Source organism: Synechococcus sp. CC9616 (assembly GCF_000515235.1).
Taxonomy (GTDB): Bacteria; Cyanobacteriota; Cyanobacteriia; order PCC-6307; family Cyanobiaceae; genus Parasynechococcus.
The window spans coordinates 138,588-251,306 of record NZ_KI911558.1; the positions used below are offsets into that span (position 1 = coordinate 138,588).

Here is a 112,719-nt window from a genome sequence, read left to right on the forward strand (position 1 = left end):
GTTGGGATATCAGGAGTGAGATCAATGGGTTTGCCATCGGGATCGATGACGGGAGGCTGAGGCTTAACGGAAATGAAGTCTTCTAGGGAGACACCAACAAGAAGGGTGGAATGATTTCCATGGGAGATTTTGAGACTGTTCTGCTGCTCAAAAGGAACTTCAACGAAGCCGAGTTGTTCAACATCTCCGTCATATTGGATGAAATCTTTGTTTGTGTTGAACTGTCGAACGATGTCGTGGCCATTGGAGAGGATGACGATGTCTGCGCCGTTTCCAGCGATGAGTTGATCGTCACCGTTACCGCCATCGAGGGTGTCATTGCCATCACCACCATCAAGAACATCTTTCCCGTCTTGTCCTGAAAGGAGGTCATCCCCATCAAGGGCGACCATGGTGTTGTTTTCATCGCTGCCAACAAAAGGAACACCGTCTGGAGAGCTGGCGTCGGTGTCAGGGCTGTCATCAGAGTTGGTGCCGATGATGACACCAGCCTCAAGTTCAACACCTGGAGTTGGGATATCAGGAGTGAGATCAATGGGTTTGCCATCGGGATCGATGACGGGAGGCTGAGGCTTAACGGAAATGAAGTCTTCTAGGGAGACACCAACAAGAAGGGTGGAATGATTTCCATGGGAGATTTTGAGACTGTTCTGCTGCTCAAAAGGAACTTCAACGAAGCCGAGTTGTTCAACATCTCCGTCATATTGGATGAAATCTTTGTTTGTGTTGAACTGTCGAACGATGTCGTGGCCATTGGAGAGGATGACGATGTCTGCGCCGTTTCCAGCGATGAGTTGATCGTCACCGTTACCGCCATCGAGGGTGTCATTGCCATCACCACCATCAAGAACATCTTTCCCGTCTTGTCCTGAAAGGAGATCATCCCCATCTTCTCCAAAAAGCTTGTCATCTCCTTTGTCGGATAGAATGCGATCATTTCCAGCTTTTCCATACATTTCATTGGAGTCTTCTGTCCCCAGGAAATTGATCTCTAATCCATTTTTGTCTGTCGCATTCGTTGAGTTTTCGGTATCACCTGAATTGGTCCCGTAAATAATTGTGTAATCTGGCTCGGGGATTTTGTTTGTTTCCCCTAGTTCAGTCCACTTACCTTTTTCAATGCTATAAGTGAAATTGCATGCTGCTAGATAGGGGTTGGAGCTGACATTATTTATATTAAACTGATTCGCATCAATTGTCCCTCCAGGCTGAACTGGGGAGGCGTCCCAGTTTGTGTTAAACCCCCCATATTTTCTTCCGCCATGGCCATTTTCTTTTATCCAAAGGCGTCCGCTTTCATGGCCTTGATAAATGTTCCACGACGCATCGAATGCAATCTCAATTAAATGCCCTTTTTTGTTTCCACCGTGCCAGGCTGAGGGGCTTTTGTTGGTTAAAATTAAGTTTGCATTGTAGCTTTGTTCGTTTCCGATATTCACGTCTCCACCTTTCATCTCAATTTTTATGTTTTCGTCTTCTCCGAGTGTGATCGTTTGGTTGCTTTGGATGAATTTGCTGCACTCAGATTTCGCGGGATTGCTAAAAACAGATGGGGGTTCGTGAATAATATTTTCGATATTTTCATTGAATTCTTCGAGGCCTACTCCAACAAGAAGCTGCCGGCTGTTATCGCTCAGAATCAGCTCCAGTCCATCTTCAGCCTGATTGGTTTCCGAGATTTTCTTCTCGCCAAGGTAGAGCTGGTCGCCTGCTTTGATGTCAAAATCTTCTATTACGTTATCGCCTTCTGAAATATCAAAAAGATCGGCTCCTCTACCGCCTGTCAGGGTGTCATTCCCTGTTCCTGCGATAAGGGTGTCGTCTCCTGTGCCGCCACTGAGGCTGTCGTTGCCTTCCTCTCCATCCAAGACATCGTTTCCCTTTCCACCTTCGACTGAGTCGCTGTCTCTACCTGCTAAAACAACATCATCCCCGTTGCCTCCATCAATCACATCGTTGCCTTCTCCTCCGTCAATAAAATCTCTACCTTGATTGCCATTTAGCCTGTCATCCCCCTGCTCACCATGCAAATTGTCGGCACCGTTTCCGCCTGAAACGTTGTCTTCATTTTTTCCGCCATTGAGATAATCTCCGCCACTCCCGCCATTCAAGGTGTCTCGACCAGTTCCCCCTTCAAGGACGTCATCCCCTTGATCGCCGGACAGTTGATCAGCCCCGTCTCCTCCTTCGAGACGGTCTGCTCCTGTTCCTCCATCCACCACGTCATCTCCAGCTCCGGCTTCGAGTTGGTCAGGACCAAATGTTCCTTCTAATGCCTCGTCCCGAAGCAGGGGGCCTCTGTTCCTGGTTCTGACCTGTGATTTACCAACATGCTTATGGCTTTCAGTCTTGGACGGCGACATTGGCATCCTGCAGTTCGGACGATATTCTCTATTCTCGCTATCGCTGGGGCGCTTGACATCCCTCAACTGGGTGAGGCTGAAAAGAATGCTTTTTTCGGACCAACGCCTCGCTGCTGTTGTCTCGAATGCAGGCTGCTTAATGCCTACAAGCTGATTTGGCGCCTCATAAAAATTCACTCCTTTGATCATTAATTGATCAAAGGAGTGCAGCAGCAATTGCTTTAGTGACCAGTAATTCTGGTTTTTACTTGATGTATTCCTTCAGCACGCCGTTGCGGTTGGGGTGGCGAAGCTTGCGCAGTGCTTTGGCTTCGATCTGACGAATGCGCTCACGGGTGACATCGAAAATCTGGCCGATTTCCTCGAGCGTTTTCATGCGGCCGTCATCCAGGCCGTAGCGCAGACGCAGCACGTCCCTCTCGCGAGGACTCAATGTGGCGAGCACACCTTCGAGGTCTTCTCGAAGCAGATTCTTGGCGACATCCTGTTCAGGATTTTCGATGTCGGCCTCGATGAAGTCGCCCAGCCGTGAATCCTCTTCCTTGCCGATCGGCGTTTCAAGAGAAATCGGCAGCTGGGCACTCTTGGCGATGAAGCGCAGTTTTTCGATGGTCATCTCCATCGATTCGGCGATTTCCTCTTCTGTGGGCTTGCGGCCGAATTCCTGGCTGAGAACCTTGGTTGTTTTCTTGATCCTGGAGATCGTCTCGTAGAGGTGAACTGGAAGCCGGATCGTCCGGCTCTGGTCGGCAATCGCACGGGTGATGGCCTGACGAATCCACCAGGTGGCGTAGGTGGAGAACTTGTATCCCTTTTCGTGGTCGAATTTCTCCGCAGCGCGGATCAGTCCAAGGCTGCCTTCCTGAATCAGATCCTGGAAGCTGAGCCCCCGGTTCATGTACTTCTTGGCAATCGACACCACCAGCCGAAGGTTGGACTGCACCATCTTTTCCTTGGCCCGGCGGCCGAGCATCAGCCGACGTCTGAAGCGGATCAGAGGCATTTCCACCAAGGCTGCCCATTCCTTGGTGTCGGGATACTTGCCGTTATCGCTTTCGAACTGGGCGGCCAGTTCTTCCAGGTGAAGCAGGTCCGCGATTTTGCGGGCCAGTTCAATTTCTTCGTCTGGTCGCAGCAGTCGGATGCGGCCGATTTCCTGCAGATAAACCCGAATCGAATCTTCTGTGTAGACCCCCTTCGGTCCGATCTTGATGCTGGCCAGTGCTTTGGCCTTCGCCTCTTTCTCGGCGATCGCGGCCTTGGCCTTCTCTTCAGCACTCAAGGCTGGCGTGGCCACTTTCACCGCAGCTGCCTTGCTCTTCGCGGCTGGCTTGGCTTTTGGTGATGATTTCGCCTTGGCCGTTTTGGCGCCCTTCGTGGCAGCGACCTTCGCTGTGCTTTTGGTCGCTGTGCTCTTGGTCGCAGTGGTCTTGGTTGCAGTGGTCTTGCGACGGGCCGGAGTCTTCTTGGTCTCCGCCTCGATCTCTTTGGTGGTGTTGGAGCCTGCGCTGGAGAGCAGGAGGATGTCTGGCTGGGCTGCTTTCGTGGCGGCTGGGCTCATGATTCAACGCGAGGCAACTGGACAGAGACGGGGCGACAACCCACGAGGAGGCAGATATGGGTCACAGAAAATGCCGGAAACGGCATCAAGGAACCATTTGTCCCTTCCAACTATGAAGCTGGAGGGGTAAAGCTGCTAATCCTGATGAATTGGGGTCGCCGAGACGGACTTGAATCTGGTGATGGTTGTCCCGAAGGACTGGACTCTGTGCTGTCCGGGGTGGTCTCAGACCGGTCGAAGGACTCAGGAGAACCTGGCTTCGAGCTGCGTGTCTTCCGCTGGAACGGGCTCAGAAGTTGGCATTTCTTTGCCAACCACTACATTTTAATGATCTTTTTTGATCACTGCAAGTCCTGATTGAAGACTGCTGTGCGGGTAGAAGTTTGGCTGGAAGCTGGCCGTGAGGGCCAAACGTTCACCTACGTGGCTGACGAGGATCTTGCGCCCGTGCCTGGGGATCTCGTGCGCGTCCGTCTGCGAGGCAGGCCGATGCATGGCCTGGTGGTCGAGCAGCGTTCTGAGCCTGAGCAGCCCTCAGCTCCGAGTGCATCTCTGCAGCCGATCGAGGCCGTTGTTCAGCGTGCCACCGTCGATCCCGACTGGCATGCCTGGATCGAAGCGGCAGCGCAGCGCTGTTATCTCAGTTCCTTCCGGATGCTGAAAGCAGCCCTGCCAGCCGGTTGGCTGGGCCAGGCGAAGACAGCATCCATCTCCTCCGGGCGACTCCAGTGCTGGGTTCAGCTCCGCTCCCAGGATGGCGAAACCACCTCGCTCACATCAAAGCAACAGGAGCTGATCAAGCTGCTCAAAACCCATCAAGGTGGCCTCTGGCAGGGAGATCTGGCGGCCTCTGGCTTCAGTGGGGACACGATTCGACGGCTGGAGGTGAATGGCTGGCTGAGTCGCGAGAAACGCCGTCGGCAGGTGGTTGACAACACCCTGGCCATGGAAAGAGAAGGCCCCCAACAGCTCACCGATGAACAACGGCAGGCCGTTGAGGCCTATGGCAGCCTCAAACCCGGTGAAGGTCTCCTGCTCTGGGGCATCACCGGCTCCGGCAAAACGGAGGTGTATTTGCAGCTGGCTGCGGCTGAATTGCAGGCCGGCCGGCATGTGCTGCTGCTCACGCCGGAAATTGGTCTGATTCCCCAGCTGGTGGATCGTTGCCGGCGTCGCTTCGGCCAGCAGGTGCTCGAGTACCACAGCGGTTGTCGAGATCGGGAACGTCTGCAGGTTTGGCGCCGATGTCTCGCAGCAGATCAGCCCTTGCTGGTGGTGGGCACCCGCTCGGCGGTGTTCGCCCCTTTGAAGTCGATCGGATTGATCGTCCTCGATGAGGAGCACGACAGGTCGTACAAGCAGGAGTCTCCAATGCCCTGCTATCACGCCCGAGATCTTGCCATTGATCGCGTTCGCCGCTGCGGAGGCCGGTTGCTGCTTGGCAGTGCCACTCCCTCTCTGGAGACCTGGAGTCAGCTCAACCCTGATGGACCGATCCGGCTGGCCCGGCTGCGACGACGCATCTCCGAGCAGTTGCTCCCTCCAGTGCACGTGGTGGATATGCGTCAGGAACTGTCAGACGGCCATCGCCGTGTGATCAGCCGACCGCTGATGGATCGGCTGGCCGCTTTGCCCGAGCAGGGTGAACAGGCTGTGATCCTGGTGCCCAGACGGGGATACAGCCCTTTTCTGGGCTGCCGAAGCTGCGGCGAGGTCGTTCAGTGCCCGCACTGTGACGTGGCCTTGACCGTGCACCGTGGAACAGCTGGACGACAGTGGCTGCGCTGCCATTGGTGTGACCATCGCGCCGAGGTCGGGACGCGGTGCAGCCACTGCGGATCCACCGCCTTCAAGCCATTCGGGGCTGGAACGCAGCGGGTGTTGGAGCTCCTGGCCGAGGAGCTTGCTGATCTGCGCCTGCTGAGATTCGACCGTGATTCCACAGGGGGGCGTGACGGGCACAGGCGCCTGCTGGAGCGTTTTGCGGCTGGAGAGGCCGACGTTTTGATCGGTACGCAGATGCTGGCCAAGGGCATGGATTTGCCAAGGGTCACCCTGGCGGCGGTGCTGGCGGCTGACGGCCTGCTGCATCGACCGGATCTCCGCGCTGAAGAGCAAGCTCTCCAGTTGCTGATGCAGCTGGCTGGTCGTGCCGGGCGAGGCGAGCGGCCTGGCCAGGTGTTGGTGCAGACCTATTCGCCGGATCATCCGGTGATCCGTCATCTGGTTGATGGCCGCTACGAGGATTTTCTGGCTGCGGAGACTCAGGTGCGCCGCCAAGCCGGCTTGGTGCCATTCAGCAGGGCCTGCCTGTTGCGACTTTCCGGTGAATCCGCCACGGCCACGGCCACGGCGGCTTCGGTTCTGGCGGAAAGGATCCGCCCCCTCTGTCAGCAGCAAAAGTGGTGGCTGGTTGGCCCGGCACCAGCACCGGTGGCTCGGGTGGCTGGCCGAAGCCGTTGGCAGCTTCTGCTGCATGGCCCCGCCGAATCGGCTCTGCCGTTGCCCGCTGGCCAGCAGCTTTGGGACTCCCTGCCGCGGGGCGTGGCACTGTCCGTGGATCCGGATCCTCTGGAGCTCTGATCAGGAGGGGAGTTCAGGAAAACCGAAGCCCAACTGTCGGCGTTTGATCTGCAGAGCAGCACTCAAAAGCAAAAGGGCGAGCACAGCAAGGCTTCCGAGCCCCAGCCGACTCCAGCGCCAGTGCCGCAGCTCGAGCCTGGTGCCCTCGCTGCCCTCGTTCAGGGCTCTGGATTCACCATGGTCAAGGGAGAGGCTGAGGCTCAGCCCTGGAATCTTGAGGGCGGAGTCGGGCTCGAGGCTCACGCTCAGGTTCTGACGGATGCCGATCAGAAAGTTCTGTTCTTTCAGATCAATCCCTGGGACGGGAAGGGGCAGTCCGGTTGTTTCCGACACGATCCTCACAAGATCATCCATGGCGTGCTGCAACTCCTCTGCGGAGAGAATCTCGCTGCTGATCAGCTCGCTTCCGGGACGGGGATGCCGGATGCTCCAAGCCGGCAGATCCCGTTTCAACCGCGACTCGAAGCGTTGCTGCCACGGCAGCAGTTGCCCTGAGTCGTTCTGAATCTGCCAGGTGAGTTGCAGGCGATCGGCCCCATGGGTGCTCAGATCCGCCTCAACCCTCATGCAGCCACTGAGAAGAAGCGTCAGTCCCAGCAGCACCGCGGCCACCAGTGCTGCGAAACCAATGGTTGGTGATTTGGTCGGACCCGTCGGCGGTGGTGGTGGTGGCTTGGGCCGCCGCGATCGCCGGCGCGAAGCGACGACTGGAGACGCGCTGCCTGTTGCGCTCATCTCCAGATCGGGGAGGCGCATCGACCAACGCTCCGGTCTGGCGAGGCTTGGTGATTCGAGGATGGTCAACAGCTGCTTGGCTTGCTGACGCAGGTCTGGATCCTGGCTGCGACTCAACACGCGGCAGGTGTTGATGGCTTTCTCGTCATCGCCGCGCCCCATCCAGGCTGTGATCATCAGAAAACGCACGCGCGCTCCCTCCGGATCCGGCAGGGGACGGCTTTCAGCGAGGGGCGTCAGGAACGCCAGACACTGGCCGTAGTCACCCCGTTCCAGGGCCGCTTCAGCGGTACGCAGATCCAGCGGCGCCGCTTGTTCATCCACGGCTCAGCTGTGTCCCACCACCATCGTGCCAATGCCGGCATCGGTGAACACCTCCAGCAGCAGAGCGTGGGGAACGCGGCCATCAATGATGTGAGCGGCCGCCACTCCCTGGGCCAGAGCGCGGATGCAGCATTCCGTTTTGGGGGTCATGCCGCCGGCAACGATGCCGTCGTGAATCAGTTGGCGTGCCTCCGGCAGCTTGAGCTTGCGGATCAGCGAGGCGGGGTCGTCCTTGTCCTCAAGGATCCCTGGGGTATCGGTGAGCAGGATGAGTTTTTCCGCCTCCATCGCCGCCGCCAGTTCGCCGGCCACCGTGTCGGCATTGATGTTGTGGGATTGCCCGTCAGGGGTTGCGGCAACGCTCGAGATCACCGGCAGATAACCCTTTTCCAGCAAAGGTTCGAGCAGGTCGGGGTTGACACGCGCCACATCACCAACAAAGCCGTGGCTGCCTTCTCCCCAAGGACGTGCCTCCACGAGGCGTCCGTCGCTGCCACTCAGTCCGACAGCGCGGGCTCCGAGTTGATTCAGACCATTCACGATCTGCTTGTTGACGCGCCCCACCAGCACCATTTCCACCACATCCATGGTGTCGGCGTCGGTGACGCGGAGGCCGTCGCGAAACTCCGCAGGAATTTCAAGCCGTTTCAGCCATGAGTTGATTTCAGGCCCCCCGCCATGCACCACGACTGGCTGCACTCCCACGCATGCCAGCAGCGCAAGGTCGCGGAAGACCGCCTCCCGTAGCTCGGCATGGGCCATCGCGGCTCCGCCGTATTTGATCACGATGCGCCGGCCGGCGAAGCGCTGGATGTAAGGCAACGCCTCACTCAGGACGGACACCCTCAGGGCATCGTCACCGGACTGGCTCGGATCAGCCATTGACAGCTGGAATCAGGAGCAGGTCGAGGTGCTCCTCGTCCAGGGGCACCAGTTTTGCTTGCAAACCTTTCGCGAAGAAACGCCCCAGTCGATCCTGTTTGTCGTGCCAGCGTTCGTGGGCTACCGCATTCAGTTCGAAGCGGAGCCTTAGTCCATAGCCACCGGTTTCAGTCAGTTCCTCGACCTCAAGCAGTTGGGGAGGATTGTCCTCATCCCAGAGCTTGAGGGCCTCCAGCGAGGATTCCAGATGGGCTTTCTGGCCGTAACGCCAACGGGTGACATCACTGAGCAGCTTGCCCAGCTCGGGGGGAGCCTGTTCGCGTTCTTGCTTGAGGGCCTCCTTCGGGGTGATCCGTCGAGCAGGGGGCAACTCGGATGATTTCAGGGCCAACCCTCCCAGAAGGATCGGGATGCCATAAAAAATCGTTGGAAGGCTCAGATTGGCACTGCCTGTGGTGTAGGCAACGGCACCAACCACGGTGAGCGCACCTCCAGCGACCGTTACCAGGCTGCCTGGAGAAAAGAGGTCGTTCATGAACGCCTTGGATTGGACGTCATTGTGACCCGCCAGCCATCAGGATGTGGTGGTGATCACTCTCCCCAGCCTTGCCCGAGTCGTCATCGGATGAATTGCAGCCTCTGCTCCAACAGCTGGATGAGGACCGTGCCTGGCTGCTGGAACAGATCGATCGTGGTCGCTGGCCTGACCTGCGGCTTGATTTGGCGGCTCTGGAGAGAGAACTCGGCCAGATGCTGAGTCGCGCCTCGGAACTGCAGGACGAGTCCGGCCAGGGGTGAGGTCAGAACGGGATCTCATCTGTGTCCGGCACAAGCGGTGCCGCATTCCAGCTGGCTGCTTCAGGCGCAGCCTGAGCTGCCGGAGGCGTTTTGGCTGGACGTTGCTCGGTTGCGGGCGTGCCCGTCGCTGCTCCGCTGCTGCCAGCACCGATGGGATGCAGCCTGGAGAGGGTGAATTCAGCCCTCTTCTCCTTCGTGCCGTCCTGACGGGGAACGGTGTTCATGCGCAGGCGTCCCTCGAGCATCAGTTTCTGCCCGACCTGAACCCGGTTCTGAAGATCCTGGGCGAGATTCCCCCAGCCAACGACCTTCAGTTCACCGGGCGCGTCGTCCTGTCGAAGACCGTCGAATTTCACGGTCATCTCGGCGATCGGCGTCTGATTGTCCTGGGTGTAGCGAATGGTGGGGGCCTCGCTGACCTCCACTTCCAACACGCAGTGATTCATGTCCCGTCGCATCAGGTGCGGCCATCCTGATGCAAGCAGGCGGTGATGACCAGCATCGGATCTGGATCCTCAGTGGCACCGGGGAAGGCCCTCCCCTCTCCCGCTGCCTTGCGGCCAGTGGGTGGCGGGTCCAGGTCAGCGTTGTCACCGAAGCTGCGGCCCTTGCTTACCAAGGGATTCCACTGGATCAGATCCGGGTCGGAGCCCTTGATGGTCAGGCGGCGATGGCGTCGCTGCTTCAAGAGCAGGGACCGTTCCGCTGGGTTGTGGATGCGACCCACCCATTTGCAACCAGGGTCACCCAGGATCTGCTGGAAGTCTGTGATCGCCTCGGTCAACCCCTGCTGCGGCTGGAGCGGCCGCAGCCAAGCATCGGTCATGCCGAGTTTCTCAACCATCCCGATGATCTGAGAGATCGTCCTTTGTTCGGTCGCCGACTCCTGATTGCTCTTGGTGCCCGCCATCTCGCCTCGGCAGTGGCCGCAGGACAGGCCGCCGGGGCCGATGTCTTCGCTCGGGTGCTGCCATCTGCCGACAGTCTTCGGCGGGCTCTTGCGGTTGGTCTCCCCCCGAATCGTCTGGCTGTCGTCAGACCACGTCAGGGGCACCCCCCCGGCGGGCTGGAACAGGCGCTCTGTCGCCGCTGGTCCATCAGCGATGTTCTCTGCCGGCAGTCAGGTGGCGACACCGAATCGCTCTGGAGAGTGATCACCAGCGAGCAAGACCTAAGGCTTTGGTTGCTGCGTCGACCGCAGGAGCCACCCCGCATTGAGACTGTGGTGGGTGTACAAGCGCTGTTGCGACGCCTGCAACATGACCACGACTGACACGGTGATCCTGGCGCTGACCACAGAAGCGGATGAGGACAAGGCACGCTCACTTGCTGATCTGCTGCTGGAGCGAGGGGTTGCAGCCTGTGTGAGCCTCACACCCGTCCGGTCTTGCTACCGCTGGCAGGGCGAACTGCATCAGGCCAGCGAGGTGCAGCTCCTGATCAAATCCACCGCTGCGCAACGCGATGTGTTGCATCAGCTCGTGATGGATCGTCACAGCTACGACACCCCGGAGTGGCTGTCCTGGCCGGCCCAGTCCTCGGTCGCTTATGGCAGCTGGGTTGCCGCCAGTTGCATTAACGACACCTGAGGTCGTGCACCGAGCTGGGTGACGACCTGTCCGGCGCAGAGAGCGCCGAGTTGTCCGCAACGTTCCAGGGAATCGCCCTGGGTGTAGCCATGCAGAAAACCTCCCGCATACAGATCTCCAGCCCCTGTGGTGTCCAGTAGATCTCCCAGTGACACGATTCCGATGTCGAAGCGTTGCTCACCGCTGAGCACAACGGATCCCTCGGCTCCTCGGGTCAGCGCTGCCACCTTGCAGCAACCGCTCACCTGCTTCAAGGCCGTCTCGAAATCGTCTGTTTCATAGAGGGACATGATTTCGACCTCGTTGGCGAACAGCACGTCCACGTGGCCGTTCACCAGGTTGAGAAAGCTTTCGCGGTGCCGCTCCACGCAGAATCCATCGGAGAGAGAGAGCGCTACCTGGCCGCCTGATTCGCGGCATACCTCTGCAGCGGCGATGAAGGCACGTTTGGCGGGGGGACTGTCCCAGAGATAGCCCTCGAGATAGAGAACCTTCGCCTGACGCACCATCGAGAGATCGAGATCCTCAGGCTCGAGTTGCGTGGATGCACCAAGAAACGTGCACATGGTGCGTTCCGCATCCGGTGTGACGTAAATCAGACAGCGGGCCGTGGTGGCTCCACTGGTGGCTGCCGGTGTGTCGAAACGGGCTCCGACGGCACGGATGTCGTGGCTGAAGATCTCCCCAAGCTGGTCATTGCGAACGCGTCCGATGAAACCGGCGCGTCCCCCGAGCTGGGCAATCCCCACCATCGTGTTGGCAACGGATCCTCCAGAGGTTTCCAGACCCGGCCCGCTTGCCTTGTAAAGGCTCTCAGCCTGTTGTTCATTGATGAGAGCCATTCCACCCTTCTGCAGTTCGTGCGTCTGCAAAAACGCGTCGTCTGTCTGCACCAGAACGTCAACGATGGCGTTGCCGATCCCCACCACATCGAGGCTGGTTGAGCTCGGGAAACGCGACTCGATGATCATCGGCTCTGAATGATGATCCCGCAGTATCGCTTCCGGTCTGAATCAGGCGCTCAGCAAAGCCCTTTTCGGTCCGTGGATGGGATCCTCCACAACAATCGTCTGGTCGCGGCTGGCTCCCAGAGACACGATTGCGATCGGAACTTCCATGAGATCCGCCAGGAAGCGCAGGTAAGCCATGGCGGCCTCGGGAAGATCCTCGAGCTGACGGCACTCCTCGGTGGAGCACTGCCAACCTGGAAGAACTTCAAAGATGGGCTTGCAGCGGGCGAAATCATCGGAACTGCATGGGAAGTGATCGATGCGTTCTCCGTCGAGTTCATAGGCGACGCACACATGGATCTCCTCCATTTCGTCGAGCACATCCAGCTTGGTGACGGCCAGGCAGTCGAGGCCATTCACCTGGACGGAATAACGTCCGATGACGCTGTCGAACCAGCCACACCGCCGGCGCCGACCGGTGGTGGTCCCGAACTCTCCTCCCCGCTCCGTGAGCTGATCATTGAGTTGGCCACTGAGCTCGGTTGGGAAAGGCCCCTCGCCGACCCGTGTGGTGTAAGCCTTGGCGACCCCGATCACCCGATCGATCAGGGTTGGACCCACCCCGGCACCGATACAAGCTCCTCCGGAGACCGGATTGGACGATGTGACGTAGGGATAGGTGCCATGGTCGAGATCCAGCAAGGTTCCCTGCGCCCCTTCAAAGAGGATGTTCTTGCGCGCCCTGGCTGCTTCATGAATGGCCCTGGTGCAGTCGACCACGTGGGGAGCGAGACGTTGGCCATAGTCGAGGTACTCGCTGATCACGGCATCGGGATCCAGCGGTTCGACGTTGTAAATGGTCTGCAGCAGCTGGTTCTTCTCAGCCAGCGGGCCCTCCAGTCGATCTCGCAGCCGCTGTTCATCCAGAAGGTCGATGACGCGGATGCCACTGCGCTGGGACTTGTCCGCATAGGTGGGACCGATGCCCCGACCGGTGGTGCCGATGCGTCGTGAACCGCGCTGCTTCTCCATCGCCTGATCCAGCAGGCGGTGGTAAGGCATGGTCACGTGGGCTGTGGATGCCAGCTGCAGTCCGGCGATGTCGATGTCGTTCTCGATCAGCATGTCGAGCTCACCGAGCATCACCTTCGGATCCACCACGGTTCCTGATCCGATCAGACAGATGGTGTCCGGATAAAGGATGCCGGAGGGGATCAAGTGCAGCTTGAGCACTCGCTGATCCACCACGATCGTGTGGCCGGCGTTCACACCGCCCTGGTAGCGGACGACGACATCTGCAGAGCGACTCAGCAGATCGGTGATTTTGCCTTTCCCTTCGTCACCCCACTGAGCTCCGATGACGACAACATTGGCCAAGGACACTGCGGCCCGAAGCCGCGAATCTGCACAATCCGGGAGTCTCTCAGACCTTGTGTCTCTTCGTCAAAAAATCAGTGGGGGCTTGATCAACTGCCCCGCACAGCCGTGCGCTCAGCCTTGATCAGCTCCTTTTCAATCCGATCGTGGAGGGATTCCGGAATGGGGCGGTTGGCGTAACCGGCGTAGTGACCGGCCAGTGAATTCAACGCCGTCTGCATGGTGGTGAAGGACGTCAACCCATTGACGCGGGGCTGCGGCCGATACCGGGACATGTAGTCGTTAATCAGGGCACGGGCTTCCTCTTCCGCCTGGGCGTGGCCTTCAGCATCCTGCGGTTGGTCAATAACCTCCCGCAGGCTCTGGGCAACTGCAACGGTGTCTTCGACGTAATCACCACTGAGCCGGGCCTCAGCATCTCCGCTGCAGGACGTGAGCAACAAGCAAAGTCCAAGCCCGCAAGCGATGGCCGCCCTGGACAGTGATTTGAGCAGTTGGGCCAGGGCAGTGAACATGGATGCCTCGGATTTGGGCTGGACTTTAGGGGCGCAGCTCCCTCAGCAGAGTTTTCATCGCGTCTGAATGAGGGATCTTGCGAACGTCTCGGTCGGCTCGACGCACGAGTTCCACCAGGCCCTCAGAGGCATCACGGCCAACCACAATCCGCCAGGGAATCCCGATCAGATCAGCGTCCTTGAATTTCACGCCGGCCCTTTCGCTGCGGTCATCCAACAGGGCATCGACGCCCTGGTCGATCAAGCCCTGGTACAGGGATTCAGCAAGAGATGCCTGGGTTTGATCCTGGATATTTGCCACCACCACCACGGCCTCAAACGGGGCAATGCTGGCTGGCCAGCAGATTCCGGCGTCATCGTGGTGCTGTTCCACAGCCGCCTGCGCAAGGCGAGAGATACCGATGCCGTAGCAGCCCATCCAGAAGGCTTCGCTCTTTCCGGCTTCGTTGGTGAACTGGCAGGAGAGAGCCTCGGAGTATTTGCGGCCGAGTTGGAAAATGTGGCCAACCTCAATGCCGCGTTTCTCCGTCAGTCGGACGTCCGGGTTGTGCACACAGCGGTCGCCGGCGGTGGCATTGCGCAGATCGATACCGTCCTGAACACCAGAAAGGACGTCCCAGCTTTCATTTACCCGATGCTGATCGGGATGGTTGGCTCCACAGACGAAACGGGACAGCTCCCTGGCGGTGCAGTCGGTCAGGCGCAGGAAGCGGGGAATCCAGCTTCGGGCACCCTCGAGACAAGCATCGTCGAGGTCAGGACCGATAAAGCCGAATGGCAGGCCCGCTAACCCCTGACGGCTGAGGTCGTCAGCGCTCAGAGGGGAGCATTCGAGAACGGGTTGACGGCATCGCTCAGTCAGAGCATTCACGAGTTTCACCTCATTGAGTTCCTGATCGCCTCTCAGGCTCACCAACACCGGCTGCTCGCCGCCATCCTCGAGGCGGGCCAGGAGCAAAAGAACCTTGACGATCTGGCTGGGGTCCCAGTGATGGGCCTCACACAGCTCCTTGATGCTCGATAACCCAGGGGTTTCGATCAGTCCGCTGACTCCCTTGTCAAGAACAACCGCCTCGGAGGGCTTCGAAATGGCTTTTTCCTGATTGGCCGCATAGAGGCCGTCTTCGCTGATCAGGATCAGATCCTCACCGGCCTCAGCGGTGACCATGAATTCCTGGGACGCGGCACCGCCGATGGCGCCGCTGTCGGCATCAACAGGAACAGCCTCAAGACCGCAACGTTCGAAAATCGTTCGATAGGCCTGATCCATCACCGCGTAGGTGGAGCGCAGGTCCTCATCGTTCGCATGGAAGGAGTACGCGTCCTTCATGATGAATTCCCGCCCCCGCATCAGTCCGAAGCGAGGCCTGATCTCGTCCCGGAATTTGGTTTGGATCTGGTAGAGGTTCACCGGCAATTGGCGGTATGAGCGCAGCAACTCCCCGGCCAGGCTGGTGACCACCTCCTCATGGGTTGGACCGAGGCCGAGTTCACGCCCCTGGCGGTCTTCGAGGTGAAACATGATCCCTTCACCGGCGGTGTAGCCCTGCCACCGGCCACTGCGTTGCCACAGTTCCGATGGATGAAGTTGGGGCAACAGTGTTTCCAGAGCGCCGACTCTGTTCATTTCCTCGCGAACGATGGCCGTGATTCGTTGAAGCACTCTCCACATCAGCGGCAGATAGGCGTAGATGCCCGCGCCGACACGACGGATGTATCCACCTCTGAGAAGAAGTTGATGCGAAGGGATTTCCGCATCAGCAGGAACATCCCGAAGCGTCACCAGCATCAGGCGGGAGACGCGCATGGTGCTCAAAAGAGAAGAGTCGGAAAGTTATCACCGACAAAATGCGGTGCCGATCATTGAAGTGTCTGATCAGCCAGGAAACCTCTGTGCGCCCTGAGTCTCACCTGCTAGCGTCCGATGAGTCCAGGTAGTCCTAAGCAAGTCTCATGTTCCCTCGGTCGATAGAATCTGGTGTTGGTCAAGTTCACCAATCGGCCGATATTTCAGTTGACCCGGCTGTGACATCGTCACAGTCCGAGGCTCTTGTGGGTATCGACGATGTTCAGAAATCACTGAACCGCTCAAGAGCATCTGTGTATCGCTACACAAACACAGATCCTCGCAATCTCAATCCTCCTTTCAATCCTCGCAAGCTCAATCCTGAATATCGGAGTGACCAAAAGGACGCTCTTCTGTTCCATCCCAACGAAGTTGCCCGCTTCGCCAAGGATGTTCTGAGAATCAAGGAAGTCACCGTTGAAGTGCTCAATTCTCCATCCACCGCGACTCAGCAGATGTTGGGCGCGATCCTTGAGGAACTGAAGCAGATCCGTTCTCATATGGAAGCCACGGACGTCGCTCCTTCAGACCTCGGTGCCGCGCGTCGGGATCGTCAGGAGCGCCCTGCCGCCTGACCTTGATGCAGGCTGAACAGGAAGGTGTCAGAATCAAGAGGTCATCTTTTTAGAGACGCGGGACTGAATCGATCAGTCTCCACTTCATGCCAACAGATCCGGCTCCCTTCTCTTCAGGCGACGATTCACAGAGTCCCTCGGACGCTGATGAACCCTTCAGTTTGAGCGCTCCCTCTACGGCACTGTCAGGGCTGGCCATCGCGCTACTCAGTTTTTCAGTGCCTGTTATTGCCGTGGTTGCTGAGCGTGCATTACCTACAGCAGGCCTGACACCGACGGCATTGGATAGCAATGGATCTACGCCCTCTGCCGCCGTCACCCTCACCAGGGCTGGTCAATCTGCTGGTCGAGATTCCAGCTGGAAGTCGAAATAAATACGAGTTTTCTCCTGAAGCTGGGTTGATGGTCCTCGACCGCGTTTTCCACGCGGCCATCCGCTATCCATTCGACTATGGGTTTGTGCCCAATACCAAAGCCGAGGATGGCTCGCCTTTGGACGCCATGGCGATCATGTCCGAGCCAACGTTTGCCGGTTGCCTGATCAGAGCCCGGCCAATCGGGTTGCTTGAGCTTGAGGAGGATGGCTGCCCCGATCCCAAGCTTCTCTGCGTTCCCGACGCTGACCCGCGTCAGTCGGCCATCAGAAGCATTCGTCAGATCGCGTCCAGCCAGCTTGAGGAAGTTTCCGAGTTCTTCCGGACTTATCGAAGTTTTGAGGGCCGCGTCATCTCCATTGGTGGCTGGAGGGACGTTGATGCCGTTCCTTCACTGCTCAATGCATGCATCCGTGCAGGACGGTGATCGTTCGCGGAGCCGCGATGAACCGGCCAGATGCTTGTAGGTTGGTGCGCACTTGAAAGAATTACCCTCCCGTGCCCACCATTCGATACGAACATGAAGATCAACAGGTGGGTTGCATTGAAGGTGCCAACCTTCGCCGCGCCACGCTCGATTCCGGGCTGAATCCTTATAAGGGACTCAATAACCTCAACAACTGTGGTGGTGTAGGTCAGTGCGGCACCTGCGTTGTCGAGGTCATCGAAGGTCTGAACAACCTTTCACCGCGCAGCGATGTGGAAGAGGTTTACCTGGCTGATCGTCCTGCCAACTACCGCCTGAGCTGCAGAACCACGGTGAACGGTGATGTAACCGTTCGGACCCGTCCCGATGAAGGAGCCGGCAAGGGATCCAACAGCCTCGTTGGAGCTGTTAAATCCTTGTTCGGACGCTAGATCTTGCCTGAGCCCACTCAGGTTTTCAGCTACAGCCGTTGCAGCACCTGCCGCAAGGCAATTCAGTGGTTGAACGACCATGACATCGATCATGATCTGATCGATATCACTGAGACTCCACCAACCCGAGAGCAGCTCGCTGCAGCCCTTCACCAGTTCGGTGATCGCAAGCCGCTCTTCAACACCAGTGGGCTCAGTTACCGATCCCTGGGTTCAAGCGTCTTTAAAGCGATGACGGATGTCCAGGCACTGGATGCTCTGGCGGCTGACGGAAAACTGATCAAGCGCCCGTTTGTGATCCTTCCCGGCGGTGAGGTGCTGGTGGGCTTCAAGCCTGACGTCTGGGTTGCCCAGTGGGGGGGCTGAAACTCAGGCCATCGAGTTCCCTGATCAGATCATCCACGCCGCCCTGGTCTTTCAGTTGCTGGAAACTGGAACGCTTGAGATCTTCCAGAAGTGAGGCGAGCAGCTCCTGGCTTCTCTCCAGCACCGGACCCTGTTCCAGCGACCGGGCCAGCTCTTCCCAGAATCGATTGAACGTCTCATTACTCAGGTTTTCAAGGGCTGGATCACGGCGTTCCAGCTGATTACCGGCTCCTTTTGAGAGACCTAGAAGAGAATCCACCAGATTTTCAGCCAACTGACGACTCAGTGCGGATTCAGCCTTCTGAAGACCGGCAACCCCCCGCAGTGGCTCTGGGATCACTGTTTGATTCAGGCTCTGATGCAACAGGTGTTCGCCAAGAGCCGTGAGTTGTGGACGCATGTTGGGCCCCACCTGGCTGAGCAGCAGGGGGATCCAAAGCCGCAGTAGCTCAACGAGTTCACGTTCTTCGTTCTGCTCCGTTCCCTGATAACTGCAGAAACCGCGGATTTGTTGCGGCAACCGAGGTGAGCGGATCACTTGCTGGAGAGCATCCATAACGCGAACTGTGATCACTTCAAAGAGTTCCATCGCCAGCAGGGCGACCACGCCGCGACTGATCACAGCCCTCAAGGGCTCCAGTTGAATCAGCCCTGCCCGCGACAGCCTTTCTGTTACTGGAATAACCCGCAGCCATCGGGCCAGGGGCAGCAGCAAGGGGAGATCGATCCAACGTCTGAGCAGGGCGTCCCGCCAGCGAATTGCTGGATAGCGTCGTTTGAGGCGCCAGGCGCGTAGGCCGATGTCCATCAGAAACAACAGCTGGAACGGCGTGTCGATCCGCCAGCTGAGATCTGTGGGTTGTCCGCTCTCGTCGATCCCTCTCCAGTAGTTGATCTCCACAAGGGGGATGATCTGCTTCAACCAGAACTGCCGTTCGCTGTCCCAGCCGTTCGCCTGCAGATGGGGCTTGCTCAACAGCTGGGCCGCTGCCTCCTGAGCAGAGTCGGTTTGGGCCCTGGAGCGAAGTCTGTTTTTCAGTTTCTCCAGGGCTCCCGCATTGCCGGAACTGAGAAATGGATTGGTTTCGATCAGCTGGACGGTCAGTCTCTGCTGGTTGTTCAGCATCTCCAACCCTTCCTCTGCGGAGATGCCGTTTTGGGCGATCACCTGGTCCATGGCATGGAAGTGATCGAGATACGTCTCCGTATCACGATGGGGAAGGATGCCTTTGACCGGGTCGTAAACAGGTGTGATGTCCGGAAGCCAAGGAAGCGGAACAACCAGGGAGAAGGAAGGAATCGGATAAAGATTGCGCTGCAGCCAGAAATTCCTCAGTGGGACGTAGCTGATGTCAAAAATCACCCAGCCGAAATTGGCAGCTGCGATCACGGCGATCAGCTGATCCCAACGTCTCCAGCCACGAGCACCGACGGAGTGATTCAGGCCTTGCCAGCGTGGACGGATCATGGGTCTGCTGGTCAGAGACTGACGTCAGCCTGCCTCTATGGTGAGGCATCTTTGCCATCTCGGGCCCGTTGGCAGTCGAGCAACAGAATCGCTCAAGACTTCACCCGTTCTGGGATTTCTGGGGTCCGGTTCTTTTCACGTTCGCGCTCTATTTCGGAATACGGCAGTTCGTCGTCGAAGCGCGATACATCCCATCAGGCTCGATGCTTCCTGGCTTGCAGATCCAGGATCGGCTGCTTGTTGAAAAAATCACTTACATACCGCGTTCTCCTCGCCGTGGCGAAATCGTGGTGTTCAACTCGCCGTATGCCTTCGATCCTGCCCTGAGTGCTTCCGAGCGGCCCTCACCCCTGCGCTGCATGCTCGTCAATCTGCCGTTGATCGGCCTGATTCCAGGGCTTGGCAATCCTGCCTGTGATGCCTACATCAAACGGGTGATCGCGATCTCAGGCGACAGGGTTGTGGTGAATCCCCGCGGCGAGGTCACGCTTAATGGAAAGAAGCTCAATGAGCCCTATGTTCGTCAGTACTGCTCGGTTGATCAGCAGGGCATGAGCCCCTGTCGCACCCTCAGTGGAACGGTGCCGGAAGGGTCTGTGCTGGTCCTGGGGGACAACCGTAAAAACAGCTGGGACGGACGCTTCTGGCCCAGCAGTCCTTACCTTCCGGAGAAGGAGATCCTCGGCCGGGCATTTGTGCGGTTCTGGCCCCTTAATCGAATTGGAACGCTGAGCGACTGAGACCGCTGGCCAGCACCCGTCCTCTGATGTCCCTGCCTTGGCAGGGAATGTTCGTTGCCAAGGGTGCAGCGGGATCCTGTCGATCCACCCTCCATTGATGATCTGGATCGAAGATCAGCCAACGATCGCTGCCGGCTGAAAGCCGTTCGGCCGGTTTGTTCAACAGCAAGGACGGACCGAAACTGAGTGCCTGCCAGAGCTGGGGAACCGACCAACCTGACTGCCGAATCAGCGCTTCCCAAAGAAGCGGTAACACCAGGTGATGGCCACTCAGGCCAGGTGGCCGCTGATCTGCAGGCAAAAGCATGTCCTCCTCATCGAGGGGCACAGCGTGGACCGCGACGGCTGTAATCAGGCCTTCCTGCAGAGCTTGCTGAAGAGCCAGCCGATCGGCCGGTGAGCCGATCGATGGCCGGACGCACCAGCCGGGATCGTCGTTTTGCATGCAGCCGCTGTCGGCGATGAGATGCCACCAGCTGACACTGGCCATCGGCGGACTGAGTTCGCTGCGCAGCTGCAACACCGCTTCGGCGGTGGAGAGATTCATGCACCGCAGGTTGCGTTGAGGGTGTTGTCTCTGCAGTGCCAGCAGCTGGGTTAAGGGGAGAAGTTCACTGCTTGTTGGGTCCGGTGCCCAGCCAGCACGCAGCGTTTCCACGCCTTCGCGTGCCAGTCCATCCGCCTGCAGATCTGGATCCCGCGGAGCCAGCAGAACAGGCGCTGATTGCATTTCAGCCAGAAGCAGGCCGCGTTCAAGCAGTGCCAAGGGAACGATGGCATCGTCATCGGCAAGACCGATGGCCCCATGCTCAAGCAGGTCCCCATGGCAGGAGAGATGCTCCCCTTTGCCCTCTGCACTGAAGCTGCCCCAGAGATGGAGCGTCAGCCGTGATGGGTCGTGCGATTCCAGCAAGGCCAAGCGTTCTGGCCGGTCACGCCAGGTACCGCTGCGGGGTAGCAGGGCGACGGTTCCATAGCCACCGGCGGTGGCGCAACGCGTCAGGCTCAGCAGTGTTTCGGCGCGTCCGTTAACCGGGTCCTCCAGGACGGAATGGGGATCCACCAGACAGGGGGCGATCAGCTTGTCCCCTGCCCTGGTTGGAGCTACGCCCCGTTCTGCTGCAAGGGATCTCGCATTCTCATCGAATCCGCAGAGCACACCGTTCTCGATGAAGACCGCACCGTGCTGCTCGTCCACTCCGGGACCATGCAGGATCCGGACAGGGTCCAGCAGCAGGGTGTTTTGCATGGTCTTTAAAGGGCGCCTGCCGCGGTCCGATCGATCACGCTGCCGAAGTGCGAGGTGAGATTCAGGCAGGTCACCACTGCAGGCTGGCCTGAATCTGTTGGGATGTCGACCACGGTGACGCCTCCGTTGCCCTGTTTCACCATCCAGATGTCAGCCGGTGTGAGGCCGAGCAGATCGCAAAGAATGGTTTTGTTGACCGCGTCATGGGCAACCACCAGGGCGGTTTCCTCATCCTTCAGCTGGGTAGCAATCTCCCCCCAGCTGCGAACAGATCGTGCCCAGACATCCTGGATCGTCTCACCATCAGGCATCTGCACGGTTTCCGGCGCTCGTTTCCAGGTGTCCAGCAGCTCAGACCAATCATCGCGGATCTCGGATTCGAGCTTGCCTTCCCAGGCACCGTGCCCGATCTCAACCAGTCCGTCGGTCTGGCGGAGACTGACGGATGGATGGCTCTTCAGGATGATCTCAGCGGTTTCCGTTGGCCGTGATAGGCAGCTGCTCCAGGCTCCGTCGATGCGGATGTCCTTGAGAAACTCCTGAGCCGCTGCGGCCTGTTGTCGTCCGTGATCGTTCAGAGGGATGTCGATCTGACCTTGAAAGCGTCCTGCCCTGTTCCAGTCGGTTTCCCCATGCCGAACCAAAATCAGGCGAGCTCCCGCTGTTTTCGGTGGCAGTGGCGAGAGGTGGGTTGTGCTGTTGAGGCATTCGATCTGAACCAGGGGCTTCTCCTCTCCCGGCTGAAGGTTGACGATCGACAGGGAGGTGTTGTCAACGCGGAGGCGTCTGAAGCCATGGTCTGGTTCCCCCAGCATTACGAGCATCAGGCAACGAAGGATGGCGTTGTGTGCCACCACGAGCACGGTGTCGTTTCCGGTTAACGCATGCCGTTGAAACAAAGCGTCCAGGAAGCCACGTGCCTGCTGCATTAGCTCCACTAGGGGCCGGTAAGTTCTGCCATCGCTGTGCGTCAGCTCGAGCTCCATCGGCCGACGTTTCCAGGTGTCGTAAAGCTCGGGGAAGCGTTGCGTCAGCTCGTCGATCAGCAACCCGCTCCAGGGATTGAGGTCGACCTCCAGCAGCCCGTCATCAAACTCGGGTTGTGGTGCAGCGGCGTCGCGGCCCTCAAGCAGGCTGGTGGTGGTCGACGCCGCTCGTCTCAACGGTGAGCTGTAGATCGCATCAATTGGGACATCAGCCAGTGACCGACCGAGCCGGCGAGCTTGTTCATGCCCTTCTTCGCTCAGATTGGACAGGTCGTCGCGCCCTTGAATGCGACGTTCCTTGTTGAAACTGCTTAGGCCGTGTCGGACCAGAAGAAGACGAAGAGGCACCGTTCGGCAACGTGGCGCGGCCATCGTATGGGGCGATGTCCGCAGGGGGACAATCGAATGACATTGCGTTGACGTGGTGCCGCCCAGCGCTTCAAGACCAACCAATCCGGCATGGAAGACGGCTCTGGCCGTCCTGTCGTTGATGCTGGCCGCGGCCATCTGGCTGGTCGGATTGGTCGACAGCCTCACGCGCCCGTCGGTGGCGCCTTCGCTGCAAGTTCAGCAACAGGAACTGAGTCTCCTTGCGCAGCCCTCTGTTCCGGAAAAACTGCAAGCACTTCTCGTGGGACGCGATCCCCGTGAGGTCCTGCTGCAGGCTCTGCAGGAGAGCCCTCCGGATCGGCTCGATCAGCGTCAGCAGGCGTTGTTGTCACTTCTGTCAGCAGAGCCTGTTGTCTCTCCAGACCTTCCGCCAAAGCTCAAGGACGATGCCCTTCTGGTTCGGTTGCGCTGTGAGGCTGCCAGGGGCAGTGCCTCGGCCTGCAACGACACCAGCGTGTCGCAAGCTGCAGCTTTGCGACTTGCCCTCAGCGTGTCGCTGCCATTGCTGAGCGTGATCGGCGGCGTGGTGCTGCTGCTTCGCCAGGGTTGGCTCCGCGTTTTTGGCCGTCACTCTCCATGGCCGCCGGTGCGGGGCCCCGCACTGACCCTGGTGGACATGGTGCTGCTGGTTGCTGGTGGATTTGTCGTAGTTAGCGCTGTTGGCGTGCCCGTTGTGGCGGCCCCACTGGTGCGTTCACTGACCTCGGGCTTGGCGAGTCCCCGACGTGAAGCCCTCGGAGTGGTGATTCAGTACGGCGTGATGGCTCTACCGAGCTTGCTGATCCTGAGGCGACAGCTTCGGGCTCTCCCCTCTGATCAAACCCCTGCAGACGGCTGGTTGCAGTGGAAGTTCAAACCGGTCACGTCTGCCGTGGGCTCGGCGGTCGCCGGATGGCTGATGGTCACACCGGTTGTCATGCTCACCGGCTGGTTGTTGGTGAAGATCGTTGGGGATCCAGGGGGCAGCAATCCTCTGCTGGAACTGGTGCTCGGCAGTCGAGATCCGCTTGCCCTGGTTCTGCTGGCGTTCACGGCCGTTGTGTTGGCTCCCCTGTTCGAGGAGTTGATTTTCCGCGGTGCGCTGTTGCCTGTTCTGGCAGATCGTCTAGGTGCCATCACGGGGGTGGTGCTGAGTGCGCTGTTATTCGGTCTGGCGCATATCAGCATCGGCGAACTTGCCCCTCTCACGGTCCTGGGCATTGGCTTGGCGCTGGTCCGGCTCAGCACCGGGCGCTTGTTTCCCTGCGTCCTGATGCACGCCCTCTGGAACGCGATCACCTTCGTCAATCTTCTTTTGCTGTAAAGGCTTCCGGCGGCAGCCTTGCCGAGGGCCAACGCGAGTGGTTCACTGGCACATTCGCCCTTTTACGGTGGTTGCCGCACCGGAGCCTCGTCCTTCTGCAACCACGCTGGAGCTGATCCAGGGCTCGATGTCGGCCGGACGTGTGGCACGTCGTTCGCCGCTGCTGGGAGGCCTCCATCGCCTGATGGATGGAACAATGCTGGGCGTTTTGGCTGCAGTGGCCGTCCTCGCTGGCCTGACACTGCATTGGCAGCATCGATGGACTGTGTCCTTCAACCGTCTTGAAGGCACCCGTTCCCTGTCCCATCGCTTAACGGAATCCACGGCCCTGATGGAACGTCATCTTCTGCGGGTGAGTCAGCGTCCCAACCAGCTGGTTCCCACCAAGGTGGAGAACCTTGTGTACCTCAAGCGGCCAGCGGCGACGTCTGAACCCGTCGAATCAGCGTCGATGCTGCCTTCTCTTGATGAACTGGTCGTCCAGAGAATTCGGCCGGGTTATTGATGAGCCCAAGGTTGTCCACACCAAGAAAGCCGTCGACGAACCGTGCGCGCACGCGCGTTATCCCTCTTCAGAAGGTTCCCTCACAACGACTCTGGTGGGTGTTTCTGATCCTGAGTGCGGGGCTGCTGGGGTTGATGGGTCGGATGGCTTGGCTGCAGCTGGTGCAGACCAACGAACTGGAGGCAAGGGCACGTCAGCTTCAAACGCAGCAGAGCCAGCCGTTAGGCCAACGCCGCCCAATCGTTGATCGTCATGGCCGGCTTGTCGCCATGGATGAGGAACGTTTCCGTCTCTGGGCTCATCCCCGCTACTTCAATTTCCCCGGCGATCCCCTCGACATGGTCCGATCACCGGAGGATGTGGCTGAGCGCCTCGCTTCCCTGTTGTCGGTACCGAAGGACTCTCTGCTCCGTGAGATGGGGACTCAGGACTCTGGGATCAAGCTGGGAAGCGGCATTGATCCGGAGACGGCATCCAGAATCCGTGCTCTCGGGATCAGTGGTCTTGATCTGGAGGTTTACCCCCAGCGCATTTATCCCCAGGGTGATCTCTTTGCCAATGTCGTTGGCTTTCTCAACGACGAACGCATCGCTCAGGCAGGGCTGGAACAGAGTCGGGATGATGAACTGCTCCGTCACGAACAAGCCCGCAGTCTTCGGCGGGGAGCCGACGGCACTCCCCTTCCGGATGATTTGGCGCCAGGTGTGTTCTTTGGTGATGACCTGCGCCTTCAGCTGACTCTGGACTCAAGGCTTCAGGAGCTTTCCGCCAAGGCGCTGACGGCTCAGGTGAAGAAGTGGAACGCGAAAAAGGGAGCCGTGATCGTGATGGATGCCAGCAATGGTGAGTTGCTTGTCCTTGCCTCCACGCCCACGTACGACCCGAATCAGTTCTGGCAGTTCCATCCAGGACGTTTTCGAGAATGGTCTGTGCAGGACCTGTACGAACCCGGCTCGACGTTCAAGCCCATCAACCTTGCCCTCGCTTTGCAGGAAGGAGCCATCCAACCCGGTGATCGGGTTCACGATGTCGGTCGTTTACAGATCGGTGGGTGGCCGATCAACAATCACGACAAGCGCGCGAACGGACTCGTTGATTTTCCAACGGTTCTTCAGGTGTCCAGCAATGTCGGCATGGTGCAGGCCATGCGTCAACTCCAGGATGATGTCTACTGGGACTGGATGAAGCGCCTTGGAATTGACGCCAAGCCGGATACTGATTTGCCAGGGGCCGTGGCCGGCCAACTCAAAACCAAAGAGCAGTTCACCACGCAGCCGATTGAGCCGGCGACGACTGCTTTTGGACAAGGGTTCTCTCTGACTCCGCTCAAGCTGGCTCAACTGCATGCTCTTCTGGCCAACGGCGGCCGTCTTGTCAGCCCACACATCACGAGAGGCTTCCGTTCCGGCAGTGCGTTAGCCCCGGCGAGTGCTCCGAACGGCCAGCAGCTGCTGAAGCCAGAGGTCACCAAAACCCTGATGAGTTGGATGGAGTCTGTGGTTGATAAGGGGAGCGGCAAAGGCGTGAAAACGCCGGGCTACCGCATCGGCGGTAAGACCGGCACTGCTCAAAAGGCTCTGAATGGCATCTACCTGCCAGGGGCCAAGATCTGCAGTTTTGTGGCAGCACTTCCGATCGAAAAGCCGCGTTACGTCGTTCTGGTTGTTGTCGATGAGCCTCAGGGCGATAACGCCTACGGATCAACCGTGGCTGTCCCCGTGGCCAAACAGGTGATCGATGCCCTGCTGGTGGTGGAAAAAATTCCTCCGTCCAAACCAGCAGAATTGAACAAGGTCGCGAAGAGCTGACGCCTGGAAAAACGTCGCTACGTTACGAACGAAGGCCCGAATCTCCAGCTATGGCCAGCTTGCTCGAGCAGCTCTCGTCCATGACCGTGGTCGTGGCGGATACCGGTGATCTCGAAGCGATTCGCAAGTTCACCCCCCGCGACGCCACCACAAATCCGTCCCTGATTCTCGCGGCTGCCCAGATCCCCGCCTATCAGAGTTTGATTGATGAGGCGCTGAGATCGTCTCGCAAACTCATCGGTCCGAATGCACCTGTTGAGGATGTGGTGCATGAGGCTCTCGACGAAATCAGCGTGATCTTCGGCAAGGAGATCCTCAAGATCGTTCCCCGTCGTGTGTCGACGGAAGTGGATGCGCGCCTGAGTTACGACACGGACGCCACGATCGAAAAAGGTCGGAAGTTGATTCGCCTTTACAACGATGCCGGCATCAGCAATGACAGGGTTTTGATCAAGATCGCCTCCACCTGGGAGGGGATCAAGGCTGCTGAGGTTCTTGAAAAGGAAGGCATCCACTGCAACCTCACGCTTCTGTTTGGATTCGGCCAAGCCGTTGCCTGTGCTGAAGCCGGTGTCACCCTGATTTCACCGTTTGTCGGGCGCATCCTCGACTGGTACAAGGCTGATACCGGGCGCGATTCCTATCCAGGTCCGGAGGATCCCGGTGTGATTTCGGTGACCCGGATTTTCAATTACTACAAGACCTTCGGCTACAAAACCGAGGTGATGGGCGCCAGCTTCAGAAACATCGACGAAATCACCGAGCTGGCTGGTTGCGATCTGCTCACGATCTCACCCAAGCTGCTAGATCAGCTGCGGGAGAGCAACGTTGAGCTCACGCAGAAGCTCGATGGTTCCAACCCCACGGGCGGCGAAGACCAGATCCATGTGGATCGGGAGCGGTTTGACGCGATGATGAAGGACGACCGGATGGCTTCCGACAAGCTCGGTGAAGGCATCAAGGGATTCAGCAAGGCGATCGAAACGCTGGAGCACCAACTCGCCCATCGTCTCGCTGAACTGGAGGGTGGTTCTGCCTTCAGTCATGCCGTCCAGGAGATCTTCATGCTGAATGACATGAACGGCGATGGCTCGATCACCCGGGATGAGTGGCTGGGCAGTGATGCCGTGTTTGATGCCCTGGACAAGGACCACGATGGCTTGATCTCCCAGGAGGATGTCCGTCAGGGCTTCGGTGCTGCTCTGGCGCTCACCACCGCTTAAGTCCAGCTCCGCGATGAAGACGAGTTGAAGACGGTGTCATTTGAAGACGGTGTCATTACCTCGTCTTCAACTCGTCTGATCATTCTTCAGAGGTCTTCCCTTCGTCGTCGTGAACCTCCTTGACACCATGCGTGCCCTTGCCAACAAAGGCGAGGTGGTGACACTCAACGCCGGCGATGTGCTGTTCAGCTCAGGTGAACTGGGCAAGTCCTTGTACGGGATCCTGGAAGGAACCATTCGCCTGACTTGGACGGCCAAAGATGGCAAGCAAGGCCATGAGGAGATCAAGGCTGGCCACGTGTTTGGGGCTGGAGCTCTGGTGATGGACAACCACGAGCGACTCGGCACCGCCACGGCAGCGGAAGATACCCGGCTGATCGAGATGAATCGTGAGAAGTTTTTGTTCGCCATGCAGGAGGCCCCGATGTTTGCCATCGAGCTCCTGGCATCTGTCGATGAACGGCTTCGTGACATCAAATTGGAGTCCAGTTGAGCTGAGAACTCGTCAGATCGGGATCAACTTGAGATAATTCCTGTGGCATAGAACGTTTCAGGTTGATTCGCCCGATACGAATGGGTCTGAGGCTCGGGCTGTTTCAGCTCAGTCTTGGCGGCCTCAGTGTTTTGACCCTGGGCCTGCTCAATCGTCTGCTGATCCAGGACTTTGGGATGTCGGCGGCCCTGGTGTCACTTGCCATCGGAATTCAGGAGCTGATGGGATTCTCACGGGCATGGTTCGGGCACCTGTCCGATCGTCTGCCGGTTGGGGTTTTACGACGAACCCCGTTCCTGGTCGGCAGTTCTCTGGCGGTCTCTGTGCTTTTCGGTGCAGCGATCTGGGTGGTGCTCCAGCTGGCTGAGTCCGGACAAGCCAACCCTGCTCATCAGACGTTTTGGATTGCCCTGCTGACGGTGGTCTTCATCGGAATCGGTACGGCTGTCTCTGCTGGGGGAACAGCGTTTTCTGCGCTGATTGTCGACCTCACCACCGAACGGGAGCGAACGCGTCTGTTGTCTGTTGTCTGGTCATTGCGGCTGCTTGGTGTGCTTCTCGCCACCGGCTTGATCAATCGCCTGTTTGGTCAGGCCTGTGAGGCAGGCGCGAGTCGTGCTGATGTCCTGCAAGGTCTTGAACAGCTGATGGTTGCTGCACCTCCAATCCTCTTGGTGCTCGGGTTGGTGGCGGTCATCGGCGTTGAACCACGCGGGCAATCAACAACGGCTGAGTCAAACGATGTTCCGTCCTCGAAGCTGCCTCTGCCGCAGTTGCTCAGCACGATGTTTGCCGTGCCCCAAGTCAAACGATTCATGGCTGTGATGTCTTTATTCACCTTCAGCATGTTTCTCAACGACGCCGTGTTGGAACCCTATGGAGCAGCCCTTTTCGAGATGAATATCTGCGCGACGACGTCTCTGAATGCCTTGCTCGCGGTGGGCTTCTTATCGGGTCTCCTCCTCAGTGGTTTTCAGGTGGTTCCAAAAATGGGCATGGTGAGAGGTTGCCAGCTGGGAGCGGTGATGGCGTCCTTGGCCCTTGCCGTGATGCTGTTGGCAGCTCCGGCGCAGTGGCAGCTTCTTTTCCGGGCTGCCATCGCGTTGTTCGGTTTGGCGCTTGGAATCTGCATTCACTCCTGCTTGAACCTGATGTTCAACTTCGTGCAGCCCGGCTTGAACGCGGTTCTGATGGGCGTGTGGGGAGTTGGTTATGCCTATTCCCGCGGGTTGGCAACCATCAGCGGCGGCGGTTTGTTGACGTTATTTAAGACGATGACGGGTGGCGATGAATTGGTGTCCTATGGCGGAGTTTTCGGTCTTCAGATCATCCTGTTTCTGTCAGCAGCGATCCTTTTGAATTTTCTGGATATACAGGATTTTCGGCATCGGATGAAAATGAATTTCAGCCAGGTGATGCAGGCGATTTCAGATTGATCTATTCGGGCATTTTTCGGCGGATCGCAACCCATGGATGGGTTGGATCCACTAGAAACAACAACCACGCAGTTGATGGATGCCAGCCCTTCAGCTCGTCTGGTTCAAGCGCGACCTGCGGGTTGTGGACCATCGTCCACTGCTGGAAGCCTCAAAGCGGGGAGTGGTTCTGCCTTTGTATGTCGCAGAGCAGGAGCTGTGGCGGCAGCCAGATGTCTCCGATCGCCAGTGGCAGTTCTGCCGTGAGGCGTTGCTGGATCTGCGCGACGGCCTGGCTGCACTGGGCCAGCCGCTGGTGGTTCGCAGAGGTGATGTGGTGGAGGTGCTTGAGCGGGCCCGGCAGCAGTTCGGCATCGCTGCCCTCTGGAGCCATGAGGAAACCGGTAACGGCTGGACCTATCAACGGGACAAGCGCGTTGCCTCCTGGTGCCGGCAGCACGGCATTGTCTGGACGGAGACCCCCCAGTTCGGAGTGATCCGCAGGTTGCGTTCCCGCAACGGCTGGGCCAAAAGCTGGGAAGCGCAGATGGCGGAGCCGATCGCTTCTGCTCCACCCATGTTGCCGCCGCTGGATGGGATCGATCCGGGTGAGATTCCTGATCGACCCTGCGTTGAGCTCGCAGCTGAGCCCTGCCCCCAGCGCCAGAGCGGTGGGCGTTCGATGGCAATGCTGGAGCTGGGCGATTTTCTTGCGCATCGCGCCCCGCGTTACTCCCGTTCGATCTCCAGTCCCAACACGGCGTTTACGGGGTGTTCACGTCTCTCGGCTTATCTCAGCTGGGGTTGTGTCTCGATGCGGGAGGTGCTGCAGACCAGCCGCCGCCACAGCGGTCGCGGCGTCAACAGTTTTGAGTCGCGTCTGCACTGGCATTGCCACTTCATTCAGAAGCTGGAAGATCAGCCGGCAATTGAATTCAGCGATTTCCATCCGTTCATGCGTGGTATTCGCGGTTCGGATGGCGAACGGCTGGAGGCATGGGCTCAAGGATGCACCGGAGTGCCGTTTGTGGATGCCTGCATGCGGGCACTGCGGGCCCATGGCTGGATCAACTTCCGCATGCGGGCGATGTTGATGTCGTTCGCCAGTTACAACCTCTGGCTGCCATGGCGAGACAGCGGACTGCACCTGGCCCGCCAGTTCGTTGATTACGAACCGGGCATCCACTGGAGCCAGTGCCAGATGCAGTCTGGCAGCACCTCGATCAACACGATTCGCATCTACAACCCGATCAAACAGGGGATCGATCACGATCCTGAGGGGATCTTTATTCGTCAGTGGTGCCCGGAACTAAAGAATGTGCCGGCGATTCATATCCATGAGCCCTGGGCATTGGGCGGCGGTATGCCGCCGCCGATTGTTGATGTGAGCGCGTCAATGCAGCTTGCGAAGGACCGGATCTGGAAGATCCGTCGCTCGGCGGGCTTTGATCGCCATGCCGATGCGATTCAACACAAACATGGCTCTCGGAAAGCGGGGCTCAAGCCGACAGCGACAAGGAGACGTCGAAGAACGCCGATCGATGACGCTGGTGTGACGCAGCTCGCTCTCGACCTTTAGCTGCGCTTCAGCAGTAGCCGTTTGATCACGCGTTGGGCAATATCGCCGTAGCCCATTTCACCGGAAAGGATCTGGGCAATCCGTCTGGGGGCTGTCGGTCGTTTGATTCCCAGCTGATAGCCGACGCCTGGAAAGCGGTAAAACACCTGGGCAATGCGCCGTCCCCAGGCCATTGACTCCCCCCAGCGTTCACGCATGGCGCCGCTGTAGCTCTTGAGGCTGGCCTGATCCCCGCGCAGCCAGCTGCTCAGATGCACCGCTGCTTCACAGCCACTCATCAAGGCTGGGCGCAGACCCTCCGCCAGGAAAGGATCACACAAGGAGGCCGCATCACCCACCACCACAACGCCATCACCATGGAGGCGGTGATGGCCATTCCAGATGCGTAGACGTCGATGCTGTCGCTCGCCGGCATCTTCGGCGAAGCCAAGATCCGGCAGCAGCTGTTGAAGGACAGCGCGACTATCCAGTTCGTCTCGGCCGATAAAGCTGCCGACGCCGACATTGACCCCGCCCGCCAGCGGGAAGGCCCAGGCGAAGCCCTGCGGGACAAGGCCGAATTCAAACCGGGCAGAGCCATCTGCAAGTGTCCCCTGGCCTTCAAGGCGCACCGAGATGGTATTGGCGTGATTCACACCCCGCGGTCCAATCCCGAGCCGTTGTGGCCATGGCGACGCCGAACCATCGGCAATCACAAGAGAGCGAGCCCGCCATTGGCGACCATCTGTCGCCATCACCTGCCAGTCAGCCCCCTGACGTTCGACATGGTTCACATCAACGCCGGTCTGGCGCTGGGCACCACGTTTCATCGCCTCGTCGGCCAGCAGCTGATCCAGCCGTTCCCGTCGAACAATCCAGAAGGGGGCATCCCCCGGCAGCTCCGCCACCACTGGGTCTTGAAGACACCAACTGAAGTTCACCCTTCGAATCACCTGCTCCACTGCTGGATCCAGCGGAAAAGGGAACCATTGCTGAACTGATGCAGCCATGCCACCGCCGCACGGCTTCAGGTTTTTGCAATCGGTCCGCTCCAGCAAACAAACGCTGTGCTGTGCAGCTGCCAGATGGACAGCGGCAGCTCCACCAGCAGCTCCGGATCCAATGATCAAAACGTCGTGAACTGTTTCAGCGCTGCCGCTCACACCTTGAGGATGTCAGCTTCCTTGTCAGCAAGATTCTTCTCGAGTTCCCCGATAAATCGATCAAGCGTCTTCTGAATTGTGCCCTGCTCGTCACGACTTTGATCCTCGGAAAACTCACCGTCCTTCTCCATTTTTTTCACCTTGTCGATGGCATCACGGCGCAGATTGCGCAAGGCCACCTTTCCCTCTTCTGCATATTTGGAGGCCAACTTGCAAAATTCCTTGCGACGTTCCTCGGTGAGGGGCGGGACGTTGATCCTGATGATTTTTCCGTCGTTGTTGGGTGTGAAACCCAGTTCGCTCATTGCGATTGCCTTTTCGATCGCCGCCAGGGAACTGATGTCAAAGGGTTGGATCTGAATTGTCTGAGAGTCGGGCGTCGTGAGGGTCGCCAGCGACTTCAGCGGCGTGTCGGCTCCGTAGTACTCAACGCTGATTCGATCCAACAATGAGGAATTGGCACGGCCCGTGCGAATGGTGTTGAAGTTGCGCTGGGTGGCCTCCACCGACTTGCGCATGCTGGCTTCGAGATCTTGGGTCGACATGGTGGATGGAGAGGGGAAGCGCTGAATTCAGACGGGGTTGCCGATGCGAGATCCGATCGGTTCGCCGGCAACGGCTTTGCCGATGTTGCCAGGTTCGAACAGGTTGAAGACCACGATCGGAATGTTGTTGTCCTTGCAGAGCGCGATGGCGGTGCTGTCCATGACGGCGAGCTCCTCACTCAGCACTTGCTGAAAGTTGAGATGCTCGTGCTTCACCGCATCGGGGTATTGAGCTGGGTCCTTGTCGTAGACCCCATCTACCTTGGTGGCCTTGAACACCACATCCGCGTTGATCTCAGCTGCCCGCAGGGCGGCAGTGGTGTCGGTGGTGAAGAAGGGGTTGCCGCATCCGGCTCCGAAAACCACAACCCGACCCTTCTCAAGATGGCGGATCGCCTTGCGTCGGATGTAGGGCTCCGCAACCTCCTGCATCGCAATGGCTGTCTGCACGCGGGTGGGAACTCCGGCCCGTTCCAGCCCATCCTGCAAGGTGATCGCATTCATGACCGTGGCCAGCATCCCCACGTAGTCCGCCGTGGCTCGTTCCATGCCGGCGGCTGATCCTTTGAGACCTCGGAAAATGTTGCCGCCGCCGACCACGATCGCGAGTTCAGTGCCGCTGGCAACAACCGCTGCGACGTCCTCGGCGATCGATTGAACGATGGCGGGGTCAATGCCGTATCCCTGGGACCCCATCAGGGCTTCGCCGCTGAGTTTCAGCAGGACCCGCGTGTACGCCATCAAGTGCCTTGATCCCGCTGACAGTAGCAAGCACTGGTCAATTGAGTCCCGGGCCGCTTGGATGGGTCCAGCGCATCGCTGTCATGCCTGAACTTGATGTCAGTCACAGTGCCGTCATGGCCCGCCTGACTCTCTCGGCTCTCGAGCGCGCCAGCCGTGATCCCTCCTGCTGGCGGGAACCCACCGTTCATCGAGCCCTTCTCGTCAGTGGCCTTTCGGTGCTGACTGAAGCCACGCGCCGTCTCCAGAACGATCTTGAGGCCAGCCTGGAAGAGGACTGATCACTGATTACTGAAACCGCTTTTTGAAGGTTCAGATCCGACGTTTCAGAACTCGATCCCTGCCTGTGCTTTCACCCCTTGTTCGCGGAAGGGGTGGTGAATGAGTGTCATTTCCGTCACGAGATCAGCCCTGCTGACCAAAAGCTCGGGTGCTCCTCGCCCGGTGAGTGCCACGTGGGTGAGCGGCGGCCGTTCCTCCAACCCGGCGATGACAGTGTCTGCCTCGATGTAGCCCAGTTTCATGGCCACATTGATTTCATCGAGCACGACCAGGCGGACTGAGGCATCACGCAGATAGCGGAGAGACGTTTGCCAGGCCTCTTCCACCAACTGTTGATCACGGGCACGATCCTGGGTTTCCCAGGTGAACCCTTCGCCGAGGGCGTGCCAATGCACCTGATCACCGAAGGTTTGCAGGGCTCGTGCCTCCCCCGGTTCCCAACCGCCCTTGATGAACTGAACGATGGCGACCCGTTCCCCGTGGCCGAGGGTGCGCAGCACCAATCCCAGGGCGGCAGTTGTTTTCCCCTTGCCATGGCCGGTGAAGACCATCACCAGCCCTTTTTCCTTGTTGCGCTCTCCGACCCGTTGCCGTTGCACCTGCTGCCGACGTTCCATGCGGCGGCGATAGCCGGCCTCATCGGATTCCGGGGCCAGGTGCCCCCCCATGCCCAGGTCTGTGGCTTGGCTGTCAAGGTCGGATTTGGTCATGGGGGTTCTGTGTTTGGTCGTTGCGCGGTAATCCGTTGCAGAGCCTGACCGGCCAGGAGCTGCTGATCGATTGATGCAAACCCAATCTCTTCAAGCTGGGCGGGGAGGTCGTCTTCCATCATGGAGATGGCTGTATCGGTCTCAAACAGAGCGCAGAAGAGCTGTTGCGGAAGTTTCAGCAGTGGACCTGCGGGATGCAGATCAACGACCACCAGCCAGCCTTCCGGTTGCAGGAGTCGGTGGCAGCTTTGCAGCAGCTGAGCTCTGTCGCTGCGTGGGAATTCGTGTAGCGCCACACTGAGTTGGATGGCGGCGAACTGGCCGTCCGGCAGTGGAGGGTTCTCGGCAAGACCTTCCACGAGCTGCAGTGCGGGATGGCGCTTGGCTGCCAGGTCGAGAGCGCGTGGAGCGATGTCCAAGCCAGTGACCTGGAAACCCGCCTCAAGCCATGGGGCTGCTGCTTCACCGCTCCCACAACACAGGTCAAGCACCGGTGCACCGGCACGCAATCGATGCTGAACGGCGTCCAGGCCGAGTCTGCGAAGGCGGGCCACACCTCCAACGCTCAGGGACGACATGGCAGTGACCGTGTCGTAGATCCAGCGATGGCGGTAGGCCAGAGGTCGAAGGAATGAACTCATCAGGCACGTTGTCGAGCCAAGGCCGTGTCCACCGCCTGTTGCTGATCCCTGCGCGTGATCCAGTGGTGGTAAGTGCGGGTGTGGATGGCTACAGAGTGGCCCATCATTCTGGCGGCCACGGTGTCAGGAAGGCCGATGTGAATGGTCCGCACCGCCCAAGCGTGTCTCAGGTCGTAGGGAGTGATCGGCAGGTCGTAGCGGCGAAACTGCTCGCTCACTCGGCGGCCAACCTGCTGCAGCGTGGTCCGACTCAAATCCGTGCAGATCGGTGGAAGCGTGTCGGGATGATGGCCCAGTGAGGCAAGTTCGAAGCGCTCCACCCACTGCGGTTGGAACGGCCACACCTGATGCTCTCCGGTCTTGGTGGTTGGCAAAACGCGAATGACCCGATCTCCCCCATCGCTCAGGGAGCTGAGGTCACAGAAAAAAACCTCATGGTTGCGCAGCCCGTAGGTGGCCATCAGCCCGTAAGCCAACCGCCAACCGGGGTTCGGAATGCTGAGAACGGCTTCCAGAATCTGACTGTCACTCGGCAGGCGGCGAAACCGTGCTCGGTGCAGTCCGTAACCGCCGGATTCCCGGCGCCAGTCCTCCGGCAGTTCGAGGTCCAGATGCCGCGCTAAAGCTGCCAGAGCGGTGGAGCACTGTTGACGGCTGCGGCTGCCATCCGGGTAGCTGGCGAGGGTGTCTTGCAGCAGCCGGGCCTGGATGGGCTCGCCGTTCGCCAGAACTTTGAGCCGCCGCAGATAGGGCAGATAAGCCGCAGTCCAGGTCGTACGGCTTCCAGAGCTTGATCGGCGGCGGTGGGGATCAGCAAAGAACGCCTTTTGGAATCCATTGAGGGCCACCTCCGTGGAGGCGGTGCTACCCCCTGATGGGTTGTTCTCCACCCAGTCGGACCATGCAAACCGCTGTCGTGCGAGCTGCCTGTGGATCAGCCTCAGCGTCTGCTCCGCTTCAAGGAGACCTGAGCCATCAGCCTTGAGACCAAGACTGATGCGTTGCATGCTGAGGCCCTGCTGTCCATCGCGACGGGGAAGAGGACCGCGCAGATTCAGACGTTGCCCACGTTGCTCAACGCGCAAACGGCATCCTTCGACCTCCAGCCGTGTGTTCAATGACACCAGCTCGTTGCGCAGGTTCATACAGCCGCCCTCGCTGACCAACATGACGTGCACGGGGGTTACGCTCAACCCCTTGATCAGACTGTTTTCTGCATGGCCCGCGTCGGCGTCCTCTTGCTCAATTTGGGAGGTCCAGAGCGCATTCAGGACGTTGGTCCGTTTCTTTACAACCTTTTCGCTGATCCGGAGATCATTCGTCTGCCGATACCGGCGCTGCAGAAGCCACTCGCCTGGCTGATCAGCACCCTGCGCAGCAGTAAGTCCCAGGAGGCCTACCGCTCCATTGGTGGCGGTTCACCACTTCGCCGGATCACCGAACAGCAAGCCCGTGACCTCCAGAGTCTGTTGCGTCAGCGCGGTGTAGATGCCACGAGCTATGTCGCGATGCGTTACTGGCATCCATTCACGGAATCCGCGGTTGGAGATATCAAGGCAGACGGGATCGATGAGGTCGTCGTCCTCCCCCTTTATCCCCACTTCTCAATCAGTACGAGTGGATCAAGTTTTCGCGAGCTGCAACGTTTGCGTCAGTCGGATTCCTCGTTCGAGAAGTTGCCGATTCGTTGCATCCGAAGCTGGTTTGATCATCCCGGTTATGTGCGGGCGATGGCCCAGTTAATCGCTGAAGAGGTGCGAAGCAGTGACGGCCCAGAGCAGGCCCACATCTTTTTCAGTGCCCACGGAGTTCCGAAAAGTTACGTGGAGGAAGCTGGCGATCCCTATCAAAAAGAGATCGAGTCCTGCACGACGCTGATCATGAATCAGCTCGAAGAGCTGCTCGGATACAGCAATCCGCACACGTTGGCCTACCAGAGTCGTGTTGGCCCCGTGGAGTGGCTGAAGCCCTACACGGAGGAAGCTCTTGAGGAACTCGGTGAGGCCAAAACCCGTGATCTCGTCGTGGTTCCGATCAGCTTTGTCAGCGAACACATCGAAACACTCGAAGAGATCGATATCGAATACAGGGAACTCGCCACAGAAGCTGGTGTTGTGAATTTCCGACGCGTGCGGGCGCTCGATACCTATCCGCCCTTCATCGAAGGTCTTGCGGATTTGGTCACCACGAGCCTTGAAGGCCCCGAAGTGACCCTTGATGCGGCGGCTGAGCTGCCCACCAAGGTCAAGCTCTATCCCCAGGAGAAATGGGAATGGGGATGGAACAACAGTTCTGAGGTGTGGAACGGCAGGTTGGCCATGCTCGGATTTTCAGCATTCCTGCTCGAGCTGATCAGTGGTCAAGGCCCCTTGCACGCATTGGGTCTTCTCTGAGGAGCTGGCTCCTCCTCCATCAGCCCTTAACCTGAAGGATCCCTCCCCCAGGTGAGCTGTGACCCTCATCTCCTCACCATCGGTTGCCGGCGGTTACGCAGCTGGGAAGTCGGTCCATATCAGCGGAGCAGAGGCTCTGATGGATGCCCTTCGCCGCCATGGGGTCGACACGATTTTCGGTTACCCAGGCGGAGCCATCCTGCCGATTTACGACGCTCTCCATATCGCGGAAAGCCAGGGTTGGGTCAAGCACATCCTTGTTCGACATGAGCAGGCGGGCACCCATGCCGCCGATGCCTTTGCCCGTGCCACCGGACGGGTAGGGGTCTGTTTCGGGACGTCTGGCCCGGGTGCCACCAATCTCGTCACCGGCATCGCCACCGCCCAGATGGACTCGGTGCCGATGGTGGTGATCACCGGACAGGTTCCCCGTCCCGCCATCGGGACTGACGCTTTCCAGGAAACCGATATTTTCGGCATCACCTTGCCGATCGTGAAGCATTCCTGGGTGGTGAGAGATCCTGCGGATCTCGGGATGATCGTTGCTCAAGCATTCCTGATTGCGTCGTCGGGTCGTCCCGGCCCCGTGTTGATCGATGTGCCCAAGGACGTGGGCCAGGAGATGTTCGATTACACGCCGGTTGAGCCCGGCTCCGTGATTCCGCAGGGCTTCAGTCAGCCTGCACCTCCAGATGATGCGGCACTCGCCGCGGCGCTCGACCTGATCGAGCAAGCCCACCGTCCCTTGCTGTACGCCGGCGGTGGAGCGATTTCCGCCGGGGTTCACGACAGCCTCAAGCTGCTGAGTGAACGCTTTCAGCTGCCGGTCACCACAACCCTGATGGGGAAGGGTGCTTTCGATGAAAACGATCCTCTTTCGGTCGGCATGCTGGGCATGCACGGCACGGCATATGCCAACTTCGCGGTGACGGAGTGTGATCTCCTGATCGCTGTTGGAGCACGTTTCGATGATCGGGTGACAGGAAAGCTCGATACCTTTGCTCCCCGCGCCAAAATCATCCACTTCGAGATCGACCCTGCAGAAATCGGCAAGAACCGCCGGGCCGATGTTGCCGTGCTCGGTGACCTCCGCTTGAGCCTGGCCAGAATCGTCGAACTGAGTCTGCAGAGATCGGTCGAGACTCGCACCAATGCCTGGTTGCAGCAGATTGAGGCCTGGAAGCAGCGCTATCCGCTCACCATTCCACCCAAAGAAGGTGAGATCTTTCCCCAAGAGGTGTTGCTGGCCGTTCGAGATCTGGCCCCAGGTGCGATTGTCACCACCGATGTGGGGCAGCACCAGATGTGGGCTGCTCAGTACCTGCGCAATGGACCCCGTGGCTGGATCAGCAGTGCCGGTCTGGGCACGATGGGGTTCGGAATGCCAGCGGCGATGGGGGCACAGGTTGCTTGCCCTGATCAGCAGGTGGTCTGTATTGCCGGAGATGCCAGCATCCTGATGAACATTCAGGAACTAGGAACGCTGGCGGCATATGGGATCCCAGTAAAAGTTGTGATTGTCAACAACCACTGGCAGGGGATGGTGCGTCAGTGGCAGGAGAGTTTTTACAACGAGCGCTATTCCGCCTCAGACATGTTGAACGGCATGCCTGATTTCATCGCCCTTGCCCGCGCCTTCGGCGTCGATGGCGTGAAGATCAGTTCCCGTGATGCCTTGCAATCGGATCTGGAGCGTGCCCTGTCCGCGCCTGGCCCCATGCTGATTGATGTCCATGTTCGTCGGGGTGAGAACTGCTATCCGATGGTTCCCCCCGGGAAGAGCAACGCTCAGATGGTGGGTCTGCCTGCCCATCCAGAACTGGCCATGGACACCACTCGCAACTGTTCAGCCTGTGGAGCGATCACGGCCCATGAGCATCGCTTTTGCCCTCAGTGCGGCGCCTCTCTGTGATTCGTCAACTTCTGTTCGCTCTTCTTGTTCTGCTGATCGGTGTGTCACCCCTAAGCGCCGCAGAGGTGCTGCAAGTTCGAACGCCATCTCTGCTGCAGGTGGGGGATCGCAACCGCACGTACACAGTGTCTTTGCCCTGCATCGCAGTCCCTGAGAACAGCAAGGGCGAAGCTGTGGAATGGTTGAGGCAGCAGTTGCCGCGGCGTCAACGCGTGAACCTTCGGCCTGTGGGGTCCAGTGATGGTCAGCTTGTGGCAAGGGTGATACCGATCGGTTCCGAGATCGATCTCAGCTCCGGGCTAATCGCAGCAGGTCTTGCCTCCGATAGCTGCTCCGGGGAGACGGCCTGAGTGGCGGATAATCGCATCGCACGGGGCATTGTTCTGGTGCCGTGTCTGCTTCTCGGGGGAGCGTTTCTGGCCACTGCCGTCTGGGGCCAAGGTCCTGCTTCCGATAATCGATTCTTGGCAGTGGCCATCGGAATTGGCTTGCTGCTTGCGGGTGGTTTATCTCAGTTGAGCGCAGATCCTGCAGATGCTGAGAACTCAGAACAATGATTGTGAGCCGTCGTTGAATCAACCCAGAATTGTCACATTGAGGATTTGTTTGTTCTGATCGCATGGCCTCTTGGGTTGTCTGTTGATGACAAACTTGCCGTAATTAGGTTATGCCTTCCTTTGTCGTAGATGCTCCTGAGTAACATCAAGCATCGAAAATAAGTTCCGCTTGTATGTAGCCAGGTCCATTCGGGAAGGTTAAATCCTTTAAGAGCTTGATATCTGAGCCATAAGCCTTGTCAAGACATGCGGCGACTCGATTGATGAGCATGAATCGGGTCGTTTTTTGAGCGAATCTGATGATCAGCATCACAGTTGCGGGTTCAACGTCTGGTCACAATCCAGGACGAGTCAGAGAGCACTTCTTATCTTGTTTGGGTTTGGTTTCGTTTTCCCCTTTCCCCCGCTCGCTTCCATGACCCCTCAGCAGGCCAGTGCCGCTCCAGAGCAGGATGAGGATCATCAGGACAACGACGCCCTCAACAGGTCTGCATCGGCTTCAAGGGTTGCCGCTCTTCAGCACACTCTGCGACGCGGAGCTCGAGGGCTGAAGCAATGGCCACTGCTCAGCTGGACTTGCATCGCCGCCAGTTTGATCGGTTGCCAATCACTCCTCACCAGCGGACTCAACCATCCACGGATCACCGTGATGCTGCCGCTTGGTCCAGGAGATGAGCAGCTGCGTCAGCAGTTCCTGCGCGGCTTCACGATTGGCGAGGACAGCGTCAAAGCGTGTTCCGTGTCGCTGCCAGCTGCCTCTTGGCTCGGCCTCCCGCCTGACACCTCGCCGGCCGATGTCCTCCTCAAAGAGATTGATCAGCAATTGCTTGTGGCTCCGCCGGGCGCTGATCTGCGGGCCTTCGGCCGGCTGGCGAAAGCCAGGGACCTCAGTGTTCTGCTGCCTTTTCAGCGCGGTGGATCACTGGGACGTCTGGCCAGCCTTGAAGGCAGCGAACGCCTCTGGCCTCTGGTCCCATCTCGCAGGGAGGATCTCAAGGCCATTGCAGCGGCCTCCCTCAGCAACGGCTGGGACTGGGCGATGGTTGTCCGGGATCCTGATTCCCTGGAATCGTCGGAGGCCGAGACCTTCGTTGAGCTGTTTTTCGATGGCGGTGGCGCTGTGAAGTCCTACACGCGCAGTGATATCCAATCCGTTGACCCAGAGGATGACGCTGCCTTCCAGAGATTCTCTGAGGACATGCTCTGGTCCCGTGTTCCAACCATGGTTGTTGCTGCTGACCCAAACGGTGACCTCGCCCGCAAACTTCTGGATGCTCAGAGCAAGGCTGAATTCGGCATCGAACGCCCTTCGGTGCCCAACTGGGTTTGGATCAGTGGCAGCACTGTGCTTGGGGAGATGTCCCAACAGCCATGGCAACAGCTCGGTCTGAGGCATGCTGCGCGCGGTGACGGTTGGTCCTCCTTCGCCAAAGCCTTCGAAAGTCGCTGGGGAGATCAGCCCACGTTGCTCGAAGCGTCCGGCTACGACACTGCTCGCGTTCTGGCCCTGGCCGGAACGGCACCACCACCCCTTTCAAAAGAGGGGACCCCTGATGCGATGGGTTGGGTGGACCCTGATGCAAAGCCCGTCCCCCTCTGCAAAGGCTTCCAGATGCGTCAGCAGGGCAAGTCGCTTCGGATCCCCGCGGCGGCGAGTGATTTTCGCTTGCAACCAGGCCAGGCACCCTCGGGTTCAGCCATGGCCGGATTGATCAGGGGGTGATGGTCTGATCCAATGATCTGTAAGGGGGATGGGATCGAATGCTGAGACTGAGTGAACTTCGCCTCCCCCTTGATCACAGTTCCGATGCCCTTCAGCAGAAGGTTCTGAGTCAGCTCCGCATCCCAGCTGAGCGGCTTCACAAGATTGAGCTGGTGAAACGGAGCATTGATGCGCGCCGTCGGGACCGTATTCAGCTGGTTTACAGCGTGGATGTTGAGGTGGAAGGCGAAGCTTCGCTGCTACGCCGTTATCGCGGCAAAGCTCAAATTCGTCAGGCTCCCGATACGCGCTACAGGCTGACGGCAAAGGCTTCGCCTGAGTCCCTGAAACAACGACCGGTGGTGGTGGGAGCTGGACCCTGTGGCTATTTCGCAGCCCTTTTGTTGGCTCAGATGGGCTTCAAGCCACTGCTGCTTGAGCGGGGGCAACCTGTGAAACAGCGCACGCTTCAGACGTTTGGCTTCTGGCGGGGTCGTTTGCCGTTCGAGCCCGAATCAAATGCGCAATTTGGCGAGGGCGGTGCCGGGACCTTTTCCGATGGCAAGCTTTACAGCCAGATCAGTGATCCTGAGCACTACGGCCGCAAGGTTCTCGAGGAGCTGGTGGCCTGCGGAGCCAGTGAAGAGATCCTGACGATGCACCGTCCCCACATCGGCACCTTCAAGCTCGCCACGGTGGTTCGTGGGCTGAGATCCCGCATTGAAGACCTCGGCGGCGAGGTGCGTTTTTCCAGTCGCGTTGAAGGGTTGCTCTTAGCTCCTTCGGATGGGGGAAAGCCCCATCAACTGGTCGGGCTTCGAATGGCAGACGGGCAGGAGATTCCCTGCCGTCACTGCGTGCTGGCGCCTGGCCACTCAGCCCGCGACGTTTTTCTGATGCTGGAGCGGATCGGTGTGCAACTGGAGCGCAAACCGTTTTCCGTGGGTTTTCGCATCGAGCATCCCCAACCCTTGATTGATCAAGCTCGCTGGGGACCCATGGCGGGGCATCCCCGTCTCGGGGCCGCTGAATACAAGCTCGTTCACCACGCCAGCAATGGCCGCTGCGTTTACAGCTTCTGCATGTGCCCCGGGGGGTTCGTGGTGGGGGCAACCTCCGAGCCAGGCAAGGTTGTGACCAACGGCATGAGCCAGCACTCCCGCAATGAACGCAATGCCAACAGCGGCCTGGTGGTTTCGATCGAACAGGACGACCTTGCCCCCTATGAACGACATCCCGGGGACTCTCTTGCGGGGATCGCCCTGCAACGTGATCTGGAGGAGAGGGCCTTCTGTCTTGGAGGTTCCAGTTATGCCGCCCCTGTGCAGCGCCTCGAGGATTTCCTTGCGGCGCGACCGTCGAAACAGCTCGGCAGCATTACCGCCTCGTATCAGCCGGGTGTGACACCGACAGACCTTGGCTCGGCTTTGCCGTCCGTCCTGATTTCGGCCCTTCGGGAGGCTTTACCGGCCTTTGGACGACGCTTGCAGGGATATGACCACCCCGATGCCGTTCTCACTGCGGTGGAGACCCGGACCTCCTCACCTGTTCGGATTGCAAGGGACAGTGAGCTGGAGTCGTTGAACACGCATGGATTGATTCCTGCTGGGGAGGGGGCTGGCTATGCCGGCGGAATCCTCTCGGCGGGGATTGATGGCATCCGGGCTGCGGAAGCCCTCGCCCTTCAGCTGCTCGATGGTGCTGGTATCGCGGCCTGACTCACGATCCCGCTCCACTGGACAGCTTTCACCTGATCACGTCTCCAGGAGTGGAAGAGTTCAGGGTGTGCGTGCGTGCAGAACGGGCATTGGGCGATCCGCTCGTGCGGTAGTCCCTCCGCAAGAAGTTGCTGCGTTGCTGCACCACGGATGTCGAGGCGGTGCTTCTCTGGCCCTTGATCCTCCAGTAATGAACCGGCTTCTCGAAGCTCTCCCATGCGTTTCGGGCGGTCCTCAGCCTCTTGGTTCAGGCTGTCGCAGATGGCATCCACCACGTCCTGACCAACCTGGTAACGCTCGCCGCTTACGGCCGGTCCAAGGGCCACCAGCATGGTTTCTCGTTTCGCACCGAGCCTTTCAAGACGTTGGATTGCTTCGGGCAAGATCCTCGCGGCCACGCCTCTCCAGCCGGCGTGGCATGCGGCCGCATGCCCGGTGCCAGGGTCAGCGATCAGCACCGGCGTGCAATCGGCCCCGCAGACCCAGAGGCTTTGACCGCCACGGTTGCTGATCAATCCGTCCGCCTCCGGCCATGGTGCCTGGGATGCCTCGCTGGCGTTCAGCACAAGTCCGCTGTGGATCTGTTGAGGCCTGTGCACGCTCACCCCGGCGCTGATGTAGCCAACCAGCTCATCAGGCCCGCGGCCATGCCAAAGGCGAGTGAAGAAGCCATGCTCGAACCCCTCTTCCGTCAGCAGATCGGACTGCAGGTAGTAGCCGCCATAACACCCCACCCATGTCCAGCCATCAAGGGTGTTGAAGCTGCTGTCTGGTCGCTGGAACGGGTCGCTGGAGGTCAAGATCCTCAAAGCATGGGCACATCACGCATCATCCAGAAGCCGGCGAACGACTGCTCCTCAGGATTGGTCTGGATGGCAATGAATTGGAGCCCTTTCACCTGCTCCCTGGCTTTTGTGAACGCCATGTCGATGTCGTTGGCGGCATTCGCCTCGAGATCACTCACGAGCCATCGGTCGTCCTGACCAGCTTCCAGAACAAGCTGCCGTCGGTCCAGCATCAGCCGCACCGGCTCAAGACCTCCCAGCCATCCCGCAACCGCCAAGGCTCTGGACTGGCTGAACAGGCGCAGGCCGGGAACGGACGCGTCATCGTCAATGTCGTCCGGGACAGGGATCAGGCCGCTGAAATCCATCGGCCAGCTTTTGGCTTCCCGCAGCAGTCCCGCCGGGAGTGCTGCCCAGCTCCAGGCATCACCCTGGGCGGCTTCAGGGAGCGGTACTGGGGGAGCAGGCACCGTTGCGGGAGGTGGGGCGAGTGGGCCGGCCATGAATCCCTTCTCTTGGGGATAAACCAGTTGTTCTCGTTCCGTGAGCCAATCGAGCAGGGCGTAGGTGCGCCGACTGGCAATCATCTCGAGATCGAGCTCAGCGGCCGCCCGTTGAACCATCGTGCGCATGGAGCTTCGCCAGCACCGCAGCCGAAGCGGTCGCCCCCATCCCTGGCTTTCAGCATCGGCGACGGCCTCGTTCAGGGCTGCAGCCAGCCACAGCGAATTCACTTCACCGGAGGGACAGCACCGCACGAATTGGAAAAGGCTTCCATCGCCGAAAGCCGGTGGCGTTGTCGTGATCAGCAGTTCCCAGCGCTTGCGTCCGTCCTCCTGGAGGATCGGACGGGAGTAGAAGTCGAGCTCCCAGTCCGTCCCAGTCTTGGCAGGGGATCTCATTCAGCAGCCTGTTCCTGTTGCTGAAGCACGCTCTGGGCACGTGCGGCGCGATCTTCCGCCTCCGCCATCACCTTTTCTTTCTCCACCAGCAGCTCCCCTGGTGGACCCTCCAGCAGCGCGGTGTTCAGAGCGATCCGGCCACGGCCAGGATCCAGTTCGGTGATCATCGCCTTCACCCGGTCCCCCTGATCGAAGACCTCACGGATGGAGCGCAGGCTGCCATTGGTGATCACGGACTGATGCAACAGACCGCTGACACCGCCAAGGTCGATGAACAGCCCATAGGGCTTGACCGCAGCGACCTGACCCTCAACCAACTCGCCGACCTTCAGTTCCTGGAAACGGGCAGCCGTGGCAGCCCGTTTTTCGGAGAGCACAAGTTTGCGGGTCTCCGAGTTCACCTCGAGGAAGGCGACACCAAGCGTTTTGCCGACGAGCTCCTGATGGTTCTCACCGTTCTGGAGCTGGGAGCGGGGGATGAAGCCCCGCAATCCCTCGAGATCGCAGGTGACACCCCCGCGGTTGAAGCCGTTGACGATCACCTGGACGACAAGGCCCTGCTTTTCCATCTCCTTGACCTTGTCCCAGCTCTTGCGCAGGGCCAGCGCACGGCAGCTGATGGTGACCATCCCATCAGCGTTCTGCTCGCGGGTGACCAGCACCTCCACCTCGAGACCCTTTGGAAAGCGCTCGCGGAAGTTGGTAATGACACCAAGGCCCGCTTCGCTCTTGGGCATGAACCCAGGAGCCTTACCCCCGATATCCACGTAAACACCATCACTCTCCAGCCCGATCACCTTGCCTTTGACCACTTCTCCAGTGGTGCCAACCGGTTCGTTTTCATCAAGGGCTGCCAGAAAGGCATCCTCATCGAAGTCGAAATCATCAACACTTCTCGGCCCCCCTGGATCGTCCCGCCGGGAGGGCTTCTGATCCGGCGCGCCGAGCAGATCAGCCATGGTCATGCCGTCCATGGCGCCCATATCAAAAAGCTCCTCATCGCCAGAGGAGTCCGTCGCTGAACCATCGGACGGCCGCGTCGGCGCTGTCAGTCCGGCAGCCTCCTCGAGTTTGCGGGCCTTCTCAGCAGCGGCTTCGGCAGCCTTTCTGGCTTCAGCAGCTTCGCGCTCGAGACGCTCCTGTTCTTCCTGCCGCCGATTGATCTGCATCACCTGCAGCGGCTTACGGGTCGTATCGACAGCCGGTTTCGCTGGCTTGGGCCTGTTGGGCTGCGGACTGCCGGCTGACGCCATGGACCAATCGGGGTCATCGATCGACCAGTCTGACAGTCAGGGCGAGAATGACTACTCCTTGGCCAGCATTGATGAATCGGCCCGATCGCCGCTTCGAACGCCTGAGCCAGCCCAAGGCGGCGGCCGCAGGACGACGACCGGGTTCAACCGTGATCTGGCCTCTGGGGGCCTGTGAACAGCACGGGCCCCAGCTGCCTCTGATCACGGATGCCCTGTTCGCCGACAGGATTCTTGACGAAGTCCTGAATCGTTTGCCCCCGGATTGTCCGATCTGGCGTTTACCGGTGCAGGCAATCGGCTTCTCACCAGAGCATGGCGATTTCCCAGGCACCCTCAGCCTGCCTGCGGACCTGTTGATTCATCTGCTGCAGAGCGTCGGCTCGCAGTTGGCTGCGATGGGATTCCAGCGGCTGGTGTTGTTCAACGCCCATGGCGGACAGATCGCTCTCCTTCAGGTGGCAGCTCGCCAGCTGCGTTGTCTGGCCCCGTCGATGGCCGTCCTGCCCTGTTTCATCTGGAGCGGAGTTGATGGTCTCGAAACGCTCTTGCCTCAGGTGGAACTTGAGCAGGGGCTCCATGCCGGCCTTGCTGAGACCAGCCTGATGCTGCATCTCGCCCCCGAACTCGTGGGTCCAGACCGTCCTGTGGATGGTCTCTCAGCGCCCGGGCCCGTTCCTCAGGCTCCGGAAGGATGGTCCCTTGAGGGTGCAGCTCCTTGCGCCTGGCTGACGTCGGATCTCAGTGAGACAGGGGTGATCGGTGACAGCCGGGGATCCTCCGAAGAGCTCGGTGAAGCCCTTGAAAACAGACTTGTGGCCCACTGGCATGGGCTCCTGGAGTCGCTTCTGAATTCCGATTGGCCACCGATGAAAAGAACAGACGCGTCCTGAACTGAGAACCCTGAGGTCCAAGAGTTAAGGAATGCTGGTTATTCTCGGATCCACAAAACGTGGTGAGCTCCGTTCTATGACGACCCTCAATGCACCTGTGGCTGCTGTGATGGAGGGCCAGGATGCGCTGCCGGACTTCACAACCGCGGCTTACAAGGATGCATACAGCCGCATCAACGCCATTGTCATCGAGGGTGAGCAGGAGGCTCATGACAACTACATCTCACTGGGAACACTGATTCCCGATCAGGCTGATGAGCTCAATAAGCTCGCTCGCATGGAGATGAAGCACATGAAGGGCTTCACCTCCTGTGGACGCAATCTCGGCGTCAAAGCCGACATGGAGTTCGCCAAAACATTCTTCGAACCCCTGCACGGAAATTTTCAGGCTGCAATGAAGGAGGGCAAGGTTGTTACCTGCCTGCTCATTCAGGCGTTGTTGATTGAAGCTTTTGCTATCTCGGCTTATCACATTTATATCCCCGTTGCTGATCCTTTTGCCCGCAAGATCACCGAGGGGGTGGTAAAGGATGAATACACCCATCTCAACTACGGGCAGGAGTGGTTGAAAGCCAATTTCGAAGCCAGCAAGGACGAGCTCTTCGAAGCCAACAAGGCCAACCTGCCACTGATCCGCTCGATGCTTGAGGAGGTGTCTGCTGATGCTGCAGTGCTTCACATGGAAAAGGAGGATCTGATCGAGGACTTCCTGATCGCCTACCAGGAAGCACTCTCTGAAATCGGCTTCAGCTCGAGGGACATTGCCCGGATGGCTGCTGCAGCCTTGTCGGTCTGATCCCATACGGCCGGTTTTAAACCGGTTCCCCAAGGGGCACGTACGCGCCATTGCTCCCGCCATGGGAGCATGGGCGGTCGGGACTTGTCCCATGGATTTTCATCGCGCGGCATGTTTGGTCTGATCGGACACTCCACGAGTTTCGAGGCAGCCCGCCGCAAGGCGCAGGAGCTCGGGTTCGACCACATCGCGGAAGGTGATCTGGATGTCTGGTGCAGTGCTCCTCCCCAGTTGGTTGAGCATGTCGAGATGACGAGTCCTGTCGGAACCCGCATCAAGGGTGCCTATATCGATTCATGTTTCGTGCCGGAGATGCTGAGCCGTTTCAAAACGGCACGGCGGAAGGTGTTGAACGCCATGGAGCTGGCTCAGAAAAAGGGCATCAACATCACGGCTCTCGGCGGATTCACTTCAATTATTTTCGAGAATTTCAACCTGCTTCAACACAAAACCGTCCGGAGCACTACTCTGGAATGGGAGCGGTTCACCACAGGCAATACCCATACAGCCTGGGTGATTTGTCGCCAGGTTGAAAACAATGCTCCGTCCCTTGGCATCGATTTGAAAAAAGCCAAAGTGGCGGTTGTGGGTGCCACAGGTGATATTGGTAGTGCGGTCTGTCGATGGCTCACGGCTCGCACCGGCGTGGGAGAGCTGCTTCTCGTTGCCCGCCAGCAACAACCTCTGGTCGATCTCCAGCAGGAACTTGGTGGAGGGCGTGTTCTCAGCCTGGACGAGGCATTGCCGGAGGCTGATGTGGTGGTTTGGGTGGCCAGCATGCCGCGAACACTCCACATCGATCACGAACGCCTTCGCAAGCCCTGTCTGATGATTGATGGTGGCTACCCGAAGAATCTGGATGCCAAGGTCGCCGGAGGTGACATCCGTGTCCTCAAGGGCGGCATCGTCGAGTTTTGTCGGGATATCGGCTGGTCAATGATGCAACTTGCCGAGATGGAGAAGCCCCAACGGCAGATGTTCGCCTGCTTCGCAGAGGCCATGCTGCTTGAATTCGAGCAGTGCCACACAAATTTCAGCTGGGGGAGAAACAACATCACTCTCGAGAAGATGGATTTCATCGGAGCGGCCTCTGTTCGCCACGGTTTTTCAACCCTCAACCTGCAGCCCAAGCTCCACGCCGCCGCCGCCTGATTCCGCCGCCATGCCCCGACGCCCCCTGCTCGAGTTTGAAAAGCCTCTGGTGGAGCTGGAGCAACAGATCGATCAGATCCGCCAGCTGGCCCGCGATTCCGAGGTGGATGTCAGTCAGCAGCTGCTCCAGCTCGAAACCTTGGCTGAACGCCGCCGTCAGGAGATTTTCCAGGGGCTCACACCGGCCCAGAAAATTCAGGTGGCTCGACACCCCCATCGGCCCAGCACGTTGGATTTCATCCAGATGTTCTGCGACGACTGGATTGAATTGCATGGTGATCGCCGCGGCAATGACGATCAGGCCCTCGTTGGAGGTGTGGGGCGTCTGGGCGATCAGCCCGTGCTGCTGATTGGGCACCAGAAGGGTCGAGACACGAAAGAAAATGTGGCGAGGAATTTCGGTATGGCCACGCCGGGTGGGTATCGCAAAGCCTTGCGCCTGATGGATCATGCCGATCGATTTCGGCTGCCGATCCTGACGTTCATCGACACACCGGGCGCTTACGCCGGCCTGCAGGCGGAGGAGCAAGGACAGGGTGAGGCGATTGCGGTGAACCTCCGCGAAATGTTCAGACTCAGGGTTCCAGTGATTGCAACGGTGATCGGCGAGGGAGGCTCGGGTGGCGCGCTTGGGATCGGGGTCGCCGATCGTTTGCTCATGTTTGAGCACAGCGTGTACACAGTCGCCAGTCCTGAAGCCTGTGCGTCGATCCTCTGGAGAGACGCTGGGAAGGCTCCAGAGGCTGCAGAAGCTTTGAGAATCACAGGGTCAGATTTGTTGGGTCTCGGGGTGGTGGATGAAGTTCTGCCCGAACCCTCTGGAGGCAACAACTGGGCGCCACTTGAGGCTGGTCAGACCCTTAGAGCCGCACTGGAGCGTCACCTTGCCGAGCTCCTTCTGTTGTCTGGCCAACAGCTTAGAGAAGGCCGTTACCGCAAATTCCGTTCAATGGGGCGTTTTATTGAAAATAAGTCACACCAGGCCGAGCTTGCTGCTTAAGGTATGAGGGTTTTCTGACGCAACTTGCCCACAGCCTTCATTACTGGAGCAAGTCGCGGCATTGGCCGCCGCACGGCTGAACTCCTGGCCTCCCATGGCTGGGACCTTCTGCTCACCGCTCGCAACAGAGAGCAACTTGATGCCCTGCGGGACAATCTCAAAGGGATGTCCGGATCCATCCACTGTGAGCCAGCTGATCTCACAGATCCGGACGCCATTGCATCGGCGATGGCCCGGCTGCTGAGCCAGGGCAATACGCCCTCAGTGCTCATCAACAATGCCGGTGCTGCCTACACGGGGGATCTACTGGCTATGCCATTGGATCGATGGCAATGGTTGCTTCAGCTCAACCTCACCAGCGTCATGCAGGTGTGTTCAGCCGTTGTTCCATCCATGCGCTCGAAAGGCGGACTGGTGATCAACGTCAGCAGCCACGCTGCACACAATGCATTTCCGCAGTGGGGGGCCTACAGCGTCACCAAAGCTGCGTTGGTGCGCTTCACCCGTTGCCTGGCTGCTGAGGAGCGGACCCACGGCGTTCGTGCCTGCACCCTCACCCTTGGTGCTGTGGATTCATCCCTCTGGGACGAAGAAACCGTACAAAGTGATTTCGATCGTCGTGCCATGCTCACGGTCGATCAAGCAGCAAGTGCCCTTGTGCACTTGGCCCAGCAGCCCACCAATCAGGTCATCGAAGACCTCACCCTGATGCCGTCCATCGGCGCCTTCTGAAGACTCCTAATGACATCTACCGTCCCATTCGTCTCCAATGGCGCTGCCCGTAACGGCAATGGCAATGGCAACGGCAACGGCCATGCAAAAAGCGCTGCAAACGCAAATGCATCAAGCCTGAACACAGCAATTTCCGTTCGTATACAAGAGCGCCTCAGGGAAGCGGGGGTGTCCTTCCTCGCGAACGACAACATTTCTGCCCAGATCGAGCCAGGAGAGCTGGCTCAGCTCGAAGTTGAGGTGGCTGACAGAGTTCGGGAGCTGTTGCGCAGCCTGGTGATCGATATCGACAATGATCACAACACCCATGAGACTGCTGAGCGAGTTGCTCGCATGTACCTCCACGAGGTGTTCAAGGGCCGCTATCACCATCAACCCAAGGTGGCCAGCTTCCCCAACGTGAAGCGGCTGGATGAGATTTACACAGTTGGTCCGATCACAGTGCGCTCAGCCTGTTCCCACCATCTGGTGCCGATCATGGGTAACTGCTGGATCGGTATCAAACCCGGTTCCCGTGTGATTGGTCTTTCTAAATTCACCCGTGTGGCGGATTGGGTGTTCTCAAGGCCTCATATCCAGGAAGAGGCCGTCATGATTCTGGCCGATGAAATTGAGAAACTCTGCGAGCCCCAAGGTCTTGGCATCATTATCAAAGCGCAGCACTACTGCATGAAATGGAGAGGTGTCAGAGAGCCTCAAACCAGCATGGTTAACTCCGTTGTGCGCGGAGATTTTCGACACGATTCGAGCCTCAAGCAGGAATTCTTCGAGCTCGTGCGTCAACAGGAAGCTTTGCTGAGCACCTGATCCCTTCCCGTGATTGATGGCTAGATCACAGCCTGAACAGTTGGTTTTGATTCTCGTTTAGGGGCTCAACTTCAACTGTTCTGTTTTACGGCTTCGATTAAATCTCTGACCTTCTCAAGATTTTTTCTGCCCGGAAAGTCTTCCAGTCGGCTGGAGGCGTCGAGGCCATCGGGGTTGACCCGATTCAGCAGGTCCGGAATCCATTCAGCACTGATTCCTCCTGCCAGCCACCAGGGCAGGGGAAGTTCAACAGTATTCAGACCGTCGAGGGAGAGACGGTGACCAGTCCCCCCCAGCTGATCAGGGCTCCAGGCATCCAGCAGCAGGGAATCAACGGATTGCGCGTAACCCTCCAGGCTGTGCAAATCCTGAGACGAACGCAGCCGCAGGGCTTTCCACCAGTTCACCCGAGGATGCCGTCGTTTCAGAGCCATGCACCGCTCTGGCAACTCACCTCCGTGCAGCTGAACCACCGTCGGAGTTCCCTCGCCCTCGAGAGCAGCGTCTAGCGAATCGTCATCCATGTCGGCCACAACCCAGACCCGTTGAACGTCGTTTGCGTTCTGCTCCAAAGCCTTAAAGATCTCTCGGCGCAGTGGCTCTGCAACAAACCGCGGCGTTCCGGCGACACCGATCACGCCAATGGCATCAGCACCGATAGCTGCGATCGAGAGGGCTTGCTCAGGATCCGTGATGCCGCAGATTTTCACGGCGGGCTTGGATCGGTTTTCGCGCAAGGAGATCAACGTGTGCCCTCCCTAGGATCGGGTAGGAATCGTCGCTCAGGCGACAACAAACGGATACTGACGTGGGAGAGGGCTGGGAGCTACTCAAGATTCGCGGAATCCCCCTGAGGGTTCACCCCAGCTGGTTTGTGATTCTCGCGCTGACCACGGTGATGTTCCAGGCTCAGTTGTCGGCAGGTGTCGGCGCAGGGCTGGCCGTTGGAGTGACCTGGGGGATCGGACTGCTGACCGCACTGTTGATGTTCGTCTCCGTTCTCCTGCATGAACTGGGGCATTCCCTTGTGGCTCTTCATGAGGGAGTGAAAGTCCGCAGCATCACCCTGTTCTTGATGGGCGGTGTGGCCAGGGTTGAGAAGGAATGCAGCACCGCGATGGGCTCTCTGCGGGTGGCGGCGGCTGGCCCCCTTGTGAGCCTTGTTTTGGCCGGACTCCTTCTGCTGTCAGCCCCTTCGATTCAATCGGTCAATCCCCTGCTGGCCAATTTGTGCAGCCAGCTGGGAGGCCTCAATCTGGTTCTGGCGTTGTTCAACCTGTTGCCTGGTCTCCCCTTGGACGGGGGCCTGATCCTGAAATCACTCGTTTGGCAGTTCACAGGTAGCCGAAGTCGCGGCGTGCAGGTCGCCACAGCGTCGGGTCGGGCTCTGGCCCTAACAGCAATTGTTCTCGGGCTTTACCTGTTTTTGGTCGCCAAAAGTGGCGGTGGTCTCTGGCTGATGCTGTTGGGGTGGTTTGGGCTGGGGGCCAATCGAGGTCAGACCCAGATGCTGGTGTTGCAGAAGGTGCTTCAGGACGTCTCCGTGTCCGAGGCAACCAGCCGTCGCTTTCGCGTCCTTGAGTCTGATCAACCGCTGAGACGGCTCAGCCAGATTCGGCTCCAGGATGCTGAGGGCCAGCGTGGCCAGGACTGGATCCTGATCTGTCGAGCCGGTCGCTGGATCGGATGGGTTGATGATCAGCCTTTGCGCGATCTGCCAGTTCAGCAATGGGACCGGCAGAGTCTTGAAGATCACCTGAAACCCCTGGACCAGTTGCCATCCATTGCCGATAAGGCCCCACTTTGGCAAGCGGTGAAGGCTCTGGAGCAGGCTCCTGACGGGCGCTTGTTGGTTTTCAGCCCCGCTGGGCTTCCGTCCGGGACGATTGATCGTATGGATGTCGGGGAAGCCGTTCTACAGAAACTGGGCGTTCGCCTCCCACCACCGATTCTTGAGGAGGCTCGCAAGCAGAATGCTTACCCACTGGGTCTGGTCATGCTTCCTCAGGTGGTGGAGACCATGCAGGCATCCGAGTCTGATCTGGCCCGCGAAAGCGCTTGACGTTCCTGCGCGTCCAGGCCCTGTTCCTGCCACGCCAGCGTCGACCAGTTTCGCTGCAGCGATCCCTGTAGATATCGATCCAGACCAGCGCGGGGAATCGAAGCGGGAGCGGCGGCGGGGGCATCTTCTCCGAAGACGTCCTGCCACAGCGGTGCGGGAGGATCGAGCAAGATTTCACCGTGTTGCAAAAGCCGCCCGTGCAGCCAGCGCTGGGCACTGCCGATGCGTTTGACCCCGCCGTCGTCGACCAGATCGGCCGCTGTGGAGCGGGCAAAACAGTTGATTCCCTCGTTCAGGGCTGCTTGATCGCCGAAGTGGAGACGCACCCCTAGCTGTTGAAAGCCATCGATCAGCCACTGGCAGGCTTCTCGGTAGGCCTCATGCCGTCGTCGTGGTGCTTGCGGCCAAATCAAGGCATAGGTGAGGCCACCGGAATGCAGAACTGCTCGGCCTCCACTGGGCCGGCGCACCAGAGACAAACGCCCGGCGTTGGCTAAGTCATTCCAGTGAAGGGGCCAGTGTTTTTGGTGCCGTCCTAGCGACAGCCAGGGGCCGCTCCAGCGATAGAAGCGGAGAATCGGAGTGGTGTGGCTGCGCTCCAGTAACAGCGTGTCGATCGCCATCTGCTCGTGCCCATCGCTGCACAGCGTTGGCAGGAATCGTCCAGTTGCCCCATCGCTCGTCATGCTGGAGATCCTGATCGAGATGACGCTGTGCTCGAGCTGCCATGGTGGGACATCCCTTTGTTGATTGCTCTGGGGCTGTTCGCCGGCGGGTTGGCAGGTCTTTTGGGAATCGGTGGCGGACTGATTTTTGCGCCGTTGCTTCTCTTGCTGGACTTTCCACCTCATCAGGCACTGGCCACCAGCAGTTTCGCCATCGTTCCGACGGCCCTTTCCGGAGCCCTGACGCACTTGCGCAGCGGCACGATTCCGCAGCGATCAGGCCTTGCGATTGGGCTGGCCGCCTTTGGGGCTGCTCTGCTCTTCGGCGGTTTGGCAGGAGGGGTTTCCGGTTGGCTGCTCGTCGCACTGCAGACGGTGATTTACGTCGTCCTTGCATTTGCCGTGCGCGTGCGTCCGGAGCAGGAGGTGACAAGCGACGAAGAAACTGAGGAATTGGAGAAGAAGGCGCCGTTTCTGGCAGGAGCGGGCTGCATCGCCGGCTGGACCGCCGGGATGTTGGGTCTTGGCGGAGGTTTGGTGATGGTCCCTTTGATGAATGGGCCAATGGGCGTGCCCATTCATGCCGCTGTTCGGCTCAGCACGCTGGCAGTGTTTTGTTCGGCCACTGCAGCATCCCTTCAGTTCCTGCATGAGGGGACAGGTGAGCCTTTGACAGGACTCCTCCTCGGCGGGGTGGCTGCTCTGGCGGCCCGATGGACGTCAAGTCGCCTTGATCAATTCGATTCAGCGTTTCTGGTGCGCCTCTTGAGAGGACTGGCGATCGTGCTGGCCATCGACAGCAGTCGACGGGCCCTGCACCTCTGGCTGGGCTGAACGTTCAGATCAGCAGCGACCAGAAGCTGTCGTCCAACTCGTAGCCCAGGGCGGCAGCCATCTGGGACAGATTGCCTCGCATTGAGCGGCCATGGGCGCGGCAGAGATCATCGAGATGCATCAACCGGTGGGTGATCCACAGTTCCAAAGCCTGCGGCTCGAAACGCAGTCCTTCCGTTCGGCTGAAATCGTGGGGGACCACCATCGCCACATGGCGAATCAGGCTGCCGTTGTCACGCTCGAGCAGCAGTGGCAGCCAAGGGAACCGGGCATCTGCCCGCAGGGCCCAGAGACGAGGCTCTGGACATTCCGCCAGCTCTCGTGGATCCTCTGGATCACGGGGCCAGTCAAACCGCAGCTCCAGAACTGGGCCCAGATCAAGCAGGTCGTTCAGGGGTGCTTCCATGCTGGCGGCCAGCGGGCTGAGGTCCAGTTGCCGGATGGCTGCGGCTTTGATCAGAACCGGATCCATGGTCTGGTGTGACAGGCCTTTGCGAATGATGGCGTGTCGCGGTGTCTGTGAAGAACAATGAGGTCGTTTCCAGCATGCGTTTCCATGGACACCGCCCTCACTTCGCCTGAGATTTTTATCGCTCTTGTGGTCGCTGCCCATGCTGCGGTGCTGGCCCTCAGGCTGTCGATCAGCTTGTACGAAGCCTGATCTGCCAAACGGTGAATCAAAGCCTTGGCAGCTCAGGTCCGCTGCGTTAGAAGCGGGACTCTGTCTTCAGCTGTTGGCTGCGTCAACTGCGCCACGACCATCATCGTCAGCCGTCGATGCCGCCACCCTGGCGGCATCGATCCAGAAGCAGACGGATCAACGGGAGTTGCATTGCAGTGTGATGGCTCTGGCCGTCAAGTTGGGGCTGGTGCTATTGGGGTGCGTGAGCATCGTTCGTTTGTCGGGTGCTTACCAGGAGCGGTTGGACCGGCACGGAGAAATCGACGCTGTTGTGACCGTGGAGACGGCCAAATTGCAATCGCTCCAACAGCGGTTTGACCGCTTGTTCAGCATCGGTGGTGAGAAGCGGCTTCTCGGAGAGCAGGACCAGTGGATCGCTCCGAATCGCGTGCGGATTATCTGGCGCTGAGATTCGTGACCGCCATCGGAGCTCGGTGCTGCTGAACGGCAGACTGACTCCCTTCAATCGCCTGGCCAGATGGGGACCACCGGGACTGTTCTGATTACGGGTACAACGTCGGGGGTTGGTCTCAACGCCACCCGTGCCCTCGTGAACCAGGGGTGGACGGTGATCACAGCCAACCGAAGCCCTCAGCGTGCTGCCGCAGCCGCCGATGCACTGGATCTTCCCAAGCAGCGGCTGACCCATGTGCTGATGGATCTTGGTGACCTGGACAGTGTTCGCAACGCCGTTGCTGAGCTGCCAGCTTCGTTGGATGCACTGCTTTGCAATGCCGCTGTATACAAGCCGAAGTTGAAGCAACCGGAGCGCTCACCGCAGGGTTACGAGATCTCGATGGCGACCAATCACCTCGGTCATTTCCTGCTGATTCAGCTGCTCATGGATCGGATCAAGGTTTCCAGCCACCCCTCCAGACGTGTCGTGATCCTTGGCACGGTGACGGCCAATTCCAAGGAGCTGGGCGGCAAGATCCCGATCCCTGCGCCGGCTGACCTCGGAGACCTCTCCGGATTTGAAGCGGGCTTTCAGGATCCGATCAGCATGGCCAGCGGTAAGGGGTTCAAGCCCGGCAAGGCTTACAAAGACAGCAAGCTGTGCAACATGATCACCACCCAGGAACTGCACAGGCGTCTGCATACGGAGACGGGGATCTCATTCACCTCTCTCTATCCGGGCTGCGTTGCCGATACGCCGTTGTTCCGCAACACGCCAAAGGCGTTTCAAACCATCTTCCCCTGGTTCCAGAAGAACATCACAGGTGGCTATGTCTCTCAGGCCCTGGCTGGCGAGCGCGTGGCCCAGGTGGTTGCTGATCCGGATTTCGCGGAGTCCGGAGTCCACTGGAGCTGGGGCAATCGCCAGACCAAGGATGGTCTGCAATTCAGCCAGGAACTCTCAGAGAAAGCCACCGATCCTGAGACGGCCCAACGGGTGTGGGACCTCTCGCTTCGGCTGGTGGGCCTTTAATCAGTCAAAGCCCAGCAGGTCGAAGATCTCTCGGTCCTTGAGAGATGTGGCCTCCAGCGGCTCAACCTTGTCCAGCATGTTCTGGGCGAGGCGCAGGTACTCCTCGCGGACAGCTTGGACTGCTTCATCGTCATCGTCCATTTCAAAGATGGTGCACTTCTTCAGGCGTGAGCGTCTGATGGCATCCACATCCTTGAAGTGGGCCATGGTGCGCAAACCGGTGCGGGCATTGAACTTGTCGATCTGATCCGTGTCCGCTGAGCGGTTGGCGACGACACCACCGAGACGCACTTTGTAGTTCTTGGCCTTGGCCTGAATCGCCTGAACAATTCGATTCATCGCGAAGATTGAATCAAAGTCGTTGGCCGTCACGATCAGGCAGTAGTTCGCATGTTGCAGGGGGGCTGCGAAGCCGCCGCACACCACATCGCCGAGAACATCGAAGATCACCACGTCCGTGTCCTCCAGCAGGTGGTGTTCCTTGAGCAGCTTCACCGTCTGCCCGGTCACATAGCCCCCACACCCTGTTCCAGCTGGTGGGCCACCACTTTCAACACACTGCACACCGTTGAAGCCGGTGAACACGAAGTCTTCCGGTCGCAACTCTTCGCTGTGGAAGTCGACCTCTTCCAGAATGTCGATCACCGTCGGCACCATCTTGTGGGTGAGGGTGAAGGTGCTGTCGTGCTTGGGATCACATCCGATCTGGAGGACCCGCTTGCCCAGTTTTGAAAAGGCAGCAGACAGGTTGGATGACGTGGTGGATTTACCGATCCCACCTTTGCCGTAGACGGCGATCACCAGGGTTTCCTCCTGGATGTTCAGCGCTGGGTCCTGATGGACCTGCACACTGCCTTCACCGTCCGATGGCCGCGTCAGGGTCGTGGTCATGCAGCGACCTTCACAAGAGGAGTTGGTTTCATTCAACAGCAGCACATGTGCGCTGGCTGGGTTCCACCAAGAATCGAAAGATCTGCGCGGGAATCGGCATCCAAGGTTGCTATTTTCTGGCGCTGAGAGACTGAAAATAAGTGAAGATACTCAGGTTTTTTAACGATCTTTTTGGCATGCAGTCCGGCTGGATGTGGCGAAGTCTCCGCTGAAGGCTTATGGAGGCATCCAAACGAATTCCTCATATTTCATTGATTCACTGCATGATCTGGGTTCTTCTCCCCCAGATCTGCGATGCGTTTGTCCCGGCGGTCGCTCCTAACCACTACGGCTGCAGCTGGTGCCGCCCTTGTTGGGAGCAGCGCCCAAGCCAAGGCAGTGCGTTCAGGTACCTCCGTTGACGTTGTGGTGATTGGTGGCGGGCTGTCGGGTTTGATCGCAGCACGTGCGATCAAACAGCAAGGACGCAGCGTGCTGCTTCTGGAAGCGAAACCCCGGATTGGTGGTCGGATGGTGAATCAGGCGGTTCCTGGGGGTGGCGTGGTCGATCTAGGCGGCCAGTGGGGCGGCAAAACGCACCACCGCTTTGCCGCGTTGACGGATGAGCTCGGTATGAAGCGTTATCCCTCCTATTACGACGGGAAAGGGGTTTTCCACTGGAACGGTCAATCCGTGACCACTGATCTTTTCATTCCTTCAAGAGGTCGATCGGTTTCTCTAACCCTGACGACATCGACCTGCCGGAGTCGGAGAAGCAGGCGGCTCTAAGGCTCTGGCAGACGATGCTGGCGATTGCTGAAACCATCCCACCGGAACAGCCCTGGACAGCCCAGAACGCCGCAGCCCTGGATGCACTTCCCGTGTCCCAGTGGCTGTCCGAACAGGGCGCCTCACCGCTGGCGATCTGGATGTTTGGTTGGATTTGCCGTGGTGGTGGGGCGCAAGTGTTTGAGCCCTATGAAGCGTCGATGCTGCATCTGTGCTGGACGATGGCCGTCTCACCACCAGGGACACCCCTGAAGAGTGGCTGCTGTACAGCGGTGCCGGCGAGGTTGCCAAGCGTCTGGCTGCTGAGCTTGGTTCTGATGTCCTCTTGAACGCCCCCGTTTCATCGATTCGCGAGACAAAGGGGAGGGTCACCGTCACCTACGGCGATGGTCAAACGATTAAGGCGACGTCAGCTGTCGTGGCGATCCCACCCGTCACGCGTTTGCAGATTCAGTTCCAGCCGCCTCTACCCCCGCGTTTTGTGCAGCTGATGCAGCGCACACCGATGCCATCGAAGTGGAAAGTTCTGGCGATTTATCCCAACGCTTTTTGGCGTGATCAGGGCTTTTGTGGTGCTGCTTCCGGCAATCTGTCCGTTCTCGAGCAAACGGCCGATGCCTGCCCACCGTCCGGCCGGCCTGGGATTCTCGCCAGTTTTGTGTCAGGTCAGCAGATCGGTCGTTTCAGCCAATTGAGTGATCGAGAGCAGCGCGAGCTTGTTCTCCGGGATCTTGAGATCTTTTGGGGACCGCAGGCCGCCCAACCTCTCGAGCTTGTGATCAAGCGCTGGACAGAAGACCCCTGGATCACTGGGGGTTATGGCATCACCCGCAATCCAGGGGCCTGGACGGCCTACGGATCAACCTGGCAGGAGCCCCACGGCCGGGTGTTCTGGGCTGGCACGGAACAGTCCACCCGTTGGCCTGGATATTTTGAAGGGGCGATTGAGGCGGGCCTGGTGGCTGCGCGTCAGGCCACGGCTGTCCTGACCTGACGGCTGTTTTGACCTGACGGCTGTTTTGACCTGATCGCAGACCTGACCTGACCAGCTCAGCTCTGGGCCATTGCCTTGGCCGAGGCCTGGATTCCAGCTTCGATGGCGCCCTCGAAGTAGCCAGGCCAGCGGCTTGAGGCCTCGGTTCCAGCCCAGTGCACCCGCCCATGGGATTGTTGCCAACCCTGGCCATAGGTAGTCCATGTTCCGGGGGTTACGAAACTGGTGAAGGCACCGCTGGACCAGGTTTCTTGGTTCCAGTTCTGCACGATCAGTTCCTCAGGTTCCCCGGCCTCTGAACCCCAGTACATCTTCAGATCATCGAGAACGGCCTGGCGTTGTTGCTTGGCGCTCATCTGCTGGAAGGCAACAGCTGCACTAGCGGTCACAAAGCTGGCAAGGATTCCCGGCGTGCCGCTCGGCAAGGAGCTGTCAGCCGTGAGTTCCAGGGTCTTCAGATTGCCAACGCCGAAGCCGTTGAGTCCCTTCTCACGCCAGAAGGCCGACTTGTAGATCGCAAACACCTTGATCATCGATCCCATCGGGCTGCGCTGCAGGAACGAGCGAGTTTCTGCCGGCAGATCGGGGCTGAAGGTGATGCGCTGACGCAGCGGAGGAGGAATGGCGACGATGGCGCTCTTCGCTGAAATCCTCCGCCCGCTTTCAAACCCGATGACAACGCCATTGTCCTGTTGTTCGATCACGTGCACCGGAGAACTCAGGCTGATGAAGGGATTGAGTTCGGCGGTCAGTCGCTCGGCGACCTGACCGGCCGCCCCTTTCAGCAACCAGGATTCAGGTGCTTCGTCCTGAGGCGCAACGGACTGCGTCCAGGCCAAATGAAGGATGGAGGCATCCCAGGGGTCAAAGCCTCCGGAACCTCCGACAACGGAGAGCCATTCCAGTTCGAAGTCGCTCAGTCTCGAAGCGCTGTTCTTCTCGCACCACGATCGGATGGTTGTGTGGTCCAGTTCGGTTGCGTTGGGTGCTGTCCAGGGTCGGGCTGGATCCACTGATTGGGCGATGGCGCGAAAGGCCTGCATCGCCGCTTTCGCTTTGGCGATCTGCTCTGCTGGTTGTTGGATCTGATCTCCTTCAAACAGCAGCACACTGTTGGAGGGCTTCTTGGCCATGTCGGCCACCACCCGCTTGTCGTCCCAAACCAGCACACCCTGGCCGTCGTAGTAGCTGGGGAACCGTTCGATTCCCAGCTCGTTCACCAACGTTTCAAATCGATGGTGCGTTTCGCCGCCCCATTGGCCGCCCAGATCAATCACGGCTCCAGTCCGGGTTGTCTGGCGGATCATCCTTCCGCCGGTACGGTTTCTGGCTTCCAGGATGTGAACACGCAAGCCCTGCTGCCGCAGTTGGCGTGCGGCGACCAGGCCGGATAAACCTGCGCCGACGACGACGACATCAACCTGGTCAGGCGGAGGCGACTGGGATGCCTGGCCAGTGTGTTGCAAAGCCAAGCTGCTCAGCCCGGCCAGTCCCGCACCGGCAATGAGTTCACGACGAGAGAGAGACAACTCCTGATCAGTCGATTGACTTCGTTTTAGCCAGCAACAACATCTCGGCAAATCGAGACCAGCTGCTGATCTCAACCGAAGTGAGAATGATCAGGTGGTTTCTCCGAAATGCCGTGATTCCGCTTTGAAGAACTCTTTGTTTGCAGAGTTTTGTCGGAGGAATCAAAAGCAGCTTCAATCCCTTGCCTGATCAAGCCTTGTAGTGGGCTTTGGCGTCATACAGCGTCTCGCTACTGATTTCCCGGCAGCCCACTTCACGGGCATAGGCCTCGGCATTTCGCCGGACCTTGCCACGGACAAAGAAGGGGATCTTCTTGAGTTCAGCTTCACCATCGATGGTCCAGACCGGAGAGTCCCCGTCGACATCTGGAACATCACTTGGTTCTGTTGAATCGCTCGCTGCACCGGAAACGCCAGCGTGTCCGAGATGGCTCTGGTGTCCGTCCACAAATTCAAAGTCGTGGCGGAACATACCGATCAGGTGTTCCTCCAGGCCCATCATCAATGGGTGTACCCAGTCGTCGAAAATCACATTTGCCCCTTCCCAGCCCATCTGCGGGCTAGTCCGTGCCGGAACGTCCTGCACGTGCATCGGTGTGCTGATCACGGCGCATGGGATCCCCAGTCGCTTGGCGCTGTGGCGTTCCATCTGCGTGCCGAGCACCAGCTCCGGAGCTGCTTCAGCCATGGCTGCCTCGACGGCCAGGTAGTCATCGCAGATCAGTGCCTCCAGCCCCATCGCCTTGGCCGCGGCCCGCACTGGCCTGGCCATCTCGCGGCTGTAGGTCCCGAGGCCAACAACCTTGAAGCCCAGTTCCTCTTTACAGATCCTGGCCGCCGCCAGGGCATGGGTGCCGTCTCCAAAGATGAACACCCTTTTCCCTGTGAGATAAGTGGAATCCACCGACTCGGAGTACCAGGGCAGGCGGGATCGCTGATGCCCCTCGCGGCGGTCGGGGGGATCCATGCCCAGCAGCCCGTGCACTTCACAGAGGAAATCGTGGGTGGCACCGATCCCGATCGGAACGGTACGGGAGAAGGGGATGCCGAAGTTGCGCTCCAGCCAGCTGCAGGTCGATTCAGCGACCTCGGGGTACAGGCAGACATTCAGATCCGCCTGGGGCAAACGCTGCACATCGCTTACGCCGGCTCCCAGGGGAGCAACGACCCCCACATCAATTCCATGCAAGGTGAGCAGTCGTTGCACCTCGAGAACATCGTCGCGACAGCGGAAACCAAGCAATGAGGGGCCAAGGAGATTGACCCGCGGTCGACGTCCCTCCTGCTTCCAGGCCCGTGGGTCGTGACTGGTCTGCTCTGGCACCTGTGCTTTCAGCAGACTGCGAACCAGCTGGTAGAAGGTTTCTGCGGCTCCCCAGTTCTCCTTCTTGCTGTAGGCGGGTAGCTCCAACGTCACGACAGGCATCTCAAGGCCCATGCCCTGGGCAAGGGCGCCGGGTTGGTCCTGGATTAGCTCCGCCGTGCAGCTTTCACCCACCAGCAGGGCATCAGGTTGGAAACGGTCAACGGCCTCGCGCACATGCCGCTTCACGAGTTCGGCGGTGTCGCCACCGAGATCGCGGGCCTGGAACGTGGTGTAAGTGACGGGCGGTCGCTGCCCCCGCCGCTCGATCATCGTGAACAGGAGATCGGCGTAGGTGTCCCCCTGCGGTGCATGGAGCACGTAGTGCACGCCCTGCATCGATGCAGCGATTCTCATCGCCCCTACATGGGGAGGTCCTTCGTAAGTCCAGAGTGTCAGTTGCATGATTCAGGCGTGTACAGGCTGGTCAGAGGTCATCGGTTGCAAGCCCGGGTGAATCAGTTCGCGACGGCGAAGCGGCCTGGAAAACAGCTCCGCAAGGTCACCGGCCTGGTCGATGCCGTGAATCGGACTGAACACCAGCTCAATCGACCATTTGGTGGCGATTCCCTCCGCTTCCAAGGGATTGGCCAGACCCATTCCGCAGACCACGAGATCGGGGGCGCTGTCACGGACGCGATCCAGCTGTTGCTCCACGTGCTGGCCTTCCATGACTGGGGTGCCCTCGGGTAAGAGGGCCAGTTCTTCGGCCATCTGCTCCCGATTCAGATAAGGCGTGCCGACCTCGACCAGTTCCATGCCGCACTCCCGTTGCAGGAATCGGGCCAGGGGCAGCTCCAGCTGGGACTCGGGCAACAGAAAAATCCGTTTGCCCTGGAGGATCTCCCGGTGCGGGGCCAGGGCCTTGCGTGCCCGCTCGACCAGGGGATCAAGGACGCTGGCAACACGCTCAGCTGCAATCCCAAAGTCCTGAGCCGCGGCCTCCATCCAACGGCGACTGCCCTCAGAACCAAGTGGAAATGGAGCGGTGAGCACCTTGGCGCCTCGGTCCTTCAACAACCTGGCTGTCTCCGTCAGAAAGGGTTGCGTCAGCAACACCGTTGTGCCGGCGCCGACGGGAGGAAGCTCCGTCGATTGACGCGGTGGCAGGCTGCGAATGGTGGAGATCCCGAGGCGGCTGAAGAGGTGGATCAGCCGATCCTCAACAGCGTCGGCGAGGGTGCCCACCAGCAACAGCTGGCGCTCGTCGCTGCTTGGCAGCAACGGAACCAGGGCGGCCAGGGCACCGTCTTCACCCTGGGTGAAGGTGGTTTCGATGCCGCTGCCGGAATAGTTCACCACCCGAACTCTTCCCTGCATGTCGTCGTTCAGACGTTCCGCAGCACGGGCCAAATCCAGCTTGATCACCTCGCTGGGACACGAGCCCACCAGAAACAAGGTTCGGATTTCCGGGCGCCGCTGCAGAAGTTCTCGGCAGACCCGGTCGAGCTCGTCATGGGCATCCGCGAGTCCTGCCAGGTCCCGCTCGCCGAGGATGGCTGTGCCGAAGCGTGGCTCGGCAAAGATCATCACGCCCGCGGCGCTTTGAATCAGATGGGCGCAGGTGCGTGAACCAACCACCAGAAAAAAAGCATCCGGCATGCGCCGATGCAGCCAGACGATTGAGGTGAGACCGCAGAACACTTCACGCGGTCCGCTCTCCTTCAGCAGGGTGGGCCCGGCCATCGGCCGCTCCAGATAGAGGATCTCCCTTCAACTTGCAAGATCACGGGCCCCGGACGCCAGAGTCAGCCCAAACTCTTTGGGATCAGTTCGGGTTTCACCCGCAGGCACAGCCCTTCATTTGTCGGATTTTGCTGGACGTTATCACTATTGATTGGCTAAAAGAGCTTAAAAGTGCTCATTGATTTTGACTGTCAATCCTGAGTTTTTAATCAGCAAAAATTTCTCGAGGCATACCAAAAAAGCGCTCAGCTTGGATGACGACAATATTCTTACTTACTACATTGACGATGTCAGTGGTGGCCAGATGTTGGCTGATGGCCGTTCGATTACGACCCTGGCGCATTCTGATGATGAGATTGCCTTCATTGAATCAATGTTTGATGATCTTGATTCGAATTTAGCCATTGATTTCGAGCGTGCTGCTAGTAGTAGGTCGTCTGATATCGATATTTATTCGGTTGTTAAAGTGAGTGGATGGGATCGCGATACCCTCGGTGAAGTGGCAGATCAGGAGAAGCAGCGCCGTGCTGGTTCCTGGTGGGATGTTTTGTGGCGTGACACCGACGGTAAAAATCGACAGAACAATAGTGATTTGTATTCAATTATTCATGAGACAGGTCACGCACTTGGCCTGTCTCATCCGAAGGAGAAGCCGTTCAGTCCAAGGTGGGATTCGTCCGATACGGTGATGTCTTACAACCCAAGTCCCGAGGGGTACAACACAAGTTTTTCCACTTCTGATGTTGAGGCTTTGCAGCTGATCTGGGGCCTTCCTGGTGGAAGCCAACAACCGGATTCAGGAGTCGAAATGCCAGTGCAGCAGGGTGGTTCTTCCAAAGAAGTCATTGGCAGCGGTCGGGCTGACGACTTGATTGGCGGTACTGGAGATGATGATATTTTTGGATTTGCAGGAGATGACTACGCGGATGGTGGTGCTGGGGATGATGTGATCTTTGGCGATCGAGGCGACGATATTTTAGTTGGTGGCAAAGGTGACGATATTCTTGAGGGTGGTAAGGGATTTAATCTTGCAGAGGGTGGTAGAGGTAGGGATCTGTTTGTGATTGCTCCCAAAGGTTATTTGGTGATTGATGATTTTCAAATCAAGCAGGATGACTTGTGGATTCTCAATAATGGTAAAACCTATTGGAATTGGGGTTGGGAAACCTCTGGTAATCGAACTTATTTATATGACATGAAAACAGGGGATGATTTCGCGGAGTTGAAGGGGCTCCACAACCTGGATCGAGCATCCGTGTTCAGTTAGCCGGCGCTAAGTGACAATCAGAGGCGACGTCGGAATCCATCATTGCGGAAGCTCTGATCACTCGCATCCAGTCGGCTGATCCGCCAAACGTTTCGGCTGACTTTCCGAGCAACAAGACCCCCACGTTCCACCCGCTCGCCGCCAGGTTTGGCGCCCATCAGGAAGCTCACTTCCGATGTTGTGAGCGGCGCTCCTGTCTCGATCGCCAGGGCTGTGAGCTCCAGTCGCTGACGCAGTTGACGAAGCTTCTCCGCGTCACTGCTGGTTGTTTCCAGCCAGGGAAGATCAACCTGGCCATCCTGTGCCAGGCGCTGCATCAGTCCAAAACTCACCATGCCGAGAGCCTGATCGGCATTCATCGGAACAGGAGTCTGGGACTGATCCGGTAAAGCCATGGTGAGCTGATGCGTTTCGCGGACGGTATCGGCTCCTTTTCAGGACGCAAGAGTGGCAACGACTGGCCTAGTGGGCGATCAAAAAGGCCATACGCGTCCGGTACACTCCCGCGCATGACCCGTTTCGCCAGCTTCGAGGCCCGGGAGCGGCGGCGTGGCGGAAGCTCACTCGTCACCGGGACTGAGGTGACCTCCCAGCATGGGGGGGCGAGCTGTGTTGTGACCACGGACTCCGAGTCGCCCCGGCTGCTGCGTCAGAACAGCCAGGTGCAGTCGATCGAACTGCGCACCCACGTGTTCATCGACTCGTTGCAGCCGCAATTGGCGGCCTACATGGGGTCGGTCAGCCAGGGATTTCTGCCCATTCCAGGAGACGCATGCCTCTGGATGGAGGTTTCACCGGGCATGGCGGTTCACCGCGTGACCGACATTGCCCTGAAAGCAAGCAACGTCCGCCTCGGCCAGATGGTGGTGGAGCGGGCATTCGGTTCGATGGCCCTGTACCACCGCGACCAAAGCACGGTTCTCCATTCCGGAGATGTGGTGCTGGAAGCGATCGGGAGCACGATCGATCAGCGTTCTCCAGCGGATGTGAGCTGGACTGAAGTCATCCGGGCGATCACCCCGGACCATGCCGTGTTGATCAACCGTCAGAACCGACGAGGTTCGATGATTGAGGCCGGGATGAGCATGTTCATTCTTGAGACAGAGCCGGCTGGATATGTGCTCATCGCAGCCAACGAAGCTGAAAAAGCATCCAACATCACCCTTGTGGATGTGAAAGCCGTTGGTGCCTTCGGACGTCTCACCCTGGCTGGGCGAGAAGGTGATGTTGAAGAAGCGGCGGCGGCGGCGATGCGCGCCATCGACCATGTGAACAGCAACGCGCGACTGCGCTGATTACTCAGATCGCTGCGCTTAGTTGAGGTGAAGCAGTTGACGTAACTGCGGCGCGAGGGCTCGGGCGGCTTTGCCACGACTGCCCAGTCGGATTAGCTGAGCGTGATTGAGCTCGCCATAGGTGCATCGGGCTTCACGCACCCACAGCAAGGACTCGTAGCACCCCCCTGGATAGGCGGGAGCAGTTAGCAACTCCCCCCAGCAGATGCCCTCAGCGGCGGCGACGCAGCTGCCTGAGGGATCGCTGATCACCATGGTGCTGCGAAAGCAGGCGCTTCGGTAAGGGGTTTGACCAACAGCACAAAGCAATTTCTCCAGCTTCAGAGCGTTTGTTTTGGCAAAGCGAGCAGAGAACAATCCGGGAGCTCCAGACAACGCATCAACTTCAAGTCCGGAATCGTCGGCCAGGGACCAATGACCTGTTCGCTGTGCCGCTGCAGCTGCTTTCAGTTCGGCATTCTCGCGGTATGTCGTTCCTGTTTCTTCAACGTCCAGATCGTCTGGTTGACGATCAACGGTGAGATCGAGCGGCGCAAGCATGGCTTCGATTTCAGCAATCTTTGTGGAATTACTGGTCGCAATAATCAGCTTGGGCTTCAAAGGGAACCGCAAAAACGGCCACCATTGTGATGGCTTGCAGTTGGTTTACGGGTAGAGATCTGACGATCGCGGGTTAGGTGAAACGGTATGGGTTGAACATTCCACCCCTCAGCAAGGCTTCGGGACCGCTTCAAGGCATGAAACTATGCAGCCCGAGGCGACTCGGCAACCTTCTGTCTGCAGGCCAGCACAGGATTTCCCACAGCAGTTCAGAACAGTCGGGGACAGGGTGATAAGCGCTGCTGATGATGTTCACTATGGACAGTGATTGCGGCTTGTTGGCGAATCGCTTGACGGGAGGAGCATCAGCAGAGCAGTCTCTGCGGCGAACATTCCACCTTTTCTTCCGGTAGGCAATGGCTAACGAAACCATGGGTATCGCTCTCGGCATGATCGAGACACGCGGCCTGGTCCCCGCCATCGAGGCAGCTGATGCCATGACCAAGGCTGCAGAAGTGCGCCTGATTGGTCGTGAGTTTGTCGGCGGCGGCTACGTCACAGTTTTGGTTCGCGGCGAGACCGGCGCGGTCAACGCAGCTGTGCGCGCTGGCGCTGACGCGTGCGAGCGCGTTGGTGACGGCCTCGTTGCAGCTCACATCATTGCCCGCCCTCACCGCGAGGTGGAGCCTGCTCTGGGTAACGGCAACTTCCTCGGTCAGAAGGACTGAGATCTTCCGTTGAGCCTCTGAATAAGGCACACGAACGTCTCACCCCCCCCCCCCTTACCGACCTAACGGAATTTCCCATGAGCAAGAAGTACGACGCTGGGGTCAAGGAGTACAGGGATACCTACTGGACTCCTGATTACGTTCCCCTCGACACCGACCTGCTGGCCTGCTTCAAGTGCACCGGCCAGGAAGGTGTTCCCAAGGAAGAGGTTGCCGCTGCTGTGGCCGCCGAATCCTCCACAGGCACCTGGTCCACTGTGTGGTCCGAGCTCCTCACCGACCTCGACTTTTACAAGGGTCGTTGCTACCGGATCGAAGACGTTCCCGGTGATAAGGAGTCGTTCTACGCCTTCATCGCCTACCCCCTCGACCTGTTCGAAGAGGGTTCAATCACCAACGTTCTGACCTCCCTGGTCGGCAACGTGTTCGGCTTCAAGGCCCTGCGCCACCTCCGCCTTGAAGACCTGCGCTTCCCGCTGGCCTTCATCAAAACCTGCTACGGCCCACCAAACGGCATCCAGGTCGAACGCGACCGGATGAACAAGTACGGCCGTCCTCTGCTGGGTTGCACCATCAAGCCGAAGCTCGGCCTGAGCGGTAAGAACTACGGCCGTGTTGTCTATGAGTGCCTGCGTGGCGGTCTCGACTTCACCAAGGACGACGAGAACATCAACTCCCAGCCCTTCCAGCGCTGGCAGAACCGCTTTGAGTTTGTCGCTGAAGCGATCAAGCTGTCCGAGCAGGAGACAGGCGAGAAGAAGGGTCACTACCTCAACGTGACCGCGAATACGCCTGAGGAGATGTACGAGCGCGCTGAGTTCGCCAAGGAACTCGGCATGCCGATCGTCATGCACGACTTCATCACCGGTGGCTTCACTGCCAACACCGGTCTGTCGAGGTGGTGCCGCAAGAACGGCATGCTGCTGCACATCCACCGTGCCATGCACGCTGTGATCGACCGTCATCCCAAGCACGGCATTCACTTCCGCGTTCTCGCCAAGTGTCTGCGTCTCTCCGGTGGTGACCAGCTCCATACCGGCACCGTGGTCGGAAAGCTGGAAGGTGATCGTCAGACCACCCTCGGCTACATCGACCAGCTGCGCGAATCCTTCGTGCCCGAAGATCGCAGCCGCGGCAACTTCTTCGATCAGGACTGGGGTTCCATGCCTGGTGTGTTCGCTGTTGCCTCCGGCGGTATTCACGTGTGGCACATGCCTGCCCTGGTCACGATCTTTGGTGACGATTCCGTCCTCCAGTTCGGTGGTGGTACCCACGGTCACCCCTGGGGTTCCGCTGCAGGTGCTGCTGCCAACCGCGTGGCCCTCGAGGCCTGCGTCAAGGCACGCAATGCCGGTCGCCATCTCGAGAAAGAGAGCCGCGACATCCTCACCGAGGCCGCAAAGCACAGCCCCGAGCTGGCAATTGCTCTCGAGACCTGGAAGGAAATCAAGTTCGAATTCGACACCGTCGACAAGCTCGACGTTCAGAACTGATTGTTTCTTCGGCCGGTTGATGCAACCGGCCAAACCCATTTCTTCAACCCAGGATCCCCATGCCTTTCCAGAGCACCGTGGGTGACTATCAAACAGTCGCCACCCTGGAGACCTTCGGCTTTCTCCCGCCGATGACCCAGGAAGAGATCTACGACCAGATCGCCTACATCATTGCCCAGGGCTGGAGCCCGCTCATCGAGCATGTCCACCCCAGCAATTCCATGGCTTCCTACTGGTCCTATTGGAAGCTTCCCTTCTTTGGTGAGAAGGATCTCAATCTGGTCGTCAGTGAGCTCGAGGCCTGCCATCGCGCTTACCCCGATCACCACGTCCGCATCGTTGGTTACGACGCTTACACCCAAAGTCAGGGTGCCTGCTTCGTGGTTTTCGAAGGGCGCTGATCGCTCTCTGCACGGTTCCGAGCCCTGACGTTTTCAGGGCTCCAGCATTTTCGGGGGGTTGCCCCCTCCACTCAACGACCACTCCTTCGGGCGGACATGTCCACACTCTCCAGTCGCGAACTCGCACTTGAGCGCCGTAAAGCGCTGACAACAGCCGGAAAAAAGGCGTCTGTCGCCGCCAGTTCCAGTGACAGCCGAGTGCGGACTGCTTCGGATGCACGTCCGACCCGGACACTGGCCAATGCTCCTGAGCCTGTTGCTCAAGCGCCGGCTGTGGCCGTTTCACGTGTGTCTGCGGTTGCTCCAACAGCGCGTTTCACTCCCACTGCAGCGCCTCGCGCGCAGGTGAAACCTCAGCGACATCCCAGTCGGGAACTTGTCCTGGCTCGCCGCGATGCCCTCTCACGACGCGGCAAGAAGGCTGATACGAGCAAAGATCGCAATCGTGCAGACGTTGCTCGCCAGACCAAGCCGGCCGCTGTTGCAGCTCCGGCTGTCTCCGAGGCGCCTGTTGTCGCGACGTCTCCAACGTCCGCTCCCCGTCTGAGCCCCAGACACGACCGTCGTTCGGCGACTCCGAAGCGCCGTGCCATTGAGAATCCCAGTCGCGCGCTGGTCCTGGCCCGCCGCGATGCCATGTCGAAACATGGCAAGACAGCAGGCAAGCAACCCACGAGTGCTGCGGCCGTTGCCCGTCAGGCCAACCCTGATCTCACCAGTCGCGAGCTGGCCCAACAGGTGCGCGAGCTGCGCGCCAAGGCCGGTGCCCGCAACAAGCAGGGTGCAGGCGTGACGCGACCAACCGGTCCCAACCGAAATGGTGCCAAGCAGGCTGCAGCAGCTGATGCTCACTGGAAAGTGGGCCAAAGCACCACAAGCACAGGACAGACGGTCACAGGCACGCAGGCCAACCGTTCCGTCAAGACCACCGGTAACGAGGCAAGTACCTGCCGCTCGATTACCGGAACCGAATATCTCGGAGCTGAAGTCTTCCAGACCTTCTGTCAGTCAGCTCCCGAGCCAACCACTCCAGCCAAGGTTCGCGTTACGGCCACCAGCCATGGCAACCGGGTCACCGGCAACGAAGTCGGTCGTTCTGAAAAGGTCACCGGCGATGAGCCCGGAACCTGTAAAAGCGTGACAGGCACGGAGTACATCTCGGCGAATCAGTCGGCTGCTTACTGCGGTAACGGTGTCAGCTCTCCTCGCAAGGTTGGTCACAGCCTCACGGAACAGGGGCGTCCCGTCAGCGGCGTGATGGTGGGACGTTCCGCCAGTGTCACCGGCGATGAAGCCGGAGCCAACCGCAGTCTCACCGGTGATCAGTATCTCGGTTCAGACCCTCTTCCCGAAGGACGTCCTGCAGCCAAGGTTGGCCTGTCTGGAACCCTCTCAGGTACGGGTGTCACCGGCACTCTGGTGGGCCGTTCCAGCCAGGTCACCGGTAACGAATTCGGCTCCTGCCACCGCGTGACTGGTGATCAGTACATCAGTGCCGAGCAGGTGAATGGCTTCTGCGGCGGCAAGCCCGAGCCCGAAGCCGCCAAAGTTGGTTTCAGTGTCACCAACCGCAACCAGGTGGTGAGCGGGACCCGCACCGGCCGCTCTGAGAACGTCACCGGTGATGAGCCCGGCAGCTGTCAGGCCGTGACCGGAACCCCCTATGCAGGCCTTGAGCAAGCCGGTCAAAACTGCGGAACCCCCGCTGTTCGAGCCATACGTGATCGCACCCCAGTGCGTCCCGGAACTCCTTCAGCTGCCATGACTGGGATTCAACCCGGCGTCGGCGGTGTGATGACGGGCGATGAGCGCGGCGCCTGTGAAGCGGTCACCGGTACTCCTTACGTCGGTGCTGATCAGCTGGCCGCTGCCTGCGGAGCCGACGCGCCTGCCGGAACAGCCACCCATGGTGAATCTCCCGAAGGAGCTCCCTGGACCCGTTTCAGTGTGGTTTCTCCCGCCCGCGCTGCTCAGCAGCAGCGTGATGCACGCTCCGGTGTAACCGGAACGTCTTACGAGCAGGGGAATCGCATCACCGGCCCTTTTGACATGGCTGGTGGCAAGGTGACCGGTACCGAGCAGTTCCGCTTCGATAACCGCGAGTTCCAAAACCGTCAGCAACAACGTCAGTTCCAACCCACCGTCGCTGTGGTCAGTGAGCCCACTGACAAGCCGACCTCCCGTGTCACCGGTGAGGGCTCATCCACCAAAGTCACTGGTGACGACTGGGATCGCGGGGAGCATGTCACCGGTACTGAGGGTGCATCGGCTCGCCGTCGTAACCCCAGCCGTCCCGGTCCGATGAGTGCCATGTCTCCTTTTGAGCGCAAGCGCAACGAGGCGAATGAATGGCCGGTTAGCCCTGTCACCGGTTCCAGCGGCAACACCGAGAAGGGCTCCCTGATCACCGTCTCAGGCGGCGCACGGGGCTGATTCACTGATGGTTCGCTCCAAGCCTCTCCGTGGCGGGCGACCTCAGGCCCCCTCGGCACCAACCCGTCGCCAGCTCCAGCAGTTGGCCAACAGCGACGATCACGCGCAGACGACTCAGGACACCGAGTCGTCTACACGCCAAGCTGCTTTGGAACGGCGCCGTGCCTTGACAACGTCAGGCAAAGCAGCGCAGCTGGATCACGGTTCTGTCGCTGGTGGTCGGATTCGCTCCAGCAAGGACGCTCAGCGCCCCGCTCCATCACAGCCGGCTTGGGTGCGGCGAGAGAAAGCAGTCACCCGGGCGGTGCCCTTCAATCTCAGTCGCACGTCGCTGCCGATTACCCATCGGCGCCATCCGTTGACGGATGCAGCGGCCAACGGCCGTCTCCAGGCTTATGAACAGGAGATCAAGGGCCGTTTCGATCGGATCGTTCCCTTGCTTAAGCAGGTTTCAGCGTTGCAGCATGAAACTGATTTCATCCCCCAGGCCCAACGGCTGTGCCGTGCGGAACTCGGATTCGACCTTCCGGATCACATCCTGCAGCGAGCCTGGGTGCGTCCTCTCGACATGCGCGCCCTGTTCGCCTGGTGCGTGTTCGAAAGCCATCGTCTGTTCAGTGACCGCTTCTTTCAGGACGACCCTCTGGAGGCATCGTCCGGCAGTGCCGCCTCAAGAGGCTTCGAACAGTTCCTGCTCGACTGCGGCATCCATCTCCTGGATCTCACTCCCTGTGCAGACGGCCGCCTGGCTCACACAGTGGCGTATGCCTTGCGCATTCCCTTCAGTGCTGTGCGACGGCGATCCCATGCCGGGGCCATGTTCGATGTGGAGAACACGGTGAATCGCTGGGTCAAAACAGAGCATCGCCGCTATCGCGAAGGCAATCCGAATCCCTCCACCGAACCCACCCGCTATCTGAAGGTGGTGACTTACCACTTCAGTTCCCTAGACCCTTCTCACCAGGGCTGCGCAGCCCATGGCAGCAACGACGAACTTGCGGCGGCAGCCGGTCACCAACGACTTCTGGACTTTCGTGAGGCGGTTGAGAACAGCTTCTGTTGCGGTGCTTCCGTTGATCTGCTCTTGATCGGCCTCGACACCGACACCGATGCGATCCGTGTCCATCCCCCGAGCCGTGACAGCGAGATGATGCTTGACCGTTGGCTTTGCGCCAGGGAATTGCATGCAGCCACGGCATCCATGACAGCGGATCAGGCCATGGCCCAAATCGCTGAAGCTGTTGAAAGCTCCGCCCCAGCTCCGATGGATGAAGGAATGGTCGCGTTTCTGAGCCGTTTGCTCGCCAACAACTTCTCCCAGATCGACTACGTCCAGGAATTGCACGGCGGCCCCTATCCCGACGCCGGCCATGCCGAGCGGTTCATCGGCGTTGGCATCGGCTTCAAGGAAGTGCATCTGCGCAACCTCACTTACTTCGCCCACCTCGACACGGTTGAAGAAGGCGCTCCTGATCTGGATGTCGGCGTGAAAATCTTTCGGGGCCTCAATGTTTCTCGAGATCTGCCGATTCCGGTCGTTGTGCGTTTCGACTACTCGGGTCGGGTGCCGGGTGCCCGTGAACGGGCCATTGCTGATTGCCAACGGGTGAATCAGGCCATCGCCGATCGCTACTCCTCTCTCGTCGATGAGGGGTTGCTCCACACTTGTCTCACCATTCGCGACCGTAACCAGACGGCTCCGGCCGAGGTCGTCGGTTCCACCCTCGATCCGCAACTTCCGGAGGCTCACTGATCATGCTCATCGTCAAGGTCATCAAGCCGCTCGTCTCCACCAACCGGATCCCTGATTTCGAGCACAAGCATCTGCAGGTGGTGCTCGATGGCAGCACCAAAAAGGTGGCTGTGGATGCCGTCGGTGCGAAACCCGGCGACTGGGTGATCTGCGTCAGCAGTTCAGCAGCCCGTGAAGCCGCCGGCAGCAAGTCGTATCCAAGCGATCTCACGATCGTTGGGATCATTGATCATTGGGAACCCGATCCTCCCAAGACGTCGGCTCCGGCTCCGTCCCCGACCCCCAGCAGCACACCTGCAGGAGGCAAGTCCAGCTGATGGAGATCATGCAGGTGATGGGCACGTTGATCTGCTCCTACAGAGTTGCAGGGCTGGATCACATGCATCTGCGCGTCCTCCGCAACAACAAGGGCAAGAAGCTGGTGGCCGTTGACCCCGTTGGTGCCCGCGAGGGCAACTGGGTGTTCACCGCCAGCGGTTCGGCGGCCCGGCATGCCTGCCCGGACAACACCGTTCTCACCGATCTGACCATCGGTGGAATCATCGACTTCTGGAATCCGGACGGATAGGGATCACCCATCTCCCTCCGCCGTTTCCGTTCCGTTTCCACACCTTCACTCCCATGGCCACTCCTTCCCCCTCTCCCCGTCGTCGTACGACCCGCAGTTCCGCTGCGGCGAACAAGACCGTGGATGTGAAGCCTGTGGCCAGCACGTCTGCAGCAGCGTCCACCCCCGCAAAAGCGGCTCCTGCGGCAACCACGCGGCGGTCCACAGCGACAACGCGACGCAGCAGCGCGGGTACAACAGGTTCAGGAGGTGGCTCTGCAATCTCCCCTCCAGCAGCGATGCCCTCCTCAGGGGTGCCCGGCGTGGCTCTCGGCATGATTGAAACCCGTGGCATGGTTCCTGCCATCGAGGCTGCCGATGCCATGACCAAGGCAGCGGAGGTCACTCTGGTTTGCCGTGAGTACGTCGGTGGCGGTTACGTCACGGTGATGGTTCGAGGGGAGACCGGCGCTGTGAATGCCGCCGTGCGCGCTGGTGCCGACGCCTGTGAGCGGGTCGGTGATGGCCTGGTTGCGGCCCACATCATTGCCCGTCCCCATAAAGAGGTGGAACCCGCCCTCAGCGGCAGCGGCGCTCTGCGGCGCAGCTGATTTTCAACGCCGTTCCTGACGGACCTTCACAAAGATCCCCCATTCCCGTGACTGGCGCTTAGATTCGCCGCCCAGTCAGCGACCAGCCCGATTCCGATCCCGCTTGCCGTTTTGACCTCGGAGCTTTCATTCCCGCTTCAGACCGCCTGGCTGATCCCGATCTACGGATTCGCCGGAATGGTTGTTTCACTCCCGTGGGCCTCCGGTTGGTTCCGCCGGCAAGCCCATCGGACTGCGGCGTACCTGAATATTCTTCTGAGCCTGCTCGCCTTCGTCCACGGCAGCCTGATCCTGCAGGAGGTGTTTCAGAGCGGTCCGGTCGATCTTGCCTTCCCATGGCTCACCGTTGCCGATCTTGAGCTGGACATCAGCTTCAGTCTCACCCTCAACAACCTGGTGGCCCTGGAGCTGATCACAGGCCTGAGTCTCTTTTCCCAGGTGTATTCGCTGGGATATATGGATAAGGAATGGGCTCTGGCGCGATTTTTTGCACTGCTCGGCTTCTTTGAGGGAGCGATGTCAGGGGTGGTGCTCAGTGATTCGTTGTTTCAGAGCTACTTCCTGCTCGAGATGCTCACCCTCTCGACCTATTTATTAGTGGGTTTTTGGTATGCGCAGCCACTGGTTGTCACCGCTGCTCGAGATGCGTTCCTCACCAAGCGCGTTGGTGATGTCTTGCTGCTGATGGGTGTCGTGGCTCTCTGCAGCTTTTCAGGCGTGATGGGATTCACCGATCTCTATGCCTGGGCGGCCCGCGACACCCTCACTCCTTTGGCAGCCACCTTGCTGGGTCTTGGCCTGATTGCGGGGCCGACAGGCAAGTGTGCCCAGTTCCCGATGCACCTCTGGCTCGATGAGGCTATGGAGGGTCCCAATCCCGCCTCGATCCTGCGCAATTCCGTCGTGGTCACCTGTGGAGCCATCGTGCTGCTCAAGGTGATGCCGATTCTTCAGTACTCGCCAGTCACCCTCGTGGTGCTTTTGGTGATCGGAACCATCAGTGCCATCGGCGGGTCTCTGGTGGCGATCGCGCAGGTCGACATCAAACGCACCCTGTCGTATTCGACGACGGCCCATCTGGGACTGGTGTTCATCGCGATTGCTCTGCAGATCCCAGTCCTGGCCTTACTGCTGCTCTACACCCATGCCGTTTCCAAGGCGCTTCTCTCGATGAGCGTGGGTGGGGTCATCGCCTCCACCAACTGCCAGGACATCACCGAGCTGGGCGGTCTCGCCAGCCGCATGCCAGCCACGACAACGTCCTATCTGGTAGGTGCAGCTGGTCTTGTGGGCTTTCTTCCCCTGGGCGGCTTCCTTGCCATGGCCCAGGGCATCGAGCTGCTCAGCGTGCGCTCCATACCGTTCATGGCGGTGTTTCTGATCACCAATGCCCTCACGGCCCTCAATCTGGTGCGCGTCTTTCGGCACGTGTTCCTGGGTGATTCGCTGATCAAGTCGAGGCGTGCAGCTGAAGTGAACTGGCAGATGGCGTTGCCAATGGTCGCTCTCAGCGTGGTGGTGGTGCTCACTCCTGTTCTGCTTGTGCGCCTGGAATCACTCGAAGGACTCCTGGCCTTTCCCCTCTGGGCTGCAGCATTGGTTGTGGGCAGCGGTCTGATCGGTCTCGTGGCTGGTGGCCTGGCTCCGCTCAGCAAAGCCTGGTCCCGTTCGCTCAATCCTCTGTTGCGCGCCGTTCAGGATCTCCTGGCCTACGACTTCTACACCGAGAGCTTCTACAGAATCACCATTGTCAATGTGGTGGCAGGGTTTTCGCGGTTGGCGTCCTGGTTTGACCGCAACGTTGTCGATGGCGTGCTGCACGGTGTGGCCCGCTTCTCCCTCGCCAGTGCCGACAGCCTCAAGCTCAGTGTCAGCGGTCAGAGCCAGTCCTATGTGCTCACGGTTCTTGTGGCCATCGTTCTTTTCCTCACGTCAGTGAGTTGGTTCCTCACCTGACCGATCCGATGCTGCTTTCCTTACTGCTTCTGATTCCTTTCTCCGGTGCCCTGGCGCTGATCCTCTGGCCCGGTGAGTTGAACCACGGCCGATTGCGGATCGGGTCAATCGTGATTCTGGCGATTCAGTGCCTGGCCAGTTTTGCGTTGCTGTTTCGTTTTGATCCAGCCGATTCAGGGCTGCAACTGGTGGAACAGGCGCGTTGGGTTCATTCCATCGGACTGGATTACGCCCTGGCGGTGGATGGATTGTCCCTGCCGCTCGTTCTGATGAATGGGGTTCTTTGTCTGGTTGCGGCGATTGCTTCCCGTTCCATCGAAAACCGTCCCCGGATCTATTACGCCCTCCTTCTGGTGATCAGCGGCGCGGTGAATGGCGCATTCCTGGCGCAGAACCTGTTGCTGTTTTTCCTGTTCTATGAGCTGGAACTGATTCCCCTATGGCTGCTGATTGCTGTCTGGGGTGGCAGCAACAGAGCCTATGCGGCTACCAAGTTTTTGATCGTGACTGCGGTTTCGGGGGTTTTGATCCTCGCCGCGTTCCTTGGCCTGGCCTTCGTGACTGGAACGATGGATTTCAGCCTGCGGCCGGTGTTGAGCGGTGAGCTCGGCATGGTCAGTCAGCTGATTCTGATGGGGGCTCTGCTGATTGGTTTCGGCATCAAGATTCCGCTGTTTCCCTTCCATACCTGGTTGCCCGATGCCCACACAGAAGCCTCAACGCCGGTGTCCGTTCTGCTGGCTGGTGTGCTGCTCAAGCTAGGCACCTACGGCTTGCTGCGTTTCTGCCTTGGTCTTTTCCCTGAGGCATGGCATGTCGCCTCACCCTGGCTGGCTGGCTGGGCAGCGATTTCTGTTTTGTATGGGTCCCTTGCAGCCATTGCCCAGACAGACATGAAACGGATGGTGGCCTACAGCTCGGTGGGCCATATGGGCTATGTGCTGCTGGCTGCCGCGGCGGCCACTCCTCTCGGGCTGATGGGGGCTCTGTTTCAAATGGTCAGCCATGGCCTGATCTCGGGTGTTCTTTTTCTGGTTGTCGGTGTGGTGTATGCCCGCACCGGCACAAGAGATCTGAATGTGCTGCGTGGACTGCTCAATCCCCAGCGTGGCCTCCCTCTGACGGGGTCTTTGATGATCATCGGTGTGATGGCCAGTGCCGGTATCCCAGGGATGGCCGGCTTCATCTCCGAGTTCCTGATTTTCCGCGGCAGTCTGCAGCCGTTCCCCGTGGCCACGTTGCTCTCGATGGTGGGGTCTGGACTCACAGCGGTTTATTTCCTCCTCCTGGTGAATCGTGCCTTCTTCGGACGCTTGGCCATCGCCGCCGGCGAAGTGGTGAATCCCCGTATTCTTCAGATCGTTCCATTGCGGGAGCAGTTGCCTGCCATTGCTCTCACCCTTGGAGTTCTGGCGCTTGGCTTGGTGCCGGAACTGCTGTCCGGACTCAGCGAATCAGCCACCACGGGTCTGAGCCAGTTGAGTGAGGCACTGTCATGACTGCAACCACCACGCGTCCGCTTCAACCCCCAGTTCTGCCGGATCAGGAGGAACTGATCCGGCGTCTTCTTAGTGACACCCCGTTGCTCAAGGACACGCCGGACCACCTGCTTCAGGTGGTGAATGTGCTGGAAAGCTATGGGATCGTTCTCGACGCCTACAGCAAAAATCTGGTGGATCAGGGGCAGAAGCAGCTGCTCAACCCGTTCCCCGTGATGCGCTTCTTTCATGAGGGAATCACGCCAAAGCGTCTTTGGGATCATCTGCTTGGAGACCGCATCAATTTCGAATACGCCGAGTACTGCCAGAAAGCCATGTTCTGGCATGGCACTGGTGGTTTGGATGCCTATCTCGACAGTTCTGAGTTTCAGGATGCCTGTCAGCGAATCATCAGTCGCAAGTCGGCGCGGGACCCGTTGATTGGAATCACCAACCGTTTGTATCCGGGCTTCGCTCCGGAATCGATTCGCTCGCTCACCACGATCTATTGCCTGGGCCTGTTCTGGCGTGTGATGAGCGATTTATTTGTTGATCTGGCTCGGCGCTATCGCATCGGCGAGGTGGCCTGCGTCAAGGATGTTGTGCATCACATCCGCGATGGTCTTGTTGCAGCAGCCGGCAGTCCAATCACTTACAAGGTTGTGATTGCTGGGGAAGAGATCTGGGTGCTTCCTCCGGAAGCTGGGCTCACCTTTCTTGTTGATGTCGCCGTGCCGTATGTGGAGGCCGTGTTTTTCCGTGGCATGCCATTCCTCGGCACGGTGTCGTACAACGCCCAGGCTCGTCAGATCTCACCGGACATCAGTGATTTCAAGTACGGAGCTCTTTACGCAGACCCAATCCCCAGCATGGGAGCAGGCATCCCGCCCAGTCTCTGCATGCAGGACATGTATCGGCATCTGCCGGACGAACTCACCCGTTGGTACGACGACCATGCCCGAGGGCAGGTGGACGTTCATGTGCAGATCTGCGTGAGTTTCCAGAAATCAATGTTCTGCGTGACCAATGGAGCCATTGCCGGCACGATGCCACATTCCCTCGACACGAATGATCCAAGTGAACAGGCGGCCAACCATTCCTATGCGAAATCCTGGGCTGGTCGCCTGATGGGCTGCCAAAGGGTCGCTCTTCTTTGAAATCGTCCGAGCTGCTTATCTCAGATTCATGCAGCTTCCCCGCTGACGACTGCGATCTGATCGCTGGCAGAGAAGACGTCTGTGTCGAGTTGAAGTAGATCTTGGGTGTTGGCAGGGAAGTTGCCTGTTGGTGCAAAGTGCAGTGTTCTTGTGTCAGTGGCGAATGCAAGCAGGCCTGTGAGTTCGTTCGGGAAAATTTGCGCTTTGATTCTGGCTTCTGTGTCCACGATGACTGTGTTCTTGAGGCTTGATGCAGCCCCAGCTTCGGTCACAGTCTTCTGTTGGATGGCAGCCCCAGCTTCGTAATTTGGAAAACTGCCATCGTTCACTTGAATCACATCGAAGCTGCCGTTGGCCTTTGTGGCATTGTTCGCACCTATGAATCCGGTCACGGTGTCAAGGCTGTCTGATGTGGTCTGACGCGTGAGATTGATTGTGTTCTGGATGTTGGTTTTTGGGAAGTTAATGATGTCCAATCCAGCTCCTCCAGTGATTGTTGATTTGCCTCCAGTTGAGCCCGTCAGTATGTCAGCGCCAAGATTGCCGAAGATCTCTGCATCACCAGCGAGTCCCTCGATGGTGTCTGGGCCAGCGGATCCGACGAGACGAAGAGTTGATTTGCTCTCCGGTGTTCCTGAGTCAGCATTCAGAAGTCTGATTCCGAAGATGCTTGTGATTCCTGAAAAATCAAAATCTGTGATAGCTGATTGATGCCAATCAGTAAACTTCGTAGCCGCTTTAAAAGTGCTGCCTTCTTCGACTTTCAGAGAGCTCCCTTTGACAATGGACTTGAGGGAAATTTCTATGCTTTCGTCTGAATCTGCTTTGATCTGAAATTCTTCAATATTGGTAAATAAAGTTCGAGGTATAATATCCTCAAGGTTTGCTCTGCTGTCGCTATCAATAGTGGCGATATCTTTGTCTTTTGTGCTTCCGTCTTGGATGATACTGTTGAGTTCAAGGCTGCCGATTGGGCAGTTGATCGTGTCGCTGAACTCTGTCAGTGGATTGTCTGGTAGTAAATCTTTTCCGGCTACTTTGGAAACGGAAATGCCTCCGGGAAGAATGCCTAGGCTGAGATTCAGTGTTGCTGAATTTCCTTCGCTGTCTGTGGCGACAACATTAAAGTCGTAATTATTCTTTTCTGAGTGATTCAGGTCTGTTTTTGTTGTGATGATGCCTGTCTGGGGATCTATTTTAAAGTCTGCGGCATCGTTTCCTGATAGGGAATATGTGATTGGTGTGGATGCGTCTGTTGCTTCAGCGGTATAAATAACTGTTTCTTGAGGGGTCCCTTCCTTGACGGAATCGACCTTGCTGGCAGATGTGAAAGCAGGGGGAGTGGTATCGGGATCGGTTGGCTGAGCAATACTTTCCCCTAAGACTGAGAAGGATTTGGATGATTTATTCTTGCTTCTGGAGATCTTGAACCTGTCCGATTGCTTGATCGGGTCGAATGTGAAGTCTACATTCGCAGAGGTGAGATTGGTCTCGTTGGCCGTGTTAAGGCTTTCGATGGTTAGTTTGAGATTGCTCTTTTTATTTTTTTTCTTGCCTGGCAGGTCTTTTTTGCTGAATTTAAAAACAAATTTTCCGTCAAACTCGTCTTCTTCCGAGACTATTCCGATTACTTTTTTGCCTGATTTGTTGGTGAGCTTCGCTTCGAGGTCGGTGTAGCTCTGAAAACCTTTGAGTTTTGCAGTGAACTTCATGGGTGTTCTCAACCAACATCGATCGAGGTTTTTTTAGCCACGGATCATTGCATTGTCAGTTCGTGGATATGTCAGTTCAGCCAATGGCGACACCAGGCTCAGACCCCACAGTGAAGCTTTTTTAGCATTGGTCTCAGCCAGGCTTCCGACAGCAAGCTCGCTGGCTGACATGCCCCCAGCTTGGGGGGTTAGAACGGTTCTTTGCTCTCCTAGCTTTCCTTAAGTGCTTGTCGGGTTATGGATCAGTGGCAGGAACGCAAGCGACCGGTTTGTCTGGAGCGACGGTTCGAGTTTGAAAGCTACAGCGCCACACGGGATTTTCTCGATCGACTCGGTGAGCACAGTGAAGCGACCCAGCGTTTCCCAGATATCAGCTTTGGGCGTACGTACGTAAACATCACCCTGCGGCCGGAGCAGGACGGCGAGGCCGCCGCCCTCAGTGAGGGAGACCGGCGCTTCGCTCACGAGATTGATGGACTCCTCGGTTGATCTCGCTTCGGCCTATGCCGATTCGGGTGTAGCCGCTGTTCTTGAGCAGCTGGATCGTGAGCTGATTGGACTGAAGCCAGTCAAAACGCGCATTCGCGAGATCGCCGCTCTCCTGCTGGTGGATCAGGCCCGGCAGCAGTTGCAATTGCCCAGCACGGCTCCCAGCTTGCATATGTCATTCACGGGGCGTCCAGGAACCGGTAAAACCACCGTGGCGGAACGGATGTCGCAGATTCTGCACCGCTTGGGCTATCTCCGTAAGGGCCATGTGGTCACGGTGACTCGCGACGATCTTGTCGGTCAGTACGTCGGACACACCGCGCCAAAAACCAAGGAGATGATCAAGCGTGCCATGGGCGGCGTGCTGTTCATCGATGAGGCTTACTACCTCTACAAACCGGGAAATGAACGCGATTACGGGGCCGAGGCGATCGAGATTCTGTTGCAGGAGATGGAACGCCAGCGAAAGGATTTTGTGGTGATTTTTGCTGGCTACGGAGATCGCATGGAAGATTTTTATCGTTCCAATCCAGGCCTTTCATCCCGGGTCGCTCATCATCTCGAGTTCCCTGATTACAGCGATGAGGAACTCATGCAGATCGCCGCTTTACTGCTTGAGGATCAGCACTACTGCCTCAGTGCCGAGGCCATTGAGGCATTCAGCGAATACATCTCTCGTCGCCGTCAGCTTCCGTTTTTCGCCAATGCCCGTTCGATCCGAAATGCACTCGACCGTGCCCGGCTGCGTCAGGCGAATCGTTTGTTCAATCGCATGGGCGACCGTCTTACCCGGGAAGATCTGATCACGATTGAGGCTCAGGACATTCGGGCGAGTCGGGTGTTTCAGGGGGAGGTGGAGGGACATCATTCCCGCCACCAAAGCGTCGACTGATCAGAACAGCGACGCCAACACCGATCAGGGCACTGGCGGAGCCATGGCCTTGCATCAGGCAAATGGACAGCACCAACACCACCAAGGGGCGGCCGAGCATCAGCATGAAGAAGCCACTGGTGACTCCGGCGCACCAACTGCCGATGCTCCCCAGTTGCGGCAACAGCTCATGCAGCCCTCCACCAAAGGCACAGGCCAACACGAAACCAGGGAAGAAGATCCCACCGCGCCATCCCGTCTCAAGACAGAGGCCCAGCATCAGGAGCTTCAGCAGACCAACGCTCAGGAGAAGAATGACGGTGTCCTTGTTGGCCCCATCCAGGATGGGGATCACCTGGTGTTCCCCGGCAAAGCCCACCATCGGGAACCAGTGCAGCAACATGCCCAGAAGCAGGCCGGTGATAACAGGCCACCAACGCCAGTGCTTCAGCAGTTGGCGACGTTGCAGTGCGCCGCGCCACTGACGCAATGCAATGCCAAGAGCGCTGCCAACCAGGCCAGCCAGCAGGCCCACGCTGACGCTGCCCAGATCTTCGCGAAATGTGGTGGGCCAGATGTAAGGGACCCTCGCCATGCTTCCTCCGGTTACCTCCAGGATTCCGCCGAAGACGGCGAATCCGGCAATGCCGCCGAGGCTGCCGGGAATCCAGCGGCTGTGAAGGTTGACTCGATGCTGATTGATCACAACACCACCCAGCAAAGGCGCCTCAAACATTCCCAGGCTTCCGGCAACGGCTGCATCGGAAAGCGCCCTGTCGCGACCGCGCCAGATCGTCTGGCTTGCAATGGTGATCAGCCGGGTCAGTAAAGCTTCCGGTCCGACAGGCGCACCACCGATCTGCGCGAGGGCGGCCGCCAAGATCGAGCGCCACTCATGGCGTTGCGGTGCATGGTCTGGATCCCGTAGATCCTCCATCGTTTCCGGGAGTTCCGGGAGAAGGTTGCGTTCGTCTCCGCCTTCCACGATTGCCAGGATGACGCCAACGCCGCCGCAGACCAGCAAGGACCACAGCAAAGGAATGGATGTGGTGAGGCCTTGTTCTGTTTTTTCCCCCCAGAGTTGTTCTCCGATGCCGCTGATCAGACCCAGCATCACTGCGGTGAATACACCGCTTAATGCACCGGTCGCCAGCGCCATCAGGCCCTGACGTATCTCAATGGAGACCAGGCTTTTTTGTCGGGCTGTCACGGTGTCACCAGTACGGATCGCAGGCCTGATCCACAACGAGGCGCCCTGATTTTGAAGCAGGAACCGTACTGATGCAGGCACGGATCACACGGCCGTTCACTTCGATCTCACAGGCTCCGCAACTACCTCCCATGCAGCCGGTTGGGATGGGACATCCGGCTCGGGCCGCACTCAGCAACCAGTCGCTGCCGATCACTTCCGAGCTGGTGTGTCCATCAGGCCAACGAACGGTGATGCGTTTCATGACCCCAGCAATGGAGCAATGTCCACATGCTGCTCGAAGGCATCGGCGAGACGATCGAGCAACTGATCGCGATGCGAGGCGTGATGCGGGCGCTCGATGGAGAGCTTGGAGATCCCCTTCCCGCTGCGCAGGTGATTGAGCCAGTGGCGGCGCCAGGGACCGTTGTCCAGCAGGCCGTGGAGATAGCTTCCGGCGATGACTCCTCCATTGATTCCTCGCTTCCACCAACCCAGGTTGGGCTCCTCCATCAGCGACATCAGATCGGCTTCTGCGGTGGTACGGCCGTGGTGCAGTTCAAATCCCCGCACTTCGGTTGGAGCGGGCCATCGACTGATGAGATCGCGTTGTCGCAAGGTTTTGTCTCGGCTGAATCGGGTCTTGATCGGCAGCAGCCCGAGACCTTCACTGCTGCTGGGTCCCCCCTCCAGTTGCTCAGGATCCTCAAGCTGCTGCCCCAGCATCTGCAGGCCTCCACAAAGACCGAGAAGATTCCCGCCTGAGTGGGCGTACTCCTTCAGCTGATCGGCCAAACCTCTTTCTCGCAGGAGCGTTAGGTCGTTCAGGGTCTGTTTGCTGCCAGGCAGGATCACGGCATCGGGTTGGCCCAGGCGATCTCCTGGAGAGATCCAGCGCAGCCGAACGCTGGCCTCAGCTTCCAGCGGATCAAGGTCGGAGAAATTGCTCAGGGAGGGGAGTCGTAGGACTGCGATCTCAAGGTCCGCTGGGCCCCTGGAGGGGCGGCGTTCCAGCAGATCGAGGGAATCCTCGGGAGGGAACAGTTCGTTGAGCCAGGGCATCACGCCGACAACTGGGATCCCTGTTTCACGCTCCAGCCAGGCGCGGCCGTCGTCGAACAAGTCGCGGCGTCCGCGGAAGCGGTTGATCAAAATTCCTCGGATCAACGGCCGTTCGATGGGTCGGAGCAAGGCCAAGGTGCCAACAACCTGGGCGAACACTCCCCCTCGTTCGATATCTGCGACGAGTAGGCAGCGGGCCCGCAGAAACTGGGCCAGACGCAGATTGGTGAGATCGCGTCTCTGGAGGTTCACTTCCACTGGGCTGCCGGCACCTTCGAGAACCAACCGTCCGTCTGGCCAGTTGTGGCTCAGCGTTTCGAGTCCGCTGCGGATCGCCCGCCAGCCGGGCCGGAACCAATCGCGGTAGTAGTGCTCGGCGCGTGCTGTGCCAACGCTTTTCCCGAGATGAATCACCTCACTGGTGCTGTCGCCCCGAGGTTTGAGCAATACAGGGTTCATGGCACAGCAGGGATCGAGCTTGGCGGCCCAGGCCTGCATGGCTTGGGAGTAAGCCATCTCTCCACCGTCGAGATCGACCCAGGCGTTGTTGCTCATGTTCTGTCCTTTGAACGGCAGCGGTTGCTCGCCCCGACGTTTCAGGACACGGCAGAGGGCTGCGTTCATCAGCGATTTGCCGGCACCGCTGGAGGTGCCCAGCACCATCAGCGGTGGGCGGGATCGGATGGTCACAAGGGCCAGCGACGCCGCAACGCCTGCCGGAGCTGTTCGCCAGAACGGACCGGCTTGAGCAGCAGATCAGGGTCGCGATCCATCAGGGCCCGTCCAAGAGGCGTTAGCCGAAAGCGGCTGGTCAGACCCTGTCCATCCACTTCCCGCCGCAGCACGCCCACGGTGATCAACCAGCGCAGATCATCCTCGAGAGCTTCAGAGCTGTGGTGCCAGCGTTTGCCACGCCCATATCTCTCCCTGTTGTTCCAGAGGGTATTGGCGTCGAGCCCTTGTGCCTGAAGATCGCGATACAGATGATCGGAAAAGGGCAGGCAGCGCATCGAGCGGGTCGCCCTGTCACGGCTGCGTTGACTGAGCAGGTCGCTTGTGAACAAGGGATCGGTGATAACAGCCCTGTCGCCCCTGGCAGCCTACGGACCATTCCCTGGGAGTTGTCTGCCGTGTTGTTGCTCGCTTCCGCATCGCCAGCTCGCCGCCGCCTGCTCGAGCAGGCGGCGATTCCCCATCGGGTGCGGGTCAGCGGAGTCGATGAGACGTTGATTCAGCATCCTGATCCGGAGCAGTTGGTGCAGAGGCTTGCCCAGGCCAAGGCCGATGCAGTGAAGGCGCTCCTGGACGCTGAGCAGGATGCTGAGATCAGGGCGGTGCTGGGCTGCGACTCCGTTTTTGTGTTTGAAGGAGAGGTCTTCGGCAAACCCTTCGATGCGCAGGAGGCGATCACGCGCTGGCGCCGCATGGCCTCGGGCACTGGTGTTCTGCTCAGTGGGCATGCGCTGTTGCGTGGACCTGCTGCCCAGGACTCCATGCCGGAGGTGCGACTCGCCTGTGTGGGCACCAAAATCCGCTTTGCAGCACTGAGCAACGCTGAAATTCAGGCCTATGTCGCCACAGGAGAACCCCTGAGCTGCGCTGGTGGGTTTGCCTTGGAGGGGCGTGGCGGCCTTTGTATTGAATCCCTGGAGGGGTGTTATTCCAATGTCATCGGTTTGAGTCTTCCCTGGTTGCGCAGGCAACTGCCCTGGATCTGATGGCTGACGTTTGATCTGGATGCAAGCAGGATGAGCATTCATTGGTGGTTGGAGCGTTGTCAGCCCTGACGCGACGGTTGCGCGCCCTGCTGGTTCCATCGCTCCTGATCGCTCTGCTGATCGCAGGATTGAGCGGAGGCTCGCTCCCCGCTGGAGCCATCGGTTGGCTCGATTTCGTACCAGGTTCTCGACCGTTGAGTCCCGGTTCACCTCAGGGACTGCTGGACCAGGGCAGCGACTTCACCCTTGAGGGGAAATACAAGCTCGCCAAAGTCAAGGTTCTCGGTGTGCCGGCGATCACGGTTGCCAGCCCCATTGATGAGTAGTCGTCCGAGGTGATGGGAGCGTCTGTTCGGGCCCAGGTGATCGAAGGCAACCTGCGAGCTCTCTACGACCCCAATCAGATCTGCAGCTTCAGCGAACGCGTCAGCGAGTGGGTTTCGGATCAGTTGCTGGATCTCGATGCTGCCGTTTGCTCGGCTGGGCAGAGATATGGACTGAGTCGCAGCGGCGATCCGATCAAGCTCCTGGTGCGCAGGGAGGGAAGTGGTCCCTATGAGATCGCGGCTCGCTTGCCGGGTCGCGAAAACCCATTTCCATTGCTCACTGTCACGCGAGCCGATGCCGAGATCAACGGAGCCAAAAGGCTGGCATTGGCGCAGATGTGGCGTGAGCGCCTGGAGAAACGGGTCAACCATGCCCGTCAGGTGTATTCGCCACCGCAGATGGCGAGACGCGCCCGCCTCATCCTGGTTGTTGAGTTGCTGCTCTCCGGCCTTTTGGCTGGAACGGTTCTGCTCTGGAACCGTCTGCGTCAGCGCACCACCCGGCTGGAGCGGGAGCAACGCCAGAGGCGTGCCCGCCGGGGCCGGCGCGTTGAGATTCGCCTCTATGCCGAACAGACGGTCACGATCATTGCTTTTTTGCTGATCTTCTCGATCGTTGTGCTGATGTTCGGCATCGGCGTGATGGTTCTGCCGGGGCTGGTGTCGCTGGGGATCGAGCTTCTGCTGCAGCCCCTGTTCGCCATTGTGAAATTCCTTCTGGTGACGCTGCTCACCTTTCTGCTGCGCAGTCTCACCACGTTTCTGCTCAGCCAGTGGGCCGTTGATATCGGCGTGTCGGAACAGGAGCTGGAGCGGCGTCAGCAGCGATATCGAAGTTTGGAACGCGTCACCCATCGGCTGATTGATGTGGGCGGACTGGCGCTTGTGGGGATCTGGGTGCTGCTCGATATCCCGGGTGTCCGGTCGGGGTCCACCTCGCTGATCCTGGCCGGGGGTGCTCTGCTCGGTGCGTTGGCCCTCGTGTTCCAGGCTTTCCTGCGTGATTTCTTCGCCGGTTTAGTGATGCTGCTCGAGGATCGCTACGTCATCGGCGACTGGATTGAAGTGAATGGGATCGTCGGTGAAGTGGTGGACGTCGGTCTGTTCAGCACCCAGTTCAGATGCCTGGACCAGCGGATGAACATCATCGACAATTCCCAGATCCTGCAGATGCGTAATCACACCAAGCTGCGCTCAGGCAGCCTGGTGAACTTTCTGATTTCGCACCGTCAAAGCAATCTCGAATTGGTTTTTGATGTTCTTTCAGATGTGATTGAAGGGTTTTCAGTTGATCCTTATTGGAGTGATCGTCTGATCAGAAAACCCATGCTGCGTGGCGTCAAATGTTCCACAGCTCTCGGTGTGCACATGCAGGTGCTGCTGTTCACCCAAGCCGGTGAACAGTGGTCTGCCGAGCGGGAGTTTCAGCGGCGCGCCCTCGGGGCTTTTCATCAGGCGGGTGTTCGTCTTGCTGAAGGTCTTGGGGTTCAGTCGATGGAGGCTGCCGACATGTTCGGTGCTCAACAGGGTTGAACCTCTGCTCAGTCAGCTGTATACGTGCAGACGGCTGAGTTGTTTCTACGGTCAGGGGATAGCAAAGCAGCGACAGTGTCCCTTCTTTCAACGGGCTCCTTTGAGCAGGTGTTTGACCTCCCTTCGGATGTGTCGATCACGTCGCAACTTCTGGTTGATCGATCCAGGGCAGCTGGGGCCGACGTGGCAGTGGAGGACGTCGAGACGGCCCTTAGAACGCACCGGCTCAGAGCGGATGAGGTGGGTCAGCAGGGCTGGCGACAGCTTCTTGCACTTCAGGTTGGAGATGCCCGGGTGAAGGCGGCAGAAGCCTTTCAGCTGCTTGATCAGGACAAGGATGGCCGGGTGGAGCTTTCAGCGCTCAAGCGCCTAATTCAGTTGTTTGAGGTGACAGAGGGCACCGCTGAAGCCATCACGATCGAAATGGCTCGCGATGGGTCTGCATCGATCGACCTGGAGAGATTGCTGGCTTTCCTGCCAGACGATTTCACGGCACATCCCCGTGCTTACAGGGGCGGACACCGCTCGGCTGAGCCAAGCAGCAGCGCTGCGCGACGCCATGCGAACAGGAGCACAGATCAACCGAAACAGGATTCGGCTTCCCACCAAGGAACGTCGCCGCTGCAGATGCAGATCGGCTGGTTTCGTCTCATTCAGGGAGCGGCTTATCGCAGTTTCCGTGAGAGCTATTCGGCCAACTCGGAAACCCACCTTCGTGCCTACGACTTGCCCTACACCATCCCCGATTTCGTGCACTTCGTGAATGCGGCGGTGGATCTCTACCTCTCTCTGGGCATTGTCGAACCCGGAGCAGAGGAACCCTTCGAGAGCCTCAGGGCTTCCGTCAACGGTGCGGAGGCAGATCTGCGTGAGCGGATGGCCAACTGGGATTCGATGCCCAAGACGGACGCGATGCTGGAAGCCGAGGGACGCCTCGAACAAGAACTGCAGGAGTTGGACCACCACCATCAGATCGTTGCGGTGGTGCTTGAGGTGCTGTTGACCGCTGCACTGCATGGTCATGATCCCGAAAAGGTCACCCATGAGGATCTTCAGCGCCATGAGCTGAATCGTCTGCGTCAACTCGATGATCACCGGGAGGTGAACGCGGAGCTCGATCCCGACAAGCCCAAAGCGCAGCGGCCTTACTACGACACCTGGCAGCGGGTGATCGTTGACACCGATGACCAGCGCTATGCGGGGTCGATCATGCCGACCGCGTACTGGTATGACGACTTCATGCCGCTGCTGTTGCGGGCCAGTTCAGTGCTTACGCAGGCCGACATTCACGATTGGGATGATGCCGATGACGACGAGCTGAATGCCTGGTTCTCACAACGGCATGCATTGGGCGAATTCCGCATGTACGGCCATGCCACGGAAGAGGCCTTTCAATCCCGTCCTCTGACGGTCAAGAAGGAGCTGCGGCGAGCCTGGGAGTTGACCCGTCACTACCTCAATGGTGTTCAGAAGCGTCGGGAGCGGGAGGAGTTCGGCCGTGGGGATGGATTTCTCTGTCAGTACGTCGCCTTTCTCGATCTCCATGTCGGCCGCCACGATGTGGAAGCCAGCCAGATGCGGGTCAGTTTTCCGTATTACATCGGCCCGGCCACCTGGCGCTTCATGCACACCAGTGCAGAGCTGATTGCGGCACAGCCAGAAGACCAACAGCAGCGCTCGGTTGAGGCTTTCAAAGGCTTTTTCGTGGCCCTGGCCACGATGTATCCATGCCCTTACTGCCGCTTCCACCTCAACCGTTATGTGGTGCGCAACCGCGAGGTGTCGATGTACCCGATCGAATATCTCTTCCTGGGTTCCGACCAGGCCAGCAGCACCCTTGAGGTGTCGCTTCAGGACAAACTCGAACAGGTGAGTGATGGCGAAACCCTGCGTTTGTTCCTCTGGAAGCTTCACAACACCGTGTCATCGTCGATCGCCCGCAGTGAGGATTGGTATCACAAGGATTCCGGTGCTTACTACACCTCGCGTTACTGGCCCAGCCTCGATTCGGAGCTCGAACGGGCCCACACCCTCGGGGTTGATCTGATCGCGCGCGATCGTGTGCAGCGGATCTATGGAGTTGTGAAGAGCGCAGCCCATCTTTCGGTTTTGCGGGATGAGCTGCAGGAATCACTCCATGCCAATGATCTGCAGACGCAGCAGACCATTCGGGGTCGCGCGGTCACTGCCATCGGCGGTGTTGAAGAGGCCGTTCTGCAATCGCGCTTTCTGCACGACAACTACCGCTACAACCCATCACTCGAACTTGAGCCGCCCCACTTCAGCCCGGCGGAAGAATTGCTCGCCCGTAGTGGTCTCTACACCGAGAATTGAACATCTCCAGCGCGTTCGCTGACGGAAGCCCAAAAAAAACGCAGCCCTGAAATCAGGACTGCGCATCGAAGAACGAACTGAACTTTGTGATCAGACCTTGCGGGAGTAGTACTCCACCACCAGCAGTTCGTTGATTTCAAGGGCGACCCATTCCCGTTCGCAACGACCGGTGACCTTGGCGGACAGTTTGGTTTTGTCCAGATCCAGGTGCGGTGGGATGTTGGCGAGTCCAGGGAATTCCAGGTTGCCTTCGGCCAGCCTTTTGCTGCCTTTGCGTTCCCGGATGGCAATGACATCGCCAACCTTGCACTGATAGCTGGCAATGTCGGTGACGCGGCCGTTCACGGTCACATGACCGTGGTTCACCAGCTGGCGGGCACCTGGGACAGTGGGGCCAAAACCCATTCGGAAGCAGACGTTGTCGAGTCTGTTCTCAAGAAGCTTGAGCAGGTTCGTTCCAGTGGAACCATCCTGTGCACGGGCTTTCTTCACGTAGCGCACGAGCTGCCGCTCAGAAATTCCGTAGTTGAAACGCAGTTTCTGTTTCTCTTCGAGTCGGATCGCATATTCCGAGCGCTTGCGACGGGCTTGGCCGTGCTGACCGGGGGGATAGGACCGCTTTGCGGCCTTCCGGGTGAGACCAGGGAGGTCTCCCAAGCGCCGCGTGATCCTCAGGCGAGGGCCGCGGTATCGAGACATAGAAAGGAAGTTGTTGGGACCATTCGTGCCAGATGGCAGGCATGCTGGAACCAGAGAAGGTTCCCCGCATCTCTCCATGCACGAATCAACCACTGTATCTGTAAGCCTTCTCGCCAGGGCTGCCGGAGTCGTCAACGGTGGTTTGGCCCAGTTGCTGCTGGCCTTGATTGGCTTTTATCGCCGCTTTATTTCGCCATTGATAGGTCCACGTTGTCGGTTTATTCCAACCTGCAGTGCCTATGGGCTTGAAGCGATTCAGAGGCATGGTCCTTGGCGCGGCAGCTGGCTCACGGTCAAGCGATTGCTGCGTTGCAACCCTCTCACCCCATGTGGATGCGATCCGGTCCCCGATTAAGCCATGGCTGATCAGCCAGGTGGCGAACTGACGCTTTACAGCCGCAGAGGCTGTTGTCTGTGTGAGGGGCTGGAGACCCGCCTGCGGCAGCTCAATCTCAGGGCTTTGGGCCTGCAACTCACGGTGATCGATATCGATGCTGAGCAGACCCCTGGCGAGCTGAGAGCGCGTTACGACCTCGAGGTGCCGGTGCTCAGCTGCGCTGGCAAGGACCTGCCACGGGTCTCCCCACGCTTGTGTGGTGAGGGCCTGTTCAACTGGTTGCATCGTGCCCTGTCCAAGGGCGCAGGAGCGACTTAAAACAAGCCGACGACCCTGACGCGAGGAACGCCGGATGAGCCAGGCGCTGCACACCGTGCTGCAGGAGGTCGGTCTGACCATTCCCACAGGTTTGATCAACCCAACGCTGACGGATATCACCAGCGATTCCAGGAGCGTCCGGACGGGAAGTCTTTTTCTCGGCCTGCCAGGTGAACGGGTGGATGGAGGGCGTTTTTGGCGCCAGGCCCTCGATGCAGGAGCGGCTGCCGCTCTGATCGGCCCCGCTGCTGCGCAGGCTGCCCCTCCCGGCGATGGCGATCCGGTGATAGTGGTCTCCGAGCCGGTGGCGCAGTTGATTGGTGAGGTTTCAGCAGCCTTCTGGACCCAGCCCAGTCATCAGATGGCCCTGATCGGAGTCACCGGGACCAACGGCAAGACCACTACAACGCATCTGATTGAGCATCTGGCTGGGGTGGCGGGACAACCCACGGGTTTGTTCGGCACGTTGGTCAATCGTTGGCCGGGGCACAGTGTCACGGCCCAGCACACCACAGCGTTTGCGGACCGTTTGCAGGCGCAGTTGGCGGAGGCTGTGGCTGCCGGCTGCAAGCTGGCGGCGATGGAGGTGAGTTCCCATGCGTTGGCCCAACACCGCGTGGCCGGATGTCGTTTTTCCGGTGCGGTGTTCACCAACCTCACCCAGGACCATCTCGACTATCACGCCTCGATGGAGGACTACTTCGAGGCGAAGGCCAGTCTTTTTGTCCCTCCGCTGCTCGAAACGCAGGATGCGGGATCCGTGGTCAACATCGATGACCCCTGGGGCGTTCAACTGGCGCAGCGCTTGTCGGGTCGTTGTTGGCGTAGTTCGCTGAACGATCCCTCGGCGGAGCTCACCATGGTGGATTTGGAGATGACCGGCCATGGCGTGGAGGGACGCCTCCTCAGCCCCAGCGGAGATGGACAGTTCCGCTCCCCTCTCCTGGGACGGTTCAATCTGATGAATTTGCTTCAGGCCTTGGGGGCTTTGCTGCAGCAAGGTCTGCCGCTGGGTCCATTGCTTGAGGCGATTGGCTGTTTCGGTGGTGTTCCAGGCCGGATGGAGAGGGTGTTGGTGCCCGGGGCGGATACCGCGGCACTGCCTACGGTGTTGGTCGATTACGCCCACACTCCCGATGGTCTTGAAAATGCCCTGGCTGCCTCGAGACCCTTCACCAATGGTCGTTTGGTCTGTGTCTTTGGCTGTGGTGGGGATCGGGATCGTGGCAAACGACCTCAGATGGCGGCGATTGCCGCACGGCTTGCCGATCGCGTGGTGATCACGTCCGACAACCCCAGGACAGAGGATCTTCAGCGGATTCTCAATGATGTTCAGACCGGTTTGCCTGCGGGCACCGATCACATGGTTGAGGCGAATCGGGCTGTGGCGATTGCAGCTGCGATCGCAGAAGCATCCCCCCAGGATCTCGTGCTGGTCGCCGGCAAAGGGCATGAGGACTACCAGATCCTCGGCACAGAAAAGGTGCATTTCGACGATCGAGAGCAATCAGAACAGGCTCTGCGCCAACGATTGTCCTGAGGTCTCGTCCGTCCTAGGAAGACCTCAGGCCCGGACCCTGATCACGGATGTCTGCTTTCAACCGCTCTGATCTGTTGAAGGACGCCCAGTTTTTTCAAACACCAGAGGGCTTGCTGATCGGCACGTTGGTGCTGGTCGCCTTCTGGCTGTTGCTGAGGGTGATGGAGGCGGTTCAGAAACCCTCTTGGGCCAGCGTCATCCGCTCGGTACGCCGTCCTCTCGTGATCGGATTTGGCGTCGCGCTTTACGCAGGTTGGTTGTTCGGCCTGCTGGCTGAAAATATTGCCATCTTAAGTGATAGAAATGTTGCTCAATTAACAACTTCGATTGTTCTGCTTGTTTTTGGTAGAGCTGCCACGATTGCTGGTTTGAAATTCCTGCATTCCAATGTGTTCAATCGTTGGTTGAATCGTGAAATTCAGGATCAACGTGAAAAAGATATGATGGTTTCTCTCCTGGATCGTGTTTATACAATTCTGGTTTTTTTGATTACATTCGCTGCCATTATGATCGCCTTTGGTATTTCTCCAACAGCCGTTGGAGCAGTTCTGGGCGGCGCTGGTATTGGAATCGGCTTCGGAACGCAGCAAATTTCTCAGAATTTCTTGTCGGGCTTGATGTTGTTTTTTAATCGTCCTTTTGCAGAGGGGGATTGGATCAATGTTTCAACCTTCGAGGGAACGGTGCAGCGTATTGGCTGGTATCACACGCAAATTCGTACATTCGACCGGCGACCTCTTTTTATTCCCAATTCTCTTTTTGCGACCACGCCCATCGAGAATCCAGGACGTATGTATAACCGCCGTATTAAAGAAGAAATTAGCCTGCGCTATGAAGACATTGGTCGGATTGAGCATGTCGTCCATGAAGTGAAGAAAATGCTGCGCGAGCATCCTGCAATTGATCAGGACCAGACGATTCTGGTGAATTTCAATCAGTGGGGAGATTCGTCCATCAACATGATGATCTACGCCTTTACTAAAACAACTGTTTGGGCGGAATGGCTTGATGCTCAACAGGATGTTTTTCTGCGAATCGCCGAGATTGTTCGACTGGCTGATGCTGATTTTGCTTTCCCTTCCACCACAGTTTATCCCTCATCGGATTTCAACACTGAGCATCCGTTGTTGATGAAAAAAGGGCCTAGCGCCTGATCAGCTTCGGATCCACTCGCTGACCCCGCCGGGACGATCGATCAGTTCAATGCCGCGCTGGCTGAGCTCATCGCGGATCCGATCCGCTTCGGCATAGTTTTTCGACGCCTTGGCTGCCCGGCGCGCTTCAACGGCAGCCTCAATCTCGGCATCATCTTCGGCGTTGGCTTGGTCTGGATCTTGTTCCCAGCGCAGTCCCAGGGCGGCGGCCAATTCGCGAAGAAGCTGCCAACGCGCCAACAGCCCTTTCAGTTCTTCAGTCGGTAAGTCACTGCTGTCACCGCGGTCCAAACGATTGGCGATGGCACGCAGCGGTTTGGCCAAATCGAACAGAACAGCCAGGGCTCCTGAGGTGTTGAGGTCGTCATCCATGGCGGCGATGAAGCGCTGATGCATCGCCAGAAGACCATCCCCATCGGGGCTGTCCTGGCCTCGGATCGCCCCTTGTTCGAGAACTGGCGATGATCCCCAGCCCAAGGCATTGCCATGGCGATCGCCGAGCCCTAAAGCTCCATTGAGTCCTTTCCAGCCGGTTGCTGCGGCATCGAGTGCTTCAGCGGTGAAATCAAGAGGTTTGCGGTAGTGGGCCTGCAGCACGAACAGGCGCAGCGTCATTGGCGAGACGCCGCTATCGAGCAGTGCCCGGATCGTGGTGAAGTTGCCGAGGGATTTCGACATCTTGGTGCCGCCGACATTGACCATGCCGTTGTGCATCCACAACTTCGCCAGGGTCGTGCCATTGGCCGTTTCCGATTGGGCGATCTCGTTTTCGTGATGTGGGAACACCAAATCACCACCGCCGAGATGGATGTCGATCGTGAGGCCGAGTTCCTGACGCACCATGGCGGAGCATTCGATGTGCCAGCCCGGACGCCCTGGCCCCCAGGGTGACTCCCAGCTGGGTTCGTTTTCTTTGACTCCTTTCCAGAGCGCGAAGTCAAAGGGGTGGCGTTTCCGGCTCCCCTCCCCATCAGCAGTGCGTCCGCTCGCGCCCTGTTGTTGCTCATTGGGATCGCGACCGCTGAGTTTGCCGTAGTTGTTGGCTTTGGAGATGTCGAAATAAACGTCGCCATCGGAGCTGTAGGCGGCCCCTTTGGCTTCCAGTTCGCTGATCAACGTCTTGATGCCATCAATGCAGCAGGTGGCCCGCGGCATGCGATCGGCCGGAAGGATATTCAGCCGGCCCATATCGATTTCAAAGGCTTCAATGTTGCGTTCACTTACTGCCTGCATCGAGCTGCCTTCCTCGTTGGCGCGGTTGAGGATCTTGTCGTCGATGTCGGTGTAGTTCTGGACGTAGGTGACGTCGTAGCCGCGCCAGATCAAATACCTGCGCAGCACGTCCCAGTTGATGTAGCTGCGGGCATGGCCCAGGTGGCAAAGGTCATAGACCGTGACACCGCAGCAGTAAATCGTTGCTTTGCCGGCCTCGAGGGGTTCAAACGCTTCCGTACGGCTGGTCAGGCTGTTGGTGAAGCGCAAGGGCACGGTCGATCGGCAGAACAGGCTGAGGTTACGGCGTGCATGAGATCAAGATCAGCAGCCCTGTCCCTGCAAGCCAGCTCAGCATGATCAAGCAGCGTTGTGGAGGTTGTTTGAGAGGCAGTGGATTCTTGAGGGGGTTTCGTTGGTTGTTGCGGATTGTGTGGAGGCAATTGCATTGGCGGCAACGCAGCACACATTTTTAGTTTGCATTTTATTAATCTTTTGGCTGTTTTTGAGGCTTAGTGCTAACAAGCGGCGACTTTCTTGCTGATTGTTTTTGTGGGCAGCAAGTTCGTTAAATGCATTGCTGAATGCGGCTGCTATGTTGAAATGAAATAGTTTTACAATCATGGTCTTTAGCGCTTAAGCTTTGTTGGAAAGCCTTGCGAGTGGGTCGTCGGTCCAGTTTTACGACCCTGCAGATCTCTCCGACTCAGCCCCTGATACGTCCGGCATTCCTGATACGACCATTCCGGATATTCCTGATACGACCATTCCGGATATTGATATTCCGAGCCTTCCTGGTGGCTCAAGCCCGTATAGTGGTATTCCGAGGCCGGATAGTTGTATTCCGAGCATTCCAGATGACTTTGATACTTCAGGTCTGCCTGCTGATCTTTCAAGTTATTTGCCGAGTCAGATCGGTGATCTTAATCCGGAGCAATTTGCTGATTTCACTCCTGACATGATCGGTGATTTCAGTCCTGAGCAGTTTGCAGAGCTGTCACCGGATTTGATCAAGGATTTTGACCCGAATCAATTCACTGCATTGGATCCAAGTGCATTCGCAGGCTTCCAGGCCGATCAGCTGAAAAGTTTGCCTGCGAAGTTGGCCGGGCAATTCACTCCTGAGATGTTTGCAGAGTTGCCTGAAGGTGCCATTGCAGGTTTTAAAGCTAAGGCCTTCTCTTCTTTACCCACAGACGTTTTTGCTGAATTTGATCCTGAGCAGTTCGGGGAGTTGTCGTCAAAACTGTGCAAATCAATCAGTTCAGAACAATTCTCTCAGCTCGCAAATAATGTCATGAAATCGATCGATGTTGATCAATTCATGGCTCTTTCGCCAGACGCTTTTGCTGGTTTTCAGGCTGATTAGCTTAAGAGCCTTCCAATGGATCTGGTTCAGGAGATGACTGCTGACATGTTCGCTGAGCTACCAGCTGATGCGATTGCTGGTTTCAAAGCCAAGGCTTTTTCTGCGCTGTCATCAGAAGCTTTGGGTGCATTTGATGCAGAGCAGTTTTCAGAACTGTCTGCCAAGGTAATGAAATCGATCAACTTAGATCAGTTTGAAAGTCTTTCACCAGATGCTTTTGCTGGGTTTCAGTCCAGTCAATTAAAGAAAATCAAAGCAGACCTTCTGGCGGGCATGGATCCTGAAACATTCTCGGCGATTAATCCTGATGCCTTCTCTGCGTTTACTCCTAAGAAAATCAATGCTCTTCCCGATGATCTGATTGGAGAGATTAATCCGGATCAATTGTCTGGCTTCAAGCCGGCTATTTTCAAAAAGATGGATGATGAATTGTTCGAGTCTTTCAGGCCAAAGGCAATCAAGGGTCTGACGCCTGATCAGACAGCAAAGATGAATAAGGTTGCGGCTAGTAAGTTTGACGTGGATCAAATCCAGTCGATCAAACCAGAATGTCTTGCCTCAATGCCTAAGTCCGTTTTCAATTTCTTTGAAGATGATTTTTCTGCAAAGCAGATCGCAGGGTTAGAGGAGTTGGAGTCTGTTTGATGGTTTTTACTATATCCAAGCCAAAGGGTTTGGTTGTCAAGATCTAGTCACCCAAAAATTATAAACATTATAATTAAAACTTTAATTCTTTAAACTGCTATTTGGCTTCCATCCAGTTTGCGCCGATGCCTGTTTCGGCCACCAGGGGAACGCTGAGTTTCACGGCGTTCTCCATGGTCTGCACCACCAACTTTCGGGTGGTCTCCAATGCGTCTGGTGCGACTTCCAGCACCAGTTCATCGTGCACCTGGAGCAGCAGCTGAGCTGGAAGCCCTTGGTTGTGTAGGGCTGCTTGCAGCTGCACCATCGCCACTTTGATGATGTCGGCACTCGATCCCTGAATCGGAGCATTGGCGGCGGCCCTGAGTTGCTGCGCCTCCATGCCGCCGCGGCGGGCCACATCCAGGTCGATCTCCAGAGGGTCCTTGCCCAGCAGTCGGCCGAGGCCGTTGCGGTCGAAGTGGAACGGGCGCCGGCGCCCAAGGATCGTCTCCACGTAACCGCGGCTGAGGGCGAGCCGTTCCTGCAGTTCCAGGAAGGCGAACACCTTGGGGTAGCGCTGCTTGTACTTGGCCAGGAATTCCTTGGCCTCCATCTGGCTGACGCCGGTCTCCCGTGCAAAGCGCTGGGCCCCCATGCCATAGATCACGCCGAAGTTGATGGTCTTGCCGAGGCGACGTTCATCGGAGCTCACGTCGTCTTTGTCCAGCAACAGTCGAGCCGTCAGTGCGTGCACGTCGTCGTCACTGCGATACGCCTCCTGCAGAACCTCTTCACCGGAGAGGTGGGTGAGGATGCGCAGCTCGATCTGGGAGTAGTCCGCACTGAGCAGGGTCCAGCCCTGCTGCGGAAGGAATGCCTTGCGAATCCGCCGGCTGTACTCGGTGCGCACGGGAATGTTCTGCAGGTTGGGGTTGCTGCTGCTCAGCCGTCCCGTTGCCGTCACCGCCTGATTGAAATCGGTATGCACTCGCCCGGTTTCCGCTTCCACCAGCTGAGGCAAGGCATCGATGTAGGTGCTCTTGAGCTTGCTGAGCACCCGGTGCTCCAGCACCAGGGGCACCACAGGGTGGTCGTTGCCCAGTTTCTCGAGCACCGTGGCATCCGTGCTGTAACCCGTTTTGGTGCGTCGCGACTTTTTCCGGTCCAGCCCCAGGGTGTCGAACAGCAGTTCACCGAGTTGCTTCGGCGAAGCCAGGTTGAAATCAACCCCTGCGGCTTCTTTTGCGTCCGATTCCAGCCGCTGCAGGGTTGTGCCCATTTCCTCAGAAAGTTCCTTCAAATAAGGCACATCAATGCGGATGCCGGTGGATTCCATCAGGGCCAGTACCGGCTCCAAGGGTTGCTCCACCTGCTCAAGCAACTGGATTAGGGGAGCGCCCATCGCTTCCAGTTGTTGACGCAGCAGCAGGGCCAGTCGACGGGTCACATGCACGTCCATCCCGCAATAAAGGCTGGCTGGACCGATGGGTACGTCCGCGAAGGTCTGCTTTTTGCCAACGAGATCGCCGTAAGCCGTTGGTGAAAAGCCGAACTCCCGTTCCGCCATCACGTCCAAACCGTGTTTCGCCGCGGCATCACGCAGGTAGTCCGCCAACAGCGTGTCCATCACCACCCCTTCAAGAGCCAGGCCATGCCGCAACAGGATCAGGCGGTCGTATTTGGCGTTCTGCAGAGCTTTGGGATGCTCCCTGCTGGCCAGCCAGGGAGCGATGGCGGTGAGAACGCTCTCCAATGGCAACTGCGGGGACTGCTCTGAAGTGAGGTCGTCTGCAGGGTGATGACCAATCGGGATGTAGGCCAGCGCGTCGAGTGCCTCTCCCCAACACACGCCGATTCCCACCAGCTCTGCCTTGAAGGGGTTCAGGTCTGTTGTTTCCGTGTCGAGGGCCACAGGTGAGCTGGCCTCGGTGCAGGCCATCAGCTGCTGCACCAGATCAGCAAGGGCCGCCGCTGTTGTGATCAGTTGCGGTTGCAACGCCGGTGCTGCGCTGGCCTCGGACGTTTCTTCAGTTGTGGCGGTGGCCACATAAAGGTTGTCCTGTGTCGCAGGGGGTTTGCTGTTCGTGGCGTATCCACCTGCTGAGAAAGCGGCAACGAATCCCTCCACCTGTCGCAACAGGCTGTTCAGTTCCAGGTCCTGCAGGCTCGTGCTGAGGGCACCGGCGTCCACGGCGGTCAGGCTCAGGCGTGGATCCTCCGGCAGGGGAATGTCCACCAGGATTTCCGCCAGCTTTCTGGACAGATAGGCATTGTCGTAATCGTTGCGAAGCTTGCCCTTCAGGGCGCCTTTGATCGCACCGCGACTGGCTTTCGGACCCTCGGACTCCACTTCTGTAAGCGCTACGTAAACCGCATCCAGATCGCCGTTTTCCTTCAGCAGATTGATCGCGGTCTTGGGCCCCACGCCCCGTACCCCCGGGATGTTGTCGGAGCTGTCTCCGGTGAGGGCCTTGAGATCAACAACCTTTTCAGGCATCACGCCAAGTTTGCCCAGTACTCCCTTCTCATCGATCAGGGTCGGCCCGCTGTTTTTGGCGTAAGGGCCACCACCCATGTAGAGGACAGCAATGTCGCGTTTGTCGTCCACCAGCTGGAACAGGTCCCGATCCCCGGAGAGGATCCGCACGCTCCAGCCTTCCGCCGCACCACGCTGCGCCAGGGTCCCCAGCACGTCATCCGCCTCATAGCCCGGGGCCATGCAGAGGGGTAACTGCAGCTGCTCTCGCAGGATCAGCTGCAGTTGGTCGAGATCCTGGAAGAACACCTCCGGGGCCACATCCCGGTGCGCTTTGTAATTTGCATCAGCGACGTGGCGGAAGGTTGGTTCCGCAGTGTCGAAGGCGATGCAAACCCCTTGGGGGTTGAGGCTCTTGCCCGTGTCCAGCAGTGACTTCAGGAAGCCGTAGGTGACGCTGGTGGGCCGTCCGTCCTTGGTGGCGAGCCCCCCCTCCCCACCCTTGCTGAAGGCGTAGAAACTGCGGAAGGCCAGTGAGTGCCCATCAACGAGCAGCAGCAGGGGCTTGGGAGACGCCTCGGGCATGGTCAGGTCTTGGCTGTGGGGCTCAGTCGCGTTTTTGCTTTGCCCAGGGAGGCAGGTCGATAAACACGCGAGTGCCAGGTTGTAAGCCTTTCAGAATGGCGGTCTGATCACCGCTGCTGCTGCCCAGGTCCACATTCCGGAAACGTGGCTGCTGGTCGTCTCCGACCAACAACACGCCGGGGGTGCCGTTCTCAGTGACGATGGCCACGGTCGGCACCAGGGTGCGTGCAGGGCTTCGACCGGTCTTGAAATCGACGTCGGCCGTCATGCCGATCAGCAGCTTTGCGGGCGGATCGATCAGTTCCAGATCAACTTCAAAGGACGTGACGTTGTCCTGCTTCTGCGCCCGCGGAGCAATTTCCGACACGCGGGCTTTGAAGCGTTCATCTGGAAAGGCGTCAACGCGAACGTCAGCGTCCTGGCCGATCACGATGCGACCGATGTCACTTTCAGGAACCCGAGCCACGGCTTCGAGTCCCTGGGACAGCTCTACCACCGAGGAGCTGGTGGCTCCGGCATTCGTGGATGCCGTGGTGGTCGGAGTCACAAAGGCCCCTGGATCGGCGTAGCGCGCGGTGATCGTTCCAGGGAATGGGGCCCGGATCAGCAGCTGACGGTTCTCCTCCTCGAGTTGCTCAATCCGCTCGCGGGCGGCGATCACCTGAGCTTCAGCGGCAATCATGTCGCTGCGAACGGTATTGAAGTCATCAGCGCTCAGAACCCCGTCGCGAAACAAGGACTCACGGCGTTTGAAATCGTCCTGCTTGGCACGGAAATTGGCTTGCGCCTGGCGCAGCAGGGCCCGTCGCTCGTCGAGCCGGTCGAGAATGTCTCCCCGATCCATGACCGCAAGAACCTGATTCGCTGCCACCTCATCTCCCTCGTTCACCAGCAGCTGATCCAGCAATCCGCGATTGCGGGGACTCACATTCACGCGCCGGATGGCTTTTAGTTCTCCGCTGGCCGTCACCACCCCTGAGAGCGACCCGCGGGTTGCCTCCACGGTGAATGGGCTCAGATCGCGAGAACTGTTGCGAGCGGGTCCGAACCGCCAGAACAGGCCCCCACCGGCGAGAACGGCCACAACCAGAACGATCAGTCCTGTGCGTCGTTGGCTGCGTTTGGCGTTTGTCTGCTGCAACCCCAGCAAGGGCTCCTCCATGGGCGGGGACGTGGGTCGTTGCTCGATCCGCACCATTGGGCCATAAAAGTTCACAACATTGTTGCGTCCTGCCGGTAGATTCCGGCCCATGCTCAAAGCTGGAATTGTCGGACTGCCCAATGTCGGCAAGTCCACCCTGTTCAACGCGCTTGTAGCCAATGCTCAGGCGCAGGCAGCCAATTTTCCCTTCTGCACGATCGAACCGAACGTTGGGACGGTTGCGGTGCCTGATGATCGCCTCGATCAGCTCACCAAGCTCAGCAAGAGTCAGAACACGATTCCCACGCGGATGGAGTTCGTCGACATCGCAGGCCTTGTGAAGGGTGCGAGCCAGGGGGAGGGTCTGGGGAACAAGTTCTTGGCCAACATCCGTGAGGTCGACGCCATCGTCCATGTGATCCGTTGTTTCGACGATGACGATGTGATCCATGTCTCAGGGTCCATCGGCCCGACCCGTGATGCCGAGGTGATCAATCTCGAACTGGGCCTGGCTGATCTGGCCCAGATCGAAAAGCGACGCGATCGGCTGAAGAAACAGATACGCACCAGCAAGGAGGCGCAGGTTGAAGATGCTGCCCTTGAAAGGATTCAGGAGGTTCTTGAGCAAGGCGGTGCGGCGCGCAGCGTCGAGATCAGTGAGGAAGAGGACGCGATGCTTCGACCCCTCGGCTTGCTGACGGCCAAACCGATCATTTACGCCACCAACGTCAGCGAAGAGGAGCTGGCAGCGGGCAATGGCTACTGCGAGGAGGTGATCGAACTGGCGGCCAAGGAAGCGGCTGAGACGGTGCGGATCTCGGCGCAGGTTGAAGCGGAGCTGATCGAGTTAGGGGAGGACGAGCGCACCGATTACCTCGAAGGTCTCGGCGTCAGCGAAGGCGGCCTGCAGAGCCTGATTCAGGCGACGTATCGCTTGCTGGGCCTGCGCACGTATTTCACCACCGGCGAGAAGGAGACCCGTGCCTGGACCTTCAAGGCCGGCATGACGGCACCACAGGCAGCTGGCGTGATCCACACCGATTTCGAACGTGGCTTTATTCGTGCCCAAACCATCGGGTGGGAAAAACTTCTGAACGCTGGATCTCTTTCAGAGGCCAGAAACAAGGGTTGGCTTCGTAGTGAAGGCAAGGATTATCTTGTTGCAGAAGGGGATGTGATGGAGTTTTTGTTTAACGTTTAAGAGAGATTTGAATGTGTGCGCGGGAGTTTTTGATTTTCTGTTATGCATCGTCGTAGATTGATCTCAAGCAACAAGGGTTGGCTGAAGTTTTGAGAGCAGTTTCTCGACTGAGTCGCTTATTACATGCCAGGGCTGAGGGTGGCAGCGATGCTCAATCATGCGAACGAGATGATCGGCAATGGCATGCATCCTGAGTTCTTCATCTAGGGATAAGGGGCGATAGCGGCACCGCTTTCGTTCCAGGTACTGTGTTTCCTTAGGGAAGATCTTTTCCCAGCGGCACCCCCAGACTTCCTTGGCGAAACGTTGATTGTGGGCCTGGAAGTGTGCGTGAGTCGAGCGGGCCAATCGACTGTTGAATCCCCAGAAGTAGGGATCGTTCCAACCTCTCCAGGCTTCCTCTTTGAGAATGATCTTGGAGGATCCTTCAATGCGGCGGTGACTGATGCCCTGTTCCTGGAGCTTTCGGCTGAGCAGGTGTGACAGCCAGACGCCGCGAATGCCTGGGCTTCTGTTCTGGGAGCGATGACTCCCTTGCGTCCAGGATTCGTTGGCAGGGAGCCCGAGTTCCTCAAGAAACTGATCAAAGGGATCCTGATTGTTTGCCCTGAAGGGAATGAACTGAAGCTTCAATCCTTGTCTTCTCGCTTCGAGAAGCGGCTGAAAATAGCTCCAGAAGTCGAATAAGTATTTTCGTTTCTGAATGTTTCCGCGTGCAGGGCTCTCCCCTGGAAGGCGTCCGTCGATTGCGGCGGCTAGGAATTCTTCAAAGCTCGCACTGTGATAAAAGCGTCTGAGTGAGTAGGTGTAGCGTGAGTTGATGTAGTCAAGCTGTGTGCGAATAAAGATAACGATCTCGAGTTTGAATCCTTTCCTCAGGGCAAGTTTCTGAAGGGTTCTGAGAGTCTTCGGGTCATTAAGAGGAACTGCAAATTGTTCGGCGCTGATCAGTAGGTGTTTGCCTTTGTTTTTATGGGAGTTGAGATGTTTTTTGAGTGAGCTCCAGTCGCCTTTGCAGATGTCGCTGGCGAGCACCTTGAAGGTTTTTGAGCCGTATGGGTGGCTATAAATAAATCCTTGCTCGTTGAGTTTGAGGCGATTCTGAAAAAGCCTATCCTGGATATATGTGGAGGCTGTTTTGTGCGTACCGGCGTGAATGACGAGTCGTGCTGCCATTAATCCGGTGCTTGTCGCGTTCCATGGAAGCAAATCACATCGCCCGTTCTTCCTGGTGGATCGCCACAGTTATGGTCAGCCAGCATTGGGTCGGTGAAGCATGAATCGCTGGAATCAGATCCTGTTGTGTGTCGTCAGCACCGTTGCGACAGGGCTGGTTGTTTGTCCTGGCGCCCAGGCCGTGATGTTTACGGTTCGCCCAGGCACGGTGTTCGCTAAAAAACCCAGCTACAGGGCTGCTGATCGGCTGTCGATCGAAGCGATCGACACGGTTGTGGAAGGGCCGGCCCTCGAGCAGAAGGACAAGTTTTGCCTGTACAGCCTGTTTGACCGTCAGGGCAAGGCCTTAACTCCCAAGCGGGCCTGGATTCCCTGCTACAGCATCGACAAGATGTTTCTGACTCCCTGAGCTGTCGAAACGAGGTCTGAGTTGGTATGCCGTTGGGAGCATGGCTAAGCAAGCCGCTGCCATGCCGATCCAGAGCAGCAGGCCATGGCCCTGTCTGTCCAGAAGCGTGCCGCCGATCAGAGGGGCAACGATGGCGCTAATGGCGAAGCACTGGGAGAACAACGCCATCGCAAGCCCACGATGCTGGGGAGGGGTTTCCTCAATCACCGCTTCCGTCGCTGTCGGCAAGAAAGCGGCCTGAGCAAGAGCCATCGGCAGCAAGGCCAGCACCACCAACGTGGTTCCTGTTGAGGTCAGTGCTGATAGCCCCAGCAACAGACAGGCCACGCTGAAGCTGGACAAACTGAGGCCCAGGCCGAATCCCACGCTCCGATCTGCCAGCCAGCGACCGACCGGCCACTGCAGGATCACCAACAAGGTGAGTTGTAGCGCGATCAGCCCGCCACTGGACGTTTCACTCAATCCGGGTCGCTCAAGACCGCCACGGACAAGATCGATCGGTAGGGCGCTCTGCTCGAGCGACAGGATGCCCGTTGCGACGATGCTGATGGCCAGAACCGGCAGGAGTGGTATCAGCCAGGTGAGGTTGAGGCGCTCCTCGGAGTCATCCTGGAGTCGCTGCTCAGAAGCTGTTCTGCGCTCATCCAGCAAGGGGTACAGGCTGATCAACAGCAAGACAGCGATCATGCAGATCGCCTCGACTCCGTAGATCAGTCGCAGCATCCCCAGCCAGGCGCACAGAGAGCCAAACAGGGCACCGATGCCGAAACCGAGGGCATCAGCGCTCCTGACAAGCGCATATCCGCGTCCGGACGGAACCGATCCGCAGCTGAGGGGCACGGCCAGTTCAATCGCAGGCCAATAAAGCCCAGCCGCCGAGCCCAGAAGAATTTCACCAATGACAAATCCGCTGTAACTGTTCGCCCGGAAGAGGGTGATGTCAGCAAGCACGGCCAGGATGGTGGTGATTCTCACCGGCCAGGAACAGGACAAGCCACGATCGAGAAGTGCTCCGCTCAGGAACCGCACCACGGTTCCGACAAGGGCGGACAGCGCCAGGCCACTGCCGACCTGACTTGCAGAGAAGTCGATGGCGTGGAACACCATCGGGGTCATGAACACCACTCCACCGGCACCAATCGAGGCCAATAACCGGAGCCGTGTCACATTCCGCAGACCTGGAGGAAACTGGTTCCACCACCGCAGAGGTTCAGGGATTCTTGCGCGGACGCTCAGCAGGACGACAACTGGCAATGGGATTGTTGAGCAGTCTGCTGTTCTTCAACGCAGGACTGTGGCCTTCCAGGGCAGCTGATCGCCTGGAAGTCGAGATTGATGACGTGGTGCTTCCTGTCAAGGTGAGTGACCTTGGCGCCTGGGTTCGTTCCGAAGGGAAAAGCCGTTCTGAGTTGAAGACCTGGCTGTTGCTGCTGGATGAGGACAGCAGGGCTGGCCTGATGCGCCTTCTGGAGGCGCCTGTTCTCACCCGGCGCAGCCTTGGTCAGCAGATCCTGCGCAGTTGGGCCGCAGGTCCGTTGCTCGATGCCTTGCGTGAGTTGATTCGTGTGGAGGGCAGTCGCCTGGTCAGCAGTGAAGAGGTGCTGGCCACACTCGAATCGTTGCTGCGCCGCCGGAAGAGTGTTTCGACCCTCGATCTGCTGGAAGCCCTGCCCAGCGAACGGCTGAGGCTCGATCTCGATGCTCTGGTGTTGGCAGCATCCCGTTGGCGCCGGCAGATGGAGCGCCATCAGCGACTGACCTCGAATCTGGCGAGCTCCCTGTCGGTAAGGCGACCGCTGGATCAGCAGATGCAACTGCCGTCTGGATCGCCCACGACTGCGATCTCGATGAACACGTTGCAGCTGCCCGCTGCGCATCGACCGGGGGGACTCAGGGTTCAGCTCTGGATGCCGCCGAACAGCCCTGAATCCTCCGAGGGAGTCTGGGTGCTGCTGATGCCTGGCCTTGGAGGGGACCCGGAGCATTTCCACTGGCTGGCCAGAGCCCTGGCGGAGCAAGGCTGGCCGGTGGCAGTCCTTGAGCATCCAGGCAGCGATGCAGCTGCTGTTCAAGCGCTTTTGGAAGGACGCCAGCCGTTCCTGGGTGCCAAGGCGCTTCGCCAGCGGCTGCAGGACATGGACGTGGTGATCCGCTCTCAGCGCTCCGGTGCGCTGACGATCCCCGGTGAACGGGTGGTCCTGATCGGTCATTCCCTTGGGGCACTGACGGCGCTTCTGGCCACTGGCATCTCCCCTGTCGATGGGCTGTCCGACCGCTGCAGCGACGCGCTGGAGGATTTACCGCTCACCAATCTCTCGGTGCTGTTGCAGTGTGAGTTGGCGGCAGCGGGCGTCTTGAAGCCGCCGCCACCGATTCCATCTGTACAGGCTGTCGTGGGGCTCAACAGCTTTGGAAGCCTGATTTGGCCGTCGACTCCTGCGGTTTCAATCGGCCAGCCGCTGCTGTTGATAGGCGGCACGCTTGATCTCATCACGCCGCCGCTGAGTGAGCAGCTGGAGCTTCTGGACGCACTCGGATCCCACCCAGCCAGCCGCGCCGTGATCGTTGAGGGAGCCAGTCACTTCTCTCCGATTCGCGTGGAGGGGCAACCCGGAGCAGCCAACGCCAATGACCTGTTCAAGCTGAGTGAGGAACTGGTGGGTGTTCAGCCCCTTGTGGTTCAGCAGCTGATGATGAATGAACTGATCACCTTCCTGAGGCAGGTGGAGATGTCTGAACCCATGGGGGCATCGGAGCATCTGCAGACAGGCTCGATCCGATGGCACCGCCTGAACCGCCGAGATGCCAGGGGTCTGGTTGAGCGAAGTCAGTAGCGGATTCTTGGATCGAGGGCGGCCACCAGCAGATCCACAGCAACGCTGACCAGCACCACCAGTGCTGCGATCACCACCACAATCCCCTGAACAACGGGATAGTCACGCTGGTTAATCGCTTCCTGGAGGCGCAGGGCGATGCCCGGCCAGGAAAAGGTCACTTCGATCAGCAGGGCGCCCCCAATCAAGGATGCGACGGTGATGCCGGCGATGGTGAGCACAGGCAGCAGGGCATTGGGAAGACCATGGCGCAGCACCACCTGTTGTTCGCTCAGGCCACGGCTGCGGGCGGCCTCGACGTAGTCACTCCGAAGGGTTCGTCGCAGATTCAATCGCAGGGCGGTGGTGAAGGTTCCACTCAGCAGCAGGGCAAGCGTTCCAGCCGGCAAAACAATGTGGCGAATGGCCCCACGCAGAGCCGCCCAGTCGGCGCATCGGATGCTGTCGAAGAGATAAAACCCGCTGCCCTCCGGCGGTAAAAGGCTGGGCGGGAATCGGCCTCCCACCGGGAACCATCCAAGGCTGACCGCGAACAGCAGCTGCACCAGCATGGCAACCCAGAACGGTGGCAGGGCGTAAGTTCCCAGTCCGTAAAGGCGCCCTGAGAGATCCAGCTTCCCTTCCGGTCGGGCGATCCCACTGAAGCCAATGCTCAGACCGATCACTGCAGCGGCGATCAAGGCGATCACGCTGAGTTCCAGGCTGGCAGGCAACGTGCGCCCGATGATTGTTCTCACGGGCTCCTGGTTGATCAACGCCTGCCCCAGATCCCCCTGCAGCAGACCTTGCAGGTAGCTGAGGTATTGATCCAGCAAGGACTGGTCGAGGCCGAGTCGCGCGCGCATCGCAGCCTTGGCCGCTGCCGGAGCTCGGCTGCCAAGAACGGCATCCACCGGATCCCCCGGTGCCACCCTCAGCAGCAGAAATACCAACGTGGCGATCAGCCAGAGCATCACAGGAGCGAGGCCGAGCCGAGTGGCGCTATAGCGGAGAAGCTCGCGAGCGCGTCCCATCAGCTGTCTCTCCTGAGTTGATGCAGCAGAACCCGTCCGCTGCCATCAAATTCAGGCGTGCTCAAGTCGGTTTGGCCCCATGCCCTCGGAGCTTCCAGCCAAACGGGAATGTAAGCAGCCCCTGTGGCTGTCAGCTCCTCCACCCTCTGCAGGGGGGCGAGGCGTGCCGGTCCTCGCAAGGCATCACTGGCCTGCAATGACTTCTCAAGCCCCGGCGTCGACCAGAAACTGCCACTGATTGCAGCTTCACCATCGAGACAGATGTCTCCCTCTGAAGCGATGCAGCTCAGCAGCGGTGTGAGATAGGCCTCTGGGTCGGGATACTGGCCACTCCAGTCAAGGATGACCGACTTGTAAGCCCCCTTGTCCAGCTGGCGGTAGATGGTTGTCGACTCCACCCCATCAAGGTTGAGCACAAGACAGTCCGGCAGGTCTCGCTGGACCTGGGCCTGCCACGTCAGCGCCAGCAGTTTGTCGGCAGGAACGTTGGAGCGGAAGGTCAGCGGGATGGTGAGAAACTTGCCCTGGCAGTATCCCGCCTCGTTCAGAAGCCGTCTTGCGGCCTGCGGATCATGGCTGGGCCAGCTGGGCTGACCGCCACCGGGTAAGCCCGGTGGAACGAGAGACCTCAGCGGAGTTCTCAGTCCGTAACTCACGCGCTTGCTGATTTCCTCCCGATTGAGGCTGAGGGCCAGGGCGCGGCGCAGGCGTTGGTCCTTCAACGGCTCGGCGTTGCTGAGCAGCGTGATGTAGCCGATGCCTGTGGCAGGGCCGATCCCCTCGTGCAAAGCCCCGGTTTCGGCAAGCTGATGAAGGGCATGACGCTGGTCCTCATCAATCGAGGCAGAGAGAAGCACATCCACTTCGCCACTGCGCAGGGCTCCGTAGAGGGCTGTGGAATTGCTCAGTGTGATCAGATCGAGTCCGTTGTTCTTCGGAGGCGTTCCCCAATAGCGATCAAAGGGTTCAAGGCGTTGCTGGTGTTCGCTGAAACTGGTGAGGCGGTAAGGACCGGTGCCGACGAATCGGTCATGCAGGAAGCGGTCCTCATGTTTGCCGTAGGCCGTGGGTGAAATCGGCGTCAGGTTGAGCGAGGTGAGCAGTCCTTCCAGCGAGGTGGAGCGGCGGTTGAGGTTGAGGCGAAGTGTGTAGGGATCCGCTACATCAATCGAGGCGATCCTGTCGCCGACGACGTAACTGAGGGTTCCAATGCTCAGGAAGCGGCGCAGGCTGAAGGCCATCGCCTCTGCATCGAAACGCGTGCCGTCGTGGAAGAGAACGTCCTGGCGCAGCGGAATCGTGACGGTGCGCCCATCAGGACTGATCTCGGGGAGTGCAGATGCCAGGCGAGGCTCCAGTTCCCCCTTGGTGTCCAGGACGTAGAGGGGATCCCCCAGAGCACTGAGCAGCTGGATGGTGCTGCCGCCGTTCGCCTGGGCTGGATCGAGCGAACTGATGCGGCCAGCTGATGCAACCGTTAAGCGGATGTCCCCGCGGGGAGCCGTGCAGGCTGCCTGGCTGATGCAGAGGCCAATGACCGTCAGGAGGCGGATCCCGGTCCGATGCAGCACGCCAGTCGTCAGATCTGCTCGCCAGCTATTTAACAGCCGATTGCGGAGATCTGGTTGAAGGAGATTTCAAACACCGGTGAACCAGCTTTCGGATCGAGCGGCCAGCGGCGTACCCAGCAGCGATCGTGCTGCTCATCAACACCAATCACCTGGTATGTGTCGTTGTCGTCGCGCTTTTTGTCATCACTCAGCAGGTTGACGCGGTCCCCCTGGTTCACAGTCATGGTGTGCGGATGATCCGAAAGACTGCAGCCTTGACTGACTTCGGATGTGATGGCGTTCGGCATGAACGTTCAGAGCACAGAACGGAATTTCCGATCTGAAGTTGTAGAAGATCTTGACACTCTGAAGCATCTGAGGGGGGTTGTGCCAGTCCCCGGATGTGTTGATTGGGTCGCATCCCCTGTTCAGAGACAGCCCAGATGGGCTGCCATGCCCGAAATTTCAGGCATGGATTGGATTTCCTTCAGGGCATCGTCCATTTGTTTTTGGGTCACGTCGTGGGTGATCACCACGATTTCCGCGCCAGCTTCGTTTGCTCTGAACTGGACGATGGACTGAATCGAAACATCGCGATCTCCGAAGCAACTGCCGATCCGTCCGATGACGCCGGGGGTGTCGCTTGTGTGGAAACGGACATAGTGCTTCTGACGCACGTCGCCGGGATCGACGAGCTTGCATTGTCGCCAGCTGTCGGCGGCCAGAAGCGGGTCCAGCCGACCGGCAGCCTCACTCGCATGGCGAACACCGGCAATGTTGAGGATGTCCGCCACCACAGCGGAGGCGGTTGGACCGGCACCGGCACCCGGGCCGTAGAACATCACGCGTCCAATGGGATCTCCCTCCACCAGGATGGCGTTGTTCACACCATTCACTCCAGCCAGGGGATGGTCCGTTGGTACCAGCGTGGGCTGGACCCGAAGCGACAGTGGCAGCACGTCAGTCGCACCCTGATCGGTCATCCGCTCAGCCACCGCCAGCAGCTTGACGCCATAGCCAAGCTGTGAGGCGTACTCCACGTCGCGACCCTGCAAGCTACTGATGCCTTCGGTGGGAACCCCACTGCGATCGATGGCGCCTCCGAATGCCAGGGCGGCAAGGATTGCGATCTTGTCGGCGGCATCGAGACCGTCGACATCGGCGGCCGGATCGGCTTCGGCATACCCGAGACGCTGAGCCTCGGCAATCACGTCGTCATAGGCCACCCCCTCGGTGGCCATGCGCGTGAGGATGTAGTTGGTGGTGCCGTTGATGATGCCGCTGACTCTGTTGATCCGGTTCCCTCCCAGGGACTGTTTCAGCGGTTCGATGATCGGGATGCCACCACCGACGGCGGCTTCGATCAGCACGTACACGCCGGCAGCTGCTGCAGCATCGGCAATTTCGCGGCCATGACGTGCGATCACGGCTTTGTTGGCCGTGACAACGGATTTACCATTGCTAATGGCCTTCAGGATCAGGCTGCGCGCCGGCTCGATCCCTCCGATCACCTCCACGACCACATCCACGCTGGGATCGTTCACGACGGCCTCAGGATCCTTGGTGAGCTGATCCGCTGATAGGTCGACCGGTCTTGGACGGTCGAGATCCCTCACCGCCACCCGAACCAGGTCCAGATCTGCGACCAAAGGATGTCGCTCATCGGGGGACAGCAGGATCGACGCCACTCCACCGCCCACCGTGCCCAAGCCAAGCAGTCCTACGCCGATCCTCGACCCCATCCCTGCACTTCCGTAAACGGACAAC

112 protein-coding genes are annotated in these 112,719 nt (G+C 58.8%); 65 read left to right on the forward strand and 47 right to left on the reverse strand.

Annotated elements, in window-relative coordinates; genetic code table 11:
* On the reverse strand, positions 1-2,579 hold a 2,579-nt coding region (locus SYN9616_RS18125), incomplete at its 3' end, for a calcium-binding protein (RefSeq protein WP_304412473.1).
* A gap of 28 nt (positions 2,580-2,607) precedes the next feature.
* Entirely contained in the window at positions 2,608-3,924 is a 1,317-nt protein-coding gene (rpoD, locus tag SYN9616_RS0100910; protein WP_028951445.1) for an RNA polymerase sigma factor RpoD, read from the reverse strand.
* Between the two features lie 369 nt (positions 3,925-4,293).
* On the opposite strand from rpoD, the gene priA reads away from it, so the two are divergent.
* A complete protein-coding gene (gene priA, locus SYN9616_RS0100920) occupies positions 4,294-6,507 on the forward strand; it encodes a primosomal protein N' (protein WP_232199855.1) in 2,214 nt (737 codons plus the stop codon).
* Here the strand turns inward: priA and SYN9616_RS0100925 are convergent, their stop codons facing one another.
* From SYN9616_RS0100925 to SYN9616_RS0100935, 3 genes are read right to left on the reverse strand one after another with little or no spacing between them, the layout of a single operon-like run.
* On the reverse strand, positions 6,508-7,566 hold the full coding sequence (locus SYN9616_RS0100925) for a DUF3153 domain-containing protein (RefSeq protein ID WP_028951448.1): 1,059 nt from the start codon (positions 7,564-7,566) through the stop codon (positions 6,508-6,510). It abuts the gene before it with no gap.
* 3 nt (positions 7,567-7,569) lie between these two features.
* Positions 7,570-8,448 (reverse strand): acetylglutamate kinase, encoded by an 879-nt coding sequence (gene argB / locus SYN9616_RS0100930; protein WP_028951449.1) that lies wholly within the window; start codon positions 8,446-8,448, stop codon positions 7,570-7,572.
* Complete coding sequence (locus tag SYN9616_RS0100935; protein ID WP_028951450.1) at positions 8,441-8,983, reverse strand: DUF2854 domain-containing protein; 543 nt, start codon at positions 8,981-8,983, stop codon at positions 8,441-8,443. The genes argB and SYN9616_RS0100935 overlap by 8 nt, the downstream gene beginning before the upstream one ends.
* A 71-nt stretch (positions 8,984-9,054) precedes the next feature.
* On the opposite strand from SYN9616_RS0100935, the gene SYN9616_RS0100940 reads away from it, so the two are divergent.
* On the forward strand, positions 9,055-9,246 hold the full coding sequence (locus SYN9616_RS0100940) for a hypothetical protein (protein ID WP_028951451.1): 192 nt from the start codon (positions 9,055-9,057) through the stop codon (positions 9,244-9,246).
* 2 nt (positions 9,247-9,248) lie between these two features.
* On the opposite strand, the gene SYN9616_RS0100945 is transcribed toward SYN9616_RS0100940, so the two are convergent.
* Entirely contained in the window at positions 9,249-9,692 is a 444-nt protein-coding gene (locus SYN9616_RS0100945; protein WP_028951452.1) for a single-stranded DNA-binding protein, read from the reverse strand.
* Between the two features lie 29 nt (positions 9,693-9,721).
* Between SYN9616_RS0100945 and SYN9616_RS0100950 the strand changes: the two genes are divergently transcribed.
* A complete protein-coding gene (locus SYN9616_RS0100950) occupies positions 9,722-10,519 on the forward strand; it encodes a precorrin-6A/cobalt-precorrin-6A reductase (protein WP_028951453.1) in 798 nt (265 codons plus the stop codon).
* On the forward strand, positions 10,506-10,835 hold the full coding sequence (cutA, locus tag SYN9616_RS0100955) for a divalent-cation tolerance protein CutA (RefSeq protein ID WP_028951454.1): 330 nt from the start codon (positions 10,506-10,508) through the stop codon (positions 10,833-10,835). Before SYN9616_RS0100950 ends, cutA begins: the two co-directional genes overlap by 14 nt.
* Here cutA and SYN9616_RS0100960 read toward each other — a convergent pair.
* The 4 genes from SYN9616_RS0100960 to SYN9616_RS0100975 form a co-directional block, all read right to left on the reverse strand.
* Positions 10,793-11,806 (reverse strand): adenosine kinase, encoded by a 1,014-nt coding sequence (locus tag SYN9616_RS0100960; protein ID WP_028951455.1) that lies wholly within the window; start codon positions 11,804-11,806, stop codon positions 10,793-10,795. The genes cutA and SYN9616_RS0100960 overlap by 43 nt on opposite strands.
* A 42-nt stretch (positions 11,807-11,848) precedes the next feature.
* Positions 11,849-13,168, reverse strand: coding sequence for an adenylosuccinate synthase (locus SYN9616_RS0100965; RefSeq protein WP_198015112.1), 1,320 nt, complete (start codon positions 13,166-13,168; stop codon positions 11,849-11,851).
* A gap of 83 nt (positions 13,169-13,251) precedes the next feature.
* Positions 13,252-13,677: a photosystem II protein Psb27 gene (gene psb27, locus SYN9616_RS0100970; protein WP_028951457.1), complete on the reverse strand. Its 426-nt coding sequence runs from the start codon at positions 13,675-13,677 to the stop codon at positions 13,252-13,254.
* Positions 13,678-13,702: 25 nt separating this feature from the next.
* Positions 13,703-15,484, reverse strand: coding sequence for a proline--tRNA ligase (locus SYN9616_RS0100975; protein ID WP_028951458.1), 1,782 nt, complete (start codon positions 15,482-15,484; stop codon positions 13,703-13,705).
* Between the two features lie 146 nt (positions 15,485-15,630).
* Between SYN9616_RS0100975 and SYN9616_RS0100980 the strand changes: the two genes are divergently transcribed.
* The 4 genes from SYN9616_RS0100980 (at position 15,631) to SYN9616_RS0100995 (ending at position 17,696) form a co-directional block, all read left to right on the forward strand.
* Complete coding sequence (locus SYN9616_RS0100980) at positions 15,631-16,098, forward strand: resolvase (protein ID WP_028951459.1); 468 nt, start codon at positions 15,631-15,633, stop codon at positions 16,096-16,098.
* Between the two features lie 291 nt (positions 16,099-16,389).
* Positions 16,390-16,899: an inorganic diphosphatase gene (locus SYN9616_RS0100985; RefSeq protein WP_028951460.1), complete on the forward strand. Its 510-nt coding sequence runs from the start codon at positions 16,390-16,392 to the stop codon at positions 16,897-16,899.
* A 71-nt stretch (positions 16,900-16,970) separates the two neighbouring features.
* On the forward strand, positions 16,971-17,330 hold the full coding sequence (locus SYN9616_RS0100990; RefSeq protein ID WP_028951461.1) for a 2Fe-2S iron-sulfur cluster-binding protein: 360 nt from the start codon (positions 16,971-16,973) through the stop codon (positions 17,328-17,330).
* Positions 17,331-17,333: 3 nt separating this feature from the next.
* On the forward strand, positions 17,334-17,696 hold the full coding sequence (locus SYN9616_RS0100995; protein WP_028951462.1) for a Spx/MgsR family RNA polymerase-binding regulatory protein: 363 nt from the start codon (positions 17,334-17,336) through the stop codon (positions 17,694-17,696).
* On the opposite strand, the gene SYN9616_RS0101000 is transcribed toward SYN9616_RS0100995, so the two are convergent.
* Positions 17,659-19,164 (reverse strand): hypothetical protein, encoded by a 1,506-nt coding sequence (locus tag SYN9616_RS0101000; RefSeq protein ID WP_028951463.1) that lies wholly within the window; start codon positions 19,162-19,164, stop codon positions 17,659-17,661. The genes SYN9616_RS0100995 and SYN9616_RS0101000 overlap by 38 nt on opposite strands.
* A gap of 68 nt (positions 19,165-19,232) precedes the next feature.
* Here SYN9616_RS0101000 and lepB point away from each other — a divergent pair, with 68 nt between their 5' ends.
* Complete coding sequence (lepB, locus tag SYN9616_RS0101005; protein ID WP_037990546.1) at positions 19,233-19,904, forward strand: signal peptidase I; 672 nt, start codon at positions 19,233-19,235, stop codon at positions 19,902-19,904.
* Here the strand turns inward: lepB and SYN9616_RS0101010 are convergent.
* Together SYN9616_RS0101010 and SYN9616_RS0101015 are read right to left on the reverse strand one after the other, a co-directional pair.
* On the reverse strand, positions 19,876-21,153 hold the full coding sequence (locus tag SYN9616_RS0101010) for a dihydroorotase (protein WP_028951465.1): 1,278 nt from the start codon (positions 21,151-21,153) through the stop codon (positions 19,876-19,878). The genes lepB and SYN9616_RS0101010 overlap by 29 nt on opposite strands.
* A gap of 5 nt (positions 21,154-21,158) precedes the next feature.
* Positions 21,159-22,487 carry a histidine phosphatase family protein gene (locus tag SYN9616_RS0101015; RefSeq protein WP_028951466.1) on the reverse strand — a complete coding sequence of 443 codons (1,329 nt, stop codon included), beginning with the start codon at positions 22,485-22,487 and terminating at the stop codon, positions 21,159-21,161.
* A gap of 73 nt (positions 22,488-22,560) precedes the next feature.
* On the opposite strand from SYN9616_RS0101015, the gene SYN9616_RS0101020 reads away from it, so the two are divergent.
* The 7 genes from SYN9616_RS0101020 to SYN9616_RS0101050 all read left to right on the forward strand — a co-directional run bounded on the left by SYN9616_RS0101020 (position 22,561) and on the right by SYN9616_RS0101050 (position 30,855).
* Complete coding sequence (locus tag SYN9616_RS0101020; protein WP_369791912.1) at positions 22,561-23,832, forward strand: lysostaphin resistance A-like protein; 1,272 nt, start codon at positions 22,561-22,563, stop codon at positions 23,830-23,832.
* A gap of 67 nt (positions 23,833-23,899) precedes the next feature.
* Positions 23,900-24,337: a hypothetical protein gene (locus tag SYN9616_RS0101025; protein ID WP_028951468.1), complete on the forward strand. Its 438-nt coding sequence runs from the start codon at positions 23,900-23,902 to the stop codon at positions 24,335-24,337.
* A complete protein-coding gene (locus SYN9616_RS0101030) occupies positions 24,337-26,145 on the forward strand; it encodes a penicillin-binding protein 2 (RefSeq protein WP_037990548.1) in 1,809 nt (602 codons plus the stop codon). Before SYN9616_RS0101025 ends, SYN9616_RS0101030 begins: the two co-directional genes overlap by 1 nt.
* Before the next feature lie 50 nt (positions 26,146-26,195).
* Positions 26,196-27,368, forward strand: coding sequence for a transaldolase (locus tag SYN9616_RS0101035; protein ID WP_028951470.1), 1,173 nt, complete (start codon positions 26,196-26,198; stop codon positions 27,366-27,368).
* A gap of 109 nt (positions 27,369-27,477) precedes the next feature.
* Positions 27,478-27,861, forward strand: coding sequence for a Crp/Fnr family transcriptional regulator (locus SYN9616_RS0101040; RefSeq protein ID WP_028951471.1), 384 nt, complete (start codon positions 27,478-27,480; stop codon positions 27,859-27,861).
* Between the two features lie 80 nt (positions 27,862-27,941).
* Positions 27,942-29,297, forward strand: coding sequence for an MFS transporter (locus SYN9616_RS0101045; protein ID WP_037990550.1), 1,356 nt, complete (start codon positions 27,942-27,944; stop codon positions 29,295-29,297).
* A gap of 79 nt (positions 29,298-29,376) precedes the next feature.
* Positions 29,377-30,855, forward strand: coding sequence for a deoxyribodipyrimidine photo-lyase (locus SYN9616_RS0101050; protein WP_028951473.1), 1,479 nt, complete (start codon positions 29,377-29,379; stop codon positions 30,853-30,855).
* Here the strand turns inward: SYN9616_RS0101050 and SYN9616_RS0101055 are convergent.
* The 3 genes from SYN9616_RS0101055 to pyrH are packed head-to-tail and all read right to left on the reverse strand — an operon-like array spanning position 30,852 to position 33,283.
* Positions 30,852-31,997 carry an NAD(P)/FAD-dependent oxidoreductase gene (locus SYN9616_RS0101055; RefSeq protein WP_028951474.1) on the reverse strand — a complete coding sequence of 382 codons (1,146 nt, stop codon included), beginning with the start codon at positions 31,995-31,997 and terminating at the stop codon, positions 30,852-30,854. The two genes, SYN9616_RS0101050 and SYN9616_RS0101055, sit on opposite strands and share 4 nt — an antisense overlap.
* Complete coding sequence (gene frr / locus SYN9616_RS0101060; protein ID WP_028951475.1) at positions 31,994-32,542, reverse strand: ribosome recycling factor; 549 nt, start codon at positions 32,540-32,542, stop codon at positions 31,994-31,996. Before frr ends, SYN9616_RS0101055 begins: the two co-directional genes overlap by 4 nt.
* Positions 32,543-32,569: 27 nt before the next feature.
* Positions 32,570-33,283 (reverse strand): UMP kinase, encoded by a 714-nt coding sequence (gene pyrH / locus SYN9616_RS0101065; RefSeq protein WP_028951476.1) that lies wholly within the window; start codon positions 33,281-33,283, stop codon positions 32,570-32,572.
* A gap of 83 nt (positions 33,284-33,366) precedes the next feature.
* On the opposite strand from pyrH, the gene SYN9616_RS0101070 reads away from it, so the two are divergent.
* Complete coding sequence (locus SYN9616_RS0101070; RefSeq protein WP_028951477.1) at positions 33,367-33,564, forward strand: hypothetical protein; 198 nt, start codon at positions 33,367-33,369, stop codon at positions 33,562-33,564.
* A gap of 45 nt (positions 33,565-33,609) precedes the next feature.
* Here the strand turns inward: SYN9616_RS0101070 and cobO are convergent, their stop codons facing one another.
* Genes cobO through SYN9616_RS0101085 form a run of 3 tightly spaced genes read right to left on the reverse strand, consistent with a single transcriptional unit; the run spans position 33,610 to position 36,061 of the window.
* Positions 33,610-34,275, reverse strand: a complete 666-nt coding sequence (gene cobO / locus SYN9616_RS0101075; RefSeq protein ID WP_028951478.1) for a cob(I)yrinic acid a,c-diamide adenosyltransferase — start codon at positions 34,273-34,275, stop codon at positions 33,610-33,612.
* On the reverse strand, positions 34,272-34,916 hold the full coding sequence (locus SYN9616_RS0101080; protein ID WP_028951479.1) for a class I SAM-dependent methyltransferase: 645 nt from the start codon (positions 34,914-34,916) through the stop codon (positions 34,272-34,274). The genes cobO and SYN9616_RS0101080 overlap by 4 nt, the downstream gene beginning before the upstream one ends.
* On the reverse strand, positions 34,916-36,061 hold the full coding sequence (locus SYN9616_RS0101085) for a site-specific integrase (protein ID WP_028951480.1): 1,146 nt from the start codon (positions 36,059-36,061) through the stop codon (positions 34,916-34,918). Before SYN9616_RS0101085 ends, SYN9616_RS0101080 begins: the two co-directional genes overlap by 1 nt.
* Positions 36,062-36,133: 72 nt before the next feature.
* Between SYN9616_RS0101085 and hemH the strand changes: the two genes are divergently transcribed.
* The 6 genes from hemH to SYN9616_RS0101120 all read left to right on the forward strand — a co-directional run bounded on the left by hemH (position 36,134) and on the right by SYN9616_RS0101120 (position 43,198).
* Positions 36,134-37,309 carry a ferrochelatase gene (hemH, locus tag SYN9616_RS0101090; protein WP_028951481.1) on the forward strand — a complete coding sequence of 392 codons (1,176 nt, stop codon included), beginning with the start codon at positions 36,134-36,136 and terminating at the stop codon, positions 37,307-37,309.
* A 58-nt stretch (positions 37,310-37,367) separates the two neighbouring features.
* A complete protein-coding gene (gene ilvB, locus SYN9616_RS0101095) occupies positions 37,368-39,221 on the forward strand; it encodes a biosynthetic-type acetolactate synthase large subunit (protein WP_028951482.1) in 1,854 nt (617 codons plus the stop codon).
* Positions 39,203-39,571 carry a nuclease gene (locus SYN9616_RS0101100; RefSeq protein ID WP_198015113.1) on the forward strand — a complete coding sequence of 123 codons (369 nt, stop codon included), beginning with the start codon at positions 39,203-39,205 and terminating at the stop codon, positions 39,569-39,571. The genes ilvB and SYN9616_RS0101100 overlap by 19 nt, the downstream gene beginning before the upstream one ends.
* Positions 39,572-39,778, forward strand: a complete 207-nt coding sequence (locus SYN9616_RS0101105) for a GIVxVP protein (RefSeq protein WP_028951484.1) — start codon at positions 39,572-39,574, stop codon at positions 39,776-39,778. It abuts the gene before it with no gap.
* Between the two features lie 415 nt (positions 39,779-40,193).
* Positions 40,194-41,501 (forward strand): amino acid ABC transporter substrate-binding protein, encoded by a 1,308-nt coding sequence (locus SYN9616_RS14920; protein WP_232199859.1) that lies wholly within the window; start codon positions 40,194-40,196, stop codon positions 41,499-41,501.
* A gap of 38 nt (positions 41,502-41,539) precedes the next feature.
* Positions 41,540-43,198, forward strand: a complete 1,659-nt coding sequence (locus tag SYN9616_RS0101120) for an NAD(P)/FAD-dependent oxidoreductase (protein ID WP_028951485.1) — start codon at positions 41,540-41,542, stop codon at positions 43,196-43,198.
* Here the strand turns inward: SYN9616_RS0101120 and pgeF are convergent.
* From pgeF to SYN9616_RS0101135, 3 genes are read right to left on the reverse strand one after another with little or no spacing between them, the layout of a single operon-like run.
* Positions 43,165-43,998 (reverse strand): peptidoglycan editing factor PgeF, encoded by an 834-nt coding sequence (gene pgeF, locus SYN9616_RS0101125; RefSeq protein ID WP_369791913.1) that lies wholly within the window; start codon positions 43,996-43,998, stop codon positions 43,165-43,167. The two genes, SYN9616_RS0101120 and pgeF, sit on opposite strands and share 34 nt — an antisense overlap.
* A 5-nt stretch (positions 43,999-44,003) precedes the next feature.
* Complete coding sequence (locus tag SYN9616_RS0101130) at positions 44,004-44,885, reverse strand: Tab2 family RNA-binding protein (RefSeq protein ID WP_028951487.1); 882 nt, start codon at positions 44,883-44,885, stop codon at positions 44,004-44,006.
* Positions 44,882-46,138 (reverse strand): S1 RNA-binding domain-containing protein, encoded by a 1,257-nt coding sequence (locus tag SYN9616_RS0101135; protein ID WP_028951488.1) that lies wholly within the window; start codon positions 46,136-46,138, stop codon positions 44,882-44,884. Before SYN9616_RS0101135 ends, SYN9616_RS0101130 begins: the two co-directional genes overlap by 4 nt.
* Before the next feature lie 71 nt (positions 46,139-46,209).
* Between SYN9616_RS0101135 and SYN9616_RS0101140 the strand changes: the two genes are divergently transcribed.
* From SYN9616_RS0101140 to folE, 6 genes are all read left to right on the forward strand, one after another.
* Positions 46,210-47,028, forward strand: a complete 819-nt coding sequence (locus SYN9616_RS0101140; protein ID WP_028951489.1) for a creatininase family protein — start codon at positions 46,210-46,212, stop codon at positions 47,026-47,028.
* Between the two features lie 76 nt (positions 47,029-47,104).
* Positions 47,105-47,824, forward strand: coding sequence for an aldehyde oxygenase (deformylating) (locus tag SYN9616_RS0101145; protein ID WP_028951490.1), 720 nt, complete (start codon positions 47,105-47,107; stop codon positions 47,822-47,824).
* 111 nt (positions 47,825-47,935) lie between these two features.
* Positions 47,936-48,976, forward strand: a complete 1,041-nt coding sequence (locus SYN9616_RS0101150; protein WP_028951491.1) for a long-chain acyl-[acyl-carrier-protein] reductase — start codon at positions 47,936-47,938, stop codon at positions 48,974-48,976.
* Positions 48,977-48,986: 10 nt separating this feature from the next.
* On the forward strand, positions 48,987-49,976 hold the full coding sequence (locus tag SYN9616_RS0101155) for an acetyl-CoA carboxylase carboxyltransferase subunit alpha (RefSeq protein WP_028951492.1): 990 nt from the start codon (positions 48,987-48,989) through the stop codon (positions 49,974-49,976).
* 24 nt (positions 49,977-50,000) lie between these two features.
* Entirely contained in the window at positions 50,001-50,708 is a 708-nt protein-coding gene (locus tag SYN9616_RS0101160; RefSeq protein WP_028951493.1) for an SDR family oxidoreductase, read from the forward strand.
* 9 nt (positions 50,709-50,717) lie between these two features.
* Positions 50,718-51,515, forward strand: a complete 798-nt coding sequence (gene folE, locus SYN9616_RS0101165; protein WP_028951494.1) for a GTP cyclohydrolase I — start codon at positions 50,718-50,720, stop codon at positions 51,513-51,515.
* Between the two features lie 71 nt (positions 51,516-51,586).
* Here the strand turns inward: folE and SYN9616_RS0101170 are convergent, their stop codons facing one another.
* Positions 51,587-52,252, reverse strand: a complete 666-nt coding sequence (locus tag SYN9616_RS0101170) for a phosphoribosylanthranilate isomerase (RefSeq protein ID WP_028951495.1) — start codon at positions 52,250-52,252, stop codon at positions 51,587-51,589.
* Positions 52,253-52,323: 71 nt separating this feature from the next.
* Here SYN9616_RS0101170 and SYN9616_RS0101175 point away from each other — a divergent pair, with 71 nt between their 5' ends.
* Positions 52,324-53,577: a site-2 protease family protein gene (locus SYN9616_RS0101175; RefSeq protein WP_028951496.1), complete on the forward strand. Its 1,254-nt coding sequence runs from the start codon at positions 52,324-52,326 to the stop codon at positions 53,575-53,577.
* On the opposite strand, the gene SYN9616_RS0101180 is transcribed toward SYN9616_RS0101175, so the two are convergent.
* Positions 53,520-54,200, reverse strand: coding sequence for a lipoate--protein ligase family protein (locus tag SYN9616_RS0101180; RefSeq protein ID WP_369791914.1), 681 nt, complete (start codon positions 54,198-54,200; stop codon positions 53,520-53,522). The two genes, SYN9616_RS0101175 and SYN9616_RS0101180, sit on opposite strands and share 58 nt — an antisense overlap.
* A gap of 99 nt (positions 54,201-54,299) precedes the next feature.
* Here SYN9616_RS0101180 and SYN9616_RS0101185 point away from each other — a divergent pair, with 99 nt between their 5' ends.
* Entirely contained in the window at positions 54,300-55,076 is a 777-nt protein-coding gene (locus tag SYN9616_RS0101185) for a sulfite exporter TauE/SafE family protein (protein ID WP_156918871.1), read from the forward strand.
* A 4-nt stretch (positions 55,077-55,080) separates the two neighbouring features.
* Here SYN9616_RS0101185 and SYN9616_RS0101190 read toward each other — a convergent pair whose 3' ends face one another.
* A complete protein-coding gene (locus SYN9616_RS0101190; RefSeq protein ID WP_028951499.1) occupies positions 55,081-55,548 on the reverse strand; it encodes a CRR6 family NdhI maturation factor in 468 nt (155 codons plus the stop codon).
* An 84-nt stretch (positions 55,549-55,632) separates the two neighbouring features.
* Between SYN9616_RS0101190 and psaM the strand changes: the two genes are divergently transcribed.
* From psaM to SYN9616_RS0101205, 3 genes are all read left to right on the forward strand, one after another.
* Positions 55,633-55,737 carry a photosystem I reaction center subunit XII gene (gene psaM, locus SYN9616_RS0101195; RefSeq protein ID WP_028951500.1) on the forward strand — a complete coding sequence of 35 codons (105 nt, stop codon included), beginning with the start codon at positions 55,633-55,635 and terminating at the stop codon, positions 55,735-55,737.
* Positions 55,738-55,810: 73 nt separating this feature from the next.
* Positions 55,811-56,167: a hypothetical protein gene (locus SYN9616_RS0101200; protein WP_232199865.1), complete on the forward strand. Its 357-nt coding sequence runs from the start codon at positions 55,811-55,813 to the stop codon at positions 56,165-56,167.
* A 69-nt stretch (positions 56,168-56,236) separates the two neighbouring features.
* Complete coding sequence (locus tag SYN9616_RS0101205; protein ID WP_028951502.1) at positions 56,237-57,187, forward strand: protochlorophyllide reductase; 951 nt, start codon at positions 56,237-56,239, stop codon at positions 57,185-57,187.
* Here the strand turns inward: SYN9616_RS0101205 and bchL are convergent, their stop codons facing one another.
* Complete coding sequence (bchL, locus tag SYN9616_RS0101210) at positions 57,188-58,078, reverse strand: ferredoxin:protochlorophyllide reductase (ATP-dependent) iron-sulfur ATP-binding protein (protein ID WP_028951503.1); 891 nt, start codon at positions 58,076-58,078, stop codon at positions 57,188-57,190. It lies immediately after the preceding gene.
* Between the two features lie 294 nt (positions 58,079-58,372).
* Between bchL and SYN9616_RS0101215 the strand changes: the two genes are divergently transcribed.
* The 3 genes from SYN9616_RS0101215 to SYN9616_RS0101220 are packed head-to-tail and all read left to right on the forward strand — an operon-like array spanning position 58,373 to position 59,840.
* Positions 58,373-58,846: an FAD-dependent oxidoreductase gene (locus SYN9616_RS0101215; protein WP_028951504.1), complete on the forward strand. Its 474-nt coding sequence runs from the start codon at positions 58,373-58,375 to the stop codon at positions 58,844-58,846.
* 14 nt (positions 58,847-58,860) lie between these two features.
* Positions 58,861-59,175 carry a hypothetical protein gene (locus tag SYN9616_RS16950; RefSeq protein ID WP_156918615.1) on the forward strand — a complete coding sequence of 105 codons (315 nt, stop codon included), beginning with the start codon at positions 58,861-58,863 and terminating at the stop codon, positions 59,173-59,175.
* Positions 59,058-59,840, forward strand: coding sequence for an FAD-dependent oxidoreductase (locus SYN9616_RS0101220; RefSeq protein ID WP_028951505.1), 783 nt, complete (start codon positions 59,058-59,060; stop codon positions 59,838-59,840). Before SYN9616_RS16950 ends, SYN9616_RS0101220 begins: the two co-directional genes overlap by 118 nt.
* 56 nt (positions 59,841-59,896) lie before the next feature.
* On the opposite strand, the gene SYN9616_RS14925 is transcribed toward SYN9616_RS0101220, so the two are convergent.
* The 3 genes from SYN9616_RS14925 to SYN9616_RS0101240 form a co-directional block, all read right to left on the reverse strand.
* A complete protein-coding gene (locus tag SYN9616_RS14925) occupies positions 59,897-61,369 on the reverse strand; it encodes an FAD-dependent oxidoreductase (RefSeq protein WP_051410896.1) in 1,473 nt (490 codons plus the stop codon).
* Between the two features lie 190 nt (positions 61,370-61,559).
* On the reverse strand, positions 61,560-63,137 hold the full coding sequence (locus tag SYN9616_RS0101235) for a ferredoxin:protochlorophyllide reductase (ATP-dependent) subunit B (protein WP_028951506.1): 1,578 nt from the start codon (positions 63,135-63,137) through the stop codon (positions 61,560-61,562).
* A 3-nt stretch (positions 63,138-63,140) separates the two neighbouring features.
* Positions 63,141-64,418 (reverse strand): ferredoxin:protochlorophyllide reductase (ATP-dependent) subunit N, encoded by a 1,278-nt coding sequence (locus tag SYN9616_RS0101240; RefSeq protein ID WP_028951507.1) that lies wholly within the window; start codon positions 64,416-64,418, stop codon positions 63,141-63,143.
* 178 nt (positions 64,419-64,596) lie between these two features.
* On the opposite strand from SYN9616_RS0101240, the gene SYN9616_RS18130 reads away from it, so the two are divergent.
* Positions 64,597-65,685 carry a hypothetical protein gene (locus SYN9616_RS18130; RefSeq protein ID WP_051410897.1) on the forward strand — a complete coding sequence of 363 codons (1,089 nt, stop codon included), beginning with the start codon at positions 64,597-64,599 and terminating at the stop codon, positions 65,683-65,685.
* Between the two features lie 17 nt (positions 65,686-65,702).
* Here the strand turns inward: SYN9616_RS18130 and SYN9616_RS0101250 are convergent, their stop codons facing one another.
* A complete protein-coding gene (locus SYN9616_RS0101250) occupies positions 65,703-66,080 on the reverse strand; it encodes a hypothetical protein (protein ID WP_028951508.1) in 378 nt (125 codons plus the stop codon).
* A gap of 114 nt (positions 66,081-66,194) precedes the next feature.
* Here SYN9616_RS0101250 and SYN9616_RS0101255 point away from each other — a divergent pair, with 114 nt between their 5' ends.
* Complete coding sequence (locus tag SYN9616_RS0101255; protein ID WP_028951509.1) at positions 66,195-66,980, forward strand: BMC domain-containing protein; 786 nt, start codon at positions 66,195-66,197, stop codon at positions 66,978-66,980.
* Positions 66,981-66,998: 18 nt separating this feature from the next.
* Here SYN9616_RS0101255 and SYN9616_RS0101260 read toward each other — a convergent pair whose 3' ends face one another.
* Positions 66,999-67,580, reverse strand: a complete 582-nt coding sequence (locus SYN9616_RS0101260) for a non-canonical purine NTP pyrophosphatase (RefSeq protein WP_037990556.1) — start codon at positions 67,578-67,580, stop codon at positions 66,999-67,001.
* A gap of 356 nt (positions 67,581-67,936) precedes the next feature.
* Between SYN9616_RS0101260 and SYN9616_RS0101265 the strand changes: the two genes are divergently transcribed.
* The 11 genes from SYN9616_RS0101265 to SYN9616_RS0101315 all read left to right on the forward strand — a co-directional run bounded on the left by SYN9616_RS0101265 (position 67,937) and on the right by SYN9616_RS0101315 (position 80,077).
* Positions 67,937-68,248, forward strand: a complete 312-nt coding sequence (locus SYN9616_RS0101265) for a BMC domain-containing protein (protein ID WP_006169870.1) — start codon at positions 67,937-67,939, stop codon at positions 68,246-68,248.
* Positions 68,249-68,325: 77 nt separating this feature from the next.
* On the forward strand, positions 68,326-69,741 hold the full coding sequence (locus SYN9616_RS0101270; RefSeq protein ID WP_028951511.1) for a form I ribulose bisphosphate carboxylase large subunit: 1,416 nt from the start codon (positions 68,326-68,328) through the stop codon (positions 69,739-69,741).
* A 59-nt stretch (positions 69,742-69,800) separates the two neighbouring features.
* A complete protein-coding gene (locus SYN9616_RS0101275; protein ID WP_028951512.1) occupies positions 69,801-70,142 on the forward strand; it encodes a ribulose bisphosphate carboxylase small subunit in 342 nt (113 codons plus the stop codon).
* A 96-nt stretch (positions 70,143-70,238) separates the two neighbouring features.
* Complete coding sequence (locus SYN9616_RS0101280) at positions 70,239-72,575, forward strand: CsoS2 family carboxysome shell protein (RefSeq protein WP_028951513.1); 2,337 nt, start codon at positions 70,239-70,241, stop codon at positions 72,573-72,575.
* A gap of 7 nt (positions 72,576-72,582) precedes the next feature.
* Complete coding sequence (locus SYN9616_RS0101285; protein ID WP_028951514.1) at positions 72,583-74,328, forward strand: carboxysome shell carbonic anhydrase; 1,746 nt, start codon at positions 72,583-72,585, stop codon at positions 74,326-74,328.
* 2 nt (positions 74,329-74,330) lie between these two features.
* Positions 74,331-74,645 carry a carboxysome peptide A gene (locus SYN9616_RS0101290; protein WP_028951515.1) on the forward strand — a complete coding sequence of 105 codons (315 nt, stop codon included), beginning with the start codon at positions 74,331-74,333 and terminating at the stop codon, positions 74,643-74,645.
* Positions 74,645-74,896, forward strand: coding sequence for a carboxysome peptide B (locus tag SYN9616_RS0101295; protein ID WP_028951516.1), 252 nt, complete (start codon positions 74,645-74,647; stop codon positions 74,894-74,896). Before SYN9616_RS0101290 ends, SYN9616_RS0101295 begins: the two co-directional genes overlap by 1 nt.
* 53 nt (positions 74,897-74,949) lie before the next feature.
* Entirely contained in the window at positions 74,950-75,486 is a 537-nt protein-coding gene (locus SYN9616_RS18135; protein WP_028951517.1) for a BMC domain-containing protein, read from the forward strand.
* A 111-nt stretch (positions 75,487-75,597) separates the two neighbouring features.
* Entirely contained in the window at positions 75,598-77,442 is a 1,845-nt protein-coding gene (locus tag SYN9616_RS0101305) for an NAD(P)H-quinone oxidoreductase subunit F (RefSeq protein WP_028951518.1), read from the forward strand.
* An 8-nt stretch (positions 77,443-77,450) separates the two neighbouring features.
* Positions 77,451-78,941: an NADH-quinone oxidoreductase subunit M gene (locus tag SYN9616_RS0101310; protein WP_028951519.1), complete on the forward strand. Its 1,491-nt coding sequence runs from the start codon at positions 77,451-77,453 to the stop codon at positions 78,939-78,941.
* Positions 78,938-80,077, forward strand: coding sequence for a CO2 hydration protein (locus SYN9616_RS0101315; protein ID WP_028951520.1), 1,140 nt, complete (start codon positions 78,938-78,940; stop codon positions 80,075-80,077). The genes SYN9616_RS0101310 and SYN9616_RS0101315 overlap by 4 nt, the downstream gene beginning before the upstream one ends.
* Before the next feature lie 26 nt (positions 80,078-80,103).
* Here SYN9616_RS0101315 and SYN9616_RS0101320 read toward each other — a convergent pair whose 3' ends face one another.
* On the reverse strand, positions 80,104-81,789 hold the full coding sequence (locus SYN9616_RS0101320) for a cadherin repeat domain-containing protein (RefSeq protein ID WP_028951521.1): 1,686 nt from the start codon (positions 81,787-81,789) through the stop codon (positions 80,104-80,106).
* Positions 81,790-82,026: 237 nt separating this feature from the next.
* Between SYN9616_RS0101320 and SYN9616_RS0101330 the strand changes: the two genes are divergently transcribed.
* Together SYN9616_RS0101330 and cbbX are read left to right on the forward strand one after the other, a co-directional pair.
* The gene (locus SYN9616_RS0101330) at positions 82,027-82,278 is read left to right on the forward strand and encodes a 4a-hydroxytetrahydrobiopterin dehydratase (protein ID WP_028951522.1); all 252 of its coding nucleotides are present in this window, start codon (positions 82,027-82,029) and stop codon (positions 82,276-82,278) included.
* On the forward strand, positions 82,262-83,170 hold the full coding sequence (gene cbbX, locus SYN9616_RS0101335) for a CbbX protein (protein ID WP_028951523.1): 909 nt from the start codon (positions 82,262-82,264) through the stop codon (positions 83,168-83,170). The genes SYN9616_RS0101330 and cbbX overlap by 17 nt, the downstream gene beginning before the upstream one ends.
* Here the strand turns inward: cbbX and SYN9616_RS0101340 are convergent.
* From SYN9616_RS0101340 to SYN9616_RS0101355, 4 genes are read right to left on the reverse strand one after another with little or no spacing between them, the layout of a single operon-like run.
* Entirely contained in the window at positions 83,082-84,308 is a 1,227-nt protein-coding gene (locus SYN9616_RS0101340) for a chloride channel protein (RefSeq protein WP_051410899.1), read from the reverse strand. The genes cbbX and SYN9616_RS0101340 overlap by 89 nt on opposite strands.
* Positions 84,309-84,363: 55 nt before the next feature.
* A complete protein-coding gene (locus SYN9616_RS0101345) occupies positions 84,364-84,603 on the reverse strand; it encodes a 2Fe-2S iron-sulfur cluster-binding protein (protein ID WP_028951525.1) in 240 nt (79 codons plus the stop codon).
* Positions 84,600-86,063: a cobyric acid synthase gene (locus SYN9616_RS0101350; protein ID WP_037991162.1), complete on the reverse strand. Its 1,464-nt coding sequence runs from the start codon at positions 86,061-86,063 to the stop codon at positions 84,600-84,602. Before SYN9616_RS0101350 ends, SYN9616_RS0101345 begins: the two co-directional genes overlap by 4 nt.
* A 23-nt stretch (positions 86,064-86,086) precedes the next feature.
* Positions 86,087-86,464, reverse strand: a complete 378-nt coding sequence (locus tag SYN9616_RS0101355) for an Npun_F0494 family protein (RefSeq protein WP_232199873.1) — start codon at positions 86,462-86,464, stop codon at positions 86,087-86,089.
* Between the two features lie 66 nt (positions 86,465-86,530).
* Between SYN9616_RS0101355 and SYN9616_RS0101360 the strand changes: the two genes are divergently transcribed.
* The 4 genes from SYN9616_RS0101360 (at position 86,531) to SYN9616_RS14940 (ending at position 91,311) form a co-directional block, all read left to right on the forward strand.
* Complete coding sequence (locus SYN9616_RS0101360; protein WP_028951528.1) at positions 86,531-87,118, forward strand: nucleoside triphosphate pyrophosphatase; 588 nt, start codon at positions 86,531-86,533, stop codon at positions 87,116-87,118.
* A 44-nt stretch (positions 87,119-87,162) separates the two neighbouring features.
* On the forward strand, positions 87,163-87,444 hold the full coding sequence (locus tag SYN9616_RS17800) for a hypothetical protein (RefSeq protein WP_232199877.1): 282 nt from the start codon (positions 87,163-87,165) through the stop codon (positions 87,442-87,444).
* Positions 87,445-87,456: 12 nt separating this feature from the next.
* Complete coding sequence (locus SYN9616_RS14935) at positions 87,457-88,977, forward strand: mechanosensitive ion channel family protein (protein WP_051410901.1); 1,521 nt, start codon at positions 87,457-87,459, stop codon at positions 88,975-88,977.
* Between the two features lie 75 nt (positions 88,978-89,052).
* Positions 89,053-91,311, forward strand: coding sequence for an ERV1/ALR-related protein (locus SYN9616_RS14940; RefSeq protein ID WP_156918616.1), 2,259 nt, complete (start codon positions 89,053-89,055; stop codon positions 91,309-91,311).
* A 90-nt stretch (positions 91,312-91,401) separates the two neighbouring features.
* Here SYN9616_RS14940 and rpsD read toward each other — a convergent pair whose 3' ends face one another.
* Positions 91,402-92,010, reverse strand: coding sequence for a 30S ribosomal protein S4 (gene rpsD, locus SYN9616_RS0101375; RefSeq protein ID WP_028951529.1), 609 nt, complete (start codon positions 92,008-92,010; stop codon positions 91,402-91,404).
* 76 nt (positions 92,011-92,086) lie between these two features.
* Here rpsD and yidD point away from each other — a divergent pair, with 76 nt between their 5' ends.
* The 4 genes from yidD to SYN9616_RS0101390 are packed head-to-tail and all read left to right on the forward strand — an operon-like array spanning position 92,087 to position 95,359.
* Positions 92,087-92,365 carry a membrane protein insertion efficiency factor YidD gene (gene yidD / locus SYN9616_RS16245; RefSeq protein WP_071991398.1) on the forward strand — a complete coding sequence of 93 codons (279 nt, stop codon included), beginning with the start codon at positions 92,087-92,089 and terminating at the stop codon, positions 92,363-92,365.
* Between the two features lie 3 nt (positions 92,366-92,368).
* Entirely contained in the window at positions 92,369-92,665 is a 297-nt protein-coding gene (locus SYN9616_RS0101380; RefSeq protein ID WP_028951530.1) for a glutaredoxin family protein, read from the forward strand.
* A 34-nt stretch (positions 92,666-92,699) separates the two neighbouring features.
* A complete protein-coding gene (locus SYN9616_RS0101385) occupies positions 92,700-94,205 on the forward strand; it encodes a UDP-N-acetylmuramoyl-L-alanyl-D-glutamate--2,6-diaminopimelate ligase (protein WP_028951531.1) in 1,506 nt (501 codons plus the stop codon).
* 47 nt (positions 94,206-94,252) lie between these two features.
* The gene (locus tag SYN9616_RS0101390) at positions 94,253-95,359 is read left to right on the forward strand and encodes a mechanosensitive ion channel family protein (RefSeq protein ID WP_028951532.1); all 1,107 of its coding nucleotides are present in this window, start codon (positions 94,253-94,255) and stop codon (positions 95,357-95,359) included.
* Here SYN9616_RS0101390 and cysS read toward each other — a convergent pair whose 3' ends face one another.
* Positions 95,360-96,847, reverse strand: a complete 1,488-nt coding sequence (gene cysS, locus SYN9616_RS0101395) for a cysteine--tRNA ligase (protein WP_028951533.1) — start codon at positions 96,845-96,847, stop codon at positions 95,360-95,362.
* Between the two features lie 84 nt (positions 96,848-96,931).
* Positions 96,932-97,195 carry a hypothetical protein gene (locus SYN9616_RS16955; protein ID WP_156918617.1) on the reverse strand — a complete coding sequence of 88 codons (264 nt, stop codon included), beginning with the start codon at positions 97,193-97,195 and terminating at the stop codon, positions 96,932-96,934.
* 22 nt (positions 97,196-97,217) lie between these two features.
* Between SYN9616_RS16955 and SYN9616_RS16960 the strand changes: the two genes are divergently transcribed.
* Positions 97,218-97,940, forward strand: coding sequence for a hypothetical protein (locus SYN9616_RS16960; protein ID WP_156918618.1), 723 nt, complete (start codon positions 97,218-97,220; stop codon positions 97,938-97,940).
* 15 nt (positions 97,941-97,955) lie between these two features.
* On the forward strand, positions 97,956-98,585 hold the full coding sequence (locus SYN9616_RS0101405; RefSeq protein ID WP_028951535.1) for a hypothetical protein: 630 nt from the start codon (positions 97,956-97,958) through the stop codon (positions 98,583-98,585).
* Positions 98,586-98,682: 97 nt separating this feature from the next.
* On the opposite strand, the gene polA is transcribed toward SYN9616_RS0101405, so the two are convergent.
* Together polA and SYN9616_RS0101415 are read right to left on the reverse strand one after the other, a co-directional pair.
* The gene (polA, locus tag SYN9616_RS0101410; RefSeq protein WP_028951536.1) at positions 98,683-101,628 is read right to left on the reverse strand and encodes a DNA polymerase I; all 2,946 of its coding nucleotides are present in this window, start codon (positions 101,626-101,628) and stop codon (positions 98,683-98,685) included.
* Positions 101,629-101,650: 22 nt separating this feature from the next.
* Positions 101,651-102,826 carry an efflux RND transporter periplasmic adaptor subunit gene (locus tag SYN9616_RS0101415; RefSeq protein ID WP_028951537.1) on the reverse strand — a complete coding sequence of 392 codons (1,176 nt, stop codon included), beginning with the start codon at positions 102,824-102,826 and terminating at the stop codon, positions 101,651-101,653.
* A gap of 52 nt (positions 102,827-102,878) precedes the next feature.
* Here SYN9616_RS0101415 and ychF point away from each other — a divergent pair, with 52 nt between their 5' ends.
* Positions 102,879-103,970, forward strand: a complete 1,092-nt coding sequence (gene ychF / locus SYN9616_RS0101420) for a redox-regulated ATPase YchF (protein WP_028951538.1) — start codon at positions 102,879-102,881, stop codon at positions 103,968-103,970.
* Positions 103,971-104,033: 63 nt separating this feature from the next.
* Here ychF and SYN9616_RS0101425 read toward each other — a convergent pair whose 3' ends face one another.
* A complete protein-coding gene (locus SYN9616_RS0101425) occupies positions 104,034-105,005 on the reverse strand; it encodes a hypothetical protein (protein WP_051410903.1) in 972 nt (323 codons plus the stop codon).
* A 241-nt stretch (positions 105,006-105,246) separates the two neighbouring features.
* On the opposite strand from SYN9616_RS0101425, the gene SYN9616_RS0101430 reads away from it, so the two are divergent.
* Positions 105,247-105,555, forward strand: coding sequence for a hypothetical protein (locus tag SYN9616_RS0101430; RefSeq protein ID WP_028951540.1), 309 nt, complete (start codon positions 105,247-105,249; stop codon positions 105,553-105,555).
* Here the strand turns inward: SYN9616_RS0101430 and SYN9616_RS0101435 are convergent.
* The gene (locus tag SYN9616_RS0101435; RefSeq protein WP_232200615.1) at positions 105,493-106,671 is read right to left on the reverse strand and encodes an MFS transporter; all 1,179 of its coding nucleotides are present in this window, start codon (positions 106,669-106,671) and stop codon (positions 105,493-105,495) included. The genes SYN9616_RS0101430 and SYN9616_RS0101435 overlap by 63 nt on opposite strands.
* 44 nt (positions 106,672-106,715) lie before the next feature.
* On the opposite strand from SYN9616_RS0101435, the gene SYN9616_RS0101440 reads away from it, so the two are divergent.
* Positions 106,716-108,389, forward strand: a complete 1,674-nt coding sequence (locus tag SYN9616_RS0101440) for an alpha/beta hydrolase (protein WP_369791915.1) — start codon at positions 106,716-106,718, stop codon at positions 108,387-108,389.
* Here SYN9616_RS0101440 and SYN9616_RS0101445 read toward each other — a convergent pair.
* The 4 genes from SYN9616_RS0101445 to SYN9616_RS0101460 all read right to left on the reverse strand — a co-directional run bounded on the left by SYN9616_RS0101445 (position 108,383) and on the right by SYN9616_RS0101460 (position 112,694).
* The gene (locus tag SYN9616_RS0101445) at positions 108,383-109,402 is read right to left on the reverse strand and encodes an ABC transporter permease (RefSeq protein ID WP_028951543.1); all 1,020 of its coding nucleotides are present in this window, start codon (positions 109,400-109,402) and stop codon (positions 108,383-108,385) included. The two genes, SYN9616_RS0101440 and SYN9616_RS0101445, sit on opposite strands and share 7 nt — an antisense overlap.
* A complete protein-coding gene (locus SYN9616_RS0101450) occupies positions 109,402-110,973 on the reverse strand; it encodes an ABC transporter substrate-binding protein (protein ID WP_084218286.1) in 1,572 nt (523 codons plus the stop codon). Before SYN9616_RS0101450 ends, SYN9616_RS0101445 begins: the two co-directional genes overlap by 1 nt.
* A 29-nt stretch (positions 110,974-111,002) precedes the next feature.
* On the reverse strand, positions 111,003-111,260 hold the full coding sequence (locus SYN9616_RS0101455; RefSeq protein WP_028951545.1) for a hypothetical protein: 258 nt from the start codon (positions 111,258-111,260) through the stop codon (positions 111,003-111,005).
* 120 nt (positions 111,261-111,380) lie between these two features.
* Entirely contained in the window at positions 111,381-112,694 is a 1,314-nt protein-coding gene (locus tag SYN9616_RS0101460) for a homoserine dehydrogenase (protein WP_028951546.1), read from the reverse strand.
* Positions 112,695-112,719 lie beyond the last annotated feature (25 nt).

Coding starts and splice junctions, on each gene's coding strand:
- psb27 (WP_028951457.1), bottom strand. CDS start 13,677: ATGTTCACTGCCCTGGCCCAACTGCTCAAATCACTGTCCAGGGCGGCC.
- SYN9616_RS0101430 (WP_028951540.1), top strand. CDS start 105,247: ATGAATCGCTGGAATCAGATCCTGTTGTGTGTCGTCAGCACCGTTGCG.
- SYN9616_RS16950 (WP_156918615.1), top strand. CDS start 58,861: ATGCTGGCGATTGCTGAAACCATCCCACCGGAACAGCCCTGGACAGCC.
- SYN9616_RS0100950 (WP_028951453.1), top strand. CDS start 9,722: ATGCAAGCAGGCGGTGATGACCAGCATCGGATCTGGATCCTCAGTGGC.
- ychF (WP_028951538.1), top strand. CDS start 102,879: ATGCTCAAAGCTGGAATTGTCGGACTGCCCAATGTCGGCAAGTCCACC.
- bchL (WP_028951503.1), bottom strand. CDS start 58,078: ATGACCACGACCCTGACGCGGCCATCGGACGGTGAAGGCAGTGTGCAG.
- SYN9616_RS0101255 (WP_028951509.1), top strand. CDS start 66,195: ATGACCCGTTTCGCCAGCTTCGAGGCCCGGGAGCGGCGGCGTGGCGGA.
- SYN9616_RS0101205 (WP_028951502.1), top strand. CDS start 56,237: ATGGGGACCACCGGGACTGTTCTGATTACGGGTACAACGTCGGGGGTT.
- SYN9616_RS0101085 (WP_028951480.1), bottom strand. CDS start 36,061: ATGAACCTGCGCAACGAGCTGGTGTCATTGAACACACGGCTGGAGGTC.
- SYN9616_RS0100935 (WP_028951450.1), bottom strand. CDS start 8,983: ATGAACGACCTCTTTTCTCCAGGCAGCCTGGTAACGGTCGCTGGAGGT.
- SYN9616_RS14920 (WP_232199859.1), top strand. CDS start 40,194: ATGACCCCTCAGCAGGCCAGTGCCGCTCCAGAGCAGGATGAGGATCAT.
- SYN9616_RS0101000 (WP_028951463.1), bottom strand. CDS start 19,164: ATGATCCGTCCACGCTGGCAAGGCCTGAATCACTCCGTCGGTGCTCGT.
- SYN9616_RS0101415 (WP_028951537.1), bottom strand. CDS start 102,826: ATGGTGCGGATCGAGCAACGACCCACGTCCCCGCCCATGGAGGAGCCC.
- SYN9616_RS0101455 (WP_028951545.1), bottom strand. CDS start 111,260: ATGCCGAACGCCATCACATCCGAAGTCAGTCAAGGCTGCAGTCTTTCG.
- SYN9616_RS0101120 (WP_028951485.1), top strand. CDS start 41,540: ATGCTGAGACTGAGTGAACTTCGCCTCCCCCTTGATCACAGTTCCGAT.
- SYN9616_RS0101150 (WP_028951491.1), top strand. CDS start 47,936: ATGTTTGGTCTGATCGGACACTCCACGAGTTTCGAGGCAGCCCGCCGC.
- SYN9616_RS0101215 (WP_028951504.1), top strand. CDS start 58,373: ATGCGTTTGTCCCGGCGGTCGCTCCTAACCACTACGGCTGCAGCTGGT.
- cobO (WP_028951478.1), bottom strand. CDS start 34,275: ATGACCAAATCCGACCTTGACAGCCAAGCCACAGACCTGGGCATGGGG.
- SYN9616_RS0101145 (WP_028951490.1), top strand. CDS start 47,105: ATGACGACCCTCAATGCACCTGTGGCTGCTGTGATGGAGGGCCAGGAT.
- SYN9616_RS0101050 (WP_028951473.1), top strand. CDS start 29,377: ATGCCAGCCCTTCAGCTCGTCTGGTTCAAGCGCGACCTGCGGGTTGTG.
- SYN9616_RS0100985 (WP_028951460.1), top strand. CDS start 16,390: ATGGATCTACGCCCTCTGCCGCCGTCACCCTCACCAGGGCTGGTCAAT.
- frr (WP_028951475.1), bottom strand. CDS start 32,542: ATGTCGACCCAAGATCTCGAAGCCAGCATGCGCAAGTCGGTGGAGGCC.
- SYN9616_RS0101070 (WP_028951477.1), top strand. CDS start 33,367: ATGCCTGAACTTGATGTCAGTCACAGTGCCGTCATGGCCCGCCTGACT.
- SYN9616_RS0101010 (WP_028951465.1), bottom strand. CDS start 21,153: ATGCAAAACACCCTGCTGCTGGACCCTGTCCGGATCCTGCATGGTCCC.
- SYN9616_RS0101140 (WP_028951489.1), top strand. CDS start 46,210: ATGAATCGGCCCGATCGCCGCTTCGAACGCCTGAGCCAGCCCAAGGCG.
- SYN9616_RS0101320 (WP_028951521.1), bottom strand. CDS start 81,789: ATGAAGTTCACTGCAAAACTCAAAGGTTTTCAGAGCTACACCGACCTC.
- SYN9616_RS0101030 (WP_037990548.1), top strand. CDS start 24,337: ATGAGCCCAAGGTTGTCCACACCAAGAAAGCCGTCGACGAACCGTGCG.
- SYN9616_RS18135 (WP_028951517.1), top strand. CDS start 74,950: ATGGCCACTCCTTCCCCCTCTCCCCGTCGTCGTACGACCCGCAGTTCC.
- SYN9616_RS0101250 (WP_028951508.1), bottom strand. CDS start 66,080: ATGGCTTTACCGGATCAGTCCCAGACTCCTGTTCCGATGAATGCCGAT.
- rpoD (WP_028951445.1), bottom strand. CDS start 3,924: ATGAGCCCAGCCGCCACGAAAGCAGCCCAGCCAGACATCCTCCTGCTC.
- yidD (WP_071991398.1), top strand. CDS start 92,087: ATGCACGAATCAACCACTGTATCTGTAAGCCTTCTCGCCAGGGCTGCC.
- hemH (WP_028951481.1), top strand. CDS start 36,134: ATGGCCCGCGTCGGCGTCCTCTTGCTCAATTTGGGAGGTCCAGAGCGC.
- SYN9616_RS16955 (WP_156918617.1), bottom strand. CDS start 97,195: ATGATTGTAAAACTATTTCATTTCAACATAGCAGCCGCATTCAGCAAT.
- SYN9616_RS0101350 (WP_037991162.1), bottom strand. CDS start 86,063: ATGGTGCTGGGCACCTCCAGCGGTGCCGGCAAATCGCTGATGAACGCA.
- SYN9616_RS0101435 (WP_232200615.1), bottom strand. CDS start 106,671: ATGACCCCGATGGTGTTCCACGCCATCGACTTCTCTGCAAGTCAGGTC.
- folE (WP_028951494.1), top strand. CDS start 50,718: ATGACATCTACCGTCCCATTCGTCTCCAATGGCGCTGCCCGTAACGGC.
- SYN9616_RS0101180 (WP_369791914.1), bottom strand. CDS start 54,200: ATGGCGATCGACACGCTGTTACTGGAGCGCAGCCACACCACTCCGATT.
- SYN9616_RS0101035 (WP_028951470.1), top strand. CDS start 26,196: ATGGCCAGCTTGCTCGAGCAGCTCTCGTCCATGACCGTGGTCGTGGCG.
- SYN9616_RS0100975 (WP_028951458.1), bottom strand. CDS start 15,484: ATGCGCGTCTCCCGCCTGATGCTGGTGACGCTTCGGGATGTTCCTGCT.
- psaM (WP_028951500.1), top strand. CDS start 55,633: ATGGACACCGCCCTCACTTCGCCTGAGATTTTTATCGCTCTTGTGGTC.
- SYN9616_RS0101270 (WP_028951511.1), top strand. CDS start 68,326: ATGAGCAAGAAGTACGACGCTGGGGTCAAGGAGTACAGGGATACCTAC.
- SYN9616_RS0101340 (WP_051410899.1), bottom strand. CDS start 84,308: ATGGCGCTGGCGACCGGTGCATTAAGCGGTGTATTCACCGCAGTGATG.
- SYN9616_RS0101240 (WP_028951507.1), bottom strand. CDS start 64,418: ATGGCCGGGCCCACCCTGCTGAAGGAGAGCGGACCGCGTGAAGTGTTC.
- SYN9616_RS0101290 (WP_028951515.1), top strand. CDS start 74,331: ATGCTCATCGTCAAGGTCATCAAGCCGCTCGTCTCCACCAACCGGATC.
- SYN9616_RS0101380 (WP_028951530.1), top strand. CDS start 92,369: ATGGCTGATCAGCCAGGTGGCGAACTGACGCTTTACAGCCGCAGAGGC.
- SYN9616_RS0101275 (WP_028951512.1), top strand. CDS start 69,801: ATGCCTTTCCAGAGCACCGTGGGTGACTATCAAACAGTCGCCACCCTG.
- polA (WP_028951536.1), bottom strand. CDS start 101,628: ATGCCCGAGGCGTCTCCCAAGCCCCTGCTGCTGCTCGTTGATGGGCAC.
- pyrH (WP_028951476.1), bottom strand. CDS start 33,283: ATGGCGTACACGCGGGTCCTGCTGAAACTCAGCGGCGAAGCCCTGATG.
- SYN9616_RS0101385 (WP_028951531.1), top strand. CDS start 92,700: ATGAGCCAGGCGCTGCACACCGTGCTGCAGGAGGTCGGTCTGACCATT.
- SYN9616_RS0101295 (WP_028951516.1), top strand. CDS start 74,645: ATGGAGATCATGCAGGTGATGGGCACGTTGATCTGCTCCTACAGAGTT.
- SYN9616_RS0101345 (WP_028951525.1), bottom strand. CDS start 84,603: ATGAAACGCATCACCGTTCGTTGGCCTGATGGACACACCAGCTCGGAA.
- SYN9616_RS0101310 (WP_028951519.1), top strand. CDS start 77,451: ATGCTGCTTTCCTTACTGCTTCTGATTCCTTTCTCCGGTGCCCTGGCG.
- SYN9616_RS0101265 (WP_006169870.1), top strand. CDS start 67,937: ATGGCTAACGAAACCATGGGTATCGCTCTCGGCATGATCGAGACACGC.
- SYN9616_RS0101190 (WP_028951499.1), bottom strand. CDS start 55,548: ATGGATCCGGTTCTGATCAAAGCCGCAGCCATCCGGCAACTGGACCTC.
- SYN9616_RS0100980 (WP_028951459.1), top strand. CDS start 15,631: ATGTTCCCTCGGTCGATAGAATCTGGTGTTGGTCAAGTTCACCAATCG.
- SYN9616_RS0101045 (WP_037990550.1), top strand. CDS start 27,942: ATGGGTCTGAGGCTCGGGCTGTTTCAGCTCAGTCTTGGCGGCCTCAGT.
- SYN9616_RS0101135 (WP_028951488.1), bottom strand. CDS start 46,138: ATGGCGTCAGCCGGCAGTCCGCAGCCCAACAGGCCCAAGCCAGCGAAA.
- SYN9616_RS0101235 (WP_028951506.1), bottom strand. CDS start 63,137: ATGCAACTGACACTCTGGACTTACGAAGGACCTCCCCATGTAGGGGCG.
- cutA (WP_028951454.1), top strand. CDS start 10,506: ATGACCACGACTGACACGGTGATCCTGGCGCTGACCACAGAAGCGGAT.
- SYN9616_RS0101080 (WP_028951479.1), bottom strand. CDS start 34,916: ATGAGTTCATTCCTTCGACCTCTGGCCTACCGCCATCGCTGGATCTAC.
- SYN9616_RS0101155 (WP_028951492.1), top strand. CDS start 48,987: ATGCCCCGACGCCCCCTGCTCGAGTTTGAAAAGCCTCTGGTGGAGCTG.
- SYN9616_RS0101285 (WP_028951514.1), top strand. CDS start 72,583: ATGGTTCGCTCCAAGCCTCTCCGTGGCGGGCGACCTCAGGCCCCCTCG.
- SYN9616_RS0101445 (WP_028951543.1), bottom strand. CDS start 109,402: ATGGGACGCGCTCGCGAGCTTCTCCGCTATAGCGCCACTCGGCTCGGC.
- SYN9616_RS0100945 (WP_028951452.1), bottom strand. CDS start 9,692: ATGAATCACTGCGTGTTGGAAGTGGAGGTCAGCGAGGCCCCCACCATT.
- SYN9616_RS0101330 (WP_028951522.1), top strand. CDS start 82,027: ATGGATCAGTGGCAGGAACGCAAGCGACCGGTTTGTCTGGAGCGACGG.
- SYN9616_RS0101405 (WP_028951535.1), top strand. CDS start 97,956: ATGGATCTGGTTCAGGAGATGACTGCTGACATGTTCGCTGAGCTACCA.
- SYN9616_RS0101130 (WP_028951487.1), bottom strand. CDS start 44,885: ATGAGATCCCCTGCCAAGACTGGGACGGACTGGGAGCTCGACTTCTAC.
- SYN9616_RS0101390 (WP_028951532.1), top strand. CDS start 94,253: ATGTCTGCTTTCAACCGCTCTGATCTGTTGAAGGACGCCCAGTTTTTT.
- SYN9616_RS0101280 (WP_028951513.1), top strand. CDS start 70,239: ATGTCCACACTCTCCAGTCGCGAACTCGCACTTGAGCGCCGTAAAGCG.
- SYN9616_RS0101460 (WP_028951546.1), bottom strand. CDS start 112,694: ATGGGGTCGAGGATCGGCGTAGGACTGCTTGGCTTGGGCACGGTGGGC.
- cbbX (WP_028951523.1), top strand. CDS start 82,262: ATGGACTCCTCGGTTGATCTCGCTTCGGCCTATGCCGATTCGGGTGTA.
- argB (WP_028951449.1), bottom strand. CDS start 8,448: ATGGCTGATCCGAGCCAGTCCGGTGACGATGCCCTGAGGGTGTCCGTC.
- SYN9616_RS14935 (WP_051410901.1), top strand. CDS start 87,457: ATGGGAGCGTCTGTTCGGGCCCAGGTGATCGAAGGCAACCTGCGAGCT.
- rpsD (WP_028951529.1), bottom strand. CDS start 92,010: ATGTCTCGATACCGCGGCCCTCGCCTGAGGATCACGCGGCGCTTGGGA.
- SYN9616_RS0100960 (WP_028951455.1), bottom strand. CDS start 11,806: ATGATCATCGAGTCGCGTTTCCCGAGCTCAACCAGCCTCGATGTGGTG.
- SYN9616_RS0101315 (WP_028951520.1), top strand. CDS start 78,938: ATGACTGCAACCACCACGCGTCCGCTTCAACCCCCAGTTCTGCCGGAT.